Here is a 111,776-nt window from a genome sequence, read left to right as displayed (position 1 = left end):
CGGCAATGGAGTACCGCCACGGACCGATCGCCATCACCGGCCCGGGACGGGTGGCCTGGGTCTTCGGCGAGCTGCCAGAGGGTCTATCGGTGGATGTCGCCGGGGTCGGGGGGACCCTGGTGGCCAACCGGGGAGTGGACCCCCTGGCAGACCTGGTGCGCGCCCAGCGACTGGCGGTGGAGCTCGCGGAGTCAAAGGGCTACGACCCCGACCGCCCCCGCAACCTCACCCGCAGCGTGATCCTCCCCCAGCCCTAACCCACCCCACCCCCGGCCCTGCCCCACCGGGCAGAGCCGGGCCCCAAGCCCGATCCACAGCCCGCCGACCGCTCCCCCTGGCCCCGACTCGCGGATGGGCCCGCCCTCTTTTTGGACCCGCAAACTTTCCTCCCCGGGGCCGGAGCTTGATCCACGCCCCGGGGGAACACTCCCCACCGAGGCTCACCCCATGGCCAGGGCCATGGCAGAGCCAGTTGCGCCACTGGTACACCCGTCCTGAGCCCGACTTCCCGATTTATGGACGATCCAGGGCCGGGCAGACCTGGTTGCGCCACTGGGCGCCCGTCCTGAGCACCCGTGGACAGGGCCCGGGGCAGGCATGCCCGGTTGCGGTATTTGGGTAGCGCGCACCCTGAGCCCGACCTATGGACGAGCCGGGGGCAAGCAGACCTGGTTGCGGTGTTGGCTAGCGCGCACCCTGAGCCCGGCCTATGGATGGACCGGGGGCAAGCAGACCTGGTTGCGGTATTGGGTAGCACCCGGCCTGAGCCCGACCTATGCATGAGCCAGGGGCAGGCGGAGCTGGTTGATGTTCTGGGGGCGCGCAGGGGGTGTCCCCGGAAGCGTCGGCGGCTTCAGGGCTGTCACCTACGGATCAGCAGCTGGCCGCCGGCGCTGAGGAGTCACGCCCGAAAGCACCCCCACCACCCGCACCAACCCAAACCCCGCACCCGGACCCCCCAGCCCGTCCGGCGCTTGAGGACGGAACCCCCCGCCCCCCAAGGCGGAAACCCACGCACAGGCCCCACCCGGAAACAGCTAAGACCCCCACCCCCGGACCAAGCCCAGCCCGTCCGGCGCTTGAGGACGGAACCCCGCCACCCCCCAAGGCGGAAACCCACACACGGGCCCCACCCGCAAACAGCCAAGACTCACAGCCCCAACCTCACCCGCCCCCCACACCCCACCACCCCCACCCACAACAGCGTTAATCGATCAAGACAAACCACCCCACACCCCACCCAACCCCATCCGTTCGGTTTTGTACGGGCCCGCAACAATCACAGCTAGTGGACTAGACCTTTCGGTGTCTCTCGCGCCAGACTGTCCACGTGAGACACGTCATCGCCCTGGATGTGGGCGGCACCGGCATGAAGGCCGCCCTCGTCGGGGTGGACGGGACCCTCCTCTATGAGGCCCGCCGCGCCACGAAGCGAGACCGTGGGCCTGATGCCGTCGTCCAGTCCATCCTCGACTTCGCCGACGACCTTCGCACCCATGGCAAGGAGCAGTTGGGAGAACCCGCACTCGCCGCAGGTGTCGCCGTCCCCGGAATCGTCGACTCCGAGCTCGGCGTCGCCGTCTACGCAACCAACCTCGGCTGGCGTGACGTACCCCTGCGTTCGATCCTGAGCGACCGACTCGCAGGCATCCCCGTCGCCCTCGGCCACGACGTCCGCACCGGCGGGCTCGCCGAAGGCCGTATCGGAGCCGGGCAGGGCGCCGATCGCTTCCTGTTCGTGCCCCTGGGCACCGGCATCGCCGGTGCCATCGGCATCGGCGGCACCATAGAAGCCGGCGCCCACGGGTACGCGGGCGAGATCGGCCATGTCATCGTGCGGCCCGACGGACCGCACTGCGGCTGTGGGCAGCGCGGCTGTCTGGAAACACTCGCCTCCGCAGCGGCCGTCACCCGCGCCTGGGCCAAAGCCAGCGGTGACCCGGGCGCCGACGCGGCCGACTGCGCCAAGGCCGTCGAGTCCGGGGACCCCAGGGCCATCGCCGTCTGGCAGGACGCTGTCGACGCCCTCGCCGCGGGACTGGTCACCGCCATCACTCTGCTGGACCCGCGCACCCTGATCATCGGTGGCGGGCTGGCCGAGGCCAGGGAAACCTTGTTCACACCCCTACGGGCAGCGGTGGAAGCGAGGGTCACGTTCCAGAAGCTGCCCTCGATCGTCCCCGCAGCCCTCGGGGACACCGCTGGATGCCTGGGCGCGGGCCTGCTCGCCTGGGATCTGATCGCCACCGACTCGGAGGTAACCGCCTAATGGCCGCACGCGCCGCACTCGCTGACAGCGCCGCACGCGCCGCACACGGGGCATCCGGCGACAGCACGATCCTCACCGGAGCCCGGGTCGTGCTGCCCACCGGGATTGTCGAGAACGGGCAGGTGAGCATCGAGGGCACGAAGATCACCGGTGCTGCACCGGCCACCGCACCCCACCGTGATCTCTCCGGGCACTGGATCGTTCCCGGCTTCGTCGACATCCACAACCACGGCGGTGGCGGCGGCTCCTTCACCGGCGGCAGTGCCGAGGACGTGCTCCAGGGCGTCCGGACGCACCGGGAGCACGGCACGACCACGCTGGTCGCCTCGATGGTCACCGCGGAGATCGACTTCCTCGCCCACCGGGCGGGAGTCCTCTCCGAGTTGGTCGAACAGGGCGACCTCGCCGGCATCCACTTCGAAGGCCCCTTCATCTCGCCCTGCCGCAAGGGCGCACACAGCGAAGAACTGCTGCGCGACCCCGACCCGGCCGAGGTCCGCAAGCTGATCGACGCGGCCCGCGGCACCGCCAAAATGGTGACGCTCGCCGCCGAACTGCCCGGTGGCATCGACTCCGTACGGCTCCTCGCCGAGCATGGCGTCATCGCGGCGATCGGACATACGGACGCCACCTACGAGCAGACCGTGGAAGCCATCAACGCCGGCGCCACGGTGGCGACGCACCTGTTCAACGCGATGCCGCCGCTGGGTCACCGCTCCCCCGGCCCGATCGTGGCGCTGCTGGAGGACGAGCGGATCACCGTTGAGCTGATCAACGACGGTACGCACCTCCACCCCGCCGCACTGGAGCTGGCCTTCCACCGCGCGGGCGCGGGCCGGGTCGCCTTCATCACGGACGCCATGGACGCCGCGGGCTTCGGCGACGGCCGCTACCAACTCGGTCCGCTGGCCGTCGACGTCATCGACGGGGTGGCCCGCCTCACCGAGGGCGGTTCCATCGCGGGCTCGACCCTCACCCTGGACACCGCCTTCAGACGGGCCGCGACCGTGGACCGGCTGCCCGTCACCGACATCGTCCAGGCCATCTCAGTGAACCCGGCGAAGCTGCTCGGCGCGTACGACCGGGTCGGCTCACTGGAGCCCGGCAAGGACGCCGACCTGGTGGTACTGGACGACCAGTTCCGTCTCAAGGGTGTTATGCGCCAAGGCAGCTGGGTGATCGAACCGCAGTAACCCGGGCCCGGCAAGGTCCTCCCGCAAGGGGGGACCGGACGGTGGCCGGCACATCATGGCTGGTACGGCGAGGCGGTTGGCCCGGGGTCTGGGCCGACCGCCTTCCGTTTGGCATGATCAGTACCAGCCAGCAATCCGGTTCAGCAGGGGGTGCCGCGGTGATCCTCACGGTCACACTCAACACCGCGCTCGACATCACCTACCAGGTCAGCGCACTGACCCCGCACGGCAGCCACCGCGTGGACAACGTAGTCGAGCGGCCGGGCGGCAAAGGGCTGAATGTCGCCAGGGTGCTTGCGGCCCTGGGTCAGGAATGCGTCGTCACCGGCTTTGCAGGCGGACCGGTCGGAGCGGTGCTCCGGGATCTGCTCGCCCCCTTGGCTCCACTGGACGCGCTCCTTCCCATCGCCGGTTCCACCCGCCGCACGATCGCCGTCGTGGACGGCGCCAGCGGGGACACCACCCAGCTCAACGAACCCGGCCCCACGATCACCTCCGCGGAGTGGACCGCGTTCCTCCATGCGTACGAGACGCTGCTGCGCGACGCGAACGCCGTGGCGCTGTGCGGCAGCCTCCCACCGGGGATCCACGTCGGTGCCTATGCAGAGCTGATCCGTCGTGCCCGGACCGCGGGCGTACCCGTACTCCTGGACACCAGCGGCGAACCCCTGCGCCGGGGCATCGCCGCCCGCCCCGACCTCATCAAACCCAACCTCGATGAGCTGGCCCAGCTCACCGGCTCCCGTGAACCGCTGCGCGCCACCTGCGAAGCACGCCGCCGCGGTGCGCGGGCGGTCGTCTCCTCGCTCGGTGCCGATGGGCTGTTCGCCGCCACTCCCGAGGGAATCTGGCACGCCGCCCCGCCCGCGCCGGTGCGCGGCAACCCCACCGGCGCCGGCGACTCCGTGGTCGCGGCGCTCTTGGCCGGCCTGGTCGACGAGGTGCCCTGGCCGGAGCGGCTGGCCCGTGCGGTGGCACTGTCGGCGGCGACGGTACTGGCCCCATCGGCGGGGGAGTTCGACTCCCCGGGGTACGCAACCCTGCTGCCCCGGGTCACGGTGACCGAGCACCAGGCAGCGGCATGAGCCCCGCCGAGCAGCACCCCTTCGTCACCACGCTTCGGACGCCTTCGCCCCTTCGCACCGTGCACCACCGCACCACCGGGGGCTCGCCCCCGCGCACCACGGGCCCTCGCCCGGGAAATGGGACCGCACCATGCCACTCGTCAGCACCGGTGAACTCGTCTCGGCCGCCGCGGCCGGCGGCCGGGGCGTAGCCGCCTTCAACGTCATCACGCTGGAACACGCGGAAGCCATCGCGGCGGGCGCGGAGAGCACCGGTGTCCCCGCGATCCTCCAGATCTCCGAGAACGCCGTCAGGTTCCGCGGTGGCCGGCTGTCAGCCATAGCTGCGGCTGCGGCTGCCACCGCCCGCTCATCGTCCGCCCGGCTCGCCCTCCATCTCGACCATGTGGTCTCCCCCGACCTGTTGCGCACCGCAGACGGCGAGGGCTTCAGTTCGGTGATGTTCGATGCGTCGAAGTTGTCGTACGAAAGGAACGTCGAGGCCACCGCGGAAGCAGTGCGCTGGGGACACGAGCGGGGCATCTGGGTCGAGGCCGAGTTGGGCAAGGTCGGCGGCAAGGAAGGAGAAGCCCCGCTCGACGCGCACACCCCGGGAGTGCGTACGGACCCGGCGGAGGCAGCGGCCTATGTCGCGGCGACCGGGGTGGACGCCCTTGCGGTCGCCGTCGGCTCGTCCCACGCGATGACCGAACGCACCGCCACCCTGGACCACGGGCTGATCGCGCGGTTGAAGGACGCGGTTCCCGTCCCGCTGGTGCTGCACGGCTCATCCGGTGTTCCGGATGCCGAGATCCGCGCCGCGGTGGCCGCGGGAATGGTCAAGATCAATGTGGGTACGGCGCTGAACACCGCGCTCACGGCAGCGGTCCGCGACCATCTGAGCGCGAACCCCCATGTGGTGGACCCGCGGAAGTACCTGGGACCGGGCCGCACGGCGATGACCAACACCGTGGCGACCTTCATGCGGCTCTTCCTCGCTGTCTAGCGATGTCAGGGACCGGAATCACGCTCGCGATCTCGCGGGAATCACCGGGCGTTGATCGACGGGGAGTGCCCGAATGAAATCTGCCCCGTCGGCACGCCGACGGGGCAGATTCTTGGCTTCTCACGGTCCCGGCGGGCGAGTCGACTCAAGCTCACCGAGGTCCGTGGGCTCAGCGCTTGTTGCCGGCTTCCAGCCGGACCTGGTCGAGTATGGCCTCGCACTGGTTGCCCTGCTCGCAGGAGATCTTCAGGTCGTTCTTGCCCTTTTTGAGATCGATCCAGACGAACGTGCGCGTCCAGCCCTTCTCCCAGTCGCCCTCGGCGGCCTTGGCGAAGTTCGACATATTGATCTTGCGCGGTGTGCCGTCGTTGATCGTCAGCGAGGTGTGGGCGTCCTTGCCGGGCACACCGTAGGTGATGTACATCGTGTGCGGACCGCCGGCGGGCACGTCCACCGACCAACTCGCGGAACCACCGACACCGTTGAACTTCACATAGGCGCCGTCAGCGCCCTTCGCGCCCTTGATCTCCGTACCGAGCTCTGCCGGCGCACCCAGCTTGAGCGTCGCCGCGTCCTGCTTCGGCAGGTCAGCGGGCTTTTCCTCACCGGAGTCGGGCTCACTGGGCTGCTGCGACTGCGACGGGGTCGGGGCCGTGCTCGGCTTGACCTGGCCACCGGTCTTGTCGTCGGTGTCATCAGGATCCAGCAGCGCGGCGGCGATGCCGATCACGACGACCGCCACCACGGCGATCGCACCGATCAGCAGTCCCTTGGTGTTGGGTCCGCGTCCGCTGCCCCGGCCGCCCGTGGACGGTTGCTGGGCTGCGCGCGGTGTCACCCCTCCGGGGTAGGTCTCGGGCGCCGCGTACTGGGCTGTCGGATGGCTGCCGTAACCCTGCTGCTGGTATCCCTGCTGCGGGACCGGCTGGCCGGGGCCCTGGTTGTGGCCGACCTGACGCTCGCCGACCGCACGTACGTGGTTGTAGGAGGTCCTGGGCACACCGGGCTGCGCGGCCGGTCCGGGGTAGCCGTAGCCGCGGCCCCGGCCCGAGGGCGATGTGGCGCCCGCTGCGTGTCCGTCCTCATACAGATAGCCGAACGGATCGTCGTCCTCGGGCGTATTCGCGCCGTTGTTCCCGGCCGTCATGCCTGGTACCTCCTCACCCTCGTCAGCCCTACGCCGACCCCGGCGAGCCTACCCGGTTTGGATTAACGCAACGGATGGCCTTGACCTCGATGGGTCACTCGTCACAAGACCAGGACAGAATCACTACACAAGAGGAGAACCGGCCGACCCGACGATCAACCCGCGCGCCGGTGCACCTTCGAACGCGAGCGCTTTTCGACGTACATCCGTTGATCCGCGGATTGCAGCACCTCGTCGACGGTCATGCCGCAGCTCGCCCAGCTGATGCCGAAGCTCGCCCCGACGCGCACCCCGCGTCCTCCCACCCGGATCGGCAGGACGATCGCGTTCCGCAGCCGTGCCGCGAGATCGGCGGCATCGGCCGAGCCCAGACCGTCGGCGAGGACCACGAACTCATCGCCGCCGAGACGGGCCACCGTGTCCCCTTCCCTTACGCCCGTGGTGAGCCGGCGGGCGACCTCGACCAGGACGGCGTCACCGGTCTGGTGCCCGAACCGGTCGTTGATCGACTTAAAGCCGTCCAGGTCGCAGAAGAGGACCGCGAGCCCCTTCGTACCGTCGTCGACCTCCTCGTCCGGCGCGACCGTGTGGACGTGGTGGTCGTACGCGGTGCCGGTGGGGCCGAAGTCGAAGCCGTCGCCGAACAGGGCTCCGGGGTCCTGGTCGTATCCCGCGCCCAGGTGCTCCAGCTCGGCCTCATGGCTGCTCGGTGGTCGTTCGCAGAGCTTGGCGCTCAGTCTGGTGCGCAGCTCCGCGCTGTTGGGAAGGCCGGTGAGGGCGTCGTGGGAGGCCCGGTGCGCCAGTTGGAGTTCATGGCGCTTGCGATCCTCTATGTCCTCGATGTGGGTCAGGAGGAAGCGCGGGCCGTCCGCGGTGTCGGCGACCACGGAGTTCCGCAGGGAGACCCACACATAGGTGCCGTCCCGCCGGCCCAGCCTCAGTTCCGCGCGACCGCCTTCGGCGGAGGTGCGCAGGAGGGTGCCGATGTCGTCCTGGTGCACCAGGTCTGCGAAGGAGTAGCGACGCATGGCGGATGCGGGGCGGCCCAGGAGCCGGCACAGTGCGTCATTGGTCCGCAGCAGTCTGCCGTGCTGATCGCCGCCCATTTCGGCGATGGCCATACCGCTGGGGGCGTACTCGAATGCCTGCCGGAAGGACTCCTCGCTCGCTCTGAGGGCCTGCTGTTCGCGCTCCAGCCGTACCAGCGCGCGCTGCATGTTTGCTCTGAGGCGGGCATTGCTGATCGCAATCGCGGCCTGGGAGGCGTACATCTGGAGGGCTTCTTGGCCCCAGGCGCCGGGACGGCGTCCGTTGCGCGGTCGATCGACGGAGATGACGCCGAGGAGTTCGCGACCGCCGCCCGAGGCGTACATGGGCGCGTAGAGGCGGTCCTGGGGGTGCCACTCGTCTTCGAACCGGGGGTCGGGTCCTTCGGTGTGCCACTGTGGGACGTCGTCCTCGATGAGCACCCAGCCCTCGGTGTGGGGTATGAACCGCAGTTCTCCCCATGCCTCGCCCATGGACAGCCGACGGTCCCAGGAGGATCGGGAGCCGACGCGCCCTGTGATCAGGGCTTCCGCGGCGGCGCTACCAGCGAATGCGGCGACGACCAAGTCGCCGTCGGCCCGGACGAGGTTGACGCAGGCGAGTTCGTAACCGAGCCCGGCCACAATGCCGTCGGCGACGGTCTGGAGGGTGTCAGCAAGGCTGCGGGCGGTGTTGAGGTCCGCGACCACCTTGTGCAGCTGCCGCAGGGTAGCAAGACGGACGTACGGCTCCGACTCGGTCTCCATGCTCGCTCTCCCCGAGACCTCGACAGCAATCTTCAGAAACTCCAGGTTCCTCTTCGGCCTTCTCGTTGCGGTTTCCCGGCCACTGAATCACAGCGAGCACTTCACCCGGTACACAGGGTCAACAAATACCGCCCTCTGTGACTCAAGTCACATCATCTGATGAAGACGGGCTCTGGCCGAATGGATGTGCGTTTGGTCTTTACCAGTGTTCTACGAACGCAAATCCGCCCGTTTCCGCCGTACGGGCGCACTCCTCACAAGAGCTTCCCAGACGCTCCCCTCAAACGGTATGGCGCGTCCTTCGGGGTCGCCGACCCTACAGAGGTCCTAGGACTTTCGCTGTGTCTGGTGGCCGATGCGCACACCGGGTGACGACAGTTAGCGTCTCATGTGTGTTGCATACGACTTCGCACTCCTGGCCTGTTACTCCCCCGAGCCCCGCACGCCCCTTGGGACCACCGGGACCCCGGAGTCCCGCCGAACCGGACTCCGCTCCCCGCGTCCCCCATGCTGAGGGGGTGACGAATGAGGAGTTCCGCGCCGCGATGTCCCAGCTTGCCGCCGGGGTGGTCCTGGTGACCGCGCACGACGCGGACGACGGCCCGCGCGGCGAGGACGTGGGCATGACCGCAACCGCCTTCCTCTCCGTGTCGCTCAACCCCCCACTGGTGATGGTCAGCCTCCGCAACGGCTCGCGCATGGATGACCTCCTCGCGGAACAACCGATGTGGGGAATCTCCGTACTCTCCGAAAGTCAGCGACACATCGCGGGCAGGTTCGCCATGAAGGGGCGGATCAGCGACCGGCTGCTGTTCGAGGACATCCCCTACGCACGAGGGAAGGTGAGCGGGGCACTGCTGGTGCGCGGAGCGCTGGCGACCTTGGAGTGCCGCACGGAGAACCGGGTCGTCGCGGGTGATCACACCCTGGTGATCGGACGGGTGCTGGGAGCGGATCTCTACAGCACGGAGGGCGGACCGCTGATGTACTTCAGGGGCCGCTACCGCCAACTGGGCTGATCAGAGCGATCGCCGATGCATGAATCCCTACCACGTCGAACCCTCTGTGCCGGGTGGGGCACCGAGCGGTCGACGCGGCCCGCGTCCCTTTGTCGACCCTTCTGCTGATCTGCCGTTGACCTGCTGCTGATCCTCGAAGCATCCCGGTGCGGCACATCGACCCCGTCAGACCCGTCAGACCGGTCGAACCCGTCAGACCAGATCGACCAGATCGACCAGATCGACGCCTTCAGAACACATCCGGCGCCTTCAGAGCCCCAGCCATCCGGCCGCGGTCGCCGCTTCAGTGCCAGTCACGGCCTGAGCGACCGCGTTTAACGTCCGCGCGCTGCTTCTTCTCCTTCAGACGCCTCTCGTTGATCCCTCGTGGCACCCGCACGGCCCGGCGCGGCTTCGGCGGCGGAGCGGTCGCATCCGCGAGGAGCGAGGCGAGCCGGACGGCCGCCGTCTCACGATTGCGCCACTGCGAGCGGTGCTCGGACGAGCGCACGGCGATCACTCCGCCGACCAGACGGCCGGCCAACCGCTCCAGAGCGCGTTCCTTCCACACCCTGGGCAGGGCGTCCGTCTTGCCGAGGTCGAAGCGCAGCTCGACCTGTGAATCGGTGGTGTTCACGTGCTGGCCACCAGGCCCAGATGACCTGGAGAAACGCCAGATCAACTCGGCCTCCGGCAAGGAGACCGAGCCACGGATGACATAGGGCCCGGACATGCCCCCATGATCCCGCGACTACGGAGCGGACGTCATCCAGTTTTCCCAGCGCGTCGCATATGGGCACGCACTTCACCTTTGGCCGGCACCTGCCGTTCCGACAGACCACGGCACCCGGCGCAGACGGCCGGCGAGCGTGTGTACCGCGGCGGACGCGAACCCGGCGAAGAACCCTCAACCACATGGAACCTGGCAGTCCCCTGCCTGCGTTATGACGGGTACCGGTAGCTTCGTACGACAAGAAGCCGGATGATTCGATCACGAAGGGGACTTCCCAATGGCAGTTAGCCTGACCAAGGGCGGCAACGTCTCGCTCACCAAGGAGGCACCGGGCCTGACCGCCGTTACGGTCGGCCTCGGCTGGGACGTCCGCACCACGACGGGCACGGACTTCGACCTCGACGCCTCCGCGATCGGTGTGAACCCTGCGGGCAAGGTCGCATCCGACGCCCACTTCATCTTCTTCAACAACCGGGCCACGCCGGACCAGACCATCGTGCACACCGGTGACAACCGCACCGGCGAGGGCGGCGGCGACGACGAGCAGATCAATGTGAACCTCGCGGGTCTGCCCGCCGACGTCGACAAGATCGTCTTCCCGGTCTCGATCTACGACGCCGTCACCCGCGCCCAGAACTTCGGCCAGGTGCGCAACGCCTACATCCGCATCCTCAACCAGGCCGGTGGCGCCGAGATCGCCCGCTACGACCTGAGCGAGGACGCGGCGGTCGAGACCGCGATGGTCTTCGGCGAGCTCTACCGCAACGGCGCCGAGTGGAAGTTCCGCGCGGTCGGCCAGGGATACGCGGCCGGGCTGGAAGGCATCGCCCGCGACTTCGGCGTGAACCTCTAGGTACGACTTTCGGCGTGCGCCTCGACAGGCGCGCCGAGCGCATGGCGCCGTGCCCCGGCAGGGAGCGATCCCGGCCGGGGCACGGCCGTGTCCGCTCCCGTGTTCCCTCCGAAGAGGGCACCCGGAGACCCTCCCACCCGCCCCTCTGATCGGGCTCACATGAGAAGATCACTTCGCGCCAAGCGTGCCGATTCCAGCCGTGAGAGGTAACGATGTACGCAATATCCCTGGGTGATGACGGCGCCGAGCTGCGTCCGCTCGAACCCTGGCAGGCGGACGAGTTCCTGGCCCACGTGGACCGCGGGCGGGAGTTCATCGGGCAGTTCAACGGACTGCCGGACGTGATCACGGATCTGGAGTCGAGCCGGGCGTTCCTCCAGGCGTACGCCGAGAAGACCGCGGCCGACACCGGACGCATCTACGGCATCCGCACGGACGGCAAGCTGGTCGGTGCGGTCATCTTCCGCCAACTGGACGCCGCCCGGGGCACAGCCGAAGCGGGCTGTTGGCTGGAACCGTCCGCGGTGGGCCGGGGCCTGGTGACCCGAGCGGTACGGACCATCATCGACTGGGCCGTCGAGGAGCGGGGAATCCACCGGGTCGAGTGGGTGGTCTCCGCGGGCAACGCCCCGAGCATCGCGGTCGCCCGCCGCCTCGGAATGACCAAGGAAGGCGTCCTGCGCGAGAGCTACCTCTACCGGGGCGAGCGCCACGACGAGGAGATCTGGTCGGTCCTGGCACCGGAGTGGCGGGCCGCCAAGCGGGCTTCCTGAACCCCACCGACCGCTGGAAGCAGCGCGGTCGGCCCCCTCAACTCAACCCTTCCGTCTGCTCGATCCTGGCCCCGGGCGTCACCCCCGAGCCGGGCGGTCGTCCCCATAGAGCCAGATGCGCCAGAGGTCGTCGAGTCGGTGGCCCGCCGTCTTCTCCGCGTAGGCCGTGAAGTCCTCCGTCGAGGCGTTGCCGTGCCGGTGTTCAGCGGGCCAGCCCTTCAGGATCTTGTCGAAGGTCTCGTCGCCGACTTCCTGTCGGAGCTTGTGGAGGACCATCGCGCCCCTCCCGTACACCGGGGAGCTGGAGATCCTGGCCGGTGACGGCGGGGCGGCCGGCGGGAACTCCCAGTTGGACTCGTCCTCGAACGCCTTCTCGTAGTTCTGCTGGGCCGGTACGCCGTCGAAGTCCTCGGCCCACAGCCATTCGGCGTAGGTGGCGAAGCCCTCGTTCAGCCACATGTCGCGCCAGTCGGCGGGGGTGACCGAGTTTCCGTACCAGTGGTGCGCGATCTCGTGGACGAGGATGTCGAGTTGGAAGTGCTCGGCGGGGAAGACCGGGCGGTTCTGGGTCTCCAGGGCGTAGCCGACCTCCCCGTCGGGGACGACGATCGCGCCGATCGACGAGTACGGGTACGGGCCGAACCGCCGTGTGGACCACTGCATGACCTTTGGGATCTCGGACAGCAGCGCCGCGCTGTCGTCGGCCACCGAGGGATCCACCGCGGTGATCACGGGCAGCCCTGTCGGGGTGCGCGAGGTCTTGGTGTCGTACGCGCCGATGGCCAGCGTCGCCAGATAGCTGGCCATTGGCCGGGCCGACTTCCATCTGAAGGTGGTGCGACCCGCCCGGGTGGTCTCACCGGCCAACTCGCCGTTGGAGATCACATCGAGTCCTTCGGGGACGGTCGCGGTGACGGCGTAGGTGGCCTTGTCGCTCGGATGGTGGTTCCCGGGGAACCAGGCCATCGAGCCGGCGGGTTCACCGACCGCGAGTGCGCCGTCCGCGGTCCGCAGCCAGCCCTCCTCGGAGCCGTCGGAGTCGGTGATGGTCCGGGGGGTGCCGGAGTAGTGAACGACCGTACGGAACGTCGTGCCCCGGCCCACGTCCTTCCGGGGGCGCACGGTCAGTTCATCGCCGGCCTGGTTGGCGGCTGACCCCAGCCCGTCGACGGTGACCCGGTCGGCCCTCAGGGCGTGGAGGTCGAGGTTGAAGGCGCTGAGGTCAGCGGTGGCGCGGGCGGTGATCTCGGCGGTGCCGGTCAGCCGTCCGGTGCGCGGCTCGTAGTCCAGGGTGAGGGCGTAGTGCTGGACGTCGTAGCCACCGTTCCCCAGTCGCGGGAAGAGGGGATCGCGCACTCCGGACCCGCCCGGGGTGCCCTGGACGCCCTTCGGTACGGGTCCGCTCGCGCTACATCCCGTCAGCGCGCATGCCGCGATGAGAGCCAGGGCGACGAAGGGCGCGAAAGGGCGCGATGAGATGGGCGGACGCACAGCGCGATCCTAGGGGCGGGGCGCTGTGATGCCGGGGAAAGCCCTGCTGGGGCAGGGTGTCCGACAGTCGTGACATGTCCTGGCGGGGTGCCGCCCGGGCCGCCGTCGAACGGTTGTGAACCGCCCGATGCCCCGGGCCGTCGCGTCACGACGGCCCGGGGCATCCGTGCGGGGGCCGGCCGGCGGGTCAGCGGGTCAGAGCCGCCACACCCGCTCGGGCGAACTCCTCGTCCTGGGCGCCGCTCGGCGCGCCCGCGACCCCGATTCCGGCGATCGGAGCACCCTTGACCTGCACCGGGGCTCCGCCGCCCAGGAAGAGGGTGCCGGGGATGTCCTTCAGGTTCGGGGTGGACTCCAGACGCTTGACCAGCTCAGAGGTGGGGGCGTTCCAGGAGACGGCGGTGAACGCCTTCTTCTCGGCCGACTCGTACGACTGCGGACCTGCGCCGTTGCCCCGGAGGGTCACGAGCGTGTTGCCGTTGCGGTCGACCACGGCGACCGTGATCCGCTGGCCGGCCCGCTCGGCGGCGTCCAGCGTGGCCTGCGCGGCCCGGGAGGCGGCGTCGACCGTGAGGTGGGTCGTCTGCTGGAGGTGCCGGTTCGAGGTGTCCGCCTTGACCGCCGCGCGGGACTCGGCGGCCGGCGCGTCGGCACTGGCGGTGACGGCGCCGACCGTCCCGACACCGAGGGCCGCGGCGACGGCCGCACCGGTCAGAACGCGGGTACGGACCGAGATCGACGACATCTTCTTCATGATCGTTAGCTCCTGGGGGCTGAGTTCCGGTGGTCAGCGGGACCATCTGCCATCGATCCTGGGCCTCACCAGGGCTTGTGGGCATCGGCGTACCGGCTGCCCCACACATGCATGATGGAGGAGGGGTGGGTCAGCCGATCGGCTGATGCGGCCGTGCTCCCCCGGGGTCACGATGCTGAGGAAGACCCCCTGTCCCGCCGGACCGATACGCCCGGATCAGACGTACGTAGGAGATGGCCATGCCCCCCACACCGCGGGCCGCACCTCGGTACCGGGAGGGCGAGCCTGCTCGGGAGAGCGCGTACGACACCTCGGGGGACTCGCGGGGAGCGGAGCGGGAGACCCGCTGGCTGGAGACGGTGATGAACATCGCGTTCCTCGCCCTCCTCGCCGGCGCCCTGCTGCGCTTCCTCACCCGGCACTCCGACAGCCCCTCGCTGCCCTGGGTGATCGGTCTCAGCGTCGCCCTCGCGGTCCTGCAACTCGCGGGGAGTCGCCTGACCGCGCGCCATCGGCACGGGGACCTGGTCCGACTCGCGCTGATCGTGGGCTGCTGGACGGTGGTGGTGCTGCTCGCCCCCAGCTTCGCCTGGTGCGCCGTACCGCTGATCTACACCGGTCTGCGGTCTCTGCCGACCCGCGCCGCCGTCGTCCTGGTGGCCGTCCTGTGCGCCCTGGTCATGATCGCCGAATGGCGGCTGCGGGACGGCGTCGACCCCAATCTCTTCCTGGTGCCACCCGCCGTCGCCGTACTGGCCACCGCGGTCTTCCTCCACATGGGCCGGCAGGCCGACCGGCTCCGGGCGCTGGTCGACGATCTGATCCGCACCCGTCGCGAACTGGCCGCCACCGAGCGGCGCGAAGGAACGCTCGCGGAACGGCAGCGCCTGTCCATGGAGATCCACGACACCCTCGCCCAGAGCCTGTCCAGCCAACAGATGCTCCTTCAGGCCGCCGACCGCATCTGGGCGAGCGACCCGCTGACGGCGCGCGGCCACGTCCGTACCGCAGAGTCGATCACCGAGCGCAGCCTCGCCGAGGCCAGACGCTTCGTCCACGACCTGGCGCCCGCAGACCTCGCGGAGGGCGGCGGCCTGGAACAGGCGCTGCGCACGCTCGCCGAGCGGGAGTCCACCCCGTCCCTCCCGGTCCGCTTCCACCTCGACGGCCCTCCGCAGCAGTTGCCCGACCGGGTGCAGTCCGCGCTGTTGCGGATCGCGCAGGGCGCCCTGGCGAACGTCCGCGAACACTCGGGCGCCGGCTCGGCCGCGCTGACCCTGAGCCATCTCGACGACCAGGTGGTCCTGGACATCGCGGACGACGGGACCGGGTTCGTCCCGGGGGACCCGGCGCCGGGAGTGCGCGGTCATGGCCTCGCCGCGATGCGGGCGCGCGTACAACAACTCGGCGGCACGCTGACCATCGAGTCGACACCTGGCGAAGGCACCGTCGTGTCCGCCGCGATCCCCGGGGAGCAGCGATGACCGCCGTACGCATCCTGTTGTGCGACGACCACGCGGTCGTACGGGCCGGACTGCTGGCGCTGCTCGGCAGCGAGCCCGACATCGAGGTGGTCGGCGAGGCCGGCAGCGGTGAGGAGGCGGTCGCCCTGGCCGCCAAGCTGGAGCCGGACGTGGTGCTGATGGACCTCCAGCTGGGGGCCGGTATCGACGGGGTGGAGGCGACCCGGCTGATCGCCTCCCCCACGGTGCACGTCCTGGTGCTGACGACGTACGACACCGACGCGGACATCACCCGGGCGATCGGGGCTGGCGCGACCGGATATCTGTTGAAGGCGGAACGCCCGGAGGAGTTGTTCGCCGCGATCCGTGCGGCGGCGCAGGGCCGCACCACCCTGTCAGCGCCGGTCGCGAGCCGGGTCATGGACCGGATGCGGGGCACCGGGAGCCCGCAGCTGACCGAGCGGGAGCGGGACATCCTGGGCCAGCTGGGGAGAGGGCTCGGCAACCGGGAGATCGCGAGGGCGCTGTTCATCAGCGAGGCGACGGTGAAGACCCATCTGGGCCGGATCTACGCCAAGCTGGGTGTGGACACCCGCGCGGGGGCAGTGTCCGTGGCCAAGGAGCGGCGGCTGCTGCCCTGAGCCCCGGGCCGGTTCCATGGGGTCGGCAGCCGGGGCGGGGGCACGTCCCGGAGCGTGACACCATCGGGCGGTGCTCGATATCGGCTACTCCCTCTCCCGGCGCTTCCCCGACCCCCCGCAGACCGACTACCGGCGCGCGGACACCCAGTCGCTGCGCCACGATCTGTTCTGCGGCGACGTCTACCTCGCCGACACCAAGGCCGACCGCGAACTGTCCACAGCCTGGGGATGGGTCCCGGTGCTCGACTTCGCCTGGGCACTGTGCGACATCGTCGAGCGCATCGACCGCGATCCGCGCGGCAACAGGGCCTCCGTTCCCCAGTACGCCGAGTTGGACTTCACCGAGTCCTCGGACCGGATGGTCTTCGAGCGGCGCTTCGGCTGGGTCGATGTGGAAGCCGACTGGATGCCCAGCGACGAACCGGCCCTGACCTTCAGCCACCGCGAGCTACGGCGCGAGGCCCGCGACTTCCTGCACGATCTGCTGGCCGACCTCTTCGACATGCACGAGGGCCTCGCGGACAACCCGGTGGTCTGGGACCTCCAGGCCCGCTTCCCCCGGCTGTAGGTTGCGCCCACCGGCCATGTCACATCGCGCGGCCCTGGATCGTCCTTCCTGCGAGAGCGTTCACCGACTCAGGGAAGGGATGCCCTCATGCATGAGATCACCGTGATCGGCGGCGGCTTCGGCGGACTGACCGCGGCCATCGCCGCCGCCGAGTCCGGGGCCGCGGTCCGCCTGTACGAGGCGCACCGGACGTTCGGCGGCCGGGCCCGCACCAGCGAGGCGCCCTACCGCACGAATGACGGCCCGCACGCCTTCTACCGCCGTGGACCCCACTGGGGCTGGCTGAAGCAGCGCGACCTCATCGGGCCGCTGGCCTCGATCCCGGCACGGGAGGCGGCACGCTTCCGGTTCCGTCGTGGCGGACGGCTGCGCAGGACGCCTCCGGCAGCCCTGGTCAAGCTGGCCTGCTGGGATCCAGGGCACGTACCGGTCGACGACGACTTCACCGGTTGGGCGAGCTCCCGGGTGGGCCTTGAGGGAGCGCGGGCCGCGGCCCGGTACACGGGGGTGGCGCTCTTCCACCACGACCCCGGCTCGCTCTCGGCCGCGTTCGTCCACGAGCGGCTGCGGCGCGCGACCTCGCTGCCGCCCGAGGCGAGCTATCCGCGCGGGGGCTGGGGCCAGGTCATCGCCCGCATGCTCGCCCGTGCCACGACGTTGGGCGTACGGATCGAGAGCGGCGCCCGGGTCGACGTACTGCCCGAGCGCGGCCAGGTGATCGTCGCCACCTCGCTCGATGCGGCGCGCGGGCTGCTGAAGGACGAGTCGCTGCGCTGGCCGAGCGGACGTACGACCCTGATCGACCTTGCGGTGCGCACCCACCGCAAGGACCCGTTCGTACTCTCCGATCTGGACGCGCCCGGCTGGCTGGAGCGCTTCACCGCACAGGACCCCTCACTGGCACCGGCCGGACATTCGCTCATCCAAGGTCAACTGCCCATTGCGCCCGAGGAGTCGAAGGCGGACGGGGTCCTGCACGCCGAATCCCTCTTGGACCTGGGCTTCCCTGGCTGGCGCGAACGGACCGTGTGGCGACGGGACGGACTGTCCCAGGGCCGCACCGGAGCACTCGACGCTCCGGGAACGACCTGGCGGGACCGGCCGGCGATCGATCGCGGTGACGGTGTGTATCTGGTCGGCGATCAGGTGGCGGCGCCCGGCGTCCTCTCGGAGGTGTCGTTCACCAGTGCCCTGTCGGCGGTGTCCCTGGCCGTCCGGCATCCCGCCACGGGGGTTGACCTCAATCGAACTTGAGGTTGGAAGCTGGAAGCAGACCAGGGAACGACCACTCCAGGGGAGCCCACCATGCACGCCGTACGCCTCCACGCCTTCGGACCCGCCGAGAACCTCCGCCACGAGCAGGTGGAGGACCCGCACCCCGGTCCCGGCCAGGTACGGATCGCCGTCGAAGCGGCCGGCGTCCACTACCTCGACACCCTGCTGCGCACCGGGCTCGAAGGACACCCGGCGGCACCCGCCGCGCTGCCCAGCATCCCCGGCCGGGAGGTCGCAGGAACCGTCGACGCCCTGGGCGAGGGCACCGACCACGACTGGCTGGGCAAGCGGGTGGTGGCCCATCTGGGGTTGGCCCCGGGCGGTTATGCGGAACTCGCCGTCACCGATGCGACCAGACTGCATGAGATCCCGGCGACGATCGACGCCGCCGAAGCCGTCGCCATGATCGGCACCGGCCGTACGGCCATGGGCATCGTCCAGTTCACCGAGCTCGGCCCGGACGACGTGGTGATCGTTTCAGCGGCGGCGGGCGGCATCGGCACCCTCCTGGTCCAGTACGCCAAGAACGCCGGCGCCACCGTCATCGCCCTCGCGGGCGGCCCGGCCAAGGCCGCCCGGGCACTGGCCAACGGCGCCGACCTCGCACTCGACTACCGACGGCCCGAATGGGTCGAGCAGGCACGCGACCACCTGGGCGAAACCCGGGCCACCGTCGTCTTCGACGCGGTCGGCGGAGACATCGCCCGGCAAGCCGTCGACCTGCTCGGCAAGGGGGGCCGGCACCTCGTCTACGGCGGCTTCGGGGACGACGTGACCTTCACCGCCGATGAACTGATCGAGCGGGGCATCACATCGGAGACCGTCGTGGGACCGGCAATGATCGAAAAGGCGGGCGGGGACATCCGCTCGCTGGAGGAGCGATCCCTCACGGAGGCGGCGTCCGGGCGGCTGCGCCCGGCGGTCCAGCGCTTCCCCCTCGCCGATGCCGCCGGCGCCCACCGCGCGTTGGAGACCCGCGGCACGGTCGGCAAGGTGGTGCTCGTCCCCTGATCACGGGCCCGGGCCGACCGTGGGCCCCGGTCGACCGTGGGCCCAGGTCGACCGTGGCGCTGGCCGGCCGTGGCGCTGGCCGGCCCGCCCGGCGATCCCGGCTGACTCGAAGGAAGCCCCGACGACCGGGGCCGCAGCCTCCCCGGTCGTCTCGGAAACGACGCCTGCGGGCTGTCCCGTGGTGCCTGGTGGATCAGCGCGCGCCCGCCGAGCACTGCGGGACGGCCCTTACTCCTTTTTGCCGAGCTTCCGCAGTGCGTCGTCCGTCAGCCGGTTCACGGTCCACTCGTCCATGGGCACCGCGCCCAGCGACCGATAGAAGTCGATCGACGGCTTGTTCCAGTCCAGGACCGACCACTCAAGCCGCTCGTAGCCGCGCGCCACGCAGAGCCGGGCCAACTCCGTCAACAGGGCCTTTCCATGGCCGCCGCCACGGCTGCTCGGACGGACGTAGAGGTCTTCCAGATAGATCCCGTGCACCCCGCGCCAGGTGGAGAAGTTCAAGAACCAGAGCGCGAACCCAACCGTCTCACCGGCCTCGTTCACCGCGATGTGCGCATAGGCCGCGGGATTCTCGCCGAACAGTGCCTCACGGAGTTGGCCCTCCGTGGCGTGAACCTCGTCCAGGGCTCTCTCATACTCGGCGAGTTCACACACCATGCGGTGGATCTCGGGAACATCTGTGGGCACAGCGGTACGAATCATAGGCCGAGCCTGCCCTATTTTTTGATCAGCGAGCCAACAGTGTCCGAGCGATGGACAGCTGTTCGTCCTCCAGATCGGACTCGCCGTCCTCGATGGACCACAGGCTGTTCTGGAGCACGCGCCCCAGGACCCATGCCCGCGCCCGTTCGCGATCCAGACCCAGCGTCTCGGTGAGCAGATCGAACCGCCACTGCGTCTCGGCCGGGTCGAAGAGGTTGTCCAGCGCGGGCATCAGATCGAAGCCGGGGTCCCCGGCCAACGGCCTGGGATCGATGACGAGCCAGTCTTCCCGCTCGGCACCGAGAACGTTGTCGTAGTGCAGGTCCCAGTGCAGCAGCCGATCTCCGCTCTCATCCACCACCTCCCGCACGGCGGCGGCGCAGTCCAGCAACACCCGGCGCCTGTCGTCGCGGAGGGGTTGCACCGCGTCGGGGACATCGGCGAGCATCCCGGCGGCGATGTCCTTGAGGGTGCGCATCCCCTCGGGTGCGGGCCCCGCCGTCAGACGGGCCAGCAACTCCGCCAGGATGCGCACCGCCTCGCGCTGGTCCGCCAGCGCCGACAGGGGGCGCCCGGAGTCGAGCCGTTCGAGCAGCAGCGTATTGGTGTCCGCGTCGTGGTCGAGGAGCCGTACCGCCCCGTCCCCGTCCCAGATGCGCAGGGCGACGGGCTCCCCCTCGCTCTCCTCGTCGAGCGCCTGGAGCTTGAGCGCGGCCGAAGTGCCATCGGGCCGCTCCACCGGCAGAACCAGGGCGGCCATGCCGTGCATGGCCGGCCCCGTCACCCGTAGTTGCCAACGCTCCAGGAACTCGGCCGCCCGTTGCGGCAGTACTTCGATGAAGGCACGCCCCGCTTTCCCCCCGTACTTGTGCTGTGAATCGGCCAGTGCTTCCGGTACCTCGATCATGTAGGCGATCGTATGGACACAGTGCCGACCCGCTCGCCCTATTTTCCGGCACCCGCACCAGGGCGCTCGGCCGTTGTGTTGCGTACAGTCGCCCGCAGACAAGGGGCCCGAGCAGCACCTTCACGGCCATCGGATCACCGCAGCGCGAGCCAGAGCGGCAGGGACACCATGACCAGCACCACCGCGAACGGCGGAATCTCGTTCTGGTACGCCCGGGAGGGTCTGCCCACTCCCCGTGAACCGCTGCCCGGGGACGCCTCGGCCGATGTTTGCATCGTCGGCGGTGGATACACCGGCCTCTGGACGGCCTACTACCTCAAGAAGGCCGCCCCCTTCCTGAACATCGTGGTCCTCGAAGGCAAGTTCTGCGGCTACGGGGCCTCGGGGCGCAACGGCGGCTGGCTCTACAACGGCATCGCGGGCCGTGACCGCTACGCACGGCTGCACGGCCAGGACTCGGCGGTCCGGCTCCAGCGCGCCATGAACGACACCGTCGACGAGGTCATCCGGGTCGTGGCCGAGGAGGGCATCGACGCCGACGTCCACCGCGGCGGAGTGCTGGAGGTCGCCCACACCCCGGCCCAGGCAGCCCGGCTACGGGCGTACCACGCGGCCGAAGTCGCCTTCGGTGAGAAGGAACGCGTCCTGCTCGGCGCACGGGAGACCGCGGAACGCATCCGGATCAACGGCGCGATCGCCTCCTCGTGGACCCCGCACGGCGCCCGCGTGCAGCCGGTGAAACTGGTCAAGGGGCTGGCCGCGGCGGTGGAAGCGCTGGGCGTGACGATCCATGAGTCCACCCCCGTGACCGAGATCCGCCCCCGGCACGCGGTCACCCCCTACGGAACGGTCCGCGCGCCGTACATCCTGCGCTGCACCGAGGGGTTCACCGCCGCACTGAAGGGACAGCGGCGGGCCTGGCTCCCCATGAACTCCTCCATGATCGCCACCGAGCCGTTGCCGCCGGAGGTGTGGGCGACCATCGGCTGGGAGGGCCGCGAAACACTCGGCGACATGGCGCACGCCTACGTCTACGCCCAACGCACCGCCGACGACCGGATCGCACTCGGCGGCCGTGGCGTGCCCTACCGCTTCGGTTCCCGCACCGACCACGACGGCCGTACGCAGTCGGTGACCGTGGAGGCGCTGCGCGAGATGCTGGTGCGCCTCTTCCCCACCACCGCGGGTGTCCGGATCGCCCACGCCTGGTCGGGTGTGCTCGGAGTGCCGCGCGACTGGTGCGCCACGGTCACCCTGGACCGTTCCACGGGACTCGGCTGGGCCGGCGGCTATGTGGGCTCCGGCGTCGCCACCGCCAACCTCGCCGGCCGCACCCTGCGCGATCTGATCCAACAGGACTCGGGACAGGCGGGCGCGACGGACCTCACCGCCCTGCCGTGGGTCGGCCACCGGGTCCGCAAGTGGGAGCCGGAGCCGCTGCGCTGGCTGGGCGTACAGACGATGTACGCGGCCTACCGGGGCGCCGACCGGCGCGAGTCGCTGGCCCGCAGCGCCCGAACTGACCGGGTGGCACAGATCGCGGACCGCGTCTCGGGCCGCCACTGAGCGTCCGTGCGGCGCTTCCCGTGATGCGCGTCCCTGCGGGGAAGTCACGTCCTCCCCCGCAGGAAGCGCACCACGGGAACACGGATCAACTGAACACGGATCAACCGATGGATCGCATCAACCGATGGATCGCATCAACCGGTGAAGCAGCTCAGCGAGGCAACGCATCGACCGGTGAGACGGGTCAGTCGGTGAACCGGGTCAGGATCCCGCCGAGGGATTCCCACCCCTGCACGGACGGACCCCACGAACTCCCGTCCCACCACTTGTGATGCAACGCCGAATCCGTACCGCGCACGAACAGATCCAGTCTGCCCGGCTCCCAGGCCACCGCCTCGGGCGAGCTGGTGCAGATCCCGCCGAGGGATTCCCAACCCTGCACCGACGGACCCCACGAACTCCCGTCCCACCACTTGTGATGCAACGCCGAATCCGTACCGATCACAAAGACATCAAGCCGGTTGCGACCCCAGGAAACCGCAGCGGGCGTGCCGTTGCAGATCCCGCCGAGGGATTCCCATCCCTGCACCGACGGACCCCAGGCACTCCCGTCCCACCACTTGTGGTAGAGCGCCGAATCCGTACCGACGACGAAGAGGTCGAGCCGATTCGGTCCCCAGGAGACCGCGGCGGGTGCTCCCGCACAGATTCCGCCCAATGATTCCCAGCCGGTAAGGGACGGTCCCCAGGCACTCCCGTCCCACCACTTGTGGTAGAGCGCCGAGTCAGTTCCGACACAGAAGAGATCGATCCGGTCCGCGCCCCAGGAAACCGCGACGGGATCACTCATGGAAATACCGCCGAGTGATTCCCAACCCTGCACCGAAGGGCCCCACGCATTTCCGTCCCACCACTTGTGGAAGATCGCGGAATCCGTGCCACGCACAAAGAGATCGAGCCGGTCGGGCGCCCAGGAGATCGCCTCGGGCGGACTCATACAGATTCCACCGAGGGACTCCCAACCCTGCACGGACGGACCCCACGAACTCCCGTCCCACCACTTGTGATGCAACGCCGAATCCGTACCGATCACAAAGACGTCGAGTCGGTCGTGGCCCCAGGAGAGCGCGGTGGGGCGGCTGGTGCAGATTCCACCGAGCGATTCCCAGCCCGGCACCGATGGACCCCAGGCGTTCCCGTCCCACCACTTGTGGAAGAGGGCGGAATCGGTGCCGATACCGAAGGCGTCGAGCCGGGCGGACTCCCAGGAGACGACCGGCCCCGAGGAGGGCGAGGGTCCGTACAGCGCCCGCACGGCGGCGATGTCATCGGTGCTCAGCCCGGTCCGCTGCCCGATGACCGCCCCCGCCTGCGTGGGCACGACGGTGTCCTGCCCATTGCGGGAGAAGGCCGTGCGCGGGTAGTGCATGATCGAGCCGTAGTCGTACGGGCCCACGTCGTCCCCGTCGGCGATGTGCTGGTCGAAGTTGTGCTCGAAGCCCGGGCTGATGTTGGCCCAGACGATCGAGACGAACTGGTCACGGTCCTCGCGGCTCTGCTCGTGCCAGAGTCCCACCGCATGGCCGATCTCATGGATCGTGTTCCCGGTCGTACAGCCGGCGCCGAGCGTGATGTTCTGGCCGCCGCGCTGGCGTCCGACGAAGGAGGAGCAGCCACCGCCCGGGACGAAGCGTACGAAGTCCGGGAAGCGGGCCGCGTTCGCCGCGGTTCTCCGGACGAACCGGATGGAGGTGCGCCCCTGCCAGTGGGCGATCGCGTCGGTGACCCGCTGCTGATTGGGCAGTGCCGCATCGATCTCGAACGGCACCAGCGCGCCCGGCCAACGAAATTCCCGCCCGGAGATGCTGACCGCGGACTGCGGCTGCGCATCGCCCTGCGCCTTCAGTTGGGCCGTACGCCGTTCGACGGCCTCGGCCGCGCCCAGGACGATGTCTCCTTCGAAGATCGCCTGCCCGTCGATTTCGACGTAACGAACGGGCTTGGCCTGAAAGCTTGCTCCGTCGATCAGTGCGGTTTTGACTTCCCCTGAGGAACGGAATTCCCCGTGACCCTCTCCAGCAACACTGGTTTCTGCGTTGGACATGATTTCCCCCTGCCATTCGGCTTCTTGTCCGCGCACACCGCAAAACCGATTCGCGGAACGTACTGTGGAATATCAGTGCCAGCGGGGGCCGACAAGGGGGTGCGCGAGCGTATGCCGACCGTAGAAATCACGGTGCGCCTCGCGCCGGGAACGAGCGCCCCCGGCGCGGCGATCACCTTGCGCGCCCAGGTGGAGGAAGTGGGTCCTGCGGACGCTCCGGCACGCGTGGTGGCTCGCCGAGTCATCCGTGACGTGCTCTTGGACGAGCCCCGGCAACTGTCGCTGGAGGTGGCAGAGCCGAATCCCACCCTCCGCTACACGGTCCGGGTGCACGCCGATGTGGACGGCTCGGGCCTTGTGGCCGGGCGCGATCTGGTCAGCACCCGCTCCCATCCGGTCCTCACCCTCGGCGGCCCGAACACGATCACGGTCGAGCTGAGCCCGGCAGCACCCTGAGCCCGAGCGGGCGGACAACGGACCACGGCGGAACGCACGAGGAGCAGCGGGACACCTGCGCACACGCGGGTTACATGAGGCCGGAGAAACAACCGGGGCGCCAGATGCCAGAGCCCGCTTCGGACAAAAATATGTCCCGGGTCAGAGTGATCCGGGACACATCTTGAGCTTCTGAGAGCCCCCTGTCGGATTCGAACCGACGACCTACGCATTACAAGTGCGTTGCTCTGGCCAGCTGAGCTAAGGAGGCAGCCGTAGCAGTGTAACCAACCGTGCGCCCTGGTCGACCGGCAATCTGGTTGCCCACGGCAGCTGACAGATCAGAAAAGGGCAGGTAGCGTCACCCCACGTCCACACAGGTGGACTACACCAATCCTTTACTCGGATCGTCCGGCACGTTCCTGCCGGTGAAGGGAACCATCAGCATGGCCAGCGTTACGTTCGACAAGGCGACCCGCATCTACCCCGGCGGGGACAAGCCTGCGGTCGACCAGCTCCAGATCGAGATCGAAGACGGCGAGTTCCTCGTCCTCGTCGGCCCTTCCGGTTGTGGCAAGTCCACTTCCCTCCGGATGCTCGCCGGACTTGAGGACGTCAACGGCGGAGCGATCCGCATCGGCGACCGCGATGTCACCCATCTGCCGCCCAAGGACCGGGACATCGCCATGGTGTTCCAGAACTACGCGCTCTACCCGCACATGTCCGTCGCCGACAACATGGGCTTCGCGCTCAAGATCGCCGGCGTCAACAAGAGCGAGATCCGCAAGAAGGTCGAAGAGGCTGCCAAGATCCTCGACCTGAGCCCCTACCTCGACCGCAAGCCGAAGGCGCTCTCCGGCGGCCAGCGCCAGCGTGTGGCCATGGGCCGCGCCATCGTCCGTGAGCCGCAGGTCTTCCTCATGGACGAGCCGCTGTCGAACCTCGACGCCAAGCTCCGCGTCTCCACCCGTACCCAGATCGCCTCGCTCCAGCGGCGCCTGGGCATCACCACCGTGTACGTCACCCACGACCAGGTCGAGGCCCTCACCATGGGCGACCGGGTCGCGGTCCTCAAGGACGGTCTGCTCCAGCAGGTCGACTCCCCGCGCAACATGTACGACCGCCCGGCCAACCTCTTCGTCGCCGGCTTCATCGGCTCCCCCGCCATGAACCTGGTCGAGGTGCCGATCACCGACGGCGGCGTGAAGTTCGGCAACAGCGTGGTGCCGGTCTCCCGCGAAGCCCTGAGCGCCGCCGCCGACCGCGGCGACACCACGGTCACCGTGGGCGTCCGTCCTGAGCACTTCGACGTCGTCGAGCACAACGGCGCCGCCGCCCGCTCGCTCTCCAAGGACTCCCAGGACGCGCCGGCCGGTCTCGCGATCTCCGTCAACGTCGTCGAGGAGCTCGGCGCCGACGGTTTCGTGTACGGCTCCACCGAGGTCGGCGGGGAGTACAAGGACCTGGTCGTCCGCGTCGGCGGTCGTTCCGTGCCCGACAAGGGCGCTGAGCTGCACGTCGTTCCGCGCCCTGACGAGCTGCACGTCTTCGCGACCTCGACCGGTGAGCGCCTCACCAACTGAGTCAGCTGAACGGCTCAACACAGAGTGACGGCCCCGCAGTTCCTGCGGGGCCGTTTCGCGTTTCCCGCCAAAAGCCCCACCGCTCCGGGCATTTCGGTACCCGCCGTCAACACCGGATTCGAAAGGGCTCGTCGAACCGTCCCCCGCGCGAGTGACTAAATGTCGCCAAATCATCACTGACCGCTACGCTCGCTCGCGTGACCCACTCAGCACGCCGAATCGGCCGCACTCTCGCCCTCGTTCTGCCCGTCGTCCTGGTGCTCTCCGGAACCCTCGCGGTCACCAGCGTCCCGTGGGCAGGCCAGCCGAGCCAGTCCCAGATGCTCACCGCCTCCTCCCAGGACGTCTCCGTACGCGCGAAGCCACGGGCACCCCAGGACGTCCTGCGCGACCGCCTCCTGGCCGAACTCCAAGAGAAGGACCCCGGCACCGCGCTCACCCACCTCCAGCGCGAGGTGGAAGCCCGTCCCTCACTCGCGCAGCACTGCATGTCCATCGCACGCGCCCTCGGCCGCGCCGCCGTCGACCGCCTCGGCCCCACCCGCGCCCAGTCCTACTCCAAGCCCGTCTGCGACACCTCCTTCGCCACCGGTGTCGCCGCTCAGACCCAGGGCAGCTGAGCCGCCGGGGCCTCCCGGCCCGCGCCGCATATGGTTCACGGCATGAGTACGCCTACGCATCCGACGCAGGCCGTGGTCCTGGCGGGCGGCCAGGGGTCACGGCTGCGCCCGTACACCGACGACCGCCCCAAGCCGATGGTCGAGATCCCGGGAACCGGGACCCCGATCATCGGCCATCAGCTTTCCTGGCTCGCCGCCGAAGGCGTGACCGACGCGGTCGTCTCCTGCGGCCACCTCGCCGAAGTGCTCCAGGACTGGCTGGAGAACACCGAATTGCCGCTGCGGGTCACCACCGTCGTCGAGCCCGAGCCGCTCGGCCGCGGCGGTGGACTCAAGTACGCCGCCGCCCGCCTGCCCCGTCCCGATCTGCCCTGGTACGCCACCAACGGCGACATCTGGACCCGGTTCCCCCTGCGTGAGATGGCCGCCTTCCACACCGAGCGGGACGCCGTGGCGACCCTTGCGCTCGCCCGCCCCCGCATTCCCTGGGGAGCCGTGGAGACCGATGCGTTCGGACACATCACGGACTTCATCGAATCCCCGCCGTCGCCCTTCCTGATCAACGCGGGCGTGTACGTCTTCTCCGCCACGTTCACCGAGCTCCTGCCGGATCGCGGCGACCATGAGCGCACGACGTTCCCCGGACTCGCCCGAGAGCGCCTGCTGGCCGGCTTCCCGCTGCCCCAGGGCGCCTACTGGCGGGCGATCGACACGGCGAAGGACCTCACCGAGGCCGCGAAGGAACTGGCCGCTCAGCGGCCGTCCTCGTAACTCGTACTCGTACGTTCGCCTCCCCTGCCGCACCGGCCCCCGCGCCGGCACTTCGGTACGCCTTGGTGGCTGACCCGTCCGACGGCTCCCTGCCCCCGCATGCCCGGGTGGACCTCGGCGAAGGACCCCCAGCCTTCAGCCCTCGCCCTCAGCCCTGGCCTTCAGCCCTCAGGCATGCGAAAGGCGGCCATCGGAGCTTCCGATGGCCGCCTTCGTACTGTTCGCGGGCGGGGTCTCAGCCCAGCAGACCGCCGATCACCCGGCCGCTGCCACCGCTTCCCGAACCGCCGCCGGAACCCGAGCCGGAACCGCTCGTGGACCCCGGGTCCTCGGCACTGCTGTCCGTGGCGCCGGTGCCACCGCTGCCACCCCCGGACGACGACGGCCCCGAACTGCCCGACGGTGCCTGCTGAGCGGGCTCCGAGCGGGTCTGGGGCTCCTGGGCGCCACCACCCGTGCCCCGCGGCTCGCTGGGCCTCTCCTGAGCCTCCCGGCCCGGCTCACGGGCCTTCTCCCCGGACGGTGTCGCCTGCTCCTTCTTCGGCGTGTCCACCCGGCTCACCGAAGGCTTGGGCCGCTCGGACTTCTCTCCGGTGGGGCCGGACGAACTGCGCTCGCCCGTCGGTTCGTCCTGCGGCAGGGCGGATCCGGGCAGATGGTTCGTCGGATCCTGATGGGGCCCTGGCACGGTGACCATGTCCGTGGAGCGCACCGCCCCGCCCAGCATCGAGCCGAGCAGCAGGGTGAGACCCACCACCACGGTGGCCACGACCGCTCCCCGCCTCAGCACCCGCTGGCGCAGCTGCCAGAGCTCGGAACGCGGCCCGAGCTTGCGCCACGCCTCGCTCGCCAACCGACCGTCCACCGAGTAGACCGGTGCACCCGCGATGATCAGCGGGGACCAGGCGGCGAGGTAGATGATGTCGGGAGCGTCGTAGACGGGCACGGTCCGCCAGCTGACCGTGAGGATCAACGCGGCCGACAGCAGCGCGCCCACGACGGCGGCGACCCGCTGCCACAGCCCCAGCACGGTCAGGACGCCGACGACGATCTGGAGGAAGGCGACCGTGAGACCGGCACCCACCGGGTGGGAGAGGGCGAAGTCACGCAGGGGTTCGGCCAGCGCCCACGGGTGCAGCGAGTTCAGCCACTTGACCATGGAGCCGCGCTCGCCGCCGTCGAAGTAGACGGGATCGCTGAGCTTGCCCATGCCGGCGTAGATGGAGATGAAGCCGAGGAAGACGCGCATCGGCAGCAGCACCACGCCGAGGTTCATCCGGCGCCCGGGGTAGTAGCCGTGCCGGACCGCGTCCTGACCGGCCCGATGACCGGCGGTGTCGCCCACGACGTCGTCCAACTCGTCGTCGTAGGGCTCCTGTTCATAGGAGGTGTACGAGTCGTGTGAGTCGTTGGGGTGATAGCCGTCATAGCCGTCGGGAGAGTCGTAGGCGCCGACGGCCTGGCGCATCGGCGGCAGGAGCGGGCTCTCCGAGCGGCTGTGGGGCACTGCGGGATACACGGGGTGCGGCTCGGTCGGCTCACCCTCGACGCCTGCCACACCGACCCGCGGGATCACCTGGGTCGAACCGCCGTCGTAGCGCTGGTCGTGTCCGTCCTGGTACCCGGTGGTGGCGTTGTTGCGGACCGCCTGGAGCAGTCCGGTCGCTCCCACGTCCCCGGGCGCGGACCGACCGCTCCAGACGACGGGAGCCCGCCGCCGGGTCACCGCACCCGTAAGGGGGACGCGCGTGGTGTCCGCCATGGCTCGTGAGGGGCGCGAGCTCGGAGCGAGCCGCACCCGGAAGCTGGCGTGGTTCACGATGACCTGCGCGGGGTCGCAGTCAACCTTGACCATGCTCAACGCAGGCTGATCATCGAACCCGGGCCGGGGCGTTCTGGTGTCCACACTCATCTAACCGAGTGACAACGAGTTAGGACACTGCCACGGCCAGCCCTATCTGTCCGAGACCCGTCAAGGCTGGTGAGCGGCCCGCAAAGGGCGTGGCGGGCCGACGTCAACCCGCCACGCTGGGGTCAGGCGCGCCGCTTCGCCGCCTCGTACAGCACGACGCCCGCGGCGACACCGGCGTTGAGCGACTCCGCGCCACCCGGCATCGGAATGCGGACGAGGAAGTCACACGTCTCGCCGACGAGCCTGGACAGGCCCTTGCCCTCGCTGCCGACGACGATGACCAGCGGTCCGCCGAGGGCTGCGAGGTCACCGACCTCGTGCTCGCCGTCGGCGGCGAGACCGACCACGGTCAGGCCCGCCTTCTGGTACCCCTCCAGGGCACGGGTCAGATTGGTGGCACGGGCCACCGGCGTACGGGCGGCGGTGCCGGCGGACGTCTTCCAGGCGCCCGCGGTCATACCGGCCGCGCGGCGCTCGGGCACCACGACGCCGTGCCCGCCGAAGGCGGAGACCGAACGCACCACGGCGCCCAGGTTGCGCGGGTCGGTCACGCCGTCGAGCGCGACGATCAGCGGGTCCTCGCCCTCGTCGAAGGCGGCGGCAGCCAGGTCCTCCGGGTGCGCGTACTCGTACGGCGGGACCTGGAGCACCATGCCCTGGTGGTTGAGGCCACCGGTCATCCGGTCCAGCTCCGGGCGGGGGGCCTCCATCAGATGGATGTTGCCCCGCCGGGCCGCCAGCTGGAGGGCCTCGCGGACGCGCTCGTCGTTGTCGATGAACTGCTGCACGTAGAGCGTGCTCGCGGGCACCCCGTCGCGCAGCGCCTCGAAGACGGGGTTGCGGCCGACGACCATCTCGGAGCTGCCCTTGCCGCCGCGGCGGGCGACGGGGCGGCGCGCGGTCTGCTTCGCCTTCGCGTTGGCGACGCGGTTCTTCACGTGCCCCTTGCGGGCGGAGGCGGGTGGGGTCGGGCCCTTGCCCTCAAGCGAGCGGCGCCGATTGCCACCGCTGCCGACCTGCGCGCCCTTCTTGTTGGACGTGCGGCGGTTCCTGCGCTGGCTGTTCCCGGCCATGGCTACTACCTGTTTCCTGAAAGCTCGAAGGCGTACGTACGTATGTATGAAAGTGTGCCGCCCGGAGAGCCGGGCGGCACATCGCGGATGGTCGTCAGCGCGGTCCGAGCGTCCAGCGCGGTCCGTCCGGGCTGTCCGCGATGACCAGACCGGACTGCTGGAGCTGGTCGCGGATGGCGTCGGCAGTGGCCCAGTCCTTGCGGCTGCGGGCGGCCTCGCGCTGCTGGAGCACCAGCCGTACGAGGGTGTCGACCGCGCCGTGGAGGTCCTCGCCGCTCTCGGTCTCACCCGCCCAGTGCGGGTCGAGCGGGTCGAGACCCAGTACCCCGAGCATGGCACGAACCTCGGCCAGACGGGCTACCGCGCTCTCCTTGTCGTCCGCGGCGAGTGCCGAGTTCCCCTGTCGGACGGTGGTGTGGATGACGGCGAGGGCCTGCGGGACCCCGAGGTCGTCGTCCATCGCCTCGGCGAAGGCCAGGGGGACCTCGGTGGCGGGCTCGACGGTGTCGCCGGCCTTCTCGCAGACGCGCTGCATGAAGCCGACGATCCGAGCGAAGGCCGATTCCGCCTCGCGCAGGGCCTCCTCGCTGTACTCGATCATCGACCGGTAGTGCGGGGTCCCCAGGTAGTAGCGCAGGACGATGGGCTTCCAGTGCTTGACCATCTCGGAGACGAGCACCGAGTTGCCGAGCGACTTGGACATCTTCTCGCCGCTCATGGTGACCCAGGCGTTGTGCACCCAGTACTGGGCGAAGTCGTCGCCGAACGCCTTGGCCTGCGCGATCTCGTTCTCGTGGTGCGGGAAGACCAGGTCGATCCCGCCGCCGTGGATGTCGAAGCTGGTGCCCAGGTACTTGTGCACCATGGCCGAGCACTCCAGGTGCCAGCCGGGCCGACCGCGTCCCCAGGGCGTCTCCCAGTTGGGTTCGCCGGGCTTGACGGCCTTCCACATGGCGAAGTCGCGCGGATCGCGCTTGCCGGTCTCACCCTCGCCGGAGGGCTGGCGCAGATCGTCGATGTCCTGGTTGGAGAGCTGGAGGTAACCGGGGAAGGAGCGCACGTCGAAGTAGACGTTGCCATCGGCCTCGTAGGCGTGCCCGCGCTCGATGAGGCCGCGCATCATCTCGACCATCTCGGTGATGTGGCCGGTGGCGCGGGGCTCGTAGGTGGGCGGGAGGCAGCCGAGTGCGGTGTAGCCGTCGTTGAAGGCCCGCTCGTTCTCGTAGCCGATCGACCACCAGGGGCGGTTCTGTTCCGCGGACTTCTGGATGATCTTGTCATCGATGTCAGTCACGTTCCGGATGAACGTCACGTCGTAACCGCGGTACTCGAACCAGCGGCGCATGATGTCGAAGTTCAGCCCCGAGCGGATGTGACCGATGTGAGGGGCGGCCTGCACCGTGGCGCCACAGAGGTAGATCGAGACACAGCCCGGCTTGAGCGGGTTGAAGTCACGGATCTGCCGGGCGCTGGTGTCGTACAGGCGAATAGTCACGCAACAAGGGTAGTGGGCGCACGGCAGTGCCCCGCGACCCAGTGGGGGACGCGGGGCGAAACTTTGCTCGCGTGGCCTGTGTGACCTCTGTCTTGTGGGGTTCAGATACGCCCGACGACCTTCCGCGGGGTGATTCGGACAACCACCCGGGGAGCGTCCTGGGCGGAGGTCGGATTGAACTCCGCGTACTTCTTGCCGGTGTACTTCACGGAGAGCTCATCGATGAGCTCCTGTCCGCCCTCGGTGGCGAGCGAGGCGGTTCCGCGGATCTCGGCGTAGGTGTACGGGGCGTCGAAGGGCTGCACCAGGACCGTCACCCGGGGATCGCGACGCAGGTTCTGCTCCTTGCGGCGACCGACGGTCGTCGAGATGAGGACGTCGTCGCCGTCCCGCTTCACCCACACCGGCGACACCTGAGGGCTGCCGTCGGGCTGGATCGTCGCGATGTTCACGAAGACGGGGGAGTCGAGGAGCGTCCTCAAGTCGTCCGAGAGTTCGGCGGTCATGTACGCGGCCTTTCGGGTGGGTGAAATCTGATGAACGGGCTGACAACGGGCTGGGGAACGGAGCTGGTGGGACGCAGTGAACCCGCCACCCGTTCGACCCCGGCGGATACCTGAAACCCGCCGGAGCCGGTTCGGGATCGGAGTCCATCGGGCCCGATGGAGACGAGTCCTGGTACGAGTACCCGCCGCAAGCCGCCCGTCACACCCTCCCAACGTTTCAGCCTGACGAACTACTCACCCGTACGGAACACCAGTGCCGTGGCGATGGCGGCGATGCCCTCGGCACGACCGGTCAGGCCGAGGCCGTCCGTCGTCGTGCCGGAAACGGAGACCGGGGCCCCGACCGCAGCGCCCAAAGCCTTCTGCGCCTCGGCGCGACGCTTACCGATCTTCGGACGCACCCCGATCACCTGAATGGCGACATTTCCGATCTCCATGCCCTCCGCACGGACCAGCCGGGCGGCCTCGGCGAGCAGGGTGGCCCCTGAGGCGCCGGACCACTCGGGGCGGTCGGTGCCGAAGTGGGCTCCGAGATCGCCGATCCCGGCGGCCGAGAAGAGCGCGTCACACGCGGCGTGCGCCGCGACATCGGCGTCGGAGTGACCGGCGAGACCCGTCTCGCCCTCCCAGAACAAGCCGGCACACCACAGCTCACGGCCGGCCTCGAAGGCGTGGACGTCGGTGCCGATGCCGACCAGGGGGAGGTGAGAAAGGGGGAGGTCAGAAGCCGTCATTGGCCCTCCTGCGGGCGAGCACTGCTTCGGCGAGGACGAGATCGAGGGGGCGCGTCACCTTGAACGCCTCCTCGTGGCCGGGAACCACGACCACGGGGGCACCCAGCCGCTCCACCATGCCGGCGCAGTCAGTCGCACCGTCACCACCGGCGACGGCCATGGTGGCGTGGGCATTGACGAGTGTGGCGCGGTCGAATCCCTGCGGTGTCTGTACGGCCCGCAGTCGGGCCCGTTCGGGAGTGGCGACCACGGGCTCGGGGCCTCCCGAGGGTGCCGGCTCGACCTCCTTGACGGTGTCCGCGAGCGGTAGGGCCGGCACGACGGCCACAGCGCCGTCCCGTACCGCTTCAATGACGGAATCGACCGTGTCGACGGGTACGAGGGGGCGGGCCGCGTCATGGACCAGGACGATGTCGATCCCCTCGGGGATGGCCTCCAGACCGAGGCGCACCGACTCCTGACGGGTGTCGCCACCGGGGACGACGGCGATGTCGGTGCGGTCGGGCAGCGCGAGGTCCGCAAGGAGGGCCTTCACCCCCTGGGCCTCGTCAGCAGGAGCGACGACCACGACGAGGGTGACCGCACGCGAGGCCGCCATGGCGCGTACGGCGTGGACGAGCATCGGTGTGCCGTTGAGCGTACGGAGCGCCTTGGGGGCACCGGGGCCGAGCCTCACCCCCCGTCCGGCAGCCGGAATCACCGCTGCGGTGCGGGGCGGGTGCGATACGTCTGACATCGGTTGCACTCCGGCAGGTTTGTTTCCTCGGCCGACATGGGTATGGCCTCAAGCGTGCCGGGCGCGACGCCTTGACGGACCCTTCCGTGACTACTGGTCTGCGCCAGCCGCCCGGGCCCGGCACACCACAGGGATCAGTGGTGCGGCCCCTGCGGTTGGCACCGGAAGCAGTACCGGCACGACCAGTACGCACGACCAATACGGGCGGGACCACGAAACATGCCGCAGCGCCCGGCGACAGGACCGTGATCAATGGTGATCATGTCATGTCATCGGGCACCGCGGCATTGGTGCGTCACGCGTCAGGACGCGAGGACCTCGTCGAGCAGAGCCTCGGCCTTGTCTTCGTTGGTGTTCTCCGCGAGGGCAAGCTCGCTCACCAGGATCTGGCGAGCCTTGGCGAGCATGCGCTTCTCACCTGCGGAAAGTCCACGCTCACGCTCACGACGCCACAGGTCACGCACTACTTCAGCGACCTTGATGACATCACCGGAGGCAAGCTTCTCCAGATTTGCCTTGTACCGACGGGACCAGTTAGTCGGCTCTTCGGCATACGGTGCGCGGAGCACCTCGAAGACCCGGTCGAGCCCGTCCTGACCGACCACATCGCGTACGCCGACGAACTCCGCATTGTCCGCTGGCACGCGAACAGTCAGGTCACCCTGAGCGACCTTGAGCACCAAGTAGGTCTTGTCCACGCCTTTGATCTGGCGAGTTTCGATGGCCTCGATCAGCGCGGCCCCGTGATGGGGATAGACCACGGTGTCGCCAACCTTGAACGTCATGTGACAGGTACCCCTTCCGTGGCTATCCAGGGTAACACGGATACAGCTTCTTCTGAATGGCGTTTTCGCAGGTCAGGGCATATCTCGGGGCTTGACAACAGCAACAGGAACGTGCTGCGAACGGCTTCCGGAAGACGGTATTCGCAGGTCGGAGCGGCTGCACGGGCCGAGTGAAACACGTACGTTACCCCCCGTACCGACCCCTTAGACATGGCTGAACGTCCCGATATGCCGGGTTCTACACGGTGAACTTCCCGTACTCCGTTCGGCCGTCGTTCACCCGTTCGGCCTGATGGGCGCGGGAATCCGCAATTGATCATCTGAGGTGTGTCGAGGCGCGTCGAAGCTTTCACCTGCACGGTATTCGGAAGGAATGCGGAGCGGCCCGGGGAATTGATCACCGGTGATATGCGAACGCCAAGGGGAACACCAAGGGAATCCCGCTTGCGGGGTCGCGGTCGGAAGTTAGCTGGAAGATCGGCTGTTGTGGGTCCGGTTCGTCGCCAGATCGGTTGTGCAGTTCGTCGTGCCGTTCGCTACCAGGTGGTGCCACAACGCGTAGGGGCGGGTCGGGTGCAGGACGGAAGCGACGGCTCTGTAATCTGTCGGCGAACTGAAGTGGTCTCGGCCGGTATCGCGAACTGTCGCGGTCCCGGCCGGTATTACGCCGGTTCAACCGGCCCGCCCACCGTCGTTCGGCAGGCGGCAGCCCGACCAGTCCGCAGTCCGTACGTCCAAGGAGATGCCGCCGTCGTGAGCCTCCACCACACTCCGTCGGGAGGCCGCACCCGCAGCCTTCGACGCGGTGCCCTCGCCGTGACCGCTGCCGTGCTGTCGACCGCCGCTCTCACCGCCTGCGGCGCGGGCAACAACGCCCAGTCCCTCGGCGTCAAGCCGGACACGGCAGCAGTGACGGTCGACACCATCAGCGTTCAGAACGCCAACGTCATCGTGCAGCCGAAGGCTGACTCGGAGGGCCCGGCCGCCGTCTCCGCGACGGTCTTCAACAACGGCCGGAAGGCCCAGACGATCGACTCGATCACCCTGCCGGGCGCCGGTCGGGTGCAGTTGAAGCCCGCGAAGGGGTCCGGTCCCATCACGGTGCCCGCCGAGGGTTCGGTGATCATCGGCGGCAAGGGCAATGCCTCCGCGTTCATCGAGAACGGCCGCGATCTGACGAAGAACATCGGCGGTGTGCAGGAGACGGTCTTCCGCTTCAGCGACACCGGTGATGTGAAGCTGAAGGCGTTCGTGATGGCGTCGAAGGGTGACTTCAAGGACTTCGGGCCCACCGCGCCGCCGAAGCCCGCTCCCCCGAAGCCCAAGCCGTCGGAGCCGGCGGGCGAGCCGGGCAGCGATCCCTCAGGAACCCCCGAGAACGCTGAGAACGCAGAAAATGCTGCGAACGCCGACGACGGTGCCAACGCTGAGAACGCCACGAACCCCGGCAATGGGGAGAACTCGACCGAGCAGGGCACGGAAGGCCAGCCGGGCGCCGAGGGCGAGCAGAGCGACCAGGCGAATGAGCAGGCTCAGAGCGAGCAGGGCCAGGACGGCGAGCAGGGCCAGGGCGACCACGAGGGCGAATCCTCCGACTCCGCCCACAGCTGACGCCTGAACGTCTGGCTAGCTGGCTGGCTGAACATCTGGCCGTCTGGACGCCGAAGCGTCGGTGCCGGAAGGCCCGGGTTCTGGATCGGACGGCCTCCACAGCACGAAGAGAACGCCCCACCGGTTTCGGTGGGGCGTTCTCTTCGTCAGCGGGCACCATCGGCCCCGAGGGGCCGGGACCGGCTAGGGCTCGAACTTGTAGCCGAGGCCGCGGACCGTGACCAGGTAGCGCGGGGCACCCGGGTCCGGTTCGATCTTGGCGCGCAGCCGCTTCACATGGACGTCCAGGGTCTTGGTGTCGCCCACGTAGTCGGCTCCCCACACCCGGTCGATGAGTTGCATGCGGGTGAGGACCCGGCCCGCGTTGCGGAGCAGCATCTCCAGGAGGTCGAACTCCTTGAGCGGCAGGTCGACCTTGCCGCCTCCGACGGTGACGACGTGGCGGTCCACGTCCATCCGGACCGGGCCGGCCTCCAGCGCGGCGGGGGTGACCTCCTCCGGCTCGCCCCGGCGGCGCAGCACCGCGCGGATGCGCGCCACCAGTTCCCGGGACGAGAAGGGCTTGGTGACGTAGTCGTCCGCCCCTATCTCCAACCCGACAACCTTGTCGATCTCGCTGTCCTTCGCGGTCACCATGATGACCGGGACATTGGACCGACCGCGCAGTTGGCGGCAGACCTCGGTGCCGGGTAGGCCGGGGAGCATCAGATCGAGGAGGACGAGATCGGCGCCGTTGCGCTCGAATTCGTCGAGTCCTTCGGGGCCCGTGGTCGCCACGGCGACTTCGAAGCCTTCCTTGCGGAGCATGTAGGACAGGGCGTCGCTGAAGGATTCCTCATCCTCGACGACGAGCACTCGGGTCACGGAAGGACCTCCGGGGCAGGGGTGTCGGTGTTCGGATCGGTGTCGTGGGGCCGGTTGTCGTCCTCAGCGGGGCGATCCGTGCCGGTGGCGGGGCGGCCGTCGGGCGTGGTGACGCCTTCGGGTGCGTCCGTACGGGTGGCGGGGGCCTGGCTGCTGGCCGGGCCCTGGCCGTTGGCTGAGCGGCCCCTGGCGGCGCCCGCTTCGGGCAGTCGCAGGGTGAAGGTGGAGCCCTGTCCCTCGGTACTCCAGACGCTGACCTCCCCGCCGTGCGAGGCGGCCACGTGCTTGACGATCGCCAGTCCGAGCCCGGTGCCCCCAGTGGCGCGGGAGCGGGCCGGATCGACGCGGTAGAAGCGTTCGAAGATCCGCTCGCGGTCCTTCTCGGGGATGCCGATGCCCTGGTCGGTGACGGCGATCTCGATCAGGTCGGTGCCCATGTCGGAGATCCGGCGTGCGGAGATGCCGACGCGGGTGCGGGCGGGTGAGTAGTTGACGGCGTTCTCGACGAGATTGCCCAGTGCCGCGGCGAGCTGGCCGCGATTGCCCCAGATTCGCAGGTCTTCGGCGCCAGCGGCAGCCATAGTGATCTGTTTGGTGGAGGCGGGGTGGCGGGAGCGGTCGATGGCCTCGGCGACCAGCTCCTCCACCCGTACGGGTTCGGCGTCGTCCAACGGGTCGTCGTTCTGGACGCGGGAGAGGTCGATGAGTTCTTGTACGAGGTTGGTGAGCCGGGTCGCCTCGATCTGCATCCGCCCGGCGAACCGGGTCACCGCCTCGGGGTCGTCGGATGCGTCCATGACGGCTTCGGAGAGCAGCGAGAGCGCGCCGACGGGGGTTTTGAGCTCATGGCTGACGTTGGCGACGAAGTCCCTGCGCACCGCATCTATCCTGCGTGCCTCGGTGAGGTCCTCGACCAGCAGGAGGACCAGGCGGGAGCCGAGCGGAGCAACCCGGGCGGAGACGGCGAGGGCCTCGCCCCGACCGGTGCCGCGCCGCGGGAGATCCAGCTCCACCTGGCGTATCTCACCGTCTCGACGTGTGTCCCTGGCCATCTGAAGCATGGCGTCAACAGTGAGTTTTCCGCCACGAACCAGTCCGAGGGCGTATGCGGCGGAGCTGGCCTTGACGACGGAGTCGCCCTCGTCGAGAACGACGGCGGAGGAGCGCAGCACGGACAGGACCGTGTCGACGCCGGGTGGCAGCACGGCGTCCGTGTGCAACGAGCTACGGGTGGGTCTGCGCTGTTCCCGCTCGCTCCAGCGGAACGCCAGCATCGCGATCACACCGGTCAGGAGACCGGCGATCGCCGCTGCTGCGGCGACTGCCGCGTTCACGTCCATGCATCCAGGTTATGCGTGGTCACGGACATGCTCACAGCCAATCGGGTGGCAGCGGGAACACTCGTCGCCCAGAGTTCACCAAGGGGATGGGACCGGTTCATTTGGCCGGGAGGATCTGGACGGGTTATCCATGCACCGTGGGAGCGTGGAGGTCCGAGTACCCCACCCGGACCTCTGTTCATCAGCAGAAAGGGAACCCGATGCGGGACGCGTACCACGAGGAACTGGATTCCATCGGCGAGGGTCTTGTCGAAATGGCCCGACTGGTGGGGTCGGCGATTGGACGCGCCACCACGGCCATGCTCGACGCCGATCTGAAACTGGCCGAAACCGTGATCGCCGCGGATCAGAAGGTCGATGACCTCCAGCACGATCTGGAGGCTCGGGCGATTGCCCTACTGGCCCGGCAGCAGCCGGTCGCCACGGATCTTCGGATCGTGGTCACTTCGCTGCGGATGAGCGCTGATCTGGAGCGTTCCGGGGATCTGGCACAGCACGTGGCGAAGCTCGCCCGGCTGCGCTTCCCCGATTCGGCGGTGCCCCAGGACCTCCAGGCGACCATCCTGGAGATGGGCCAGCTCGCCCAGCGGCTGATGGCCAAGGCCGCCGAGGTGATCATCACCAAGGACGTCGATCTGGCACTCCAGCTGGAGACGGACGACGACGAGATGGATCTTCTGCACCGCACCCTCTTCCAGCATCTGATGGACGACCGCTGGAAGCACGGGATCGAGACGGCGGTGGATGTAACGCTTCTCGGGCGTTACTACGAGCGCTTCGCCGACCATGCGGTGTCGGTGGCCAAGCGGGTCGTCTATCTGGTCACGGGCGAGCACGCCGACGAGATTCAGCCACTCACCCCGGTGGACGGGACCTGAGGGCTGCGGCCTCCCGTCCTTCCCGTCCTGCTCCCGCACCGGCTCTCGGGGAATCACAGCCCGGGAGCCGGGGTGGGGCGGACCATCGCAGGGGCTCGGACGGCGGTTCGACGCGTCCCGGGCACCCTGCGGCTCTCCTGGCCCGTCGGGCACTCACCGACCTCTCCGCCCGCCACCCCAGGCGGATACCAGCCGTCCGCCGGCCCTTCGCGGTTTGCGCCGGATCGCGGTACGACGTCGGGCCACGGGCCCATGCCTCAACGCGCTGTTGATGCGCCTGCCCCGGCGGGCATGGAATGGCGAGAGGCGACCCATCTCGTACGTCTTGTACGGCTCGTACGCCCATCAGGAGGAACTCATGACCGATTCCCCTAAATCAGCGATAGCGGCTCCGCAGGAAGTAGCGGCGGAGGTGGTGCGGTTCGCGCTGCTTCGCGCATGCGGTTGCGGCGCAGGATGCAGCTGCGGCTGCCAGTCGGGCGGCTCCTGCCAGTGCGGCGGCGGTTGCGGCTGACCGACCGCTGACCCACACGGCGACACGGACATGCCCCGCCCGGTGTCATCGGGCGGGGCATGTCCTTCGAAGCGCGGAGGGGGTCCTTCGGCATCCGGTCGGATCCGGTGGCCCGCTACCGGACGGTCCGCCCGGCGCGTCACAAAGCCCCCTGTCCGCGGGAACTGCGGACAAGGGGCTCGAACGGCAATGCCGCGTGCTGCTGCCTACTTCTTCTTGCCCTGGTTCCTGACCGCCTCGATCGCCGCCGCAGCCGCGTCCGGGTCGAGGTAGGTGCCGCCCGGCTTGAGGGGCTTGAAGTCGGCGTCCAGCTCATAGGCCAGCGGGATGCCCGTCGGGATGTTCAGCCCGGCGATGTCCTCGTCGGAGACGCCGTCGAGGTGCTTGACCAGCGCGCGCAGCGAGTTCCCGTGCGCGGCGACCAGGACGGTCCGTCCGGTCAGCAGGTCCGGGACGATGCCGTCGTACCAGTACGGGAGCATCCGGACGACGACGTCCTTGAGGCACTCGGTGCGCGGGCGCAGCTCAGGCGGGATGGTGGCGTAGCGCGGGTCGCCACTCTGCGAGAACTCCGTGCCGTCCTCAAGGGCGGGCGGCGGAGTGTCGTAGGAACGGCGCCAGAGCATGAACTGCTCCTCGCCGAACTCGGCGAGGGTCTGCGCCTTGTCCTTGCCCTGGAGCGCGCCGTAGTGGCGTTCGTTGAGGCGCCAGGAGCGGTGCACGGGAATCCAGTGCCGGTCGGCGGATTCCAGGGCGAGCTGGGCGGTGCGGATGGCACGCCTCTGGAGCGAGGTGTGCAGTACGTCGGGGAGCAGACCGGCGTCCTTCAGCAGCTCACCGCCGCGGACCGCCTCCTTCTCGCCCTTCTCGGTGAGATTGACGTCCACCCAGCCGGTGAACAGGTTCTTCGCGTTCCACTCGCTCTCGCCGTGGCGGAGGAGGATCAGCTTGTACGGTGCGTCGGCCATGCCTCCGAGCCTAGTGGACGCCCTTCGCCGCCTCGCCTGCGGCCGGCGTCAAGTCACTGGCGGCCGGATGACCAGCTATGTAATGTGCGCAATACCGAAAGAGCTATTACATGGCCTGATCGAGGCTGCTGGGGGGACCTATGCCCATCGCCCGTGCGCGGCGCGCGCTCAAGGAGAGCGTGTCCGGGCTGCCCCGTGAGTTCTGGTGGCTGTGGACCAGCACCCTGGTCAATCGCCTCGGGGCGTTCGTCGCGACCTTCATGACCCTCTACCTCACCCTGGATCGCGGCTACTCGGCCTCCTATGCGGGGCTGGTCGCCTCGCTCTACGGACTTGGCGGAGTGATCTCGTCCATCGGTGCCGGGGTCATGACCGATCGGCTGGGACGTCGGCCCACCCTGCTGATCGCCCAGAGTTCGTCGGCCGTGTCGGTGGCCGTGCTGGGGTTCGTACAGCACCCGGTGGCCATCGCCGTCGTCGCGACGGTCGTCGGTGCGGCGACCAACGCCTCGCGGCCCGCGGTACAGGCGATGATGGCCGACATCGTGCCGCCGAAGGACCGGGTGCGGGCGTTCTCGCTGAACTACTGGGCGATCAACCTCGGCTTCGCCATATCCGCCGCAGCGGCGGGATTCATCGCCGAGTACAGCTATCTGGCGGGCTTCATCGGGGAGGCCGTGATGACGCTGGCCTGCGCGATCTTCATCTATGTGAAGCTGCCGGAGTCACGGCCCGAGCGGGGCGGACCAGGCACGGCCGACAGCTCGACGCAGGCGGAGCAGGAACGGGTCAGTCTGGGCACGGTGCTGCGCGACGGCCGGTTCATGGGCATGGTCGGGCTGTCGTTCCTGATCTCGCTGATCTTCATGGAGGGCTTCGTCGGGCTGCCCCTGGCGATGGGCGCCGCCGGTTTCTCGGCCGCGGACTTCGGCCTGGTGATGGCCCTCAACGGCGGGCTGATCGTGGCCCTCCAGATCCCCCTCACCCGCTACATCGAGCACCGCGATCCACGTCGACTGCTGATCGTCTCGTCGCTGCTGGCGGGGTACGGATTCGGGCTGACGGCGTTCGCCGGGTCGATCGCCATGTACGCACTGACCGTCTGCATCTGGACCCTGGCGGAAATGGTGAACGCACCGACCCAGACGGGGTTGGTGGTCAGGCTCTCGCCGGTTCATGGGCGGGGCCGCTACCAGGGGATGTACACCCTGTCCTGGGCCGCAGCCTCGCTGGTCGCGCCGGTGCTCGCCGGCACGATCATGGACGGGTTGGGTGCCGCGTGGCTGTGGGGCACATGCGCGGCGTTGGGGACGGTGGCCGGGGTGGGCTACTGGGGTCTGATGCGCAATCTCCCGCCGGCCCTCACGGGTTCCGAGGTCGCGGATGCGGGACCCGTCACCGCGCCGAAGGAGGACGGCGCGGCGAGGTCGCCCATCGCCGCCGACTCCTCGTCCGACTGAACGCCTCCCGGGCGGGCGATCCACCGCGTGTCACGGCTCGGCCACCGTCGCTGTGTCGCCCCGCCCACCCGGCGAGATCCGGAGAGCTAGGGCCGGCGGGGCGGTACCGGCGCATGGTGATCACCGAGCACGCCGTATTCCGGCACACCCGCGAACGATCCGGCGCGAGGGGCAGCGGCACTCGACTGCGGGTCGGAGTTCGCGGTGGTTAACGCACCGGCGCCTGACACGAGGAGTGCGGCGAGGAGCGGGGGCAGGAGGAGGCGTCTGGTCTGGGGCACGTGGCCCTCCTTTTCCATGGTCGGGGGTGCCGTGCGGCACGGGAGTCTGCGCTGAGGTGCGGTGACACCGTTCCGGTCCGATCGTCGTACTTGATGACCGGCAACTTAACGAAGCCGAACGACGACATACAGGGTGCGAGGCACCGCACCTGCACACGGCACTCGGATGAGGAAGCGTCCCATCGGCGGCAAGGGGGCGGTTGGCCTGTGCGGCTCCCACAGCGCGCTTCCTAACCGGACTGACCAGCGCCAACGCCCTTGTGTCGCACATCACTTCGGGGCGATCGCGCGCCGGCCCGAAGGGGCGGGGAGCGGCGCGCCGTACCCCTCAGCGGCGGATGGAGCCGTCGTCCGTCACCCGGGTGCCAGGGTGGGCCAGGGCACAGAGGAAGGCCACGCCCAGCGCGATCGCCATGCCGTAGAACACCCACTGGTTGGCCTCGGCGAAGTCCATCCGCAGATGCTGCGTCGCTTCCTTCACCAGCACCGCGACCCCTCCTTCCCCCGCGGGCCCCCGCTCCTGCGCATGGCCGGTGACCTGTTGGGTCACCTTCTGTGCCGCCTGCCGTGCCAGTGCGGCCGGCACCCCACGCCCTTCCAGGGTTCCGGCCACCCGCTCGGTCGTGATGTGGGCGAGGACGGTTCCGTACACCGCGAGACCCACCGCTGCGGCGTAGTTGCGGACGGTCTGGGTGATGCCGGTGACCTCACCGTAGGAGGCACCGATGGCACGGTTGACCGCGTCGGTGGATGCGGGCGCCAGCAGGAATCCGATGCCCGCTCCGGCCAGGACCACATAGGGCCATTGGGCGCTGAAGGAGAGGTCGGTGAGCTTTCCGGCCCACAGGGCGAATCCGACGGCGCCCAGCACCGTACCCAGCAGCATGGCCGGTCTGGCGCCGCGCTTGTCCAGGATGCGTCCGCCGATCTGGGAGGTGATCGCGAAACCGATGAAGAAGTAGAGGAGGTAGAGCGCGGCCTCGTTGGGCGAGGCACTGAGGGAGACCTGTGCGTACACGGAGGCGAAGAAGAACAGGGGGACGAAGGCCAGCATCGCGAAGAAGAGGACCGCGTTGTCGACGGCGAAGGCCCGGTCCCGGAACACCCTGAGTTGGATCAGCGGGTGTTCCGACAGCCGGAGTTCATAGCGACAGAACGCCACCAGGACCAGGAGGCCGCCGACGATGCAGACCCAGGTGGCCGCCGAGTCCCAGCCCCACTCGGATGCCTGTTGCAGCCCCAGCACGCTCAGCCCCATGCCCAGGGCGACCAGGACCGCACCCGGTACGTCGATCCGTTCCTCGCGTTCGACGTTGGGAATGCGGGCGAGCACGGTCAGGACGATCGCGATCACCGCGACCGGGACGTTGACCCAGAAGATCGCCCGCCAGGTCCAGGTGGTGAGCCAGCCTCCGAGCAGGGGGCCCAGGGCGGTGAGACCGCCCGAGACCCCGAAGAAGAGGGCCAGTGCCCGACCGCGGCGTTCCACCGGGAAGACGGCGACGACCACGGCGAGCGCGGCCGGGAACATCAGGGCCGCCCCCAGCCCCTGAGTCGCCCGGAAGACGATCATCCATGCCTGTGCGACATCGCCGGTCGGTACGCAACCGCACAGGATGGACGAGACGACGAAGACCAGGGTCCCGATGAGCATGATCCTGCGGTGGCCGTAGACGTCGGCGAGGCGCCCGCCGAGTGCGAAGAACGCGGCGAGGGAGAGCAGATAGGCATTGACCACCCAGCGCATTCCCGCCGAGGAGAGGCCCAGTTCATGGGTGATGTCCGGGGCTGCGATGGCGACGATCGTCTGGTCGATGAAGGTCATCGCCACGGCGAACATCATGGCGGCGAGGGCGAGCCGCTCGTTGGGGACGGGTTCCCGGGGTGCGGAGGGGCCGCGCGACGGCCTCCCCATTTCCGACTCTCCGGACATTTCGCTCATGCGCAGATTCTGCCGCGCAGCTCTCACGGTCGCACCAAGGGACGAGCGATCGGCGGAGCCCGAATCTGGCCGTCAGCAGGGATTCGCTGTGCAGAAAGGTTCCGGAAACCGGCTGTATGATCCCACCGCCATCATCACCAAAGGGGGAATCATGGAGAATTTCGCACCACACACACCCACACCCGAACCGGCTCCGGGCCGAAGACGGAATCCCTGGATGATCGCCAGCGTCGTGCTGGCGGCCACCGTGCTCGCGCTCGGCGGCTTCCTCACCGGGCAGGCGTTCCCGTCGGACGGTCACCACAAGTCGAAGAGTGACTGCGGCGAACTGCGCGACCTGGCGAAAAAGAAGAAGCGGAAGGCCGAGTCACTGCAATCGGTGGAGACCGAACGCACCGCATGGCTCCAGACCGTGCGCACCCACGCCTATCTCATCAAACAGAACCGCCGTTGCTTCTCCGCCGAGGACCGGGCAGAAGCCCACGCCACGCTGGACCAGTTCCGCGTGGTGTCCTGACGCTCCCGGCGCGGGCGGTGCATCCGCGCGTGCACGCTCCGGGCAAGGCATAGGGCCGGTGCCTGATCCCCCGGCCAAGCGGCCAACCGGCCAAGCGGCCAATCCCCTGGTCAGTCGGTCGAGCCCCTGGTCAGTCCAGTGAAGGCATCCAGGTTCTTCGTGGACTCACCGCGAGCCACCCGCCAGGCGTACTCCTTGCGGATCGCGGTCGCGAACCCCAGCTCCAGCAGGGTGTTGAACGCACCGTCGGACGCTTCGAGCACCGACCCGAGCAGACGGTCGAGCTCCGCCGCATTGATCACCGAGAGCGGCAGTCGTGCGGTGACGTAGACATCGCCCAGTTGGTCCACCGCATAGCTGATCCCGTACAGCTTGAGGTTGCGCTCCAGTAGCCAGCGATGGACGGCGGCGTCGTTCTCATCGGGGTGACGGATGACGAAGGCGTTCACCGACAGCGAGTGCCTGCCGATGCGGAGCGAACAGGTCGTGGAGAGCTTGCGGGTGCCGGGCAGGGTGACCACGTAGGAACCGCTGGCCGGGCTCTCCCACTCCAGGCCGGCGTCCTCCAGGGCGCTCTCGATGATCAGCGCCGGCTGCCGTACGTCAGACATGGTGCGAGCGTACCCGGCGCCGCCGCTCCCACATCGCTGCCGTGTAGACGTCCGCGGTGGCCGCGGCTGCGGTGTCCCAGCCGAAGCGTTCCGCGTGCCGCGCCGCGTCCACGCCCATCCGGGTGGCGAGAGCGGGGTCGAGCAGCAGTCGGTGCAGCGCCGTGGCGTAGTCGGCGGGGTCATGGCCGTCGACGAGGATCCCCGTACGACCGTCGGACACCGCGACCGGCAGTCCGCCCACGGCTGCGGCGACCACCGGCGTGCCCGCGGCCTGGGCCTCGATGGCGACCAGCCCGAAGGACTCGCTGTACGAGGGCATCACCAGCGTGGATGCGGCCCGGAACCAGTCCGCGAGCACGTCCTGCCCCACCGGCGGATGGAAGTGGACGATGTCAGCGATGCCGAGGCGCGCCGCCAGCTTCTGGAGCCCTTCGGGCCTGGCCAGCCCGCTGCCGCTGGGCCCGCCGACTATGGGGACGTACATCCGCGCACGCAGCCCCGGTTCGCGCACCAGCAGTTGTGCGACGGCTCGCAGGAGGATGTCGGGGGCCTTCAGCGGCTGGATGCGTCCCGCGAAGAGGGGGACGAAGGCGCCCTGAGGCACCCCGAGCCGGGCTCGGGCGGCGGCCCGCCCGTCGGCGGGACGGAAGCGGTCCAGGTTCACACCGGGGTGGACGACGGCCACCTTCGCGGGTTCCGCGTCGTAGAAGCGGACCAACTCGTCGGCCTCTTCCGCGGTGTTGGCGATCAACCGGTCGGCGGCATGGACGATCTGGGTCTCGCCGATGACGCGTGAGGCGGGCTCGGGGGTGTCGCCGTCGGCGAGCGCCGCGTTCTTGACCTTGGCCATGGTGTGCATGGCGTGCACCAGCGGGACGCCCCAGCGCTCCGCGGCGAGCCAGCCGACATGGCCGGAGAGCCAGTAGTGGGAGTGGACGAGGTCGTAGTGGCCGGGGCGGTGTCCGGCCCACGCCTGCATCACACCGTGGGTGAAGGCACAGAGCTGCCCTGGCAGCTCCTCCTTGGCCAGCCCCTCGTAGGGGCCTGCGTCCACATGGCGTACGAGGACTCCCGGGGCCAGTTCGACCACGGGGGCGAGGCCGCCGGCGGTGGCCCGGGTGAAGATCTCCACCTCGATGTTGATGGCGGCGAGACGCTTCGCGAGTTCGACGATGTAGACGTTCATCCCGCCCGCGTCACCCGTCCCCGGCTGGTGGAGGGGGGAGGTGTGGACGCTGAGCATCGCGATCCGACGCGGTTTGCGGTGGCCGCCCGGAAATCTGATGCGGGGAGCCAGGAAGCTGCCGGAGAGGCGGGAGACGTACTGGCTCACGTCGAAGGTCCTCCTCGCTCAGGGCACGGCAAGCTGCGGCCACCAGCAGCCCTCCACCCGCGCACAACAGCGGACCGCCGCCTTCCATTTCCCGAGTGTGTCCGCTTTACCAAATTATTGCCAACAGCTCTCCGGCGCCGGGGCGGCCGGGAGGAGGACGGGCATCGAGCCGCCGACAGCGGCGGGCACGGTTGACCGGACGCCTCCACAACCCTCCGGAATTACATATTCCGAATGCTCTGCGCGAGCGCCGCCGCCAGGCCCGGGCGCAGCGGGCACCGCATACGCTCGCCCGTATGACACGCCCCGTAGGCACCGCCACCCGCGGGACCACCAACCCCAATCGACTGCGCCGCATGGACCGCTGGATCGCCGCCGTCCACGGCCCGGCACTGCGCCGGAGCGAACACCCACTGGCCGTCGACCTCGGCTACGGCGCGGCACCCTGGACCACGCTCGAACTGCTGCGCCGACTGCGTACCGCCGACCCTCGCTGCGAAGTGATCGGCATCGAGATCGACCCGGCACGCGTCACGGCTGCCGAACCCTATGTGCGCGAGGGGCTGAGTTTTCGACACGGCGGCTTCGAGATCCCCGTGCAGCCCCCCGTCAGTCTCATCCGCGCGGCCAATGTGCTGCGGCAGTACGACGAGGGCGCAGTCGACTCCGTCTGGGCCCGACTGCGCTCGCGGCTCGCCCCCGGAGGGCTGCTGGTCGAGGGCACCTGCGATGAGATCGGGCGACGGCACGTCTGGGTGGCGCTCGGTCCGGAGGGACCGCGGACCGTGACGTTCGCGGCCAGGTTGGGTTCGCTCGACCGGCCTTCCGACCTGGCGGAACGACTGCCGAAGGCGCTGATCCACCGCAATGTCCCGGGCGAACCGGTCCATGCGTTCCTCCGGGACTTCGACCGCGCCTGGGCGAGCGCCGCGCCGTACGCCGCGCTCAGTGCCCGGCAGCGCTGGATCAGGGCGGTCAGGGACCTGGGCGCCGACTGGCCGCTGCGGGACGACCACAGGCGGTGGCGGCAGGGTGAGGTGACCGTGGAGTGGTCGGCGCTGGCACCCCGATCCGCCTGAGCGAGGCGACGGCACCCCGGTCCGCCTGAGCGAGGCGAGAACCAACCGCGAGCATCCGGCCGACCTGCGTGGATGCCCGGACGAAATCGCTGTGCGGGGAACGACACGGGGGCGTCGTTCGTCTTGTGAATTCGGGGAGGGTCGCACGGCCGGCATGGCTCAGGGACCCTGTCGCTTTGCGCCACAGCGTGGCAGCATCGCCGAAGCGCCCGCACATTACTGGCGGTACATCAGCTGGATTGGGGAGGGGAGCTGTGCTTCGACGTCACTGCGCCACCGCGGCGGTCGCGCTGGTCTGCGCACTGACCGCCTTGGCAGTACCGGGCACCGCCTTCGCCTCCCCCGTCTCGCCCCGACCCGCCGTGGCCCCTGGCACCCCTCTGTTGCCCAACGCACCGGAGCCACCTCCAAGGAGCGGCACGCCGGGTATGCCGGCCGCGCCCGAGAAGTCGCTCGACGAGATCCGCTTGGAGATAGAGGGCCTCTACCACCAGGCCGTGTCCGCCACGGACACCTACAACCTCGCCGAGGAACAGGCCAAACAGCAGTCCAAGGAGATCACCGAACTGGCCCAGCGGATCGTCAGGGGCCAGACCCGCATCGACGATCTCAAGCTTCGTGCGGGCGCGGCAGCCCGCGCCCAGTACCAAAGCGGTGGTCTACCGCCCGAGGCCCAACTCATCCTCACCGACGACCCCCAACTCTTCCTCGACGGCGCCAGCAGGGTGAAGGACGGGATGAAGGCGACCCGGGACCTGTTGCGGGAGTTGGAGCAGACGCAAGCCGATCTGGAGTCCTACTCCCTGGACGCGAACGCGCAGTGGCGCAAGTTGGAGGCCAATCGCGTCCGGCAGGCCACGGCGAAGAAGGAGATCGACGCGAAGATCGCGGCGGCCGAGGCGCTGGAGGGCCGACTGCACAAGGAGGAGCTGAAGCGCATGCTCGTCCTGGAGCGGCGCGCAGCGGACAAGGCCCAGTCGGAGTGGCTGAGGTCGTCGCCGCTCAAGCGCGGCGCGAAGGCCACCACGCAGGGGTCCGCGGCGGTGAAGTTCGCGACCGGACAGATCGGCAAGCCGTATGTGTGGGGGGCGGAGGGCCCCGGTTCGTACGACTGCTCGGGACTGACCTCGCAGGCGTGGGCGTCGGCCGGGCGCCCCATCCCCCGGACCTCGCAGGAACAGTGGCGCCAACTGCCCAAGGTGGCGGTGGCGGACCTGCAGCCCGGCGACCTGATCATCTATCACGCGGATGCCAGCCATGTGGGGATGTACGTGGGCGACGGGACGATCGTTCACTCGCCTCGCCCCGGTCGGCATGTGACGCTCGCGGGCGCTGGCTCGATGAGGATCCTCGGCGTCGTACGCCCCTGAGGCCGTGCGGGCAGGCGGTGGTTACGCGCAAGTCCGGGCGTAGGTGGCTGCGGTCGCACCTGGCGTAGGAGTTCCGGGCGTACGGGGTGCCCGTCGGTCGCGCTCAGATGCGTACGGCGTGGGGTTCGATCCGAACCGCGTGCGGTCGGGCCCGGGTGCGCGTGCGGCGTGTGCACGGGCTCGGAGTACGAGTTGGTTCCTGGCAGCGCAGCGCCGAGGCTCCCCGGCTCAGCCTTGGGCGCCAGCACATGTCCCGAACCCGGAGTGACACGAGCCGCCCACCGATGCCCCGCTATAGCGTCGAAAACACGCCTAGTCGGGAGTAAGAAATGAGACATGGGCAACACTCACCCCGCCATATCCACAAGAACATTGGGGCCAGTGTGACTGGTGATGCTTCACGGCATCTATGGGAGCTTGATGCTCCCGGCTAACTCAGGACCGCCCGCCTACCCCGAACGCCGGGGAGAACGCCACGGAAGGGCGCTCACGCCGCTCGAACGGCCCGCGCGACCTGCCGCAAGAGCGCTTCGGAGCCTTCCGCGGACGCCTGATCCCGACCCCCGTCCCCAGGGAACCCCACCGCCACTCCAGCACTGCCCATCACCAGGGCAACCGGCTCCGTCGCCATCCGGTGACCGGGCGTGTTCAACGGCGTGATGTTCGTCATGGGGGCCTCGCCAACCGCCCGTGGACCGCGTAGAGATGACGCCACCCGCTCCTCGGACGCCATTCCACTATCGGCGGGGCTACCGCTATGGTCCCCGTCTGGCGGGTTGTCGATCGTCGTCCCGCCGTGCCCTCGGGGGAGGGAAGGAATCCGGATCAATGCCAGCACCTGTACCGCGACAGCGGAGAGTCCCCGTCGCGGAGGCCGCACAGGGCGCCACAGCCGTGAGCGCACCCCGTGGCGGAGCTCCCGACACCGAAGCCACCGCTGCGCGGGAGCTCAACGGCGCCGGCCCCGGCACCCATGAAGCCGCCGAATCCACCGGTGGCACCAACCTCACCGATCTCACCCTGCTGGTGATCGAGGACGACCCGACAGGCCCCTTCTCCGTACCCGAACTGCCCACCACCGCGGCCACCCGGGTACGCATCCGCAGCGCACGCAACCTCACCGAGGCCGAGCGCCTCCTCACCGACGACGTCCATTGCGTCCTGGTGGACCTCGCCCTGCCGCTGCCGGGCGACGACGGACTTGCCGCGCTCAGGCACGTACTGCGCATCGCACCGCGACATGCCGTGCTCGCCCTGACCACGTCCGACGACACGGAACGGGCCACGGAGGCGGTTCGGGTCGGAGCGCAGGACCATGTGTTCCGGGACGAGCTGGACGGGCGGCTGCTGAGCCGGACCGTTCGGTACGCCGTGGAGCGCAAGCGCGCCGACACCACGCAGATCAAACTGGCCGAGTCCCGGCTGCGCGCCCAGGAGAACGCACGGCTGGAGCGCGGACTGCTGCCGACGCCCCTCCTCGAAGGCTCGAACCTGAGGTTCGCCGCGCGCTACCGTCCCGGCCGCTCCCGCGCCCTCCTCGGCGGGGACTTCTACGACACCGTCCGCACCCCCGACGGAACCGTCCACGCCATGATCGGCGATGTCTGCGGACACGGCCCCGACGAGGCCGCGCTCGGGGTGGAGCTGCGGATCGCCTGGCGGGCCCTGACCTTCGCGGGCCTGTGCGGAGACGAACTGCTCTCGACCATGCAACAGGTGCTGGAGCACGAGCGGGAGAGCGAAGAGATCTTCGCGACGCTCTGCACCGTGGACATCGCACCGGACGGACGGCGCGCCGGGCTCTGTCTGGCCGGCCACCCCTCACCGCTGATCACCCGGGCCGGCCGGGCCGCGCAGATGCTTCCGTACGAGAGCGGAGGGCCGGCGCTCGGGCTGCTGCCCAGGGCGCGCTGGCCGCGGCTCCAAGTGGAGCTCGGCGGAGCGTGGAGCCTGATGATGTACACGGACGGGCTGATCGAGGGCCGCTCGGGGCCCGGCGCCGCTCAGCGCCTGGGGGACGAGGGCATGGTCCAGATGGTCAATCGGCAGCTCGCGGCCGGACTACAGGGCGAAGAGCTGCTGGACGCCGCGGTGACCGAGGTTCGGGAGCTCAACGGCGGGGAGCTCACCGACGATGTGGCGGTACTGCTGCTGAGCAGGGGCTGAATCCCTGCTCAGCACGGTTCGAACGGGATGGTGCGGGGCGGTAGGTGACCTGCCGCCGTGGGGGCAGGTCACCTACCGCCGTTGTACGGGCCGTAGGGGCCGTCGCTGCTGGAGCCGCCGCGCTTGCCGCCACCACCACCGGTGACCGCCTTCAGCGCGGGTCGCACATCGACGAAGAAGACGATCGTGGCGATCAGACCTGCGATGGACAGGAACAGGATGTTCAGGAGCAGGTTCACCACGACGGTGATGCCGAGGATGATCAGCCAGAAGTTCTTGGTCTGCTTGTCGGCGGCGCGGTAGGCGTCTCCCCGCGCCATGGCAGCCATGACCAGCGCGGTCACGGATGTCACGGCAAAGACCAGGAAGAGCAGGAGCGAGAGGGTCGCGTCGAAGTTCGCGCGAAGCATGATGAGCACCGCCTTGTCTGCTGAGGGCACCTCGCCGCAAAGGTACCTGGAGAACGGGCCGGACACTCCAAAGGTGCCCGGCCCATTCTGCCCGTACGCATATGCCTACTCGGCGGGCGGGGGCGTCTTCTTCGCAGCGGGCTTGCGGGCCGGGGTCGTCTTGCGGGACGCCGCAGTGCTCTGGCGTGCGGCGACCTTGGGCTGCTGGGTCTTGGCCTCGGCCTTCGGCTCGCTCTTGGCCTCGGCCTTGGCGGCGGGCGAGGTCTTCGGCTGGGCGGTCCTGGCCTGCCGGGGCTTGGGCGGCTGGGCCTTCGCGGGCTGCGGCTTCGCCGGCTCGGGCTCGACGGCCACGGCGATCTCCGTGATCTCTTCGGCCGCCTCACCACGCCAGGTCCGCACGGCCTGCTCACCGTGCTCGGCGACCCGCTCGTAGGTCTCCCGCGCCCGAACTGCGTACTCCGCGGCGAGCCCGACACTGCGCAGGGCCAGGTCCTGGGCGCTCTCGCTGAGCTTCTTGAAGTCGGCGTCGAAACCGCCGAGCACCTCGTTGACCTTGGTCTGCACGGTGACCTGGGCCTCCTTGGCCTGGACGGTCACCTTCTCCTGCACGGCCTTGGGGTCGGCGTTGCGCACGGCATCGATCCGCCCGGGCGCCTCGGCCGCGAGCTGCTCAAGGATCGCGGGCACCTTCCGGGCCTCCTGGACGGCGAGGTCGGCGGTGCCGGCGAAGAAGTAGAGGGGCTTCGGGTCGGACAGGGTCTTGCGCAGGTCATCGGTGATGGCCATGGGTGGTCCTCCTGGACGCGGGTTCAGTGTGAGGGTCGGTCGGGTTCACCGCCGTCGCCCGCGCTCGGGCCTTCGGCAGTGGTGTCCGGGGCTATGTCCATACGGGTGCCCTCGCCGGCTGCGATCACGGCATCGGCGTCTTCGACGGCATCCGCCGCATCCGGATCGTCCGAGCCGGCGGCGGTCTCGAATCCGTTCTCCTTGCGGAAGGACTCGTAGATCTGGAGCAGTACGGCCTTCTGCCGCTCGGTTATGGAGGGGTCCGCGATGATGACTGCTCGCGTCTCCAACTCGTCCCGGTCCCGCTCGTCGAGGATGCCGGCCCGCACATAGAGCGTCTCGGCGGAGATCCGCAGGGCCTTGGCGACCTGCTGGAGCACCTCCGCGCTCGGCTTGCGCAGTCCGCGCTCGATCTGGCTCAGATAGGGATTGGACACCCCGGCGGCATCCGCGAGCTGCCTCAGCGAGAGCTGGGCGTTTCGCCGCTGCTCGCGGAGGTACTCACCGAGATTGCCGACGTTGAGTGATGCCATGAACCGATGGTGCAACAGGTCTGCTAACTATTGCAAGCAAGTGCTTGCAATAGTGTTACGCACAACAGTGCGAACACTCACGCCTCGACCCTCGCACCCCGACCCTCGCACCCCGTCTCGCCGGAGGCGCCGAGGGGCAGGACCGGGCGGGGCGCCCTGACTGAGACCGACGGGCAGCACCCTGATGTACGACGGCCAGTCATTGCGCCTAGCGCGACGCCGCGATGCCTCCGCCGGGCGGCTTTCCGAGACGGGAGCAGCGCCAAGCCCCCGACACACGGCACACGGCACACGGCACACGGCACACGGCACACGGCGACAATAAAGTCCCCTTCCGGATAATCCGCCACAGTCCTAATTGCTACCCTCGCGGGCATGACCGCCAAGGCGCCCGTCCGGACCCAGCCCGACCTCTCCTTCCTGCTGGACCACACCAGCCATGTACTGCGGACCCAGATGGCCGCCGCCCTCGCTGAGCTCGGGTTGACCGCGCGGATGCACTGTGTCCTGGTGCACGCCCTGGAGCAGGAGCGCACCCAAGCGCAGCTCGCCGAGTTGGGGGACATGGACAAGACCACGATGGTCGTGACCGTGGACGCCCTGGAGAAGGCCGGCCTTGCCGAGCGCATCCCGTCCCCGCACGACCGTCGCGCCCGGATCATCACCGTCACCGACGAGGGCGCGAGGGTCGCCGCAGAGAGTCAGCGGATCGTCGACCGCGTCCACGCGCGGGCGCTGGACACATTGGACGAGGGCGATCGGCAGGTGCTACTCCAGGCGCTGAACCAGCTGGCCGCAGGGCATTTGGCGACCCCCAGCGAGAGCCCACGGCCCGCACGACGGGCGCGCCAGCGGGAGCACTGAACGGCACCGGCCCCCCAGGACGACCACAGCACTCCACGGCACTCCACGGCACTCCACGACAGAGAGCATCCGAGATAGATAGTCTGCAACAAAACTATCTGCTACGGTCGATCTTATTGCTCCCTGGAAGAGGAGAACCGCCGTGCCCACACCGTCCACTCCTGCCACTGGCCCCGGAACGACCGACGACCCGCCCGGCGGCGGCCCCGCCCCTCGCGCCCTGAGCGAAGAGGAGTTGGACACGCTCCTTCGATCGCAGCAGTTCGGAGTGCTGGCGAGCGTGAAGCGCAGCGGACATCCCCATCTGTCCACCGTGCTCTTCCACTGGAGCCCTCGGGAACGCATCGTGCGCGTGTCAACCACGGCCGATCGCCTCAAGGCACGTCAGTTGCGGCGCGATCCACACACAGCCCTCCATGTCAGCGGTCCGGACGTGTGGTCGTTCGCCGTCGCGGAGGGCGATGCGGTGGTGTCGGAGCCGTCCACCGAACCCGGTGATGCCGTGGGGCGCGAACTGCTCTCCATGACGCCCGGATTCACCGACCCCGGTGAGGAAGCCGCGTTCCTCCAGCAGTTGGTGAGGGAGCGTCGCGTGGTCGTACGCATCGAAGTGACACGTCTGTACGGGACGGCGCTGGACGTGCCGCGAGGAGACTGACCGCACAGCGGTGCGCCACTCCTGGCGCACCGACTGCCCCCGAGCCGCGGGGAGTCGACCCACCCGCAGTGCCATCGACCGCAGCGCCATGGACAGCAGCGCCATGGACAGCAGCGCCATGGACAGCAGCGGTACGGACGGCGACGGGATCGATCCGTACGTGTGAGTCGGTTGGGAAATGCGGGGTCATTCGCCCACTCCCCGCCCCGGTACCCCTGGTCCGCTCTACCATCTGGGCATGAGCATGATCGGTGAGTACGTGCGGGTGACGGCGGCGCAGCTCGACCAGGCGATCAAGGACCCCGAATGGGCGTCGGACCTCATCGACGAACTGATCGAGGCCGACTGGGAAGGGGGTGCGGCCCCCGAGGAGGATCCGTCGGGCACCGCCCCCGATGCGCCCACCAGCACCTTGGGGGTTCGCTCCCTCGACGTGGACAAGGCATGGGACGCCCTGGACTTCCTCCTGCGCCGCCGGGACTTCCCTGTCGACATCATCCACGGCGAAGCGCCGATCCCCGGGGCCGACGACTGGGGGTACGGACCGCCCCGCTACCTCACGCCGGCCCGGGTTCAGGTCGCGGCCGACGCGCTTCGTGGACTCACCGCCGATGAACTCGTCGCGGACGTCTCCCCGCAGGAGTTGGCCCGTGCGGACGTCTACCCCCGGATCATCTGGGAGCGGGGCGAATCCCTGGACTACGTCCGTGGGTACTTCGCGGTGCTCGTCCCGTTCTTCCAGGCAGCAGCCCAAGCGGGCGACGGAATGCTGATCTGGCTTGATTGATCTGCTGTAGTCCCACTGGTGCAGAGTCACGCAATACCACGAGTCCCAGGCAATTGGGCGTATTGTTCCAGCCAGATTGAAGCCCCGTGAACCTGGGCGAAGAGGCCGACACGCTGAGCCTTGGGGTCAACCAGCACGACCAACTGCGCTATTTATATTGCGTTTTGCGATTTTTATACCTTTTCTTGAATGCCCATAGAACATGTGTCGCAGATCTCTTCCGGGCACTTCCGCTCGCCCGAACTCCGTGCCGACGGCGCGATGACTGCTTGGGCGTGTCGCATTCGAGCCATCGCCAACAGCCCCTTGCCATCAGGGAATCTCGGACGCAAAGCGCACCACCCCGGGAGCGCAAAAAGGGCTCCCTTTTGCGCCATCGAAGCGCGCCGGAGCGAAGAACGGGCGCGTACACGCTCTCCATCGTGGCGTGAAGGCTCCATTGGATGCCCCCTGACCAGTGAGTACTATGCGCCGTAGTTGATCAGTCGCGTGGCGTCACCCGACGCACCAGCAACGGGCGACCCACACACCATGTGCAGAGAGGTGGCCGAAGGTGGGGCCAGAACTGACCGTTCCGCCGATCTTCTCGCCGATACCCCCAGCCATCCATCCGCGCCATGCAGCCATCGACGCCCGAACGGCCGCATGGGCGGAGGCGTTCAGCATCGGCAATCCGGAGCTTCGGGCCCGGCTCGTCCGCCATGACATCGGTACGTTCTCCGCCATGATCCTCCCCGAAGGCCGGGAAGAGGTCGTCAGCATCCTGGCGGACTTCGTCCTCTGGCTCTTCGGTGTCGATGACGGCTACTGCGAAGAGAGCGATCTCGGCCACCGTCCGGGAGATCTGGCCGCCGTACTCCACCGCCTGTTGCGTGTCGCCCAGAACCCCGACACCCCACTGCTGCAATCCGACCCGATCGCCACCGGGCTGCGCGACCTGCGGGCCCGGATCTCGCACCACGGCACACATGGACAGGCGGCCCGCTGGATAGACGCGCTGCGCGAGTACTTCTTCTCCGTCATCTGGGAGGCGAACCACCGTCAGTCCGGGACCGTCCCGGACCTCAACGACTACACGTTGATGCGGCTCTACGACGGCGCGACCACGGTCGTACTGCCCCTGCTGGAGATCGCGCACGGCTATGAACTCCAGCCGCATGAACGGGACCACCCCGCCACCCGCGCCGCGGCCGAGATGGCGTCCTTCATCATCACCTGGGACAACGACATCCTCTCCCACCACAAGGAGAGCCGTTCGCCCGGCTACTGGCTCAACGTCCTACGCGTACTGGAACACCACCACCAACTCGACCCGGACGAGGCATTGGCGGTGGCGGTGGCCCAGCGCGACCGGGTGATGTGCCTCTACTTGCGTCTGCTGCGCGATCTCACACCCCGTGCGAGTCCGCAGTTGCACCGGTACCTCGCCAGCATCACCCACTTCATCCGCGGTGCGCAGGACTGGGGCATCAGCTCCCACCGCTACACCACGCCCGACGACCCCGCCGACCTGCCCACCACGTTCAGCGACGTCCCCACCGACAGCAGTGAGGAACCGCTCGACATCCCCGTCATCACGTGGTGGTGGGATCTGGTTCCCGAGGGCGCCAGCGCCACGAACATCGAGGCCGTGGTCCCGACGGCACAGTTGGTCGCTCCTGCCTGACCCTGCTCACGGCCCGTGGGGCGTTCGCACAGCCGGACGCTCCACGGGCTCCCGGGTCGTCGCCTCCGTGACCACGCCCTTCGACCCCGCGGGCACGCCCTCCAACCCCGCGACCGCCGCGCGCTCCTGCTCCTTGCGTGCGACCAGGACCGCGACACCGTCCAGGACCGTGTCCAAGCCGAAGGCGAAGTCCTCGTCGGGGTCGCTCGCCCCGGTCAACGCCCCCGTGTCCAGCAGTCGGGCCAGAGCCGGATATCGCGCCGGATCCGCCAGTTGCCTGAGGACGCGCTCATGGCGGCGCATGGCGTCCTCCGGGCTCGCCCCGCTGGCGGCCACGGCCTCCTCGATCTCCGTCATCATCTGGACCTCGTTGCGGACGAAGCCGGTGATCACCACGATCATCGCGAGCTTCTCCCCCTCGTCCAGCTCGGTCGCCTCCAGGGCGGTGAGACCGCGCTCCCACCAGGCGAAGGAATGGGGGGTGACGGGGGGGCCTGAGACGGGGATGCGCAGGGACCAGCGGTTGCGGTGGAGCGCCTGCCGGTACGCCTCGGCCCATGTGGTCAGCGCTTCGCGCCAGCCGGCGTCCGCGGGCGGGGGCGGTCCGGGAGGGCCGACCGCCGCGTCCAACATCAGGACGTAGAGCTCGTCCTTGGCCGCCACGTACCGGTAGAGGGACATCGTCGCCACGCCCAACTCCTTGGCGACCCGCCCCATCGAGACCGCGGCCAACCCCTCCCGTACGGCGAGCGCGACGGCCGCGTCGACGATCCGTTCGAGGGTGAGGCCGGGCCTCGGGCCCTTCGTAGGACGCTCACGCAGACCCCAGGCCGCCGCGAGGCTCGCGGGCAGGCCCGTATCGCTGTCGTCCCCGCTGTGCGTCATCGATGTCGCCTCACGTCGTCGGTCCGGCCCCTCTTGACTCCCATCCTAGTAATGCGTAAGCCTTACGCAATAAAGCGTAACCCATACGCAGTAGTAGGAGGCGTGATGACCATCCAGCACACTCCCGCCGTCGAGACCGTCGGCCTCACCAAGCGGTACGGGGAGTCGACCGTGCTCGACGGGCTCGACCTACGCGTCGAACGCGGTGCCGTGTTCGCGCTGCTCGGGCCCAACGGGGCGGGCAAGACCACCACCGTCCGACTCCTGGCCACCCTCACCCGACCCTCGGCCGGCACCGCCCGTGTCGCCGGGCACGACGTGCTCACCGACCGTTCGCGAGTACGCCGTGCCATCAGCCTGACCGGCCAGTTCGTCGCACTGGACGACAAGCAGTCGGGGGCGGAGAACCTACGCATGATGGGCAGGCTCCGGGGGCTGTCGCGTCCGGCAGCCCGCCGACGCACCGCCGAACTGCTGGAGCGCTTCGACCTCACAGCCGCCGCGCACCGCCGCATCGAGACGTACTCCGGGGGGATGCGCCGCCGGCTCGACCTCGCAGCGGGGCTGCTGGGCGACCCCGAGATCGTCTTCCTCGACGAGCCGACCACCGGTCTCGACCCGCGCAGCAGAAAGGAGTTGTGGCAACTCGTACGGGAGTTGCGCCGCGGCGGCACCACCGTCTTCCTGACGACGCAGTATCTGGAAGAGGCCGATCGGCTCGCGGATCGCATCGCCCTCGTCGACGGTGGACGACTCGTCGCCGAAGGCACCGCTGACGAGCTGAAATCGCAGGTCGCCGGGCATCGACTCGATGTGATCGCGGCCGACCCCACGGCGTATCTGCGCATCGTGGAGCGCACGGAAAAGCAATCGCGCCGACTGCACCACATCCCGGAGACTCTCACCATCGGCCTTCCCACGGATGGATCGGCCTCCGGGGTCCGCGCGTTGTTGGACGAAGCGGACCCGGACCGCCGCGACGTTCTGCGCTTCTCGGTCCACCAAGCGACGCTCGACGACGTCTTCCTCGCACTGACCGGAAAGGAGCACCAGCATGTCTGACGTACTGGGAGGCATGAGCCGCGCCACGACCATGGCCGGCCGCAGCATCCGCATCAGCGGGCGCAACACCGATGCCTTCATCACCTCACTGGTGCTCCCGGTGATGTTGATGCTCGTCTTCGTCTACCTGTTCGGTGGGGCGATCGACACGGGCACCGCCTATGTGACCTACGTCGTTCCCGGCATCCTGATCCTCTGTGCGTCGTTCGGCGGAGCCACCACAGCGGTCGGGGTCAGCGAGGACATGAAGGGCGGGATCATCGACCGGTTCCGCTCGCTGGACGTCGGCGGCACGGCGATCCTGGCCGGTCATGTCGCCGCCAGCACCGTGCGCAACCTCGCCTCCACGGTGCTGGTTCTCGCAGTTGCCCTGTTGATCGGCTTCGAACCGACACCGACGGTCGCCGGTGCACTGGCGGCGACCGGGCTGCTGGTCGCCTTCCTGGTGGCGATCTCCTGGCTCTCGGCTGCCTTCGGACTGCTGGCCCGCACCCCCGAGACCGCCGGAGGATTCACCTTCCTGATGACTTTCCTGCCCTACCCCAGCAGTGCTTTCGTCCGCATCGACACCATGCCGACCTGGCTGCACGACTTCGCCCGGCACCAGCCGGTGACCTCGCTGATCGAGTCACTGCGCGGTCTGCTGCTCAACGAGCCCGTGGGAACCGCGCCCTGGACTGCACTCGCCTGGTGCGCGGGCATCCTGACCGTCGCCGTCGCCCTGTCGGGCGCACTCTTTGGAATGAGGACACGATGAACACCGCACGTGTGCCGCTGCGCGCACTCCCCACCACGGCAGTCGTCCGGGCGATCGCCTTCTCCTCGGGAGGAGGTTCGTCGGGCGGTCCCGGCGAATGGGACCCGGGCCTCCGGTTCGCGTCCGGCCCTGCCCCCTGAGCCCTTCGGTGGGTCCTGCACCGGCTCCGCGCCGGTGTGCAGGACCCACCGACCGCATTCCGGGACGAGTACGGCCGACGTTGCTCGGTCATCGCCGTCGGACCGGCCACGGCGGGATGCCCCAAGTTCGATCAGCCGGCCTGCGCCCGCCACCACTCCGTGTACACCGTCATCACCTGGGGAAGGTTCGGTACGCCCCGCAACCCCAGCGGCCGTTGTGCCGCGACCAGCGCCCGTCGGACCTTCCAGGCCGCTGCGGGCAGCCCGCGCCAGTGCGGATCGGTGCCGTCACTCAACATCCTGGCCGTACGCATGACGTCGGTGAAGACCGACTGGGTGCGCTTGAAGGCCAGGAGGTGCGGCAGATCGCGTTCCCAGCCGCGAGAACTCCCCGGCAACACACCCTCCACCGCCTGTGCCCACATGGCACCGATGCGTTGGGCATCACGTCGCGCGTAGCGCATCAGATGGAGATGGGTGGCCAGTTCATAGAGCGGGTCGCCGATCATCGCGAGTTCCCAGTCGATGGTCCAGAGGTCACCCATGGTGTCGACGATGAAGTTCCGTCGGTGCAGATCGCCGTGGACGAGCGCGAAGGGGCGTTCGGTGAAGGGGCACCGTGGAGCCTTGAGGGCTTCCAGGGCGCTGCCGCGCACACCCAACCGCTCGAAGATCTCGCCGTAGACGTCGAGCCCGTCGCGGTACACCCGGTTCTCGGTGAAGGAGATCAGCCGGTGCAGGAAGCCGAGCGAGTCCTCGCTGTCGACGCCGGGCCCATCGGGCTCACAGCTACGCGGTACGCCGTCCAGCTCACTGGTCTTGACCGCCACCAACTCCCGGAAGAGTTGCAGTAGTTGCTGCTCGTGTCGGGCGGTCAACGGACGGCCCGGCAATGCGCCGGCGTTCGGCGGCGCCCCTTCGATGAAGCCTTGGAGGAAGATGTTCTCGGCCACCTCCACGGTGTCCGGAATGCGAGAGATCCGGCCCTTCAGCGCGGTGAGCAGCCGGTCCTCGGATGCGAAGCACCGCCGGTCGTACCAGAACACTCCGGGGCGGGGCGCTCGTAGCTTTCCCCGCTGGAAGCGTCTGCCCAGGGGATTGCCTTCGGGCAGCGAGAACGCGTAGGTCTCGTGGTGGTAGCCCTTGAGCGGTCCGAAGACCTCGCCATCGCCGTTGCTCAGCTCGACGGCCTGTCGATGAGCTGCTGAAGCCGTCTCGTCTGTCATCGCTGGTGCCTTTGGTGCTCTTGCCTGCTGGTGGGGTGTCCGTGTCGGTGGTCCCGTCGGGCTCGCGCCCTGCCGTCGCCGTGGTCCACCACCCGTACGACTGCTGCCTTCCCCGTCTTCCGTCTCTTCCATGTTGTCCATGGATCTCTGACACTCGGTGGCCCTGATGCCCCTGATACTCCTGATGTTCTGGAGAAAGGAGTGACCGGAAAGCGATGTAAGGAAGCTACTCCTCCGGCCCCCGTCCGGTGGCGGTTTCCCGGGATGCGCTCCGCGGCAGACCGCACTTTCGGGAGGAATCCCTTCGGGCCCCACCGTCTCACGCAAAGGGGACGCCCGACGACCACCGCACGGGCAACTCAGATCAGTTTGGACCCACTTGGCCGATCTCCCCGAGTCCGCTTCCGGTCCGCGCCGTCGAGCACCGGCAACAGTTCGACCATCGAGGCGACCACGTGCACCGCTCCCGACTCCAGGAGCAGGGAACGCTTGGCGCCGTCCCTGGCGTATCCGAGGAAGGGCACCCCCAGCCGGGCCGCGGCCTCGCCGTCGGCGACCGAGTCGCCGATCATCAATGACTCGTCGGGAGTCGAGCCCGTGGTGTCGAGCGCCCTGCGCAAGCAGTGCGGATCGGGCTTCATCAACTTGGGCTCCTCCGGCGCCCGACCGTGGACGTGCCCGGCGAAGAACTCCGACAGCCCCACGCGGGCGAGGTACTGGTGCGCCGCGTCCGGGGAGTTGTTGGTCGTGACGGCCAGCCGGTAGCCGGCCCGGTGCAGTCCGCGGATCAACGCCCCCGCGCCCGGAGTGGGTTCCGCCTTCCGCGCGGCCCGTACCTCCTCCCCCGTGAGCCGGTGTTCCAACTCCTGCACGACGGGGTCCCCCGGATGGGAGTCGGCCACCGCTCTGAGCAACGCCAGGGGATCGTCCTCGGCCCCGGGTTCCACCGACACCCCACCCGGGATGCGCCGCTCGGCCCACTCCCTGAGCCCGGCGGCGACGGAGGCGGCCGGATGGCGGCCGAAGAGACGGCAGACCGGGCCGTCGAAGTCGAAGAGCACACATCCGGCAGCGGAGAAGAGGGCGGCTATCGCAGCCGGGGGCGCGTCGGTCACATCGCTCCGTCCGTGGGACCAGGCGGGTGGCACCGTTCGGCCGGCACCGTCGCCTCCATACTGCCCGCCGGGGTCGTGGGCGGGCGAAGCGCCTGATGCGGCGGGCACCGCCCCGGGAGTGCGGCAACGTCGTCAACCGAGGGTGATCTCCTTGGCCAGCGTGCCCCACAGGCCGTCGAACCACGCCTGTGACTGGGCCACGAACACCTCATCGCGCGGCTGCCCCACGCCCTCGAAGGGAAAGAGCACCGACTCGCTCCCCAGGGCGTCGTAGATCTCCGTGGACGTTCCGTCGATCTGCTCCTTGCGCTTGGTGACGGTGTAGAAGGCGAACAGGGCCGTCTCCCCGTTCAGCAGGTAGAGCTTCACCGGCGGAGTGAAGGGCAGTGCCCGCAAGGTCACTTCCACATCGAGGTCCCTGGTGGTGCGCAGGGCGCGCAGGCTGGAGCGGAGCACCTGACCGTGGCTGTTGCGCAGCGCGAGCCAGCGCTCGTGGACCAGGCGCACCTTGCCGATGTCGCCGGCGGGCCGGGGGAAAGCGAGTTCCAGGTCCCGGGAGGGCACCATCAGCCGGACCCGCACGGTCGCGGGGCTGAGTTGGCCCGTCCGCATCAGCCGCAGCGGCTCGGCGAGGGCGAGGTTGAGCGACTCCGCGGTCAGGGACACGGCATCGATGCGGACGTGGGGTTCCTGGAAGGCCGCCATGAGCCGGGGGCCTAGCCCTGCATCGGTCTGTTCGGGGCGTTGGGTCGATACGTCCGAGGCGCTGGGGCGGGTGATGCGCGCGGGGGCGCCCTTGACCGCCGCACTCAACAGGCCGGCCCTTCGCAGGAGGTCCAGCGCCTGCCGAATCGCCCGGCGCTCCACACCGAACTCGTCGGCCAGTTGTTCCTGGGTCGGCATGCGCTGCCCGTGCTGGAGGAGGCCCGAGCGGATACGCCCGGTCAGGATCTCGGCCATCTCGGCCGGCGAGGGCTTGTGACGGCCGTCTGCCATGTGCTGCCCGTGCTCGGAGTTCACAGCAGAACGCTACAACTCCCGACCATCTAAGGGGAGAGAGCTGCAAGTTGTTTATCGATCGCGGCCAAGTGGGGACAACTTTATTGAAGTTGGCCGACAGTTGGCCAAGTTGATGCGCTCTTCGGCGCATCCCGGCTTCCCGTCCGATGGCGTACGGGGTGCTGTGCGGCTCGTACCGCATCTCCAACCACACCCCCCACGGCACCGCCGGCTCCGCGCACCCGCGCCGGCCGGCCAGGCGCACACGGCCAGACGACCATGAGGAGGGACGCCATGCCCGTGATCACCCTTTTGATCGAGCAGTACGTACAAGTGCGGTTCGGCTTCATGGCCGCCCTGGGGCTCGCCCTGCTCACGGTCGGCGTGAAGTCCGAGAACGCCACCTGCGCAGGTATCGGCGGACTGCTGCTGATGGCCCCGCTGATCTCCTCCGGCGGCTGATCCACCCCGAGCGGGCGGCGGGACCCGACCGCCGCCCCATCCACCCGGGACGCCCGTCCGAACGACGTGCACGTCCCACCGGAGTGCCCTGCTCAGCAATACGCCCCGCTCACTCCAACACTCCAACGCCCCCGCTCACCCCAACGCCCAGCTCACCGAAGCGCCCTGCTCGCTGGCGTATCTAGAACACGTCCGGGCACCAAGGCCGCTTTGGTGTGCGGAACACCCGCTCGGCCATCCGCGCCGCGCCTACCCCGTGCTCCTCCAACGTCCCCAACTCGACCAGCCGCAGAGCCGATTCATCGCCGAGGTAGAGGGCACCCAACTCTCGTACGTCGAGAGTCAGATCCGCGGAGTCCGTCGTCCTCGTACAGTGCGCGCCCTGTTCGGACACCTCCAACCGGTAGCGCCCCGACGACAGACCGAGCCCGTCGTGGATCTCCAGCACCAGGGTCGCCGACACATCGTAGGTACGCGCCTCCAGGGCCCGTACGACATCGAGGACCCGCAGCCACAGGAGGTCCGCGTGGGTGTGGACCTTGGCCGCCCGGGGGTCGGGCAGCAGTCGGGGCAACAGGTCGTCGGGGGCGCGGTGGCCGGAGCGCAGTGTGGTGACCCAGTCGACGGAGCAGACGTAGTTCCACAGCGCCCGCTCGGCGGCGGGGTTCAGGGCGATCATCTCGCTGACCTGGGCCGTGTTCTGCGGCTGCTTGGCCCGGCCCCAGTGGTCGTCGCACTGGTAGGCGAGCAGCCCGTCGACCTGTCCATCGGCCGTGCGGTAGACGGCGTAGAACTGCTCCTTCAACGGCTGGCTCGGGACCTTCAGCGCGCCGGTGCTCACCTGCCACCAGCGCTCGGTGCGGCTCACCATGCCCGGCCGGACGGCCGCGAGGCGCTCATGCAGTTGCGGACCGAGCACCCGGACGTCCGCCGGGTCCACCAGGTCGATGCGGCCACCGTCCGCGGGGCCAGCCCATCGGCGGTCCAGGCCCGTGCGCGGCAGATCGATCTCCCATTCGGTGATCCAGGTCGCCGGACCGAACCCGAAGCGACCGTAGATCGGGTACTCGGCCGAGACCAGGGACGCCACCGCATCGCCGCGCTCCTTGGCCACCGCGAGGTCCGCGGTCATCAGCCTGCTGAGCAGCCCGCGACGGCGGTGGGTCGGGGAGACCGAGACATTGGTGATCGCGTTCGACGGCACGGTGGCGCCGCCGACCACGGTGAGCCGCTGGGCGAAGGTGCGGTACGTCGCCACACAGCGCCCGTCGTCGAAGGCACCGAACGTCCTGGAGAGGTCCACTCCGGTTCGGCGGGCCGCGATCTCCTCGGCGGAGGGCGTCGGAGGTTGCAGGAACCCGGTGGCCGTAGCCCTGAGCCAGTCGGGGAACTCGGATTCCATGACAGCACGGGTTTCGATGGTCATGCCATCCAAGCTAGGCAGAGTGCGCTCAGAATGTCGCGCGGATTTCGCCGACCTCATGACCGCCGCCGAGGAGCGGTGCCCGTCCGATCCTGGTCAGCACCGGAGCGTGCACGCCCATGCGCTCCAGCGCCCGTGCCAGCACCGGCCCGAGCGCCCTGCCCCCACCGTCGTCGATCTTGAAGGCGAGGGCGCGGCCGTCGGCGAGCGCGACCGCCTGCACCGCCTCGGCGCCCATCTTCGCGAGCGTGCCCGGCACCTCCCGCATCAGCCAGGTGTCGGCGCGGCGCGTGCCGGCCACGTACTCGGGGTGTGCCCGCATCGCGTCCGCCACCCGCCGCCCCGCCGTGCCGGGGTCGGCCCGGACCAGCGAGGAGAAGGCCCGGGCCAGCCCCACCAGACTGATCGCCATCAGCGGCGCACCGCACCCGTCCGTGCCGACGGCCGCGACGCGCTCACCCGCGGCCTCCTCCACCACCTCGCGCACCAGGAGTTGCAGCGGGTGCGCGGGATCGAGATAGCCCGCACGGTCCCAGCCGTTGTGCGCACAGGCCGCCAGCATCGCCGCGTGCTTCCCGGAGCAGTTCATGGTGACCCGGTCGCGTATCCCGCCCGCGGCGAGGTACGCCTCGGCTTCGACCGGGTCGAGCGGCAGATCGGGGGGCGTGCGGAGTTCGTCGGCTGCGATGGAGTGCTCGGCGAGCATCGTACGGACCAGATCGAGGTGGAAGCCCTCACCGGAGTGGCTCGCGGCGGCCAGCGCCAACCGCTCACCCGACAGATCGAGCCCCGCACGCAGCACCGCTGCGGCCTGGAACGGTTTGCTGCTGGACCGGGGGAAGACCGGCGCGAAGGGGTCGCCGAGCGCGAACTCGACCTCGCCGTCCGCGGTGAGGGCCACCAGGGAGCCGCGGTGGTGCCCCTCGATGAATCCGGAGCGTACGACCTCGGCCAGCACGGGGGGTACGGCAGGAGTGGTGCTCATCGTCGTCCTCCACAACGGCGACCCACCCCCGAAGGATCGCTTCAGGTCAGCAGGTCATCAACTTGGGCTTCGCCCTCACGGTACCTGCGGGCGATCTCCGCGCTGCATTCGTCCGCCGTGCGTTGCAGCGCCTGACGCCGATGGGAAACCTGCTGCTCATAGCGGCTGAGCCGGCCGAGTCCTGCCCGGAGCTCATCGCCCGTGCGGGCATCGAGGTCGGACAGTTCCACATCGGCGAGCATGTCGGCGGCCAGCCGTCGGTACTCCTCGGTGTGGGGCGTCGACAGCGTCACATGACGGGCGGAGGTGCGGTGTCGTGAGGGCGTGTCGGTGAGGATCTCGGAGAGCCGGTCGACAACCGCGGCTTCGGGGTCGATGGGGGTGTCGGGGGCGCTACGCCGGGCCAGTTCCGCCCGGAGGATATCGATCCGGCCTTGCAGCAGGCGTCGTACGTAACTCAGATCGGCCTCGTCGCGCTGGGAGTCGCGGCGCAGGGTGCGCAGTTCGGTCAGCCGCAGCGCCGGCAGGTCGTGCCGCACCGCGTCGGGCAGGACATCCGTGCGGGAGAGCGGATCGGTGTCGGGGCGGGCGCCGTCCTGGGGGGCCTGGTCGGTGCGCACGGTGGCGTCCACGGCGCGTTGTTGGGGCGGGAGGGCCGGTCGGGCCGTCGCCATCGCCAGGGGAGAGGTGGGGTTCGATGCAGGACCGGCAGGCTGTCCCGTGCCAGATGTATTCATCGGATACCTCCGTGGGTGCTCCGCCCGACGGGGCGGAAGGGGGACGGACTCCTGCGGAGCTCGGTGGGAGCGACGCGTGCGGAGCGGGGCAGGAGTGGCGACTCGTACGCGAGGACCGGGAGCCCGTGGTGGCGGGCCCGGCGCGGCGGGGCGCAATCGGGTACCGGAGCCCTGTCGGCGCCGTTGAGTTCGGTGGCGTTGAGTTCGGTGGCGGGGGCAGCGGCGCACGGCGTGGGATGCGGGGCCGGTGGCAGGGCGCGGCCGTGCGGTACGGCCGCCGTCCGGTGGTCCCCGGCGGCCGGTGGCAGCCCGCGCCGGGACGTCCGCGCGATGTCCGGGCCCTGGAGGCCCGAGCCGCGTCGGAGGACCTGTTGGCCGCCGTACGGGCGGTGACGGGCGGTGGAGCTGGTGTAAGACCTCAACGGAGCACTCCGGGCGGGCGGCCGGCAATGAAGCAGAAACGGCACGGCACGAGCCGTGTGATCCCCTCCCCTCAGGGAGGAGTGCGTCAGTCACGCATTCCGTCTCCTCGACCTCGACCGGTGCATGGGGTCTCCCCGGGCCCCGAGGGCCGAAGGTGAGGCCGCACCCGGCCGCAGGGGCCGGATGCGGGGCCTCCCACGACCGGACGGGCCCGGGACGGCTCTCCCCGGACGCGGGATCGAGGGGAAGCACCGCCTCTGAGTGCATCGTGCCATTCCGCTACCGTCCGACGCAGGTGCTCTGCACCCGTTCAGCCCCAGATAGGTTGGTCTGTATGCGTGCGGTGGTGCAGAGGGTGGACGGCGCGAGCGTCGTCGTGACGGACGGGTCCGGGACCGAGACGGTCGGCGAGATCATCGGCGAGGGGCTGTGTGTGCTGGTGGGGGTCACCCATGAGGACACCCCGGAGAAGGCGGCCCAACTGGCCCGCAAGCTCTGGTCGCTGCGGATTCTGACGGATGAGAAGTCCTGCTCGGACGTAAATGCGCCCTTGCTGGTGATTTCCCAGTTCACTCTCTACGGGGACGCCCGCAAGGGCCGCCGCCCGACCTGGAACGCCGCCGCGCCCGGCCCGGTCGCCGAGCCCCTCGTGGACGAGGTGGTGGCACAGCTCAGAAGCCTGGGCGCACGGGTGGAGACGGGCCGCTTCGGGGCGGACATGCGGGTCACGCTCACCAACCAGGGACCGTTCACGGTGCTGGTCGAGATGTAGCCGACCGACTGCGGCCCGGGCGCCCCCGTGAGTAGCGGGCGTTGCCCGGGGCCCCCGTACCCGACGCTTGTACGGGCGCCAGGTCCGTACCGGGTGCCGTACGGGCGCCAGGTCCACGCGGGTGCTGTACGGGCCCGGAGCGCCGGCGCCGGCCCCGTCCCCGTACAGCACACAGGCGTCGCTACGGCTCCACCACGGTCTCTTGGGCCGCGGCGGTGTCGCCTGCCAGCAGTTCAGCGTCCACGGGCACGTTCCGCTTCACCAGCGCGAGCGCGATCGGACCGAGTTCATGGTGGCGTACCGACGTGGTGATGAAGCCGAGTTTGCGACCGTCCTCGCCGCCGTCCGAAGCCAGCCGCACCGGGGTGCCCGGGGTCGGCAGATGGACCTCGCTGCCGTCGAGGTGGAGGAAGACCAGCCGCCGCGGCGGCTTCCCCAGGTTCTGGACCCGCGCCACGGTCTCCTGACCGCGGTAGCACCCCTTCTGGAGATGGACCGCGCTACCGATCAGACCCAGCTCGTGCGGGATGGTGCGGTGGTCCGTCTCGAAGCCGACCCGGGGGCGGTGGGCCTCCACGCGCAGCGCCTCATGGGCCAGCACTCCCGCCAGCGGGCCGTGGGCGGCGGCGTAGGACTCCAGTTCGGCCCGGGGCAGGAACACGTCCCGCCCGTACGGGGTCTCCCGCACGGCCACGTTCTCGGGGACTTCCGCGATGGACCCGGCGGGCAGCTGGATCAACGCGAAGTCCTCGGTGCGGTCCGCGACCTCGACCCGGTAGAAGAACTTCATCGATTCCAGATAGGCGATCAGCGCCTCCTGGCTGCCCGGCTCGACATGGGCCCAGAGGGTGTCACCGGTGTCGACCAGGGAGAGGCCGTGTTCGATGTGGCCGTTGGAGGAGAGGATCAGGGCCTCGGTCGCCTGACCGGGGCGCAAGTCGGTCACATGCTGGGTCACCAGCAGATGCAGCCAGGTCAGCCGGTCTTCCCCGGTGACGGTGAGGACTCCCCGGTGGGACAGGTCGACCAGCCCCTTGCCGTCCGCGAGGGTGCGTTGTTCGCGGAAGATGTCGCCGTAGTGCGCGGCGACGCCTTCGTCGACTCCTTCTGCGGGGACGGCACCGGGAAGGGACAGCAGTGGGCTCTTCATGGGAGCAAGCCTACGACTCGGTCGTGGCGGGCCGGGTGGGCGTCTTGGCCGCACAGCTCTGACAGCGGCCGAAGATCGCGAAGTGCTTCATGTCCGTGTCGAACCCGAAGGTCTCCCGGAGCTTCGCGGTGAACTCCGCGGCGACCTCGATGTCCGCCTCGATCACACCGGTGCAGTCACGGCAGACCAGATGCATGTGGTGGTGGCGATCGGCGAGGTGATAGGTGGGAGCGCCGTGCCCCAGGTGCGCGTGGGAGACGAGCCCCAGCTCTTCGAGCAGCTCCAGCGTCCGGTAGACGGTGGAGATGTTCACGCCCGACGCGGTCCTGCGCACCTCGCAGAGGATGTCGTCGGGCGTCGCGTGTTCCAGTGTGTCGACGGCTTCGAGGACAAGCTGGCGCTGCGGGGTCAGCCGGTAGCCACGCCGCCGTAGGTCGCTCTTCCAATCGGTGCTCACCACGCCCCCAGTGTAGGCAGGGGCGCGGGGTGTGCTCGGGGTCCGAACCCGGCGGTCCCCGTGGAGACCGCCGGAGCGGGTCCTACCGGAAGTACCGGAGCGGCTTACCGGAAGAAGGCGATGCCGTCGTCCGGGAGGTCGCCGAGGTCCTTGGCCCAGTTCTCGACCTGGTCCGGAGTGACGACCTTCTTCAGGTGCGCGGACATGTACGGGCGCAGGGGCACGTCCGGCGTGGTCTTCTCGCCCACCCACATCAGATCGCCCTTGACATAGCCGTAGAGCCGCTTGCCACCGCTGTAGGGGCCGGATGCGGCGGTGCGGGCGACCGCGTCGGTGACCAGGTCGATCTGCGGCTTCTGGTCGGCTAGCTCGCCGTACCAGACCTCGACGATGCCCTGGTCACGGACCATGACCGCTTCGATCTTGCGGTCCTTGTCGATGCGCCAGTAGCCGTGCTCGCTCTCCAGCGGCTTGACCTTGTTGCCCTCGGCGTCGAGGACCCAGGAGCGCGAGGTGTACTCGACGAAGTCCCGACCGTCATGGCTGAAGGTGACGGACTGGCCGAAGTTGCACTTCTCGGCGCCGGGGAAGTCGGAGACTCCAGCGCCCTCCCAGGTACCGAGGAGAAAGGCGAGGGGGACGAGGTCCGGGTTCAGGTCGGACGGAATCTCGATCATGAGGGCTCTGGCGATCTGTAGGGGAAGGTGCGGTACGGGAGCATAAAGCGGTCGGGGCCTTGCTGCCGGATCGAGCCACAGGGCTTAGATCCAGCCAGGAGACAAGGTCCACCGACTGGACGCTAGCGCTGCCCCTGGTAGAGCTTCTTCACGGTCAGCCACGCGAAGGCACCGACGCCGACGCAGACCAGGACCAGCAGGGCTTCGAAGAATGCCTCAAGCACAGTGTGCTCCTCGCGGTGACTCGACATGAGCTGTGGTGAGCGGTGGACCGACGAGAATCGGACCGGGCCCCAGCCTAATGGGTTGGGGCCCGGTCAGATGTGTGAGGTCGCCCGACGTGACGCGGGCCCCATCGCGGACAGGCGCCGTCCGAGTGCCGGCCGCCGCTCCGGATCAGCTGAGCAACTGCATCTGGAGCGCCACCGACTGGTGGAAGGGGACCGCCGCGGCGTTGCCCTCCTTGGCGTGGACGACGAGCCCGATGGTGTCGCCCGCCAGGACGTACGCCTGGCGGACATGGACCCCTCCGGCCGGCTTCATCTCCACGAAGACATCCACCAGCTCCGAGAGCGGGCTGTTCTGCCCGGGGTCCTTCCAGCTGCGGTCCGGCTCCGACAGGGTCTCCTCGGCCAGCCGCACCGACGGATAGTCGGTGCCGCCGAAGTGGTCCATCTTGAATGCCGCCGCCGTGTCGCCCGAGTCGAACCTCAGCAGATAGGTCCGTGCCGAGGTGCCGTCGGGCATGGTCCAGCCGCGACCCGCGATGTGCCGCAGTCCGTAGTCGACGAGTGCGGTCTTCAGCTCGGCCTGGTGGACGGACTCCAACTCGTCCGCGAACCGATCGGGAGTGACCCACCCACCGGGCAGCTTCTGGTCCGGGCGGGCGCCCTTCGGTGCCGGCAGCAGGAGCTTTCGCAGATCGGCATGGTGGATCTCGGCCGCGTTGGTGTGGGTGAAGGGCCGCGGGCTGCCCTGCGGGAGCGCGGGAAGGGTGAGCTTCGGGTACTCCCACCGGCCGTCGCTCTCGGTGGCGAGACCGGGGACGTCGGTGCGCTCCATGGCGGTGATGCCGTACGCCGTTCCCGTCGCGAGTCCGGCACACAGCAGCAGGGCGGCGCTCCACCGGCCGGCGGTGCGCAGGACCCGACGGCTCCGGGGCGGAGCGGGCGTCGTCCCGGGTGCCACGGGCTGGGTCTGTGGTTCCACGGGGGCGGTCGGCGCGGATGCGGGTTCAGCGGTCTGAGGTGCAGCGTGGGTGGTCGACTCGGTCATACGTACTCCCCCGGGGACGCGATGTGATCCAGCTGCTGCTTGACCAGCGCGGTCGCCGCAGACTTCTTAAAGGGCACGGTCCCGCTGATCCGGAAATTCACCAGGACCTCGCCCGTGTACGCGGCGCAGAGCATGCCGTCGAGCCCGGTCGGTTCGCCGTCCTCCATCACGCTGTCCTTGGGCGCCAGATAGCAGAAGGACTGCGGATGCCCTTCTATCTTGGGGCCCTTGCGCGCCTTCGTCAGCACGCCGTACTGCGTCCGCTGCTGATACATGGCGCGGAGTTGCCGCTTGTTCTTCGCAGAAACGATCTCGATCCCGACCACGAGGTCGTTGTCGTCGGATGCGTAGGAACGCGCGGCGAGCCCCTCAAGGCCCAGCGAGTCGACGAGACGGTCGAACACCCGGCGTTCCTTGCCGCTCAGTTCGCCGCGCGCGGCCCCTTTCAGCACGCTCGCCGCACGAGCACCGCTGATCTCGTCGTCGTTGCCGTACTCCTCGATGTCCGGGCCGAGTCGATAGCCCTCGGGGACCGGTAGCAGCAGTTTGCTGAGCGGGGTGGAGGTACGACCGCGGTGGGCGTCGGCGGCGGGGTCGTCCCCTGCGGGAGCCAACGTGCCCCAGGTCACCGTGGGCACGGTGCGATCGGCGTCCTGCACGGCGACGGTGGCATAGGTGGCGCCACTGCCGATCACCGCGAGGACGAGCGCGACGGGGAGCACCGTGCGCACCAGCACGGAACGCAGCGACCGGGCGGGCCTGGCCGGGGCAGCGGCTCCGTCTGCGCCTGTGTCTGTGTCTGTGTCTGTGTCTGTGCCTGTGCCTGTGCCTGCGAGGGGACTACTGCTGGCGGTGAGTTCTACATCGGAGACGAGTCCGTCGGCCCCTGCCGACGCGGCCGGGCCATCACTCGTCGTAACCGTCGTGGGGGTTGAAGGCGCCGTGGGCGCCGAAGACGTCGGCGGCACGGGGGAGTTCGGGGTGCTCACAAGCGCTCCAGCTGTTGCTCGGCCAGAGTGCGAATCTCGGTCTTGCCGATGGGCTTGCTGTCGAGAATGTTGATGTCGGCCACGGTGGAACCGCGCTGTACGAGTGCCCTGGCCTGGTAGAGCGGCTCATAGCCGGCCTCTTTGAAGGGCTTGTAGACGTAGTAGCGCCCATTGCCACTGCCATGGATCACATCGCCGTCGTTGCCTGCGCCGAACTCGTCGTCCCACGGCATGTAGGCGTGCTGTTCCTCGGCGAAGTCCTGGGCCTGACGGCTCTGGCCAAACTGGACGAGCCGTACGTGGATGTCCTTGTCACCCTGGTACCAGGACGCTGCCGCTGCCCGACGGAAGTCGGCCTCCAGGACGCTCCCGTAGATGTAGTCCGGCTGGTCGAAGTCCAGGGCGAAGTTCTCCAGGTTCGTCCAGCCGTCCTGGATCCACCAGGCTTGGTCGTTGACCCGGGCACCGGCCGGCATGGGGATCAGCAGCCGGCGCAGATCGCCGTCGGCCTTCACCTTGCTGTCCTCGGCCGCCGAGAGCGCGGCCGGCTGCTGGCTCGCGGGGAGCGGTTTGGCGGGGTGGTACAGGCCCGACTGGCTGAGCGGGGGCAGCGGGGAGGGGTCCCGCTCGGCCTGGATGCCGTAGCCGACGGAGGCTCCCACGGCGATGCCGATCACGGCGGCGACGGCGAGCAGCTTGACGAGTGAGCCGCGACGCCCGACCGGCCGCGCGGGGGAACCGGCTGCGCCGATGGAATCCGGTACGGGTACAGGTACGGGTACGGGGCCCGTGGCCGGTTCGGTCTCGGGCAGCGCCGCGAGTGCGGCTTCGCGATCGGCCGGTGCCGATGCCGTCGCGGCCGGAGCGGGCTGCGACGGGATGTCGACGAGGGCGACAGTCACCGTCGCGGCATCGGCATCGGCATCGGCATCGGCATCGGCAACCGGCGCGTCGGGTACGGGAGTTCCGCTCTCCGCCACTGTGTCGGCCGCTGTGTCGGCTGCCGCCTCCCCGTCCGTTCCGGCTGCCGTTCCGGTTGCCGTGTCCGTTCCCCGCGTCGCCAGGTGGGTGTCCGGTGCTCCCGGTGGGGAAGTCGACACCGTCCCGGAGATCGGCTCCCGATGCTCCCCGTCGTCGGTGTCCGTCGTTGCACCCATGCCCGTACTCGTCTCCGTAAGCTCCTCCTCCCGCTGCGAGGCGAAGCGTTCCTGCTGTGATGTGACCGGCTGCTTCAACAGTCCGACCGGTGATTCCTGCGAATCCTGCGTGCCCAAGGGGGTCCCTCCACGAGACCTGACGTACGCGTTCCGTTCCGTATGCACCCAAGTGACATCCGGGCGAGGAATGAGGTTGTGGTGCCGCGCATTACAGTTCGGACATGGCGAAGAAGCTCGTGATCAAGGTGACCTCCGGCGCGGACGCGCCCGAACGCTGCTCGCAGGCATTCACCGTGGCGGCGGTCGCCGTGGCCAGCGGTGTGGAGGTGTCGCTCTGGCTGACCGGGGAGTCGGCGTGGTTCGCGCTGCCGGGACGGGCCGCGGAGTTCGAATTGCCCCATGCGGCGCCGCTGCCGGAGCTGATCGCCTCCATCCAGGCGGCCGGCACCATCACGCTGTGCACGCAGTGCGCGACTCGCCGGAACATCACGGAGAAGGACGTGCTGGACGGTGTGCGGATCGCCGGCGCCCAGGTGTTCGTCAGCGAGATCATGCCGGAGGGCGTTCAGGCGCTCGTCTACTGACACCCCGGCGCCGTGCGCCGACACACCGAGACAACGGGTCAGGGGCTCTTGTCCCGGTCCGAGGGCGGTTCAGGGCGGCGCTTGCCGTCCAGTTCGTCCCACCACTCGTCTGATGTGGGGTCCCCGCTCGGGTCGTCCCACCAGCGGTCCTCGGGGCCGCGCCGGTTGGCGACCATCGCCGCGATCGGCGGAATGACCATCGCCACCACGCACATGGCGACCGCGGCGGGGACCGACCACAGCCGCACGAAAGCCCAGGCGGACACGAAGAGAACGAGGCATCCGCCCATCAGGACGAAATAGGCACGCCGACGCCGTGCGTACATGACTCCAGCGTACGGCCGGAGTGCGGCGCCGGGGCAGTCTCCGCCCTGGCCAGTGAATGTTTTCCAGCCGCCACGAGCGGGGCTCGGGCCCGATGGGTGCGCAGGGGCACCCATCGCACGCCGGGCGGGCCCTCACCGTCGAACGACCGAAGGGCCGCACCCCGTTTCCCAGTGGCGTCCAACCCCCGGGGGTGCGGCCCTTCGGCCAGTCAATCAACGCGGTCGTCGACCGCGATCCTTCGGATGCGATCCGTCAGACGGCGATCGCGACCTCGGCCAGCCCGCCCGTCTGGGCGACGACCGTACGGTCCGCGGTGCCGCCTGGCACGAGCGCACGCAGCGTCCAGGTGCCCTCGGCCGCATAGAAACGGAACTGTCCGGTCGCCGAGGTCGGGACCTCGGCGGTGAACTCGCCCGTCGAGTCCAGCAGTCGGACGTAGCCGGTGACGGGCTCGCCGTCGCGGGTCACCTGACCCTGGATCGTGGTCTCACCAGGCTTGATCGTCGAGGCGTCGGGGCCGCCCGCCTTCGCTCCACACATACAGCTCTCCAAAGATCCGGAATTCGAGAAGTCGAAAGGTGGGGGAATTACTTGGCCGCGCCGAGCTCGATCGGCACGCCGACGAGGGAGCCGTACTCGGTCCACGAGCCGTCGTAGTTCTTGACGTTCTCGACACCGAGCAGCTCGTGCAGCACGAACCAGGTCAGGGCGGAACGCTCACCGATGCGGCAGTACGCGATGGTGTCCTTGGCCAGGTCGACCTGCTCGGCCTCGTAGAGGGCCTTCAGCTCGTCGTCCGACTTGAAGGTGCCGTCGTCGTTGGCGTTCTTGGACCACGGGATGTTGCGCGCCGAGGGAACGTGGCCGGGACGCTGCGACTGCTCCTGGGGCAGGTGCGCCGGGGCGAGCAGCTTTCCGCTGAACTCGTCGGGCGACCGCACGTCGACCAGGTTCTGCACACCGATCGCGGAGACGACGTCGTCGCGGAAGGCGCGGATCGCGCTGTTCTGCGGCTTGGCCTTGTACTCGGTGACCGGGCGGGACGGCACCTGGGCGCCGTCGACGAGGTCGCGGGAGTCCAGCTCCCACTTCTTGCGGCCACCGTCGAGGAGCTTGACGCTGTCGTGGCCGTAGAGCTTGAAGTACCAGTAGGCGTAGGACGCGAACCAGTTGTTGTTGCCGCCGTAGAGGATGACGGTGGTGTCGTTCCCGATGCCCTTGGCCGAGAGGAGCTTCTCGAAGCCCTCCTGGTCGATGAAGTCCCGACGCACCGGGTCCTGGAGGTCCCGGGTCCAGTCGATCCGGATCGCGTTCTTGATGTGGTTCTTCTCGTAGGCCGAGGTGTCCTCGTCGACCTCGACAATGGCGACCTGCGGGTCGTCGATGTGGGCCTCGACCCAGTCGGCATCTACCAGGACGTCGCTGCGGCTCATGCTTTTTCTCCTCCGGGGCAGTGTGCGGCGGGCTTTGCGATGAAGGGCGATGTGGGTACGCAACAAACGCGGGGAGGCGGGCGTACCGCACGGGGCGGCCCTGATCAGAGGTCGAGGGGCCAGGGATGCCGGAGCGGAGCTCCAGCTCAGACGGCGCGACAGAGCATGGCGGCGACGCGGCACAGGTCTACTGCCCGCCGCTTCGTGAGGTCCGCCTGTCGCTTCATGGGTCCGATCGTAGGGACGATCCGGGCGGGATGTCACCGGTGTGTCAAATAATGAGACACGATCATCCATCATTCGAGACGCTTATCGGGTCGAATCCACCTTCGGGCACCCCGAGACGGGTTGTGCCTGCCCACCTTCTACACAGCGGACACACCCGTCTCACGATGCGGAAGATTCGCCTCAGGGCTCCGATATCGGAGAGCGAGGCCGCCGACACCCGGCCCGACACCGCACGGCTCGAAGTGGCCCGTGGTCCTCGTACCGGGCACTGGGCACTGGGCACTGGGCAAGGTCGTCCGTACAGATCAGCGCGCCGGGTGCCGCTCTTCGCCCGTCGTCCGCACACCACGACTGACGCCGGTGGACCAGCGGGTGCAGCACGGTGGGCGACCGCACCGGCCAGCGGGGGGATGGTTGAAGGATGGCCGGTTCTCAACCCGGCTACACCGGTGCACACTGGCCACGCCCGGTGCGGCAGCAGCGCTCAGCCGACCAGCGAGACGTTCGTGCCGGTCCCCGTGAACTTCAGCCCGTCCTCGGTGACTTCCGCCCGGTCGAGCTTGAGCCCCGCGGGCATCCCCTCGATCTTCAGGTCGTAGTCCAGGGCGCGCCGGATCTCGTCGTCGAAGCCCGGCACGGGCAGCTTCGGCAGGGAGTCGGCCTTGAGCTTGACGGTGTTCCCGCCCGCCAACTGGACCGTGCTGTAGACGGTGGCCTCACGTCCCTTGAGCAGGCTCTCGAAGGTGCGGGGCACCTGGATACCGGCTCCCTCCAGCACTTCGAGCAGCGGACCGACGACCTTGACCTGCCCCTTCGCCGCCCGCTCGGCACCCGCATAGCCGACCTTGGCACCGGCCGGTGCGGCCTTGCCGAGATCCGCGTACGAGATCCGGGCGGAGCCGTCGGCACGTGCCGCGACGGCCGACGAGTAGTTGTCCTTGATCTTCACATCGACGAGCTCGGCCCTGACCTCGGTGACATTGACCGTACGGCCGCTGGCGGTCGCGGTGATCCCCTTGAGGCTGATGCCCACCTCGTCGAGTTCCTTGGCCATGACCTGCGTCAGGAAGGGGAAGCCCTTGATGGATACCTCCGGCGTCGAGCGCAGCCCTTGGGAAGACCTGATCTTCTCCGCGGCTTCCGACTCCGCCATGGAGACCGCGAGGCGGTCGGCCGCGACGAAGAGGCCGCCGAGGATGACGCCGATGATCAGAAGTATTCGCACTGCACGCATGGCCCGGTGTCCCCCACCCTGGTTCGTCCCTCCGCGTGACGCCCGAGGGACTGGCTGGGTTCCGGACGACGCCCTGTCATGAGCGAACGACGTATGGGCGCTGGCTTTGGTTCCGTTGTTCGATCCAGAAGGTCTAGGCCAGGACCCGCCCGATCAGATAGACCGCCGGGGCAGCCGCGGTCAGGGGCAGCGCCACACCAGCGGTGAAGTGGACGAAGCGGGAGGGGTAGTCGTAGCTCGCGACCCGCAGACCGACCAGCGCCAATCCGCCAGCCGCCGCACCGAGCAGCGCGGCGCCCGTACCGAGGTCGGTCAGTGAGCCCGCGACCGCACCGGCACCCACGGCAGCCAGCAGGGCCGCCGCGATGGACGCCACAGCCGGCAGGGGCAGCGCCCGGACGAACACCGCGACCGCGACCGCGATGCCACCGACCACCACCGCATCGTCGGATGCCGCGAAGTACCCGGCGGCCAGGATCGCCAGCGCGGCCGATGCCACGGTCGCCATCAGTCCGGACATCCGCTCGTCCGCACCGGCACGGCTGCGGAGTTGGAGGACGAAGGTGAGCAGCACCCAGACGCCGAGCGTGCCGAGGATCGCGGTGAGCGCGTTCTCCCGTCCCGCCCACAGCAGGGCGACATCCGCGGCGAGCCCGCCCGCGAACGCGAGCGCGATGCCCTGACGCGCGGGCCACATGCCGTTCAGCCGGAACCAACCGGCCGCGGTCACCGCCTGGAGCGCGATGAGCGGCAACAGCAGCCCGTAGGAGCCGATGGCAGCCCCACCGGCGAGGAGAAGTCCGAGTACGGCGGTCAGCGCCGCGGGCTGAATCCCGGGGGCGATGATCGGCGAACGCCCTTCGGCCCGAGCGCGCTGGGCATCGGTGATCCGAGTGTTCCCGCCGGTGGTGGGGGTGCTGTAGCTGTCCGGGGTCGGTGCTGGCACGGCGGTGGGTCGAGCCTGCGCGGCACGCCGTCCGGGGCCGGCCGCACGCGGGGAGGCCGGACCGCCAGGACGCTGGGCTGCCTCCGGCGGCAGTGGCGCCCCTCCACCACCGGGTCCGGCGGAATGAGCGTCGCGCACGGGCGGCAGATAAGCGGTCTCGGCGGCTGCCGGAGCAGGACCGCCATCCCGTACGGGCGGGAGGTACGCGGTCTCAGCAGCCGCAGGTGCCGGGTGTTCGTCCCGTACGGGGGGAAGGTAGGCGGTCTCGGCGGCCTCAGGGGGCATCGCGCCGCGCGGGTCATGGGGTGGGACAGCGGGCTGGTAGGTCGTGTCCCACGTCTCGCCCTGCCAGGTCTGCGCCGAGGCGACCGGGTTCGGCTGTGGGTAGGGCTGCTGCCCCTGTGGGTACGGCTGCGCCGGATCCTGGGGGTACTGCACGGCCCCCGCCTGCGGATGTGCGGCGTGGGCCGAGTGCACAGGGGGGTAGGGCTGCTGTTGGGCAGGGCTCTCGCCGTACTGCCCCTGGACCCGTCCCTGCTGCGCCTGCGGCTCGGGCTGTGGCTGTGGCTGTGGCTGTGGCTGTGGCTGTGGAGCGTACGGGTCGTACGGTTGCCCCTGCTGCCCGGGCTGCGGAGCGTACGGGTACTGCTGGTCACTGCTCATGCTGTGGGGTTCACCCTCCTGCGAACGGCGGGAGCACCTCGACCGTGCCGCCCTCGGCAAGCCGTACCGTCTCATGGCCACGGGTACCCACGGGCGCACCGTCCACGAGGAACGAACAGCGTTGGAGCACACGGGTCAACTCACCGGGGTGCCGCTGTCGCACCACGGCCAGGGCCTCGGCGAGCGTTCCCGCCGCATAGGGCTCCTCCGCGGTGCCGGCCGCCGCCTTCGCCGCGGCCCAGTAGCGGATCGTGCCCGCCGCCATGTGCCACTCCTCTCGTCGCCGTCCATCATCGTCCATCGGCGCGGCGGCTCGGGGATCAGCAGGCGTGTGATCCGGCCGCGCTCCCCGGTCACGGACGGGCGGGAGCGGCCACCCGAATGGTCGTGTCCGCGCGAGGAGAACGAGATCAGGTGCGCGACTGCCGCGCACGACGTCCACCGCACGTCGCACGGCCCCACCCTCGACGGCACGGCGCAAACCCGACGCCGCAGACGCAGCCCCGGACGGCGACATGGCTCACACCGCTGGTACAGGGCTGGTAAAACGCCTCGATCCGTACCGCGTCCGCGATACGAAGGACGGGAAGCCGGGAGCCGTGAGTGACCTGAAGAACATCCACAGTGTGAAATCGGCCCCTTGGCTCAGAAGTCATCTGGGCTATTCTGCTGGGAAGAGACCCGGGCGATGCAGCCCCCGGGTCCTTTTGCGTTTTCCCGCCGTTGTTACAGGTAGGTGAACGCAAGGAGTCAACGGTGATCCACGGCTCGGATCACGGCTGACACCACCAGGAGCGAGACCAGCACCACGCGCAGTATGGAAGCAGCAGGGCCGCGATACGTCCTCGCAGGGACCGAGGAGGAACCGACGTTATGGGCGAGCGAACCGTGCACCACCAGACAACGACGAAGCCGGCAGGTGAGGCGCGATGAGTTCACTCCTGCTGTTGACCAATGCACTCCAACCATCGGCGGAAGTGCTCCCCGCGCTCGGACTGCTGCTGCACGGTGTGCGCGTGGCCCCGGCCGAGGGCTCGGCCCTCGTGAACACCCCCGGCGCCGATGTGATCCTCATCGACGGCCGCCGCGATCTGCCGCAGGTGCGATCCCTGTGTCAGCTGCTGCGGTCCACCGGCCCCGGCTGTCCCCTGATCCTCGTGGTCACCGAGGGCGGGCTCGCGGCCGTCACCGCGGACTGGGGCGTCGATGACGTACTGCTCGACACAGCAGGTCCGGCCGAGGTCGAGGCCCGGCTGCGGCTCGCCATGGGCCGCCAGCAGATCTCCACCGACGACTCCCCCATGGAGATCCGTAACGGCGACCTCTCCGTCGACGAGGCCACGTACAGCGCCAAGCTCAAGGGCAGAGTGCTGGATCTGACCTTCAAGGAGTTCGAGCTGCTGAAGTATCTGGCCCAGCACCCCGGCCGGGTCTTCACCCGCGCCCAGCTGCTCCAGGAGGTCTGGGGGTACGACTACTTCGGCGGTACCCGCACGGTCGACGTCCACGTACGGCGACTGCGCGCAAAACTGGGACCGGAACACGAATCCCTCATCGGAACCGTACGTAATGTCGGATATCGCTTTGTTGTACCGGAAAAAGTTGAGCGGGCGGCCGAGGAAGCCGCTGCTTCTGCGGTCACTCGAACGGAGGAGACCTCCGGAGTTGAAGAAGCAGCCGGACGGCCTGCCCGGAGGTAGGACACCGCGCGTAGACTCCGCTCGTGGCCAAGGTGACGCGGGACGACGTTGCGCGACTGGCGGGGACTTCGACCGCCGTCGTGAGCTATGTCATCAACAACGGACCCCGGCCGGTCGCACCGGCCACCCGAGAGCGTGTGCTCGCAGCAATCAAGGAGTTGGGGTACCGGCCGGACCGGGTCGCGCAAGCCATGGCTTCGCGACGCACCGATCTCATAGGCATGATCGTTCCTGACGCCCGTCAGCCCTTCTTCGCGGAGATGGCGCACGCGGTGGAGCAGGCGGCGGCTGAGCGCGGAAAGATGGTGCTCGTCGGCAACTCCGACTACCGGCGTGAGCGCGAGGTCCACTATCTCCGGGCGTTCCTCGGGATGCGGGTCTCGGGGCTGATCCTGGTGAGTCAGGGACTCGACGAGAAGGCCGCGGCCGAGATCGAAGCCTGGGACGCCCGGGTGGTGCTGCTGCATGAGCGGCCCGAGGCCATCGACGATGTCGCCGTCGTCACGGATGACATCGGCGGCGCCCAGATGGCGACGCGCCATCTGCTGGAACACGGCTACGAGTACGTGGCGTGCCTCGGCGGACCGGAGCCCCTGCCCTCGGTGGGGGACCCGGTCACCGACCACGTCGAGGGTTGGCGCCGGGCAATGCTGGAGTCCGGACGCTCCGTGGAGGGGCGACTCTTCGAGGCGCCGTTCAACCGGTACGACGCCTACCGGGTCGCCCTCAAGCTGCTCGCGGGCCCCGACAGACCGCCCGCGATCTTCTGCTCCACCGACGACCAGGCATTCGGCGTGCTGCGGGCGGCCCGCGAACTGCGGATCGACGTACCGCAGGAACTCGCCGTGGCCGGCTTCGACGACGTCAAGGAAGCCCACCTCACGGACCCGCCCCTGACCACGGTCTCCTCCGACCGCCCGGCGATGGCCCGAGCCGCGGTGGACCTCGTACTGGACGAGAGCCTGCGCCTGACGGGCTCACGCCGGGAACGGGTGAAGCAGTTCCCGTCGGGGCTGGTGATTCGCAGGTCGTGCGGTTGCGAGTAGCGCGGCCCGCTGCTCAGTGGCGCGTTCCTCTGGCCCCGGTACCGTCCGGGGTCAGAGAAGGCGTACGAACACTCGGGCCGTGTTGTGGAAGCGCACGGTCACACCGAAGTATCCGGTGCGGGCCTCTTCCCTGGTCGACCAGCGTTCGACCGCCGCGATCTCCGCTGAACCGGACTGGGCGAGCAGCGCGGCCAACCACTGCTCGGGAGAATCGGTCGCCCGCGGCGGGTCCTGGGGCTTGATCGGGTCGCCGTGGACCGGGGTGTCTTCGAAGTCCGTGTGCTTGGCGCCGTCGGGGAGTTGACCGACGACGCCCCAGCGCGTGACGTCGGCCACGGTGATCGCGAACCCGCAGGGAACTGAGTCGTCCATCTCGGCGAGCGTCTGGGCCGAGCCGGCTGTGGGGTCGTCCCCGGCCAGAGCGATCACGAATTCCTGGAACCTGGCGGGGCGCATCCTCAATCTCTTTCCCTCGGGGCCAAACGGATCACCGTAGGGGCAGGAACAGAGGCTGTGGCCTGTTCCGACGACGATCCACCCGAAGGAGCGACGGCACAGGCGCGGAGTTCATCGAGGCTGGGCGTAGTCCACCGGGGCGCTGTGCGTTTCAGGGGCGCCGCGGAAACAGGGCGTTGATCTCGGCCAGGAGTTGATCGTGCTCGGGGCTGCCGACGATCGCCTCGGCCTCGGGGTCGCGGTAGCGGAAGCTATGGACTCCCGGATGACAGGCGAAGAGGGTGCACGCTTCGTTGAGACCTGCGGGTTCACCGTTGTCCGCGGAGCAGTCCGGAAGCAACAACACCGTCTGGGGCGGGTGCTCGGTCACCCAGGCCGCCCACATCTCCCCGCGGGACGCGTCGTCCAACTGCCAGACCAGGTCGTAGTGCAGACCGACGGGGTGCGCCTCCAGTTTGCAGCTCAGCGTCGTCTCGATGTACATCGGATCACCGGCGTCCGGAGCGATGTCCAGCATGAGCGCAACCAGCCGCATGGGCAGCACGGCCCGCACTCCGCAGATGAGTGGCGCTTCCTCCTGTACCGAGACATCCGGGTTCATACACGGCTCCTTGGTCAGAGCGATCGCGCGGAGGCGATCTCACGGTCACCATTGACCTACTGACCGTCAGAATGCCGACAGTAAAGAGCCGCAGCGTTCCCGAAGAAGGAACACTGCGTCACTCTGGACGGCCCTACATGCCCACCCATCCCGCAAGGGAGGCCAGCCCCTGCGGAGCACACCGCTGGCGGCGGACGAGAACGGCGATGGTCTCGCGCATCAGCGGGTGGTATCTGGCCTGTTGGGGGGCAGCTTCGCGGGCGCGTTGGAGGAATCTCTCGGATGCCTCGGCTCTGCCCATCTGTGCATAGGCCCGGGCCATTTCTATGTAGTACCTGCCCACGCGCATCCTGGGGTGGTCGGCCGGGAAGACCAAGCTCTTGGACGACTTGACCGCCTCGCCGAGATTCCCCAGTTCGACCGAGGCGGCAACGTCGAAATGAGTCACGTTCGTGGCACCGAATGCGGCCCAATACACCCGGGGAACATCCCGTCCGATCTCGTTCGCCGATGTACGGGCCAGTTCCAGATGGTTGGCCACGTCGTCCTGATTCTGGGCTTGGGCTGCGGCGATGGCCGCGGCCAAGTGCAGCGTCCCGGACACTGCCAACGCGGGCACCGACCCCGTATCGTCATGCTGGGCCACCAGAACATGGGCTCGCTCCAGCACCTTCAATGCCATGCGGTTGTCACCCCGCCGCAGAAGCATGGCGCTGCGATATCGATGACGGATGGCTAGCAGCAGCGGGTCTTGTGCCTGCTCTGCCATCCAGCCCATCCGCTCCAGGGCGATCATGGCCAACTGCTCGTAGCCCAGACGGGAGGCGAATTCATACGCCACCCAGTAGGCCCAGCTCGTTGACGCTGCGGCCTGTCGTCTCTCGGCACCCTCGGACAGTAAGCTCACAGCCGTGGTGAGCTCGCCCAGGAGACCGGGGAGTTGGGAGCCAACTCCCTTGTACTCGGTGGCACACGCACTGGCACAGAGCTTCTCGACATCTGCGGCGATCTCGTTCACTGGCCGGGGCACGACATCCGGATCGGGCCCGAGGTCGTAGAGATCGAGAGCGTCGGAGAGTGGCGCGATCATGTGATCGAGCTTGTCCTGCTGCATCTCTGACAGGTACGGCTGCCCATTGAGCGCTGCTACATCGACTTCCAGCGCGCGGGCCACCGCGGCCACCATCGCGGGTGTTGCTGGACTGAGTCCGGCCTCGACCTTGGCGATCGTGCCCCGGGAGACAAAAGCGCGCTGGGCCAGTCCGATCTGGGTGAGCTGGCGCAGTTTCCGGTAGTCGGCGATGCGCGCGCCGATGTGTTCGTCAGTGCCACCGGACATGCTGGCATCTCCGTTCGGTGAGTCGACACCGAAACCGTACCCATGGGCCGCGCACCGGGAACGACGATCGGCCAGGGCCTCAACCTGAGGAGTATCCGGGAACGGCCGGGTCCTTTATCTCGGGCATACCGGGTTCTTCGCCCCTTCTCAGCGGGAACTCAGACTCCTCTCATCTACGGCAACGACAGTCAATGACATGACGGACCTCCCTCAGACTCCGCCCCAGTCCTCCTCTTGGCCCCCGTTCCCGACCCAGCCCCCCGAGCCCCAGCACCGTCGTGCGCGGCGACCCGTCGCGCTGATCGTGGCCGTCGCGATCGCCGCGGCGGCCATCGGTGGCGGGGCGGCCACCCTGTTGGACGGGGTCACCGGCCAGCAGAGCGCCCCGGCAAGCCAGGGGGTGCGCGGTACCACCGTGTCCACCAGCAGTGCGGGGACCGTCGCCGGTGTCGCCCAGGCCGTGTCGCCGAGCATCGTCGAGATCTCAGCGAACACGGGGGCGGGCGCGTCCACCGGCTCGGGAGTGATCATCTCCGAGGACGGCGAGGTCATCACCAACAATCACGTGGTCTCCGGCGCCGCTGCGGTCAAGGTGCAGCTCAGCGATGGCAAGTCCTACGACGCGGAGGTCACCGGGACCGACGCCAGCAAGGACCTCGCGCTGATCAAGATCAAGGGGGCCAGCGGGCTGAAGCCCGCCGCACTCGGTGACTCCAGCAAGCTCAGGGTCGGCGAGGAAGTGGTGGCGATCGGTTCCCCCGAGGGACTGACCGGGACCGTGACCAGCGGTATCGTCTCGGCGCTCGACCGCGACGTCACCGTCGGCAAGGAGCGCGAGAGCCAGCAGCAGGAGTGGCCGTTCGAGTTCGGCGGCCAGGAGTTCAACGGCGACACCGGTGACTCCAAGACCACCTACAAGGCCATCCAGACGGATGCCTCCCTCAACCCGGGCAACTCGGGTGGCGCGCTGATCAACATGCGCGGCGAGATCATCGGCATCAACTCGGCCATGTACGCACCGAGCGCGGCGAACGGTTCCGCGGCCGGCAGTGTCGGACTCGGCTTCGCCATCCCCGTGAACACCATGAAGGACGTACTGGGCGACCTGCGGTCCGGCGAGAGCATCTGAGTGCGTGCAAGGCTGGCCCCATGACGATCCCCCGTGACGGCGAACGCATCCTCATCGTCGATGACGAACCGGCTGTGCGCGAGGCTTTGCAGCGCTCCCTCGCCTTCGAGGGCTACGGCACCGAAGTGGCCGTCGACGGCCTCGACGCGTTGGCGAAGACGGAGTCGTACGCACCCGATCTGATCGTCCTCGACATCCAGATGCCGAGGATGGACGGGCTGACAGCCGCGCGACGCATCCGCGGTGCCGGATCGACCGTGCCGATCCTGATGCTGACCGCCAGGGACACCGTCGGCGACCGGGTGACGGGGCTCGACGCGGGCGCGGACGACTATCTGGTGAAGCCGTTCGAGTTGGACGAACTCTTCGCCCGCATTCGCGCACTGCTGCGGCGCAGCGCCTACCAAGCCCCGCCCGACGCCGAGCAGGACGCGGGTCGTGACGTGCTGTACTTCGGCGATCTGCGGATGGACCTGGCAACCCGCGAGGTGCACCGCGGCACCCGCGCGGTGGATCTGACGCGTACCGAGTTCACCCTGCTGGAACTCCTGCTGGCCCATCCCCGGCAGGTGCTGACCCGGGAGCAGATCCTCAAGTCCGTCTGGGGCTTCGACTTCGAACCCAGCTCCAATTCACTGGACGTCTATGTGATGTATCTACGGCGGAAGACCGAGGCCGGCGGCGAGCCGCGGCTCGTGCACACCGTGCGCGGGGTCGGGTATGTGCTGCGGTCCGGCGGCGGTGAGACATGACCTCGTTGGTCGACCGCTTCCATTTCCATGGGCTGGCGCTCAGATCCCGGCTCGCACTGCTGGTGGCCACCGCCGTCGCGATCGCCGTGGCGGCGGTTTCGGTCGCCTGCTGGCTGCTGACCCGCGCCCAGTTGAACGATGAGTTGAACACCACGCTGGAGAACACCGTCGCCTCTGAGGGTTCGGTGCAGGCGGCGTGGGACCAGTGCTTCAGGAAGGGCAGCGCGACCGAGGAATACCCGCGTTTCGCCTACCTCCAGATCATCGATGCGGCGGGCAACCGCTGTGTGGCGTCGGGATCCAAGGCGGTCAAGATCAAATCGCCGGACATCGCCGTGGCCGGAGGGCTGCGCGAGAGCACCCTGCACGACAGCACCACAGACGACGGGGACGCGGTACGGGTCCACACCACCGCGCAGGTGCTGCCCGCACGACAGGTGGTGCTCGCGGTCTCGGTGTCCCGGCCGCTGGACGAGATCAGCACCTCGTTGAACCGGCTCGCCCTCCTCCTCACCGGGCTCGCGGGGGTCGGTGTGCTCGGTGCAGGCGCGGCCGGGTTGTGGGTGGCCCGGGCCGGTCTGCGGCCGGTGGATCAGCTGACCGGCGCGGTCGAGCACGTGGCGCGCACGGAAGACCTGACCGTACGCATTCCGGTTGAGGGTGAGGACGAGATCGCTCGGCTGTCGCGGTCGTTCAACTCGATGACCGCCGCGCTGGCCTCCTCGCGGGACCGGCAGGCCAGGCTGATCGGGGACGCGGGCCATGAACTGCGTACCCCGTTGACCTCGCTCCGGACGAACATCGAACTGCTGGCGCGCAGCGAGCAGACCGGTCGGGAGATCCCGCCGGCGGACCGTCGGGCGCTGATGGCCTCGGTGAAGGCGCAGATGTCGGAGTTGGCGGCGCTCATCGGCGACCTCCAGGAGCTGTCGCGTCCCGATGCGGTGCAGAGCGAGCCACTGACGGTGGTGGCCCTGCACGAGATCGTGGAATCCGCACTGGGTCGGGCCCGGTTGCGCGGACCTGAGTTGTCGTTCGAGACCCGATTGGACCCCTGGTACGTACGGGCGGAGCCGTCGGCGCTGGAGCGTGCCCTCGTCAACGTCCTGGACAACGCGGTGAAGTTCTCCCCACGGGGCGGGGTCGTCGACGTGCGGCTGACCGCGGGTGAGCTGATCGTGCGCGATCACGGGCCCGGTGTGGGCGCAGATGAGCTTCCGCATGTGTTCGAACGGTTCTGGCGCTCGCCCTCGGCACGGGCCCTGCCGGGGTCGGGGCTCGGGCTGTCGATCGTGGCCCGCACGGTGCAACAGGCGGGCGGCGAGGTCGAACTGCGTCCGGCACCGGGTGGTGGGACACAGGCGGTGATCCGGCTCCCGGGTGCCGCCCATCCGCCGCCCTCGCTGGACTGATGGACACTGCTGTCGTTTTGAAGCTGACTGTTTTGAAGCTGACTGTTTTGAAGCTTCTGCGGCTGTTCTCGCTCTGGTCCGCAGAAAAGTCTCACAGGGTGTGTCAGTGAAACCATAGAAGCATGAGATTCGTGCTTGAAGTGGATGTGGACGGGTTCACCAGCACCGAGGAGAAGGCGGAGGAGTTGGGTCGGATCCTGCGGTACTGGGCCGGGAACCTCCGCCACTACGCCTTGCTGCCGGGCGACGGGGCCGCGGTGAGCGATTCGGAGTACCGCAAGATCGGCCGCTGGAGCATCACGGCTGACTGAGCCCCAGGCACCTAGCGAGACGTAACGTCTTGCAAGGAAGAGAGGTGTGATCTAGAGTGATTGTGAGAGACGGTCCGTATCGTCTCTCGACTCACTGTTGCCCAGGAAGAGGAGTCACCGCTTGTTCCCAGTCGCCCAACTCACCCTGACCGATGTCACCAAGCGCTATGACGACCACGTGGTCCTCGACCGTGTCTCCCTCACCGTCCGCCCCGGTGAACGCGTCGGCATCGTCGGCGAGAACGGCTCGGGAAAATCCACCCTGCTGCGACTGCTCGCCCGGCGCGAGGAGCCCGACAACGGCTCGGTCACCGTCATCTCCCCCGGAGGCACGGGCCATCTCGCCCAGACGCTGGAGCTCCCCGACTCCGCACTCGTCTCGGACGCCGTCGATCTCGCCCTCGCCGAGGTGCGCGCCATCGAGCGACGCATCCGAGAACTGGAACACCGGCTCACCGAGCGCGGCGCGCTCGCCGCCTATGAGCGGGCGACCGCCGAATTCGCAGCGCGCGGGGGCGCCGACGCCGACCGACGGGTGGCGATCGCACTCCGCTCCCTCGGCGAACGCGAACCCCTCGATCCCACCCGCCGCCTCGGCACCCTCTCCGGAGGCCGGCGCTCCAGGCTCGCACTCGCCGCCACCCTGGCCTCGGCACCCGAACTGCTGCTGCTCGACGAGCCCACCAACGACCTCGACGACGAGGCGGTGCACTGGCTGGAAGACCGGCTGCGCAACCACCGGGGAACGGTCATCGCCGTCACCCACGACCGGGCCTTCCTGGACCGGGTCACCACCACCGTCCTCGAAGTGGACCCGGACCGAAAGACCGTGAGGCGGTACGGAAACGGCTACCACGGCTTCCTCGCCGGCAAGGCCGCCGCCCGGGCCCGCTGGATCAGGGAACACGAACAGTGGCGCGCGGACCTCGACCGGCACCAGGCGCTCGCCGAGTCGTCGATCGGCCGGCTCGCCGCCATCCCGCGCAGCGCCCCGTACGCCTTCAGCGGCGCAGGGCAGTTCCGGGCCCGCTCCCGCACCCACGGTGCGATGAGTCGCATCCGCAACGCCAAGGAACACATCCAGCGACTCACCGCCGATCCGGTGCCACCGCCCCCCGAGCCACTGCGGTTCGCCGCCCGCATCGCCAGCGGGCCGGACGAGACCGTACGGACGGTCGAGTTGAGCGGGGTCGACGTGCCCGGCCGGCTCCATCTGGACGCCCTCACCCTGGCGCCGGGTGGCCGGCTCCTGGTCACCGGCGCCAACGGGGCCGGGAAGTCCACCCTCCTCGATGTCCTCGGGGGCCGTCTGAGCCCGCTCCGCGGTCGGGTCGAGCGGCCCGATCGCGTGGGGCTGCTGCGCCAGAGCATCGCGATCGGTGACGATCCCCGGCCGCTCGCCATCGCCTTCGGCATCGAGCGGGCCGCCCTCCTCACCGAGATGGGCCTGTTCCGCACCGAGGACCTCACCACCCCCGTACGGTCGCTCTCCGTAGGCCAGCGGCGCAGAGTGGAGTTGGCACGGGTGCTGGCCGAGCCCGTCGATCTGCTGCTGCTCGACGAACCGACCAACCATCTCTCACCCGCGCTGGTGGAGGAGTTGGAGTCGGCGCTCCGCGACTACGACGGGACGCTCGTGGTCGTCACCCACGATCGCCGACTGCGGGAGTCCTTCAGCGGACAACGGCTGGAACTGACGGCTGCCGTGCCGGCGAACAGGCTTTGACTGCGTTGGCTGCATGACGGCTTTGGCTGCGTTGACTGCATTGACGGCGTTGACGGCGTTGGCTGCGTTGAAACGGAACGCGGAAGGGGGCGGCGGATCCCTCCCGGACCCGCCGCCCCCGACCGTTCTAGCGACTACTTCGAGTGAGCAATTGCCCTTTGAGCGACTACTGCACGACCGTGATCCGGCCGAGCGCAGGCGGCGCCAGCGGGGTGCCCGCACTGGAGTTCGCCGCGAAGTAGTCGAGCAGCACATCGAGGTCGGACGCGCCGACCAGCTTGTTGGTGTGCTCCTTCAGGACGGAGAAGCCGTCACCGCCACCGGTGAGGAACTCGTTCATCGCGACCCGATAGGTCTTGGCCGGGTCGATCGGCTCACCGTTCAGCTTGATCGAGCCGACGACGATCCGGTCCGCACCGGCCTTCGTCAGATCCAGCGTGTAGGTGAAGCCCTTGGACACCTGGAGGATCCTCGGGGACGCCAGGTTGGTGCCGCTGACCTGCTGTTGAAGGGTGGTGATCAGCTGAGCGCCGGTCAGATCGACGACGTTCATCATGTTGGTGAACGGCTGGACGGTGAACGCCTCGCCGTAGGTCACCACACCGTCGCCTTCGGTCCCGGTGCTCTTGTGCACCAGTCCGGCCCGGATGCCGCCCGGGTTCATCAGGGCGAGTTGGGCTCCGCCCTTGTCGGCGGGCGCGAGGGCCGCGAGTTGGGCGTCGGCGATCAGATTGCCCAGTGGCCGTTCGTTGGTGGGCGAGTTCTCGATGTCCGCGGAGATATGTCCGACCGGACGGCTCGCGATGGGCGCGGCCAGGGCGTTCCAGCGCTGGATCAGCTGGGTCATGTCCGGGGCCTTGGGGACATCACGGGTGACGACGTGGTTCGCCGAGGTGACAGCGGTGCGGACGATGTCCTTGGTGCGCCGGTCGTACGTCAGGGTCGTGTCGGTGTACAGCCGACCGAAGGAGGCGGCCGACGTGACCGTGCGCGGCTTGCCGGCCGGGTCGGGGATGGTGCACGCGTACGCCTGGTGGGTGTGGCCGGTGACCAGGGCGTCGACCTGCGGGCTTATCCGCTTGGCGATGTCCACGATCGGTCCGGAGATGCCGTCACCGGGACCGGGGCTGTCGCAGTTGTAGTTGTACGAGGTCGAGGCGGGGGCACCGCCCTCGTGCAGCAGCGCGACGATCGACTTGACGCCCTTGCGCTCCAGGATGCGGGTGTACTTGTTGATGGCCTCGGCCTCGTCACCGAACTTCAGGCCCTTGATGCCCGCGGCGTTGACGATGTCCGGAGTGCCCTCCAGGGTCACGCCGATGAAGCCGATCTTCACGCCCTTGCGTTCCCAGATGAAGTACGGGTCCAGCAGCGGACGGCCGTTCTTCTCATGGGTGACGTTCGCGGTCAGATAGGGGAACTCGGCGCCCTTGAATTTCTTGCCGCGCTCGTAACAGCCCTCGGTCGGGTGGCAACCGCCGTCCTGGATGCGGGCCAACTCGCGCGCACCCTCGTCGAACTCATGGTTGCCGACGGACGAGACGTCCAGGTCCAGCTTGTTCAACGCCTCGACGATGGGCTCGTCGTGGAAGAGGCCGGAGAGCAGCGGGGTGGCACCGATGAGGTCACCCGCGGCTGCGGTGACGGAGTACTGGTTGCCCTTGCGCGCCTCGCGCAGATGGGTGGCGAGGTACTCCACACCGCCCGCGTCGATCGTGCGGGTGGTGCCGTCCGGGTTGGTGTGGGTGACGCGCCCGGACGAACCGGACGGCGGCTCCAGATGGCCGTGGATGTCGTTGAAGGAGAGCAACTGGACATCCACCGTGCGGCCGTGGCCGTGTCCGTGCCCACCGCCCTTGCCATGTCGATCGTCGCGCTCCTCGGCCCCCGCGGGCACGGCGGCGACCAGTGCGCCGACGGTGGTGAGCGCGGCGACCGCGGTGAGCAGGCGGCGGCGGTTCCGGTGCGGTCTCGTCTGACGCGATCTTGCTGTCATGTGTCCCCTTAGTCCCCTTGCAACTCGGCCGTGGCGGTACTGCTGCGAGCGGCAGCCTAGAGTCAACGCGCGTAGCGCGACAGGGGTTGAGGGTTACGAGCTGATTGCCTTCTGCGGAATCCACCTCGCCGCAAGAGTTCCCACCGAACCGGGCGGCTCACTCGGGCGAAAGCCTCAACAGCCCCTCTGAGCTGCGATTTTCACCCGCGACTGACCGTCCAGGAGCGGGCTCGACCACCCAGCAAGGGCCTCGGGCAGCGCATGGTCCGGCTGACGAAGTGCGCCGCACCTGGGTCGATTCGCCATCGAGCGGACCGCCCGGGACCCCTGCCGGTCGCCGAGCCGGGGCCAGCCCCCAAACCCACTTCGGCACCCCATTTCCAGCCACCGAAAAGGGCCCGCCTTCCGCGCGTTCCCACCCCTCGACAAGACCGTTTCGAGTCGACGACCTGTCCTGGATATCCCCCAAGGGGGCGAAATCCAGACAACCGTACGACATGCATCAACCCATGCCCGTCTGTCCGCCGTCATTCTCCACAGTGTCGGCTGGGGTCGGCTGGGGTCGGCTGGTGTCGGTGGGATCGACGGGATCGGCTGGGCTCCGCCTGGGTTGACCGGGACGCCCGCGCAGCGGCCGGGCCCCGGTGCACCGACGCTCGTCACCCCCATCGCAACCCCCGTCAGGGGACGATCGAGGAGCAACGCATGACAGCACGACGGACGACGCGCACCGGCGTAGTGGGCCTGATCGCGGTTGCTCTGGCCGCCACCGCCTTCACGGCCCCGGTCCAGGCGTCGGAGTACAAGGCGCCCCCCAACACCAAGAGGCACACGGAGACCCAGCGCGCCATGGACGACCTGGTCGCCGCCGGTATACCCGGAATCGTCGCCGGCGCCAGGGACAAGCACGGCACCTGGCGGAGCACGTCAGGCATCGGCAACCTCAACACGGGCGCACCGCGCGGTGTGAACGACCGCTTCCGGGTCGCGAGCATCACCAAGACCTTCGTGGCCACCGTGCTGCTCCAGATGGAGGCCGAGGGCAGACTCGACCTCGACGACACGGTGGACCGACATCTGCCCGGAGTCGTCAGGGGCAATGGCAACGACGGCCGGAAGATCACCGTGCGTCAGCTGCTGAACCACACCAGCGGGCTGTTCGACTACCTCGGGGACGCCGCGTACCAGAAGAAGTACATGGAGGCCCCCGGCTTCCTCAAGCACCGCTACGACACGGTGACCCCGGACCTCGCCGTACGGACCGCCCTGTCCCACCGGCCCGAGTTCAAGCCCGGCACGCGCTTCAGCTACTCCAACACCAACTACGTCCTGTCGGCGCTGATCATCGAGGCCGTCGGCGGCAAGACGTACGAGGACGAGGTCCGAAAGCGCATCATCCGACCGCTCGGACTGCACGGCACGACCATGCCCGAGAACACCTCCCACGTACCCGGCCCGCACAGCAGGGCGTACTCCCTGCTCTCCAACGACCCGACCGCGACCAAGGTCTACGACGTCACCCTCCAGAACGCCTCGCAGTCCTGGGCGGACGGCGACATCATCTCCACCACGGCCGACCTCAACCGGTTCTACAGCGCCCTGATGCGCGGCAAGCTGCTGTCCAAGAAGCAGCTGAACGCGATGAAGACGACCGTCCGGGACTCCGACGACCCCCGTACCGGCTACGGCCTGGGCATCGCCACCTTCACCACCAGCTGCGGCATCAAGCTGTGGGGCCACAGCGGCGGCTGGCTTGGCTCCCTGTCGCACGCCCTGACCACGGAGGACGGCAGCCACACGCTCGCCTACAACCTGAACGGCGACTGGGGCTGGTCCTCCTACATCGAGGAGGGTGAGTTCTGCGGAGTCGGCGGGCCCGCGCAGGGCACCGCGAAGCTCGACCGCACAGCGCCCAGACGCTGATCCGTCGCGACGCTGATCCGCCGCGACGTCGTCCACCGGCCCCGACGAGCCGGTGGACGATCAACCCCGGGCGGTCCCGAGCCCAGTGCTCAGGCGCCCGCTCCGGGCTGCGTCCGCCTGCGGGCGAGGTCTCGCCGAGCCGCGTCCGCTCGTGGCTCGGCGGAGCCCACGGCAGCCGCCGTACCCTTTTTGCATGACGACTGACGCAGTGATCCCGGAGCCCGGCCGCCAGATCCACACCCATGACGAGCTGACCCAGGAACAGGCGGAGGCCGTATCCACCCTGCTCGCCGATGCCGCGGCCATCGACGGCACCCAGGCCGTCTCCGAACAGGGGCGACTCCAACTGCGCGGCGGCAGGCGCGAAGGAGTGACGCATCTGCTGCTGACCGTCGGCGGAGAACTGACGGGCTACGCACAACTGGAGGACACCGATCCCGTCGAAGCCCCCGCCGCCGAACTGGTCGTCCACCCCTCACGCCGTGGACGCGGCCACGGCAGGGCCCTCGGGAACGCGCTCCTCGCCGCATCCGGCAAACGACTCCGGGTGTGGGCGCACGGCGGCAAATCAGCCGCCCGACACCTGGCCCAGGTGCTGGGACTGACCCTCTTCCGTGAACTGCGGCAGATGCGTCGGCCCCTGACCGACCTGTCCGAGATCCCGGAGCCGATCTTCCCGCCCGGGGTCACCGTGCGCACCTTCGTCCCCGGGCAGGACGACGCCGCCTGGCTCGCCGTGAACGCCGCCGCCTTCGCCCACCACCCCGAGCAGGGCTCCCTCACCCAGCGCGACCTCGACGACCGTACGAGCGAGTCCTGGTTCGACCCGCAGGGCTTCTTCCTCGCCGAACGCGAAGGCCGGCTCATCGGCTTCCACTGGACGAAGGTCCACGCCGCCGAACAACTCGGCGAGGTGTACGTGGTCGGAGTACTGCCCGACGCCCAGGGCGGCGGCCTCGGCAAGGCCCTCACCGCGACGGGGCTGCGCCATCTCGCCGCGCAGCAACTGCCCACGGCGATGCTGTACGTCGACGCGGACAACAAGGCCGCGGTCCAGGTGTACGAGCGGCTCGGCTTCACCACGCACGAGGTGGACCTGATGTACCGCACGGAGTCCTGAGCCCTGCCACCCGCGAAACAGTGGCCCTACCCCACCGGGGTAGGGCCATATCTGTTCCGTTCGGCCCGGGGGTCCCGGCCGGGCCGAACGGGACCCCGGCAGGTCACCGGGCATCACCGTGTCCCCCGGCAGAGCGAACCCTCACACGGCGCCCGGGCCGCGTACCGCCGCCTTCAAGAGACCCATCACCCGCCGCCCAGGCCCCCACCAGGCACCTCGCCGGCCCCCACAGGCCACCCTGGCGTCACCCGGCATTCAGACTGCCCTGGGACCCTCACCCCATGCAGCACCCCGCGTCTGACTCCGTACGCTCTGTGCCGTCACCGCCGGCCGGGAGAATCCACCTCATCTCGGTCCGCTCCGACGCGCCTGTCGGGCCTTTCACGCGGAAGAATGGGTTCATGAGTCAGCAGCCTGCCGATGCCTCGGTCCAGCACCCCCAGCCGTCCGTCGGTTCGATAGCCGCCCACCGACCGCACACCGTCGCAGCCACGGTCTCCGATCTGGAGCCCGACCTCGATGCGGACCTCGACGGCTACGAAGAGGACGATCGCACCGGCTCCGGGGACGAACTGCCGCAAGGACGGTTCCTGGACCGGGAGCGAAGCTGGCTTGCCTTCAACGAACGCGTACTGGAACTGGCCGAGGACCCGGCGACCCCGCTACTCGAACGGGCTAACTTCCTCGCCATCTTCGCGTCGAACCTCGACGAGTTCTTCATGGTCCGGGTCGCCGGCCTCAAGCGCCGCATCGCCACCGGCGTCGCCACCCGCTCCGCATCCGGGCTCCAGCCCCGTGAGGTCCTCGACCTGATCTGGACCCGCTCCCGTGAACTCATGGCGCGGCACGCCGCCACCTTCCAGCAGGATGTCTCCCCCGCCCTGGCCGACGAGGGCATCCATCTGATCCGCTGGCCCGATCTGACCGAGAAGGAGCAGGCCCGCCTCTTCACTCTCTTCCGGCACCAGATCTTCCCGGTGCTGACCCCGCTGGCGGTGGACCCGGCGCACCCGTTCCCGTACATCTCCGGGCTCTCCCTCAACCTCGCCGTCGTCGTCCGCAACCCGGTCAGCGGACACCGGCACTTCGCCCGGGTGAAGGTGCCGCCGCTGCTCTCCCGCTTCCTGGAGGCGTCCCCGCAGCGGTACGTGCCGCTGGAGGACGTCATCGCGGCCCATCTGGAGGAGCTGTTCCCGGGCATGGAGGTGCTGGCGCACCACATGTTCAGGGTCACCAGGAACGAGGACCTGGAGGTCGAGGAGGACGACGCCGAGAACCTGCTCCAGGCCCTGGAGAAGGAACTGATGCGGAGGCGCTTCGGCCCTCCGGTGCGGCTTGAGGTCGAGGAGTCCATCGACCCCTACGTCCTGGACCTGCTGGTCCGTGAGCTCAAGATCACCGACGCCGAGGTCTATCCGCTGCCCGGCCCGCTCGACCTGACCGGACTGTTCGGCATCGCCGCCCAGGACCGGCCCGAGTTGAAGTACCAGAAGTTCATCGCGGGCACCCACCGGGACCTGGCCGAGGTCGAGTCCTCCTCCGCGCCGGACATATTCATGGCACTGCGCGAACGGGACGTGCTGCTGCACCACCCGTACGACAGCTTCTCCACCTCCGTACAGGCATTCCTCGAACAGGCCGCGGCGGACCCCGACGTACTGGCCATCAAGCAGACCCTCTACCGGACCTCCGGCGACTCCCCCATAGTCGACGCCCTCATCGACGCGGCCGAATCCGGCAAGCAGGTCCTCGTCCTCGTCGAGATCAAGGCCCGCTTCGACGAGCAGGCCAACATCAAGTGGGCACGCAAGCTGGAGGAGTCGGGCTGCCACGTCGTCTACGGACTCGTCGGTCTCAAGACCCACTGCAAGCTCTCGCTCGTGGTGCGCCAGGAGGGCGACACCCTGCGGCGCTACTCCCACGTCGGCACCGGCAACTACCACCCCAAGACCGCACGGCTGTACGAGGACCTGGGGCTGCTGACGGCCGACCCGCAGGTCGGCGCCGACCTGTCCGACCTGTTCAACCGGCTCTCCGGCTACTCCCGCCGCGAGACCTACCGCCGACTGCTGGTCGCCCCCAAGTCCCTGCGCGACGGACTGGTCTCACGGATAAACAAGGAGGCCGCGCACCACCGCGCCGGCCGGCCCGCCTATGTCCGCATCAAGGTCAACTCGATGGTGGACGAGGCCATCATCGACGCCTGCTACCGGGCATCCATGGCCGGCGTCCCGGTGGACATATGGGTACGCGGGATCTGCGCCATCCGACCCGGGGTCGCGGGGCTCTCCGAGAACATCCGGGTGCGGTCCGTCCTGGGCCGCTTCCTGGAGCACTCCCGTCTCTTCGCCTTCGGCAACGGCGGAGAGCCCGAAGTGTGGCTCGGCAGCGCCGACATGATGCACCGCAACCTCGACCGACGGATCGAAGCACTGGTACGGGTCACCGACCCGGCCCACCGTGCGGCCCTGACCCGCTTCATGGAGAGCGGCATGTCCGACTCCGTCTCGTCCTGGCACCTGGGCCCCGACGGGGCATGGACCAGGCACTCCACGGACGCGGAAGGACAGCCGTTGAAGCATGTCCAAGAGATGTTGATCGATGCGCGGAGGCGCAGGCGTGCCAAGAACTGAATCGACCCCGGCCCCCCGACCCGCGCCCGTGGACCGTGCGTCCACGGACCGGGAGGCTCCGGGGGGCCACCTCCTCGCCGCGTATCTCCACGAGCGGGCGGGGGACTTCCTGCGCGGGCTGCGCCTGTACGGGGAGCGCGGGAGCGAAGCCGCGGGTGCGGCGGGAAGTACACGGGCCGCGCTGTCACTGCGGACGGCGGCCCGCCGCATCGGCGGCACTCTGCACACCTTCCGCCCGCTCCTGGACGTGGAGTGGGCGGACGGACTGCGTACGGAACTGGCCTGGATCTCCGGCACGCTGGCGCAGGAACACGCCTGTACGGCACGGCTGGAGCGGCTGCACTCCGCGCTGGGCCGACTGTCGGGCACCGGCCCGCCGACCCGCGCGCACTCGCCCGTACAGCATCCCGTACACCATGCAGACCTCACGGACCTCACAGTTCACCCTGACCGCACAGTTCACCCGGCCCGCACGGACAGCACAGACAGCACGGACCACGTGGACCCGACGGATACCGTGCCCGCTCCACGCGGCCAGGCACAACGAGCCGTCGGCACGGGGACGCTGGCGGTGGGCGCCGCCCGGGCCGCGGCACTCTTGGAGCGTCAACTGACCCTCGCCCGGACCCGGGCGCACTCGAACACCCTCCAGGCCCTGGGATCGGCCCGGCTGCACGCGGTGGCCGACGCGGTGGCGCTGCTCGCCTCGGAACTCCCGCTGGGCCCCGCCGCCAGGACCCACCGCAACGGCAGCCCGGGCCTGTTGACCGGACCCGGCTCCCTCGAAGTGCTGGAAGGGATGGCACAGGTGGCCGAGGAGCGGTTGGGGCAGGCGGTCGCGCTGCTGCCGCTGGCCCGGGCCGGCCACCCGTACAACGCGGACGCCCTCGTCAACGATCTGGCCGCGGCATCCGCCGAGGACGCCCAGGACGCCCCCTGGCACCAGGTCCGGGTCCTGCTGAGGCTGCACCGGTACGCGGCGGAGGTGCTGGCGCCGGCGAACGGCGATGTGCCGACCGCTCGGGGACTCCCCCAGCCACTGCATCGGGCCGGTCTGTTGCTGGACCTGCACCGCGATGCGGCCGAGGCAGCCGGGGCCGCAGCCGCGGCGGCCCGCACCCCGCGCATCGCGCCGGCCACCGCCTATGCCCTCGGGGTGCTCCACGCGGACCAGCGACATGAGGTGGAGGCGGCCCGGTTCGCCTTCCACGAGGTGTGGCAGAAGTGCTGCCCGGCGGAGGTGGGCCGATGACCGACGAAGAGATCGGGAACGGACGGGAAGAGATCGGGAGTGGGCGGATCGAGGGCGGGAGTGGGCGGGTCGAGGGCGGGCCGGCCGGGGAGATGGCGCCGGACGCACCCGCGCCGGTGCTGGCGGCTGGATGTGTGCTCTGGCGGCACCGGGCAGGCGGTCCGTCGGACCGGGCGACCTTGGAGGTCTGTCTGGTGCACCGCCCCAAATACGATGACTGGTCGCATCCCAAGGGAAAGCTCAAGCGCGGTGAGGACGCGCTCGCCGGCGCACTGCGCGAGGTCAAGGAGGAGACCGGGTGCGACTGCGCGCCCGGGATCGAACTGCCCACGGCCCACTATCTCGTCGACGGCCACCCCAAGGAGGTCCGCTACTGGGCCGCAGAGGCACGCGGGGGCGCGTTCGCGGCGAACAGCGAGGTCGACCGCCTCGCCTGGCTCACTCCGGACGCGGCGCGTGCCCGGCTCACCCAGGAACGGGATCGCGAAGTGCTGGACGCCCTGCTGGCGGACCTGCCCTGACAGACCGGTGAACTAGGCAGTGTCCGACAAGCCGGGCGGCGGCGCGCCCCAGAGCCGGGCGAGCAAGATGGTGAGCGCTTGTGTCACCGACTGCTCGGAGGCTTCGGGGTGATTGAGCGCCCAGCGGTCGAGCACGTCGAAGATCCCGCGGGTGGCGGTGGCGACCAGGACGGCGTCCGGCCCGGGATCGATCACCCCGATCCGCAGACCGTTGGCGACCAACTGGCCGATCCAGTCGTCACCGCCCCCTTCCTCGCCCTGGCCCCCGCCGACGCGCTGCTGTTCGGCGAGGACGGCCCTGTCGTCGGGGTGCTCGCGCAGTTGGGCCCGCAGCCGCCGGGCTCCGGCCGCCAACTGCTCCCACAACTCGCCCGCCGCATCGACCTCCGTCCAGGGGCCGAGCGCGCCGAGCGTCCGCCGCGCGGCATCCGCGACGACCTCCCCGAACAGATCGTCCTTGCCGTCGAAGTAGTGGTAGGCGGACGTCTTGGAGATGTTGGCCTCGGCGATGATCTGGTTGAACGAGGCCGCTTCCTTGCCGGCCCGGGCGAAGTGGGCGCGGGCGACGCCGAGGATGGCGGCCCGGGTGTCGGCCGGGAGCCGGTGGTAGCGAGGCAGGGGCATGGGTTCCCTAGGAGTGGTGGGCGAGCGGGGCGAGCGACCGCGGACGGGCGAGCCGCCGATTGAACCGGACCGTCATGATCCAGTGTGCCGCCCAGAGGACGATGGCGACCGCACCCCCCAGATACCCGGCCACTCCCGGGAAGAGGGAGAGGATCTGCGCCGCGCACCAGCCGTATCCGACGGCCGCCCAGCGCCGGACCGCCCGGGGCGGGGTGGTGGGATCGGCGGCCAGTGAGGCGGCGATGTTGCGGACGATGAAGAAGTCCTCGGTGAAGTTGTAGGGGATGGCGAACATCCACCACACGGATGCCGGCGCCGCTGCCCTTGCCGTCGGGGGCAGCAGGGCCAGGGTCCGTTGCAGGGACCGGCAGTAGAGGGCCACGAGGCCGAAGAAGACCGCGATGGTCAGCAGCGCCCCCAGCGGCCCCTGGTTCTCGATCTCACCGAGGATGCCGCGCCCCCAGCCGGGAGCCCAGAAGGGATACGTCAGCAGGACCGTGACCAGGGCGGTGCCCACGACCTTCAGAATGATGGTACGCATAATCAGAGCGTACTACCAGTACACCCCATCGGTTCACGCCCGATCGAGTGATCACCCACCCGAGTGTTTCCGGCGCTTCGCCGGCGTGCGCGCGCTACTTTGCGTAAAGGGCCCGACCGCAGGCGCACACCCTTCGCGCCCGGGACGGGGACCGGTCCTGCTGGCGCGTACCGCAGGCGGCACACCACCGGGGGAAGGGCGTCAGGGGAAGGTGACCAGGGTGGGGCAACAGGCAGATGGAGCAATCGCCCGCGCCTCGGCGACGGGTTCCCTCTGCTCCGGGCAGCCCGGAGCAGATACCGCACCCCGCCGAGACAACGGACGGGTGCGCACCGCGATACCGCCCGTTCGAGCGGACCGCGCACCGCTCGACCGCTGACCCCCGCGCCGTCGAACACCCGCTCAACATCCCTGGTCGCAGCAGGTGTACGGCTGCTCCCGGACCACCCGCACCACACCGGAAGCGGGATCGGGAACCCGAGCACCCAGCCGCCCGACACGGTTCACCTCCTGTTCACTCACCCCCATGGGCGGCTTCATCTGATCTGCCTAATTTCGGTCTTACGCGGTATCCGGCAAACAGGCCGGCGCATTCGCACCCCCGACATACGCCGCCAGGCGGACACCCGGCCCCGGTCGGCACCCCGGCGGACTCTGGAAGGAACACCCGAAAGTGAAGCTTCAGCGCAAGAACGGGCTTCGCGCCACGGCGCTCGGCGCCCTCGCCGTCTCCGGCGCCCTGGTGCTCACCGCGTGTGGTTCGGACGACAACTCCGGCAGCACGGGCGGTAACAGCGGCCAGACCAGCGCGGCGTCGAACATCGCTTGCGACGGCGCCCAGGGCAAGCTCCTCGCCTCCGGTTCCAGCGCGCAGAAGAACGCCATGGACCTCTGGGTCAAGAACTACATGGCGGCCTGCTCGGGCGTGGAGATCAACTACAAGTCCTCTTCGTCCGGTGAGGGCATCGTCGCCTTCAACCAGGGCACGGTCGGCTTCGCCGGCTCCGACTCGGCCCTGAAGCCGGAGGAGGTCGCCGAGTCCAAGAAGACGTGCCAGAGCGGCCAGGGCATCAACCTGCCGATGGTCGGCGGACCCGTCGCCCTCGGCTACAACCTCTCCGGCGTCGACGATCTGACCCTGGACGCCCCCACGATCGCCAAGATCTTCAACGGCAAGATCAAGAAGTGGAACGACCCGGCCATCGCCAAGCTGAATGACGGCGCGTCCCTCCCGGACAAGGCGATCCAGGCGTTCCACCGCTCCGAGGACTCCGGCACCACCCAGAACCTGGGCAAGTACCTCGGCGCCACAGCCGCGAGCGACTGGCCGTACGAGGCCGAGAAGAAGTGGCCCGCACCCGGCGGCCAGGCCGCCTCCGGCTCCTCCGGCGTCGCAGCACAGGTGAAGCAGGTCGACGGCGCGATCGGCTACTTCGAGCTGTCGTACGCCACCTCGCAGTCGATCCCCACCGTCCAGATCGACACCGGTGCCGCCGCCCCCGTCCAGGCCACCTCCGCGAACGCCTCCAAGGCGATCGCCGCCGCCAAGATCAAGGGCACGGGCAAGGACCTCGCCCTGGAGCTTGACTACGCCACCAAGGCCGACGGCGCCTACCCCATCGTCCTGGTGACCTACGAGGTCGTCTGCGACACCGGCAACAAGCCCGAGACGCTCGGCACGGTCAAGTCCTTCCTCAGCTACGCGGCGAGCGACGAGGGCCAGCAGGTCCTGTCCGGCGCCGGGTACGCCCCGATCCCCGCCGAGATCAACGCCAAGGTGCGCGAGACCGTGGCGGGCCTGAAGTAGTCACGGCCCGGCTCCGTCCCGACCGGTGGCAGCGACCACCGGTCGGGCGGATCCCCCCGAGCCCGGCCTGAACCGGAACCCGGCCCGAAACCGGAACCCGACCCGGAACCAGAACCCGACCCGAAACCGGTCGAACAGACCGGCCGAACGGACCAGCCGAACAGACCGGCCGGAACCAGCACCCCGCCAGAACCCGAGAAGCCCCGCCCACCCAACCCATCCGGTGCACCGCCGCCAGGGGAGCCCCCCACCGGGCGACTCCCCCACACAGACCGGAAAGACCATGGCATCGACGACACCCATAGACACACCCCCACCCCCTCTCGCCCCGATCGCCCCCCTCGACGCGAAGAACGGCTCCACCGGGCGGGCGGGCGACAAGATCTTCCTGGGCCTCTCCCGCGGCTCGGGCATCCTTCTGCTGCTCGTCATGGCGTCGATCGCCGCGTTCCTCACCTACCGCGCGGCCATCGCCATCTCGAAGGACGAGGGCAACTTCCTCACCACCTTCGACTGGAACCCGGCCGGGAACCCGCCCGTGTTCGGCATCGCGGTCCTCCTCTTCGGCACGGTCGTCAGCTCACTGATCGCGATGATGATCGCCGTCCCGATCGCAGTGGGCATCGCCCTGTTCATCTCCCACTACGCGCCCCGCCGGCTCGCCGGCCCGCTGTCGTACGTGGTCGATCTGCTGGCCGCCGTGCCGTCGATCATCTACGGCATCTGGGGCGCCCTGTTCCTCGTGCCTTACCTCGAAGGGCTCAACCTCTGGCTGGACGACTTCTTCGGCTGGACGTACCTCTTCGAGAAGACCGAGGTCGGGGTCGCCCGTTCGCTGTTCACCGTGGGCATCCTGCTCGCGATCATGATCCTGCCGATCGTGACCAGCGTCAGCCGGGAGGTCTTCCTCCAGGTCCCGAAGATGAACGAGGAGGCCGCGCTCGCGCTCGGTGCGACCCGCTGGGAAGTCATCCGGATGTCGGTCCTCCCCTTCGGCCGCTCCGGTGTCATCTCCGCCTCGATGCTGGGACTGGGCCGCGCGCTCGGCGAAACGATGGCGGTGGCGACCGTCCTCTCGCCGAGCTTCGTGATCTCGCTCCATCTGCTCAACCCGGGCGGCGGCACCTTCGCCCAGAACATCGCGGCGAAGTTCGACGAGGCCAATGAACTCGGACGGGACGCACTGATCGCATCCGGTCTGGTGCTGTTCGTCCTGACCCTGCTGGTCAACGGCGCGGCGCGGCTGATCATCGCCCGCCGCAAGGAGTATTCGGGGGCCAACGCATGAGCCACACCGCAGTGCAGGACCGGCCCACCAGCCCCACCCCACCCAGCCCGGACAGCCTCAACGGCCAGAAGCTCCCCCGTTGGGCACCGCTCGGATTCGCCGTCGTCGCCACCGCCCTGGGCTGTGGTCTCGGCGCACTCGCGGGCTGGCAGAGCAAGATCCAGTGGGGGATGGTCTCCGCCCTCCTCTTCCTGACCCTCTCCTACGTGGCGACCTCCCTGGTGGAAAACCGCCGCCAGGCCAAGGACCGACTGGCCACCAGCGTCGTCTGGGTCTGCTTCATCCTGGCCGTCGTCCCGCTGTTCTCGCTGATCTGGGTGACCGTCAGCCGTGGCGTCAAGGTCCTCGACGGCTACTTCCTCACCCACTCCATGGCGGGCGTCCCCGGCTTCGAAGCGGGCGGCGGCGTCTACCACGCCATCGTCGGCACCCTCCAACAGGTCGGGCTCGCCACCCTGGTGTCCGTACCGATCGGACTCCTGACCGCCGTCTACCTCGTCGAGTACGGCGGCGGGGCACTGGCGAAGGCCGTCACCTTCTTCGTCGACGTGATGACCGGCATCCCCTCCATCGTGGCGGGCCTCTTCCTCCTCTCGGTCATGCTGATGTTCGAACTCAGCCCGTCGGGGCTGATGGGCGCGCTGGCACTGGCGATCCTGATGCTGCCCGTCGTGGTGCGCTCCACGGAAGAGATGCTCAAGCTCGTGCCGAACGAGCTGCGTGAGGCGGCGCTGGCGCTGGGCGTGCCCAAGTGGCGGACGATCCTGAAGGTCGTCATCCCGACCGCCCTCGGCGGCATCACGACGGGCGTGATGCTCGCGATCGCCCGGATCGCCGGCGAGACCGCCCCGATCATGCTGCTGGTCTTCGGCAGCCAGCTGATCAACACCAATCCGTTCGAAGGTGCGCAGTCGTCGCTTCCGTTCTACATCTGGGAGCAGTACCGGGTCGGCAGCGAGGCGTCGTACGACCGCGCCTGGGCCGCCGCACTGGTCCTGATCGCCTTCGTCATGATCCTCAACCTGGTGGCCCGCGGCATCGCCCGCTGGAAGGCACCGAAGACCGGCCGCTGAGCGGCCCACGGGAAGTGAACACAAAGATGGCCAAGCGAATCGACGTCAGCGGACTGACCGCCTACTACGGCTCCCACAAGGCGATCGAGGACATCTCGATGACCGTGGAGCCCCGCTCGGTGACGGCGTTCATCGGCCCGTCCGGCTGCGGCAAGTCCACCTTCTTGCGCACCCTGAACCGCATGCACGAGGTCACCCCCGGCGGACGTGTCGAGGGCAAGGTGCTCCTGGACGACGAGAACCTGTACGGGGCCCAGGTGGACCCGGTCGCCGTGCGCCGCACGGTCGGCATGGTCTTCCAACGGCCCAACCCCTTCCCCACCATGTCGATCTTCGACAATGTGGCAGCGGGTCTACGGCTGAACGGCTCCGTCAAGAAGGGCCAGCTCCCCGACGTCGTCGAGAAGTCGCTGCGGGGCGCGAACCTCTGGAACGAGGTCAAGGACCGCCTCCACAAGCCCGGCTCGGGCCTCTCGGGCGGCCAGCAGCAGCGGCTGTGCATCGCCCGCGCGATCGCGGTCGAACCCCAGGTGCTGCTGATGGACGAGCCCTGCTCGGCGCTCGACCCCATCTCCACCCTGGCGATCGAGGATCTGATCGGCGAGCTGAAGGAGCGCTTCACGATCGTGATCGTGACGCACAACATGCAGCAGGCGGCACGGGTCTCGGACCGGACGGCGTTCTTCAACCTGTCGGCGGTGGGCCAGCCGGGGAGGCTCATCGAAATAGACGAAACCGAGCGGATCTTCGCCAACCCCTCGGTCCAGGCCACGGAGGACTACATCTCGGGCCGCTTCGGCTGAGCCCGCCCCACCAGTCCGTCTCGCGGTGCTGCCTGGCGGTGCCACCGCAAGACACGGGCCCGCCCCACTCCCCGGGGCGGGCCCATCCGCGTCCCCAGGCACTGCGTCTGCATCGGCTGACCACCCGTACGATCACCGTCCAGCGAGGGCCGCCGAGGACATCCAGCCGAAGGCCCTACTCACAGCTACGGCTCCCGGCCCCTCGCTCCTCGACAGCCCGGACCAGCCGGCTCAGCCGAAGACGAGGTAGACGACCCCGTAGCTCATCGCCGCCACCGCGGCTGCCGCGGGCATGGTGATGAACCACCCCATGACGATGTTCTTGGCGACCCCCCAGCGGACCGCGTTCACCCGCTTCGTGGCCCCCACGCCCATGATCGCCGAGGTGATCACATGGGTCGTCGAGATGGGGGCGTGGAACAGGAACGCGGAGCCGAACATGATCGACGCGCCCGTCGTCTCCGCCGCGAAGCCCTGTGGCGGGTCCAGTTCGATGATCTTGCGGCCGAGGGTGCGCATGATGCGCCAGCCGCCCGCGTACGTCCCGAGTGAGAGCATCACCGCACACGCGATCTTCACCCAGACCGGGATCGCGTCGCCCTGGTCCTCCACGTCCGCGATGACCAGGGCCATCACGACGATGCCCATGGTCTTCTGCGCGTCCTGGAGGCCGTGGCCCAGGGCCATCGCCGCCGCCGAGACCGTCTGGGCGATGCGGAAACCGCGCTTGGCCTTGTGCGGATTGGACTTCCGGAAGATCCACATGATCGCGACCATCACCAGATAGCCGGCGACCAGGCCGACGACGGGCGAGATGAACATGGGGATGACGACCTTCTCCAGCACCCCCGACCAGATCACCTCCGTACCGCCGGCGAGCGCCGCGCCCACCATGCCGCCGAACAAGGCGTGCGAGGACGAGGACGGCAGACCGAAGTACCAGGTCACCAGGTTCCAGACGATCGCCCCGATCAGTGCGGCGAAGAGGATCCCCATCCCCTTGCTGCCCTGCGGGGTGGCGATCAGGCCCTCGCTGACGGTCTTGGCGACGCCCTGCCCGAGGAACGCGCCCACCAGGTTCATCACCGCCGCCATCGCCAGCGCGGCGCGCGGTGTCAGGGCCCTGGTGGAGACGGAGGTGGCGATCGCGTTCGCCGAGTCGTGGAAGCCGTTGGTGTACGTGAATCCGAGCGCGACACCAATGGTCACGATCAGAGCGAAGGTGTCCACGAGGTTCAGGACTCCTTGACCGCGATGGTCTCCACGGTGTTCGCCACGTGCTCGAAGGCGTCGGCCGCCTCTTCCAGCACATCCACGATCTGCTTGAGCTTCAGCACCTCCATCGCGTCGTACTTGCCGTTGAAGAGCTGGGCCAGGAGCTTGCGGTGGATCTGGTCGGCCTGGTTCTCCAGCCGGTTGACCTCGATCCAGTACTCGGTGAGGTTCTCCATGGTCCGCAGGTGCGGCATCGCCTCGGCGGTCAACTCAGCCGCACGCGCCAGCACCTCGATCTGCTGCTCGACACCCTTGGGCAGCTCCTGCACCTGGTACAGCACCACCAGGTCGACGGCCTCCTCCATGAAGTCCATGATGTCGTCGAGGGAGGATGCGAGGTTGTAGATGTCCTCGCGGTCGAAGGGCGTGATGAACGAGGAGTTCAGCTGGTGGAAAATGGCATGGGTGGCGTCGTCGCCCGCGTGCTCCGCCGCCCTCATCCGTTCCGCGATCTCGGCCCGGGAAGATGCATCGGCCCCGAGCAGTTCCATGAGGAGCTTGGAGCCCGTGACGATGTTGTCCGCCGACGCGGCGAACATGTCGTAGAAGCTCGTCTCCCTGGGGGTCAGACGAAAGCGCACGTGGGGTCCTCGGGGTGCTGTGGATTCGGACAGGCTGATGCTAGGCGCATTCTTCCGGCCACGGCCAACCATCGTTCTTCAGTGTCGCCCATGGGGCACAGTGAGCATCATGGGCCCCGACCTCCCGCTCGGAGATTGGGTACCATATACCCATGAGGGGTATAGCACCCCTCACAAGCCAGCACCATTCGGATATGCATGGCGCGGATCAGTACGGCCAGGACCAACGGGAGGACCCGATGACGACCACCGAGGCGGCCGGCCCCCCGGTCACCGAAGCCACCCCTCTCACCGACCACGACAGGGGCGTGCACGGCTACCACCACCAGAAGGACGAGCACCTCAAGCGGCTGCGCCGGATCGAGGGCCAGGTCCGCGGCCTGCAGCGGATGGTCGACGAGGACGTCTACTGCATCGACATACTGACCCAGGTCTCCGCCTCCACCAAGGCGCTCCAGTCCTTCGCCCTCCAACTACTGGAGGAGCACCTGCGCCACTGTGTCGCCGACGCGGCGGTCAAGGGCGGCACCGAAGTGGACGCCAAGGTCGAAGAAGCCACCAAGGCCATCGCCCGGCTGCTGCGCACCTGAGGGCCTTCGAACAACTCAGCACCCCTGCCGACCGGGCCAGCGCTCCGCCTCCACCTGCTCGCGCGCCCCACAGGCGTACGGGTCGGGGCGCAGCATCGCCCCGACCCCGCCCGCGATCACCCCTGGTGGGGCGAGCGCTCGGTCACTACCTTGAGTACCTCGTCGATGCGGTCCGAACTGAGCCGCTCCCCATCAGCGGCCGAAGCAGCGATGATCAACTCGCCGCACAGTTCGATCTCGGCGAGGGCCACGTAGTCCTGGACCAATGTCGTACTGGGCGGAGCCACGTGCATTCACCTCTTCCTGCCGGTACCGGCTTCCTAGCGTAGGGAGTGATGCACGCGCCGCGCATGGCACGTCCGGACCATTTAGCCCCTGATCCTCCCGGCATAAATGTCACGTTCAGCTGGCAGTCGCACGGCCACCGGCAACCCGAAGCCGTCGAGCACCGTGATCGAGGTGACGGTGACCGTGCCGTCCCCGTTGGCGAAGGTGAAGCGGTGCCGCACCTTGCGCATGCGTCCCTCGTCGTCCAGGTAGACGTCAAAAGCGACTCGGTCCCTGGCGAACCCTTTCGCCGCAGCCGCCAGCGCCGGACGCGCGGCGGGCCGCGCCACCCGGGCCGCCCGCGAGAGGTCGGTGCTGCCGCGGAAATGTCGTACCGCCCCACCTTCGAAGACCTTCTCCCCCAGGTAGACCACATCGCCGGCACCCCTCAGCAACTCGGCCGCGGTCAGCGGATCGGTCGCCCCTCCGGTCACCAGATTGCCGTCCGCCAGGGTGGATGTGTCGATGCGCACCCACTTGTCGGCGGGCACCCCGGCACCCCGGTTCTTCATGTAGAGCGCCCCCGGCGCCAACAACTCGACCACCGGACGGTGTTCCTCGGCACCCGCGAGGTCCTCCGGGAGCGTGACCGTCAGCCGCCCCATCCCACGGGCGAAGTCGTACCTCCCCTCGCCGTGGAGGGTCACCCGAGTCCCCCCGGTCGCCGTCTCCATGGAAGTGCGCGCCCGAGCGCTCCGTGCCGCCAGCAGCGCATCGGCGGCGGACCTCACCGCATCCGCCGCGGCGATCCCGGGCCCCCGATCCGATACGGCACCCGATGGCCCATCGCCGTCGCCGGGTGCGGTGGCGCTCGGGCCCCCGCGCTCGGCGGGTGTCCCTGAGCGGTCCGGCTGTGCCTGGCCGCCGCCGAGGTGGCCCTGCGCGTTCGCCAGGCCCGGATCGCGATCCGCGCTGCTCCCATCGCTGCCGACGCCCTCGTTGACCGCGCAGCCACCGGTCGCGGTCACCACTGCGAGTACGGCGGCGACCGCGACCACCCCGCCGCTCCGCCCGTGCTGTCGCACCACCATCGCTGCCAACCCCCAACAACCGGAACCGCTGCTTCTACTGCTTGAGGCCCCTGGAGGGCGTTCGGGCGAGACCACAGCCCGTCCCGCCTAACGAGTGCCGGGGTCCGCCGTCACGCGAGGACCGCCGCCGAAGCGCCCCCATCACCGTGGTGACGTGCCCCCAGTACCGTGGTGACGTGCCCCAGCAAGACCACCCCGGCAACGGGCAGACGACCACCGTCGAGCGCGGTTCCTTCGCCCTGGCCCACTGCGTCTGCGGTTGGACGGGTCCCGCCCGCCGCTCGCGCGACCGCGCCCGTACGGACGCCCGGGAGCACGGCTGCGCCTCCCCCGCCGTACCCCGCCCCACGCCAGCACCAGCACCAGCACCAGCACCAGCACCAGCAGGATCGACACCGACACCGGCGGACCAGAGCGTGCCGAGCGCCTGAAGACCCGATCCGTGCCATCGCCACACCGAGCGGCTCCGAGCCGCGCCGGGCCGCACCGGTCAGCCCCGGGCCGTGAAATCCCGATCCCCCGCAACCCGATCCCCACAACCCGGTGACATCGGGCCCGCCGACCGGAACACTCTGCCCCGACGGCAGACCACGCCCGGGGGAGGTCGGATGGACCGGCGCGCACTGCTCACCACCGCGGTCGCCCTGGCCTCGACAGCGGCCTGCGGTCGAGGAGACACCGATCCGACCCCTTCCCCCTCGGTCGACCGCCCGACCACACCTGGCAGCCCGTCGGCCCGCACGTCCGCCCCCACCGCCACGCGCGCTCCACGGAACTGGCGTTCCCTGGCCGCCGGTCTCGACGGCCGACTGATATCCCCGGACGACGCCGACTACCGCAGCGCACGTCGACTCTTCAACACCCGGTTCGACGACCAGCGCCCTGCCGCCGTCGTCTACGTCAGCGGCGAAGCCGACATCCAGGAGTGCCTGGCCTTCGCCAGGGCCCATCGCGTCCCCGTCTCCATCCGCAGCGGCGGCCACTCCTACGCGGGCTGGTCCTCCGGAAACGGCCGCCTCGTCATCGATGTGTCGACCCTGAACCGTGTCACCCCCGACGGCCCCATCGGCGCCGGCGCCCAGCTCATCGACGTCTACCGAACACTGGGCGCAGCCGGTCGCACCCTCCCGGCAGGCTCCTGCCCCTCCGTCGGCATCTCCGGTCTCACCCTCGGCGGTGGACATGGCGTCGCGTCAAGGGCGTACGGGCTGACCTGCGACAACCTCACGGCAGCAACCATCGTGACCGCCGACGGCACCGTGCGGACCGCCAGCGCCGAACGCGAGAAGGACCTCTTCTGGGCGCTGCGCGGCGCGGGCAACGGCACGTTCGGCGTGGTGACCTCCCTGGAGTTCCGCACCCACCCCGCCCCACCGGTCGTCCTCGGCCGCCTCCAATGGCCCTGGGCGAAGGCGGCTGCCGTCCTCACGGCCTGGCAGCGCTGGGGCCCGGACCAAGGGGACGAGATCTGGTCGGCCGCTCTCCTGGCAGCGGACCCCGGCGGCGGCAGCCCGAACTGCGCGATCAACCTGTTCTCGCTCGCCACGGAAGGCGACACCCAGAACGCCGTGGACCGGCTCGTGGACGCGGTGGGCTCCCCGGCCGACTCCGACTCCCTGCGATCGCGCGACTACCTCGACGCCATGCTCGACTACGCGGGCTGCTCCTCCCTCACCGCCGACGAGTGCCGACTACCGGGCTCGGTGCCCGGCCGCAGCAGCGAGGGCGCTCTGTACCGCGCCACCTACACGGCCGCGTCCGACTTCTTCCACCGCGAGATCCCAGCGGCGGGCATCCGCTCGCTGCTCAACGCGGCGGAGGCGTTCACCCGGCTTCCGGACGGACAGAGCAAGGGCTCCGTCTCACTGACCGCGCTCGGCGGCGCCATCAACCGGATACAGCCGCTGGCGACTGCCTTCGTACACCGCCGCTCCCGGGTACTGGCGCAGTACAACGCCTCCTGGCGGGCGGGCACCTCCGGCCGGGCCGAACGGTCCTGGCTGCAACGGACGCACGGGGCGATGCGCGGCCATGCGTCAGGGGCCGCCTACCAGAACTACACCGATCCCCTGCTGACGGACTGGCGGCGGGCCTACTACGGTCCGGCGACGGGACGGCTCACGGAGCTGAAGCGGCGGTATGACCCCGACCGTCTGCTGGACTTCCCGCACGCCTTCTAAAGGGTGTTGCAGAAGGCTCTGTTCTGGGCATTTTGCCTGTATGGGTGGGGTGTTGCGGGCTGAGCCGGTGTGGGTGGAGACGTTCACGGGC

General features: G+C 69.1%; 111 protein-coding genes and 1 tRNA gene (1 of these 112 running past the window's edge). 55 read left to right on the top strand and 57 right to left on the bottom strand.

What is annotated here, in order from left to right; genetic code table 11:
• The 5 genes from ACFXJL_RS12010 to ACFXJL_RS11990 all read left to right on the top strand — a co-directional run.
• A protein-coding gene (locus ACFXJL_RS12010; RefSeq protein WP_384642122.1) for an SIS domain-containing protein crosses the window boundary here: on the top strand, window positions 1–257 show its 3' portion. The gene continues 643 nt to the left of window position 1, outside the view; only the last 257 of its 900 coding nucleotides appear in the window; the start codon falls outside the window, past its left edge; the stop codon is at window positions 255–257.
• A gap of 1,073 nt (window positions 258–1,330) precedes the next feature.
• Window positions 1,331–2,269 (top strand): ROK family protein, encoded by a 939-nt coding sequence (locus tag ACFXJL_RS12005; RefSeq protein WP_329020625.1) that lies wholly within the window; start codon window positions 1,331–1,333, stop codon window positions 2,267–2,269.
• Entirely contained in the window at window positions 2,269–3,462 is a 1,194-nt protein-coding gene (gene nagA, locus ACFXJL_RS12000) for an N-acetylglucosamine-6-phosphate deacetylase (protein ID WP_358879489.1), read from the top strand. Before ACFXJL_RS12005 ends, nagA begins: the two co-directional genes overlap by 1 nt.
• A gap of 158 nt (window positions 3,463–3,620) precedes the next feature.
• Complete coding sequence (locus tag ACFXJL_RS11995) at window positions 3,621–4,547, top strand: 1-phosphofructokinase family hexose kinase (protein ID WP_384692097.1); 927 nt, start codon at window positions 3,621–3,623, stop codon at window positions 4,545–4,547.
• Between the two features lie 130 nt (window positions 4,548–4,677).
• Window positions 4,678–5,532 carry a ketose-bisphosphate aldolase gene (locus ACFXJL_RS11990; RefSeq protein ID WP_384691560.1) on the top strand — a complete coding sequence of 285 codons (855 nt, stop codon included), beginning with the start codon at window positions 4,678–4,680 and terminating at the stop codon, window positions 5,530–5,532.
• A 169-nt stretch (window positions 5,533–5,701) separates the two neighbouring features.
• Here the strand turns inward: ACFXJL_RS11990 and ACFXJL_RS11985 are convergent, their stop codons facing one another.
• Window positions 5,702–6,679 carry a carbohydrate-binding protein gene (locus ACFXJL_RS11985; RefSeq protein ID WP_358879491.1) on the bottom strand — a complete coding sequence of 326 codons (978 nt, stop codon included), beginning with the start codon at window positions 6,677–6,679 and terminating at the stop codon, window positions 5,702–5,704.
• Between the two features lie 155 nt (window positions 6,680–6,834).
• A complete protein-coding gene (gene cdgB / locus ACFXJL_RS11980; protein ID WP_358879492.1) occupies window positions 6,835–8,472 on the bottom strand; it encodes a diguanylate cyclase CdgB in 1,638 nt (545 codons plus the stop codon).
• Between the two features lie 545 nt (window positions 8,473–9,017).
• Between cdgB and ACFXJL_RS11975 the strand changes: the two genes are divergently transcribed.
• The gene (locus ACFXJL_RS11975) at window positions 9,018–9,491 is read left to right on the top strand and encodes a flavin reductase family protein (RefSeq protein ID WP_384642144.1); all 474 of its coding nucleotides are present in this window, start codon (window positions 9,018–9,020) and stop codon (window positions 9,489–9,491) included.
• A 283-nt stretch (window positions 9,492–9,774) separates the two neighbouring features.
• Here the strand turns inward: ACFXJL_RS11975 and arfB are convergent, their stop codons facing one another.
• A complete protein-coding gene (gene arfB, locus ACFXJL_RS11970; protein ID WP_329020641.1) occupies window positions 9,775–10,203 on the bottom strand; it encodes an alternative ribosome rescue aminoacyl-tRNA hydrolase ArfB in 429 nt (142 codons plus the stop codon).
• A 277-nt stretch (window positions 10,204–10,480) separates the two neighbouring features.
• Here arfB and ACFXJL_RS11965 point away from each other — a divergent pair, with 277 nt between their 5' ends.
• Both ACFXJL_RS11965 and ACFXJL_RS11960 read left to right on the top strand, forming a co-directional pair.
• Window positions 10,481–11,056 carry a TerD family protein gene (locus tag ACFXJL_RS11965; RefSeq protein WP_329020642.1) on the top strand — a complete coding sequence of 192 codons (576 nt, stop codon included), beginning with the start codon at window positions 10,481–10,483 and terminating at the stop codon, window positions 11,054–11,056.
• A 212-nt stretch (window positions 11,057–11,268) separates the two neighbouring features.
• A complete protein-coding gene (locus ACFXJL_RS11960) occupies window positions 11,269–11,829 on the top strand; it encodes a GNAT family protein (protein ID WP_358879493.1) in 561 nt (186 codons plus the stop codon).
• 78 nt (window positions 11,830–11,907) lie between these two features.
• Here ACFXJL_RS11960 and ACFXJL_RS11955 read toward each other — a convergent pair whose 3' ends face one another.
• Window positions 11,908–13,320, bottom strand: coding sequence for a M1 family metallopeptidase (locus tag ACFXJL_RS11955; RefSeq protein ID WP_384691554.1), 1,413 nt, complete (start codon window positions 13,318–13,320; stop codon window positions 11,908–11,910).
• A gap of 187 nt (window positions 13,321–13,507) precedes the next feature.
• The gene (locus tag ACFXJL_RS11950) at window positions 13,508–14,065 is read right to left on the bottom strand and encodes a heme-binding protein (RefSeq protein WP_358879585.1); all 558 of its coding nucleotides are present in this window, start codon (window positions 14,063–14,065) and stop codon (window positions 13,508–13,510) included.
• A gap of 242 nt (window positions 14,066–14,307) precedes the next feature.
• On the opposite strand from ACFXJL_RS11950, the gene ACFXJL_RS11945 reads away from it, so the two are divergent.
• From ACFXJL_RS11945 to ACFXJL_RS11925, 5 genes are all read left to right on the top strand, one after another.
• Window positions 14,308–15,558, top strand: a complete 1,251-nt coding sequence (locus ACFXJL_RS11945) for a sensor histidine kinase (RefSeq protein ID WP_384691550.1) — start codon at window positions 14,308–14,310, stop codon at window positions 15,556–15,558.
• The gene (locus ACFXJL_RS11940; RefSeq protein ID WP_358879494.1) at window positions 15,555–16,178 is read left to right on the top strand and encodes a response regulator transcription factor; all 624 of its coding nucleotides are present in this window, start codon (window positions 15,555–15,557) and stop codon (window positions 16,176–16,178) included. Before ACFXJL_RS11945 ends, ACFXJL_RS11940 begins: the two co-directional genes overlap by 4 nt.
• Before the next feature lie 70 nt (window positions 16,179–16,248).
• Complete coding sequence (locus ACFXJL_RS11935) at window positions 16,249–16,746, top strand: hypothetical protein (protein ID WP_358879495.1); 498 nt, start codon at window positions 16,249–16,251, stop codon at window positions 16,744–16,746.
• An 87-nt stretch (window positions 16,747–16,833) separates the two neighbouring features.
• A complete protein-coding gene (locus tag ACFXJL_RS11930) occupies window positions 16,834–18,000 on the top strand; it encodes an NAD(P)-binding protein (protein WP_384691545.1) in 1,167 nt (388 codons plus the stop codon).
• Between the two features lie 51 nt (window positions 18,001–18,051).
• Window positions 18,052–19,032, top strand: coding sequence for a zinc-binding dehydrogenase (locus ACFXJL_RS11925; RefSeq protein ID WP_358879497.1), 981 nt, complete (start codon window positions 18,052–18,054; stop codon window positions 19,030–19,032).
• A 228-nt stretch (window positions 19,033–19,260) separates the two neighbouring features.
• On the opposite strand, the gene ACFXJL_RS11920 is transcribed toward ACFXJL_RS11925, so the two are convergent.
• Both ACFXJL_RS11920 and ACFXJL_RS11915 read right to left on the bottom strand, forming a co-directional pair.
• Complete coding sequence (locus ACFXJL_RS11920; protein WP_358879498.1) at window positions 19,261–19,737, bottom strand: GNAT family N-acetyltransferase; 477 nt, start codon at window positions 19,735–19,737, stop codon at window positions 19,261–19,263.
• Between the two features lie 25 nt (window positions 19,738–19,762).
• Window positions 19,763–20,644, bottom strand: a complete 882-nt coding sequence (locus ACFXJL_RS11915; protein ID WP_384691541.1) for an aminoglycoside phosphotransferase family protein — start codon at window positions 20,642–20,644, stop codon at window positions 19,763–19,765.
• Window positions 20,645–20,812: 168 nt separating this feature from the next.
• On the opposite strand from ACFXJL_RS11915, the gene ACFXJL_RS11910 reads away from it, so the two are divergent.
• A complete protein-coding gene (locus ACFXJL_RS11910) occupies window positions 20,813–22,210 on the top strand; it encodes an NAD(P)/FAD-dependent oxidoreductase (protein WP_384691538.1) in 1,398 nt (465 codons plus the stop codon).
• 184 nt (window positions 22,211–22,394) lie between these two features.
• On the opposite strand, the gene legP is transcribed toward ACFXJL_RS11910, so the two are convergent.
• On the bottom strand, window positions 22,395–24,254 hold the full coding sequence (legP, locus tag ACFXJL_RS11905; protein ID WP_384691535.1) for a Dot/Icm T4SS effector Zinc-dependent metalloprotease LegP: 1,860 nt from the start codon (window positions 24,252–24,254) through the stop codon (window positions 22,395–22,397).
• Between the two features lie 111 nt (window positions 24,255–24,365).
• On the opposite strand from legP, the gene ACFXJL_RS11900 reads away from it, so the two are divergent.
• Complete coding sequence (locus ACFXJL_RS11900) at window positions 24,366–24,710, top strand: hypothetical protein (RefSeq protein WP_358879502.1); 345 nt, start codon at window positions 24,366–24,368, stop codon at window positions 24,708–24,710.
• Window positions 24,711–24,886: 176 nt separating this feature from the next.
• Here ACFXJL_RS11900 and ACFXJL_RS11895 read toward each other — a convergent pair.
• A tRNA-Thr gene (locus ACFXJL_RS11895) sits at window positions 24,887–24,960 on the bottom strand.
• Window positions 24,961–25,135: 175 nt separating this feature from the next.
• Between ACFXJL_RS11895 and ACFXJL_RS11890 the strand changes: the two genes are divergently transcribed.
• The 3 genes from ACFXJL_RS11890 (at window position 25,136) to ACFXJL_RS11880 (ending at window position 27,663) form a co-directional block, all read left to right on the top strand.
• Entirely contained in the window at window positions 25,136–26,272 is a 1,137-nt protein-coding gene (locus tag ACFXJL_RS11890) for an ABC transporter ATP-binding protein (protein ID WP_384691532.1), read from the top strand.
• Between the two features lie 197 nt (window positions 26,273–26,469).
• Window positions 26,470–26,892: a hypothetical protein gene (locus ACFXJL_RS11885; protein ID WP_358879504.1), complete on the top strand. Its 423-nt coding sequence runs from the start codon at window positions 26,470–26,472 to the stop codon at window positions 26,890–26,892.
• Between the two features lie 42 nt (window positions 26,893–26,934).
• Window positions 26,935–27,663, top strand: a complete 729-nt coding sequence (locus ACFXJL_RS11880; protein ID WP_358879505.1) for a nucleotidyltransferase family protein — start codon at window positions 26,935–26,937, stop codon at window positions 27,661–27,663.
• 235 nt (window positions 27,664–27,898) lie between these two features.
• Here the strand turns inward: ACFXJL_RS11880 and ACFXJL_RS11875 are convergent, their stop codons facing one another.
• The 7 genes from ACFXJL_RS11875 to ACFXJL_RS11845 all read right to left on the bottom strand — a co-directional run bounded on the left by ACFXJL_RS11875 (window position 27,899) and on the right by ACFXJL_RS11845 (window position 34,904).
• Complete coding sequence (locus ACFXJL_RS11875; protein WP_384691528.1) at window positions 27,899–29,575, bottom strand: DoxX family protein; 1,677 nt, start codon at window positions 29,573–29,575, stop codon at window positions 27,899–27,901.
• A 122-nt stretch (window positions 29,576–29,697) separates the two neighbouring features.
• On the bottom strand, window positions 29,698–30,648 hold the full coding sequence (rlmB, locus tag ACFXJL_RS11870; RefSeq protein ID WP_329020675.1) for a 23S rRNA (guanosine(2251)-2'-O)-methyltransferase RlmB: 951 nt from the start codon (window positions 30,646–30,648) through the stop codon (window positions 29,698–29,700).
• Between the two features lie 94 nt (window positions 30,649–30,742).
• Window positions 30,743–32,143, bottom strand: coding sequence for a cysteine--tRNA ligase (gene cysS, locus ACFXJL_RS11865; protein ID WP_358879507.1), 1,401 nt, complete (start codon window positions 32,141–32,143; stop codon window positions 30,743–30,745).
• Between the two features lie 101 nt (window positions 32,144–32,244).
• Complete coding sequence (locus ACFXJL_RS11860) at window positions 32,245–32,649, bottom strand: PPOX class F420-dependent oxidoreductase (protein WP_358879508.1); 405 nt, start codon at window positions 32,647–32,649, stop codon at window positions 32,245–32,247.
• Between the two features lie 230 nt (window positions 32,650–32,879).
• Entirely contained in the window at window positions 32,880–33,383 is a 504-nt protein-coding gene (gene ispF, locus ACFXJL_RS11855; RefSeq protein ID WP_384691524.1) for a 2-C-methyl-D-erythritol 2,4-cyclodiphosphate synthase, read from the bottom strand.
• The gene (gene ispD / locus ACFXJL_RS11850) at window positions 33,370–34,119 is read right to left on the bottom strand and encodes a 2-C-methyl-D-erythritol 4-phosphate cytidylyltransferase (RefSeq protein WP_358879510.1); all 750 of its coding nucleotides are present in this window, start codon (window positions 34,117–34,119) and stop codon (window positions 33,370–33,372) included. Before ispD ends, ispF begins: the two co-directional genes overlap by 14 nt.
• Window positions 34,120–34,421: 302 nt before the next feature.
• Window positions 34,422–34,904, bottom strand: a complete 483-nt coding sequence (locus ACFXJL_RS11845; protein WP_003953493.1) for a CarD family transcriptional regulator — start codon at window positions 34,902–34,904, stop codon at window positions 34,422–34,424.
• Window positions 34,905–35,657: 753 nt separating this feature from the next.
• Between ACFXJL_RS11845 and ACFXJL_RS11840 the strand changes: the two genes are divergently transcribed.
• Window positions 35,658–36,515 carry a DUF461 domain-containing protein gene (locus tag ACFXJL_RS11840; protein ID WP_384691521.1) on the top strand — a complete coding sequence of 286 codons (858 nt, stop codon included), beginning with the start codon at window positions 35,658–35,660 and terminating at the stop codon, window positions 36,513–36,515.
• Between the two features lie 183 nt (window positions 36,516–36,698).
• Here ACFXJL_RS11840 and ACFXJL_RS11835 read toward each other — a convergent pair whose 3' ends face one another.
• Window positions 36,699–37,379, bottom strand: a complete 681-nt coding sequence (locus tag ACFXJL_RS11835) for a response regulator transcription factor (RefSeq protein ID WP_065961092.1) — start codon at window positions 37,377–37,379, stop codon at window positions 36,699–36,701.
• The gene (locus ACFXJL_RS11830; RefSeq protein ID WP_358879512.1) at window positions 37,376–38,719 is read right to left on the bottom strand and encodes an ATP-binding protein; all 1,344 of its coding nucleotides are present in this window, start codon (window positions 38,717–38,719) and stop codon (window positions 37,376–37,378) included. Before ACFXJL_RS11830 ends, ACFXJL_RS11835 begins: the two co-directional genes overlap by 4 nt.
• Window positions 38,720–38,919: 200 nt before the next feature.
• On the opposite strand from ACFXJL_RS11830, the gene phoU reads away from it, so the two are divergent.
• The gene (gene phoU / locus ACFXJL_RS11825) at window positions 38,920–39,597 is read left to right on the top strand and encodes a phosphate signaling complex protein PhoU (RefSeq protein WP_329020689.1); all 678 of its coding nucleotides are present in this window, start codon (window positions 38,920–38,922) and stop codon (window positions 39,595–39,597) included.
• 720 nt (window positions 39,598–40,317) lie between these two features.
• Here the strand turns inward: phoU and ACFXJL_RS11820 are convergent.
• The gene (locus ACFXJL_RS11820; RefSeq protein WP_384691516.1) at window positions 40,318–41,079 is read right to left on the bottom strand and encodes a phosphoglyceromutase; all 762 of its coding nucleotides are present in this window, start codon (window positions 41,077–41,079) and stop codon (window positions 40,318–40,320) included.
• A 140-nt stretch (window positions 41,080–41,219) separates the two neighbouring features.
• Between ACFXJL_RS11820 and ACFXJL_RS11815 the strand changes: the two genes are divergently transcribed.
• A complete protein-coding gene (locus tag ACFXJL_RS11815; RefSeq protein WP_384691513.1) occupies window positions 41,220–42,539 on the top strand; it encodes an MDR family MFS transporter in 1,320 nt (439 codons plus the stop codon).
• Window positions 42,540–42,625: 86 nt separating this feature from the next.
• Here the strand turns inward: ACFXJL_RS11815 and ACFXJL_RS11810 are convergent, their stop codons facing one another.
• Together ACFXJL_RS11810 and ACFXJL_RS11805 are read right to left on the bottom strand one after the other, a co-directional pair.
• On the bottom strand, window positions 42,626–42,820 hold the full coding sequence (locus ACFXJL_RS11810) for a hypothetical protein (protein WP_384691510.1): 195 nt from the start codon (window positions 42,818–42,820) through the stop codon (window positions 42,626–42,628).
• Between the two features lie 328 nt (window positions 42,821–43,148).
• On the bottom strand, window positions 43,149–44,735 hold the full coding sequence (locus ACFXJL_RS11805) for an MFS transporter (RefSeq protein WP_384692094.1): 1,587 nt from the start codon (window positions 44,733–44,735) through the stop codon (window positions 43,149–43,151).
• A gap of 244 nt (window positions 44,736–44,979) precedes the next feature.
• Here ACFXJL_RS11805 and ACFXJL_RS11800 point away from each other — a divergent pair, with 244 nt between their 5' ends.
• A complete protein-coding gene (locus tag ACFXJL_RS11800) occupies window positions 44,980–45,279 on the top strand; it encodes a hypothetical protein (RefSeq protein ID WP_358879520.1) in 300 nt (99 codons plus the stop codon).
• Window positions 45,280–45,389: 110 nt separating this feature from the next.
• Here the strand turns inward: ACFXJL_RS11800 and ACFXJL_RS11795 are convergent, their stop codons facing one another.
• Entirely contained in the window at window positions 45,390–45,890 is a 501-nt protein-coding gene (locus tag ACFXJL_RS11795) for a YbjN domain-containing protein (RefSeq protein WP_358879521.1), read from the bottom strand.
• Entirely contained in the window at window positions 45,883–47,223 is a 1,341-nt protein-coding gene (gene mshA / locus ACFXJL_RS11790) for a D-inositol-3-phosphate glycosyltransferase (protein ID WP_358879522.1), read from the bottom strand. Before mshA ends, ACFXJL_RS11795 begins: the two co-directional genes overlap by 8 nt.
• 296 nt (window positions 47,224–47,519) lie before the next feature.
• Here mshA and ACFXJL_RS11785 point away from each other — a divergent pair, with 296 nt between their 5' ends.
• The 3 genes from ACFXJL_RS11785 (at window position 47,520) to ACFXJL_RS11775 (ending at window position 51,838) form a co-directional block, all read left to right on the top strand.
• Window positions 47,520–48,302, top strand: a complete 783-nt coding sequence (locus ACFXJL_RS11785) for a class I SAM-dependent methyltransferase (RefSeq protein ID WP_358879523.1) — start codon at window positions 47,520–47,522, stop codon at window positions 48,300–48,302.
• A 254-nt stretch (window positions 48,303–48,556) separates the two neighbouring features.
• Window positions 48,557–49,672 carry an NlpC/P60 family protein gene (locus tag ACFXJL_RS11780; protein WP_384691505.1) on the top strand — a complete coding sequence of 372 codons (1,116 nt, stop codon included), beginning with the start codon at window positions 48,557–48,559 and terminating at the stop codon, window positions 49,670–49,672.
• A gap of 828 nt (window positions 49,673–50,500) precedes the next feature.
• A complete protein-coding gene (locus ACFXJL_RS11775) occupies window positions 50,501–51,838 on the top strand; it encodes a PP2C family protein-serine/threonine phosphatase (RefSeq protein ID WP_384691502.1) in 1,338 nt (445 codons plus the stop codon).
• 68 nt (window positions 51,839–51,906) lie between these two features.
• Here the strand turns inward: ACFXJL_RS11775 and ACFXJL_RS11770 are convergent, their stop codons facing one another.
• The 3 genes from ACFXJL_RS11770 to ACFXJL_RS11760 form a co-directional block, all read right to left on the bottom strand.
• Window positions 51,907–52,248: a DUF2516 family protein gene (locus tag ACFXJL_RS11770; RefSeq protein ID WP_329027600.1), complete on the bottom strand. Its 342-nt coding sequence runs from the start codon at window positions 52,246–52,248 to the stop codon at window positions 51,907–51,909.
• Between the two features lie 105 nt (window positions 52,249–52,353).
• Complete coding sequence (locus ACFXJL_RS11765) at window positions 52,354–53,034, bottom strand: hypothetical protein (RefSeq protein WP_384642038.1); 681 nt, start codon at window positions 53,032–53,034, stop codon at window positions 52,354–52,356.
• Between the two features lie 23 nt (window positions 53,035–53,057).
• Window positions 53,058–53,567 (bottom strand): helix-turn-helix domain-containing protein, encoded by a 510-nt coding sequence (locus ACFXJL_RS11760; RefSeq protein ID WP_384691499.1) that lies wholly within the window; start codon window positions 53,565–53,567, stop codon window positions 53,058–53,060.
• 375 nt (window positions 53,568–53,942) lie between these two features.
• Here ACFXJL_RS11760 and ACFXJL_RS11755 point away from each other — a divergent pair, with 375 nt between their 5' ends.
• The 5 genes from ACFXJL_RS11755 (at window position 53,943) to ACFXJL_RS11735 (ending at window position 57,542) form a co-directional block, all read left to right on the top strand.
• Window positions 53,943–54,431 carry a MarR family winged helix-turn-helix transcriptional regulator gene (locus ACFXJL_RS11755; protein ID WP_384691496.1) on the top strand — a complete coding sequence of 163 codons (489 nt, stop codon included), beginning with the start codon at window positions 53,943–53,945 and terminating at the stop codon, window positions 54,429–54,431.
• A gap of 142 nt (window positions 54,432–54,573) precedes the next feature.
• Complete coding sequence (locus tag ACFXJL_RS11750; RefSeq protein ID WP_384691493.1) at window positions 54,574–55,089, top strand: pyridoxamine 5'-phosphate oxidase family protein; 516 nt, start codon at window positions 54,574–54,576, stop codon at window positions 55,087–55,089.
• Window positions 55,090–55,099: 10 nt separating this feature from the next.
• Window positions 55,100–55,255, top strand: coding sequence for a hypothetical protein (locus tag ACFXJL_RS11745; protein ID WP_384691490.1), 156 nt, complete (start codon window positions 55,100–55,102; stop codon window positions 55,253–55,255).
• A 72-nt stretch (window positions 55,256–55,327) separates the two neighbouring features.
• On the top strand, window positions 55,328–55,876 hold the full coding sequence (locus ACFXJL_RS11740) for a YfbM family protein (RefSeq protein WP_384691487.1): 549 nt from the start codon (window positions 55,328–55,330) through the stop codon (window positions 55,874–55,876).
• Window positions 55,877–56,429: 553 nt separating this feature from the next.
• Entirely contained in the window at window positions 56,430–57,542 is a 1,113-nt protein-coding gene (locus ACFXJL_RS11735) for a selina-4(15),7(11)-diene synthase (RefSeq protein ID WP_358879531.1), read from the top strand.
• A 6-nt stretch (window positions 57,543–57,548) separates the two neighbouring features.
• Here the strand turns inward: ACFXJL_RS11735 and ACFXJL_RS11730 are convergent, their stop codons facing one another.
• Window positions 57,549–58,427 carry a TetR/AcrR family transcriptional regulator gene (locus ACFXJL_RS11730; protein WP_384691484.1) on the bottom strand — a complete coding sequence of 293 codons (879 nt, stop codon included), beginning with the start codon at window positions 58,425–58,427 and terminating at the stop codon, window positions 57,549–57,551.
• Between the two features lie 105 nt (window positions 58,428–58,532).
• Between ACFXJL_RS11730 and ACFXJL_RS11725 the strand changes: the two genes are divergently transcribed.
• Genes ACFXJL_RS11725 through ACFXJL_RS11715 form a run of 3 tightly spaced genes read left to right on the top strand, consistent with a single transcriptional unit; the run spans window position 58,533 to window position 60,386 of the window.
• Window positions 58,533–59,489 (top strand): ATP-binding cassette domain-containing protein, encoded by a 957-nt coding sequence (locus ACFXJL_RS11725; RefSeq protein WP_384642017.1) that lies wholly within the window; start codon window positions 58,533–58,535, stop codon window positions 59,487–59,489.
• Window positions 59,482–60,246: an ABC transporter permease gene (locus tag ACFXJL_RS11720; RefSeq protein WP_358879534.1), complete on the top strand. Its 765-nt coding sequence runs from the start codon at window positions 59,482–59,484 to the stop codon at window positions 60,244–60,246. The genes ACFXJL_RS11725 and ACFXJL_RS11720 overlap by 8 nt, the downstream gene beginning before the upstream one ends.
• Window positions 60,243–60,386, top strand: a complete 144-nt coding sequence (locus ACFXJL_RS11715; RefSeq protein WP_384691479.1) for a hypothetical protein — start codon at window positions 60,243–60,245, stop codon at window positions 60,384–60,386. The genes ACFXJL_RS11720 and ACFXJL_RS11715 overlap by 4 nt, the downstream gene beginning before the upstream one ends.
• A 131-nt stretch (window positions 60,387–60,517) precedes the next feature.
• On the opposite strand, the gene ACFXJL_RS11710 is transcribed toward ACFXJL_RS11715, so the two are convergent.
• From ACFXJL_RS11710 to ACFXJL_RS11700, 3 genes are all read right to left on the bottom strand, one after another.
• Complete coding sequence (locus tag ACFXJL_RS11710) at window positions 60,518–61,612, bottom strand: phosphotransferase (RefSeq protein ID WP_358879536.1); 1,095 nt, start codon at window positions 61,610–61,612, stop codon at window positions 60,518–60,520.
• Between the two features lie 359 nt (window positions 61,613–61,971).
• Window positions 61,972–62,727, bottom strand: a complete 756-nt coding sequence (locus ACFXJL_RS11705; protein WP_384691476.1) for an HAD family hydrolase — start codon at window positions 62,725–62,727, stop codon at window positions 61,972–61,974.
• Between the two features lie 132 nt (window positions 62,728–62,859).
• The gene (locus tag ACFXJL_RS11700; RefSeq protein WP_384691473.1) at window positions 62,860–63,747 is read right to left on the bottom strand and encodes a GntR family transcriptional regulator; all 888 of its coding nucleotides are present in this window, start codon (window positions 63,745–63,747) and stop codon (window positions 62,860–62,862) included.
• A gap of 273 nt (window positions 63,748–64,020) precedes the next feature.
• Here ACFXJL_RS11700 and ACFXJL_RS11695 point away from each other — a divergent pair, with 273 nt between their 5' ends.
• Complete coding sequence (locus tag ACFXJL_RS11695; protein WP_329020740.1) at window positions 64,021–64,188, top strand: hypothetical protein; 168 nt, start codon at window positions 64,021–64,023, stop codon at window positions 64,186–64,188.
• Between the two features lie 181 nt (window positions 64,189–64,369).
• Here the strand turns inward: ACFXJL_RS11695 and ACFXJL_RS11690 are convergent, their stop codons facing one another.
• From ACFXJL_RS11690 to ACFXJL_RS11675, 4 genes are read right to left on the bottom strand one after another with little or no spacing between them, the layout of a single operon-like run.
• On the bottom strand, window positions 64,370–65,614 hold the full coding sequence (locus ACFXJL_RS11690) for a GNAT family N-acetyltransferase (protein ID WP_384691470.1): 1,245 nt from the start codon (window positions 65,612–65,614) through the stop codon (window positions 64,370–64,372).
• A gap of 25 nt (window positions 65,615–65,639) precedes the next feature.
• Window positions 65,640–66,596: an asparaginase gene (locus tag ACFXJL_RS11685; protein ID WP_358879540.1), complete on the bottom strand. Its 957-nt coding sequence runs from the start codon at window positions 66,594–66,596 to the stop codon at window positions 65,640–65,642.
• Between the two features lie 41 nt (window positions 66,597–66,637).
• Window positions 66,638–67,333 carry a hypothetical protein gene (locus tag ACFXJL_RS11680; RefSeq protein WP_358879541.1) on the bottom strand — a complete coding sequence of 232 codons (696 nt, stop codon included), beginning with the start codon at window positions 67,331–67,333 and terminating at the stop codon, window positions 66,638–66,640.
• On the bottom strand, window positions 67,330–67,755 hold the full coding sequence (locus ACFXJL_RS11675) for a hypothetical protein (RefSeq protein WP_384642002.1): 426 nt from the start codon (window positions 67,753–67,755) through the stop codon (window positions 67,330–67,332). The genes ACFXJL_RS11680 and ACFXJL_RS11675 overlap by 4 nt, the downstream gene beginning before the upstream one ends.
• Before the next feature lie 335 nt (window positions 67,756–68,090).
• On the opposite strand from ACFXJL_RS11675, the gene dtd reads away from it, so the two are divergent.
• Window positions 68,091–68,528: a D-aminoacyl-tRNA deacylase gene (dtd, locus tag ACFXJL_RS11670; RefSeq protein ID WP_329020748.1), complete on the top strand. Its 438-nt coding sequence runs from the start codon at window positions 68,091–68,093 to the stop codon at window positions 68,526–68,528.
• A 181-nt stretch (window positions 68,529–68,709) separates the two neighbouring features.
• Here dtd and ACFXJL_RS11665 read toward each other — a convergent pair whose 3' ends face one another.
• The 6 genes from ACFXJL_RS11665 to ACFXJL_RS11640 form a co-directional block, all read right to left on the bottom strand.
• On the bottom strand, window positions 68,710–69,678 hold the full coding sequence (locus ACFXJL_RS11665) for a folate-binding protein (protein ID WP_358879543.1): 969 nt from the start codon (window positions 69,676–69,678) through the stop codon (window positions 68,710–68,712).
• Between the two features lie 10 nt (window positions 69,679–69,688).
• The gene (locus tag ACFXJL_RS11660; RefSeq protein ID WP_329020752.1) at window positions 69,689–70,138 is read right to left on the bottom strand and encodes a transcriptional repressor; all 450 of its coding nucleotides are present in this window, start codon (window positions 70,136–70,138) and stop codon (window positions 69,689–69,691) included.
• A gap of 101 nt (window positions 70,139–70,239) precedes the next feature.
• Window positions 70,240–70,812, bottom strand: coding sequence for an FABP family protein (locus ACFXJL_RS11655; protein WP_329020755.1), 573 nt, complete (start codon window positions 70,810–70,812; stop codon window positions 70,240–70,242).
• Between the two features lie 396 nt (window positions 70,813–71,208).
• On the bottom strand, window positions 71,209–72,087 hold the full coding sequence (locus ACFXJL_RS11650; RefSeq protein ID WP_384641997.1) for a hypothetical protein: 879 nt from the start codon (window positions 72,085–72,087) through the stop codon (window positions 71,209–71,211).
• The gene (locus tag ACFXJL_RS11645; protein WP_358879545.1) at window positions 72,084–72,824 is read right to left on the bottom strand and encodes a hypothetical protein; all 741 of its coding nucleotides are present in this window, start codon (window positions 72,822–72,824) and stop codon (window positions 72,084–72,086) included. The genes ACFXJL_RS11650 and ACFXJL_RS11645 overlap by 4 nt, the downstream gene beginning before the upstream one ends.
• Before the next feature lie 248 nt (window positions 72,825–73,072).
• On the bottom strand, window positions 73,073–74,350 hold the full coding sequence (locus ACFXJL_RS11640; RefSeq protein ID WP_384691463.1) for a hypothetical protein: 1,278 nt from the start codon (window positions 74,348–74,350) through the stop codon (window positions 73,073–73,075).
• Between the two features lie 104 nt (window positions 74,351–74,454).
• Between ACFXJL_RS11640 and ACFXJL_RS11635 the strand changes: the two genes are divergently transcribed.
• A complete protein-coding gene (locus ACFXJL_RS11635; protein ID WP_329020762.1) occupies window positions 74,455–74,817 on the top strand; it encodes a DsrE family protein in 363 nt (120 codons plus the stop codon).
• A gap of 38 nt (window positions 74,818–74,855) precedes the next feature.
• Here the strand turns inward: ACFXJL_RS11635 and ACFXJL_RS11630 are convergent, their stop codons facing one another.
• The 7 genes from ACFXJL_RS11630 to ACFXJL_RS11600 all read right to left on the bottom strand — a co-directional run bounded on the left by ACFXJL_RS11630 (window position 74,856) and on the right by ACFXJL_RS11600 (window position 79,913).
• Window positions 74,856–75,143, bottom strand: coding sequence for a DUF3099 domain-containing protein (locus ACFXJL_RS11630; RefSeq protein WP_358879547.1), 288 nt, complete (start codon window positions 75,141–75,143; stop codon window positions 74,856–74,858).
• Window positions 75,144–75,396: 253 nt separating this feature from the next.
• Window positions 75,397–75,684 (bottom strand): DUF1416 domain-containing protein, encoded by a 288-nt coding sequence (locus tag ACFXJL_RS11625; protein ID WP_127832476.1) that lies wholly within the window; start codon window positions 75,682–75,684, stop codon window positions 75,397–75,399.
• 47 nt (window positions 75,685–75,731) lie between these two features.
• Window positions 75,732–76,577 (bottom strand): sulfurtransferase, encoded by an 846-nt coding sequence (locus ACFXJL_RS11620; RefSeq protein ID WP_384691458.1) that lies wholly within the window; start codon window positions 76,575–76,577, stop codon window positions 75,732–75,734.
• A 146-nt stretch (window positions 76,578–76,723) separates the two neighbouring features.
• Entirely contained in the window at window positions 76,724–76,804 is an 81-nt protein-coding gene (locus tag ACFXJL_RS11615; RefSeq protein WP_350962106.1) for a putative leader peptide, read from the bottom strand.
• Window positions 76,805–77,289: 485 nt separating this feature from the next.
• Window positions 77,290–78,039 carry a DUF2993 domain-containing protein gene (locus tag ACFXJL_RS11610; protein ID WP_384641989.1) on the bottom strand — a complete coding sequence of 250 codons (750 nt, stop codon included), beginning with the start codon at window positions 78,037–78,039 and terminating at the stop codon, window positions 77,290–77,292.
• Window positions 78,040–78,172: 133 nt separating this feature from the next.
• Entirely contained in the window at window positions 78,173–79,648 is a 1,476-nt protein-coding gene (locus ACFXJL_RS11605) for a hypothetical protein (RefSeq protein WP_384691455.1), read from the bottom strand.
• Window positions 79,649–79,658: 10 nt separating this feature from the next.
• A complete protein-coding gene (locus tag ACFXJL_RS11600) occupies window positions 79,659–79,913 on the bottom strand; it encodes a MoaD/ThiS family protein (protein WP_329020775.1) in 255 nt (84 codons plus the stop codon).
• 664 nt (window positions 79,914–80,577) lie between these two features.
• Between ACFXJL_RS11600 and ACFXJL_RS11595 the strand changes: the two genes are divergently transcribed.
• The gene (locus ACFXJL_RS11595) at window positions 80,578–81,348 is read left to right on the top strand and encodes a response regulator transcription factor (protein ID WP_358879550.1); all 771 of its coding nucleotides are present in this window, start codon (window positions 80,578–80,580) and stop codon (window positions 81,346–81,348) included.
• Between the two features lie 23 nt (window positions 81,349–81,371).
• Window positions 81,372–82,394 carry a LacI family DNA-binding transcriptional regulator gene (locus ACFXJL_RS11590; RefSeq protein WP_329020780.1) on the top strand — a complete coding sequence of 341 codons (1,023 nt, stop codon included), beginning with the start codon at window positions 81,372–81,374 and terminating at the stop codon, window positions 82,392–82,394.
• 51 nt (window positions 82,395–82,445) lie between these two features.
• Here ACFXJL_RS11590 and ACFXJL_RS11585 read toward each other — a convergent pair whose 3' ends face one another.
• From ACFXJL_RS11585 to ACFXJL_RS11575, 3 genes are all read right to left on the bottom strand, one after another.
• Entirely contained in the window at window positions 82,446–82,850 is a 405-nt protein-coding gene (locus ACFXJL_RS11585; protein ID WP_384691450.1) for a hypothetical protein, read from the bottom strand.
• A gap of 151 nt (window positions 82,851–83,001) precedes the next feature.
• On the bottom strand, window positions 83,002–83,451 hold the full coding sequence (locus tag ACFXJL_RS11580) for a hypothetical protein (RefSeq protein ID WP_384691448.1): 450 nt from the start codon (window positions 83,449–83,451) through the stop codon (window positions 83,002–83,004).
• Window positions 83,452–83,584: 133 nt separating this feature from the next.
• A complete protein-coding gene (locus tag ACFXJL_RS11575; RefSeq protein WP_384691445.1) occupies window positions 83,585–84,790 on the bottom strand; it encodes a helix-turn-helix domain-containing protein in 1,206 nt (401 codons plus the stop codon).
• 196 nt (window positions 84,791–84,986) lie between these two features.
• On the opposite strand from ACFXJL_RS11575, the gene ACFXJL_RS11570 reads away from it, so the two are divergent.
• From ACFXJL_RS11570 to ACFXJL_RS11550, 5 genes are all read left to right on the top strand, one after another.
• Window positions 84,987–85,919, top strand: coding sequence for a S1C family serine protease (locus ACFXJL_RS11570; RefSeq protein WP_384691442.1), 933 nt, complete (start codon window positions 84,987–84,989; stop codon window positions 85,917–85,919).
• A gap of 20 nt (window positions 85,920–85,939) precedes the next feature.
• Complete coding sequence (locus ACFXJL_RS11565) at window positions 85,940–86,671, top strand: response regulator transcription factor (protein WP_358879555.1); 732 nt, start codon at window positions 85,940–85,942, stop codon at window positions 86,669–86,671.
• Complete coding sequence (locus ACFXJL_RS11560; protein WP_384691437.1) at window positions 86,668–88,083, top strand: sensor histidine kinase; 1,416 nt, start codon at window positions 86,668–86,670, stop codon at window positions 88,081–88,083. Before ACFXJL_RS11565 ends, ACFXJL_RS11560 begins: the two co-directional genes overlap by 4 nt.
• Window positions 88,084–88,205: 122 nt before the next feature.
• Window positions 88,206–88,394 carry a hypothetical protein gene (locus tag ACFXJL_RS11555; RefSeq protein ID WP_384691435.1) on the top strand — a complete coding sequence of 63 codons (189 nt, stop codon included), beginning with the start codon at window positions 88,206–88,208 and terminating at the stop codon, window positions 88,392–88,394.
• 121 nt (window positions 88,395–88,515) lie between these two features.
• Complete coding sequence (locus ACFXJL_RS11550) at window positions 88,516–90,120, top strand: ABC-F family ATP-binding cassette domain-containing protein (RefSeq protein ID WP_384691432.1); 1,605 nt, start codon at window positions 88,516–88,518, stop codon at window positions 90,118–90,120.
• Between the two features lie 166 nt (window positions 90,121–90,286).
• On the opposite strand, the gene ACFXJL_RS11545 is transcribed toward ACFXJL_RS11550, so the two are convergent.
• A complete protein-coding gene (locus ACFXJL_RS11545) occupies window positions 90,287–92,116 on the bottom strand; it encodes a bifunctional metallophosphatase/5'-nucleotidase (protein ID WP_384691429.1) in 1,830 nt (609 codons plus the stop codon).
• Window positions 92,117–92,821: 705 nt separating this feature from the next.
• Between ACFXJL_RS11545 and ACFXJL_RS11540 the strand changes: the two genes are divergently transcribed.
• The 5 genes from ACFXJL_RS11540 (at window position 92,822) to ACFXJL_RS11520 (ending at window position 99,565) form a co-directional block, all read left to right on the top strand.
• Window positions 92,822–94,039, top strand: coding sequence for a serine hydrolase domain-containing protein (locus ACFXJL_RS11540; RefSeq protein WP_384691426.1), 1,218 nt, complete (start codon window positions 92,822–92,824; stop codon window positions 94,037–94,039).
• Between the two features lie 193 nt (window positions 94,040–94,232).
• A complete protein-coding gene (gene mshD / locus ACFXJL_RS11535) occupies window positions 94,233–95,159 on the top strand; it encodes a mycothiol synthase (RefSeq protein WP_384691423.1) in 927 nt (308 codons plus the stop codon).
• A 401-nt stretch (window positions 95,160–95,560) separates the two neighbouring features.
• Window positions 95,561–97,792, top strand: a complete 2,232-nt coding sequence (locus ACFXJL_RS11530) for an RNA degradosome polyphosphate kinase (protein WP_358879564.1) — start codon at window positions 95,561–95,563, stop codon at window positions 97,790–97,792.
• Entirely contained in the window at window positions 97,761–99,044 is a 1,284-nt protein-coding gene (locus ACFXJL_RS11525; protein ID WP_384691420.1) for a CHAD domain-containing protein, read from the top strand. The genes ACFXJL_RS11530 and ACFXJL_RS11525 overlap by 32 nt, the downstream gene beginning before the upstream one ends.
• Before the next feature lie 92 nt (window positions 99,045–99,136).
• Complete coding sequence (locus tag ACFXJL_RS11520; RefSeq protein ID WP_384692091.1) at window positions 99,137–99,565, top strand: NUDIX hydrolase; 429 nt, start codon at window positions 99,137–99,139, stop codon at window positions 99,563–99,565.
• A gap of 12 nt (window positions 99,566–99,577) precedes the next feature.
• Here ACFXJL_RS11520 and ACFXJL_RS11515 read toward each other — a convergent pair whose 3' ends face one another.
• Both ACFXJL_RS11515 and ACFXJL_RS11510 read right to left on the bottom strand, forming a co-directional pair.
• Entirely contained in the window at window positions 99,578–100,189 is a 612-nt protein-coding gene (locus ACFXJL_RS11515; RefSeq protein ID WP_384691417.1) for a TetR/AcrR family transcriptional regulator, read from the bottom strand.
• 7 nt (window positions 100,190–100,196) lie between these two features.
• The gene (locus tag ACFXJL_RS11510; RefSeq protein WP_384691414.1) at window positions 100,197–100,730 is read right to left on the bottom strand and encodes a hypothetical protein; all 534 of its coding nucleotides are present in this window, start codon (window positions 100,728–100,730) and stop codon (window positions 100,197–100,199) included.
• 673 nt (window positions 100,731–101,403) lie between these two features.
• Here ACFXJL_RS11510 and pstS point away from each other — a divergent pair.
• From pstS to pstB, 4 genes are all read left to right on the top strand, one after another.
• Entirely contained in the window at window positions 101,404–102,537 is a 1,134-nt protein-coding gene (gene pstS, locus ACFXJL_RS11505; RefSeq protein WP_358879567.1) for a phosphate ABC transporter substrate-binding protein PstS, read from the top strand.
• Between the two features lie 283 nt (window positions 102,538–102,820).
• Complete coding sequence (gene pstC / locus ACFXJL_RS11500) at window positions 102,821–103,825, top strand: phosphate ABC transporter permease subunit PstC (RefSeq protein ID WP_358879568.1); 1,005 nt, start codon at window positions 102,821–102,823, stop codon at window positions 103,823–103,825.
• Window positions 103,822–104,898: a phosphate ABC transporter permease PstA gene (gene pstA, locus ACFXJL_RS11495; RefSeq protein WP_358879569.1), complete on the top strand. Its 1,077-nt coding sequence runs from the start codon at window positions 103,822–103,824 to the stop codon at window positions 104,896–104,898. Before pstC ends, pstA begins: the two co-directional genes overlap by 4 nt.
• A 26-nt stretch (window positions 104,899–104,924) precedes the next feature.
• A complete protein-coding gene (gene pstB / locus ACFXJL_RS11490) occupies window positions 104,925–105,701 on the top strand; it encodes a phosphate ABC transporter ATP-binding protein PstB (protein WP_329020826.1) in 777 nt (258 codons plus the stop codon).
• 231 nt (window positions 105,702–105,932) lie between these two features.
• Here pstB and ACFXJL_RS11485 read toward each other — a convergent pair whose 3' ends face one another.
• Both ACFXJL_RS11485 and ACFXJL_RS11480 read right to left on the bottom strand, forming a co-directional pair.
• Complete coding sequence (locus ACFXJL_RS11485; protein WP_329020830.1) at window positions 105,933–106,931, bottom strand: inorganic phosphate transporter; 999 nt, start codon at window positions 106,929–106,931, stop codon at window positions 105,933–105,935.
• 5 nt (window positions 106,932–106,936) lie between these two features.
• Window positions 106,937–107,557 (bottom strand): DUF47 family protein, encoded by a 621-nt coding sequence (locus ACFXJL_RS11480; protein ID WP_329020832.1) that lies wholly within the window; start codon window positions 107,555–107,557, stop codon window positions 106,937–106,939.
• 239 nt (window positions 107,558–107,796) lie between these two features.
• Here ACFXJL_RS11480 and ACFXJL_RS11475 point away from each other — a divergent pair, with 239 nt between their 5' ends.
• Window positions 107,797–108,147 (top strand): metal-sensitive transcriptional regulator, encoded by a 351-nt coding sequence (locus ACFXJL_RS11475; RefSeq protein WP_329027606.1) that lies wholly within the window; start codon window positions 107,797–107,799, stop codon window positions 108,145–108,147.
• A gap of 116 nt (window positions 108,148–108,263) precedes the next feature.
• Here ACFXJL_RS11475 and ACFXJL_RS11470 read toward each other — a convergent pair whose 3' ends face one another.
• Together ACFXJL_RS11470 and ACFXJL_RS11465 are read right to left on the bottom strand one after the other, a co-directional pair.
• Window positions 108,264–108,434: a hypothetical protein gene (locus ACFXJL_RS11470; protein ID WP_358879591.1), complete on the bottom strand. Its 171-nt coding sequence runs from the start codon at window positions 108,432–108,434 to the stop codon at window positions 108,264–108,266.
• A gap of 81 nt (window positions 108,435–108,515) precedes the next feature.
• On the bottom strand, window positions 108,516–109,505 hold the full coding sequence (locus ACFXJL_RS11465; RefSeq protein WP_384644531.1) for a hypothetical protein: 990 nt from the start codon (window positions 109,503–109,505) through the stop codon (window positions 108,516–108,518).
• 176 nt (window positions 109,506–109,681) lie between these two features.
• Between ACFXJL_RS11465 and ACFXJL_RS11460 the strand changes: the two genes are divergently transcribed.
• Both ACFXJL_RS11460 and ACFXJL_RS11455 read left to right on the top strand, forming a co-directional pair.
• A complete protein-coding gene (locus ACFXJL_RS11460) occupies window positions 109,682–109,936 on the top strand; it encodes a hypothetical protein (RefSeq protein WP_384691408.1) in 255 nt (84 codons plus the stop codon).
• Window positions 109,937–110,113: 177 nt separating this feature from the next.
• Window positions 110,114–111,685 (top strand): FAD-binding oxidoreductase, encoded by a 1,572-nt coding sequence (locus tag ACFXJL_RS11455; protein WP_384691405.1) that lies wholly within the window; start codon window positions 110,114–110,116, stop codon window positions 111,683–111,685.
• Window positions 111,686–111,776 lie beyond the last annotated feature (91 nt).

Source organism: Streptomyces sp. NPDC059256 (genome assembly GCF_042753785.1).
Classification (GTDB): Bacteria; Actinomycetota; Actinomycetes; order Streptomycetales; family Streptomycetaceae; genus Streptomyces.
Note: the sequence above shows the minus strand (reverse complement) of the source record. Positions and strands in the feature narration are given on the sequence as shown.

Excerpts from the sequence above, each read along its gene's own strand:
- ACFXJL_RS11755 (WP_384691496.1), top strand. The coding sequence starts at position 53,943 with ATGACCGCCAAGGCGCCCGTCCGGACCCAGCCCGACCTCTCCTTCCTG.
- ACFXJL_RS11875 (WP_384691528.1), bottom strand. The coding sequence starts at position 29,575 with ATGAGTGTGGACACCAGAACGCCCCGGCCCGGGTTCGATGATCAGCCT.
- dtd (WP_329020748.1), top strand. The coding sequence starts at position 68,091 with ATGCGTGCGGTGGTGCAGAGGGTGGACGGCGCGAGCGTCGTCGTGACG.
- ACFXJL_RS11990 (WP_384691560.1), top strand. The coding sequence starts at position 4,678 with ATGCCACTCGTCAGCACCGGTGAACTCGTCTCGGCCGCCGCGGCCGGC.
- ACFXJL_RS11585 (WP_384691450.1), bottom strand. The coding sequence starts at position 82,850 with ATGCGCCCCGCCAGGTTCCAGGAATTCGTGATCGCTCTGGCCGGGGAC.
- ACFXJL_RS11610 (WP_384641989.1), bottom strand. The coding sequence starts at position 78,039 with ATGCGTGCAGTGCGAATACTTCTGATCATCGGCGTCATCCTCGGCGGC.
- pstA (WP_358879569.1), top strand. The coding sequence starts at position 103,822 with ATGAGCCACACCGCAGTGCAGGACCGGCCCACCAGCCCCACCCCACCC.
- ACFXJL_RS11760 (WP_384691499.1), bottom strand. The coding sequence starts at position 53,567 with ATGGCATCACTCAACGTCGGCAATCTCGGTGAGTACCTCCGCGAGCAG.
- ACFXJL_RS11740 (WP_384691487.1), top strand. The coding sequence starts at position 55,328 with ATGAGCATGATCGGTGAGTACGTGCGGGTGACGGCGGCGCAGCTCGAC.
- ACFXJL_RS11860 (WP_358879508.1), bottom strand. The coding sequence starts at position 32,649 with ATGACCGCCGAACTCTCGGACGACTTGAGGACGCTCCTCGACTCCCCC.
- ACFXJL_RS11570 (WP_384691442.1), top strand. The coding sequence starts at position 84,987 with ATGACGGACCTCCCTCAGACTCCGCCCCAGTCCTCCTCTTGGCCCCCG.
- pstB (WP_329020826.1), top strand. The coding sequence starts at position 104,925 with ATGGCCAAGCGAATCGACGTCAGCGGACTGACCGCCTACTACGGCTCC.
- ACFXJL_RS11945 (WP_384691550.1), top strand. The coding sequence starts at position 14,308 with ATGGCCATGCCCCCCACACCGCGGGCCGCACCTCGGTACCGGGAGGGC.
- ACFXJL_RS11725 (WP_384642017.1), top strand. The coding sequence starts at position 58,533 with ATGACCATCCAGCACACTCCCGCCGTCGAGACCGTCGGCCTCACCAAG.
- ACFXJL_RS11515 (WP_384691417.1), bottom strand. The coding sequence starts at position 100,189 with ATGCCCCTGCCTCGCTACCACCGGCTCCCGGCCGACACCCGGGCCGCC.
- ACFXJL_RS11580 (WP_384691448.1), bottom strand. The coding sequence starts at position 83,451 with ATGAACCCGGATGTCTCGGTACAGGAGGAAGCGCCACTCATCTGCGGA.
- ACFXJL_RS11605 (WP_384691455.1), bottom strand. The coding sequence starts at position 79,648 with ATGAGCAGTGACCAGCAGTACCCGTACGCTCCGCAGCCCGGGCAGCAG.
- ispF (WP_384691524.1), bottom strand. The coding sequence starts at position 33,383 with ATGACGGCTTCTGACCTCCCCCTTTCTCACCTCCCCCTGGTCGGCATC.
- ACFXJL_RS11595 (WP_358879550.1), top strand. The coding sequence starts at position 80,578 with ATGAGTTCACTCCTGCTGTTGACCAATGCACTCCAACCATCGGCGGAA.
- rlmB (WP_329020675.1), bottom strand. The coding sequence starts at position 30,648 with ATGGCCGGGAACAGCCAGCGCAGGAACCGCCGCACGTCCAACAAGAAG.
- ACFXJL_RS11965 (WP_329020642.1), top strand. The coding sequence starts at position 10,481 with ATGGCAGTTAGCCTGACCAAGGGCGGCAACGTCTCGCTCACCAAGGAG.
- ACFXJL_RS11625 (WP_127832476.1), bottom strand. The coding sequence starts at position 75,684 with ATGTGTGGAGCGAAGGCGGGCGGCCCCGACGCCTCGACGATCAAGCCT.
- ACFXJL_RS11530 (WP_358879564.1), top strand. The coding sequence starts at position 95,561 with ATGAGTCAGCAGCCTGCCGATGCCTCGGTCCAGCACCCCCAGCCGTCC.
- mshD (WP_384691423.1), top strand. The coding sequence starts at position 94,233 with ATGACGACTGACGCAGTGATCCCGGAGCCCGGCCGCCAGATCCACACC.
- ACFXJL_RS11925 (WP_358879497.1), top strand. The coding sequence starts at position 18,052 with ATGCACGCCGTACGCCTCCACGCCTTCGGACCCGCCGAGAACCTCCGC.
- ACFXJL_RS11475 (WP_329027606.1), top strand. The coding sequence starts at position 107,797 with ATGACGACCACCGAGGCGGCCGGCCCCCCGGTCACCGAAGCCACCCCT.
- ACFXJL_RS11615 (WP_350962106.1), bottom strand. The coding sequence starts at position 76,804 with ATGAAGCGACAGGCGGACCTCACGAAGCGGCGGGCAGTAGACCTGTGC.
- phoU (WP_329020689.1), top strand. The coding sequence starts at position 38,920 with ATGCGGGACGCGTACCACGAGGAACTGGATTCCATCGGCGAGGGTCTT.
- ispD (WP_358879510.1), bottom strand. The coding sequence starts at position 34,119 with ATGTCAGACGTATCGCACCCGCCCCGCACCGCAGCGGTGATTCCGGCT.
- ACFXJL_RS11665 (WP_358879543.1), bottom strand. The coding sequence starts at position 69,678 with ATGAAGAGCCCACTGCTGTCCCTTCCCGGTGCCGTCCCCGCAGAAGGA.
- ACFXJL_RS11650 (WP_384641997.1), bottom strand. The coding sequence starts at position 72,087 with ATGACCGAGTCGACCACCCACGCTGCACCTCAGACCGCTGAACCCGCA.
- ACFXJL_RS11545 (WP_384691429.1), bottom strand. The coding sequence starts at position 92,116 with ATGACAGCAAGATCGCGTCAGACGAGACCGCACCGGAACCGCCGCCGC.
- ACFXJL_RS11910 (WP_384691538.1), top strand. The coding sequence starts at position 20,813 with ATGACCAGCACCACCGCGAACGGCGGAATCTCGTTCTGGTACGCCCGG.
- ACFXJL_RS11770 (WP_329027600.1), bottom strand. The coding sequence starts at position 52,248 with ATGCTTCGCGCGAACTTCGACGCGACCCTCTCGCTCCTGCTCTTCCTG.
- ACFXJL_RS11845 (WP_003953493.1), bottom strand. The coding sequence starts at position 34,904 with ATGACGTTCAAGGTTGGCGACACCGTGGTCTATCCCCATCACGGGGCC.
- ACFXJL_RS11600 (WP_329020775.1), bottom strand. The coding sequence starts at position 79,913 with ATGGCGGCGGGCACGATCCGCTACTGGGCCGCGGCGAAGGCGGCGGCC.
- ACFXJL_RS11930 (WP_384691545.1), top strand. The coding sequence starts at position 16,834 with ATGCATGAGATCACCGTGATCGGCGGCGGCTTCGGCGGACTGACCGCG.
- ACFXJL_RS11805 (WP_384692094.1), bottom strand. The coding sequence starts at position 44,735 with ATGGGGAGGCCGTCGCGCGGCCCCTCCGCACCCCGGGAACCCGTCCCC.
- ACFXJL_RS11690 (WP_384691470.1), bottom strand. The coding sequence starts at position 65,614 with ATGACCATCGAAACCCGTGCTGTCATGGAATCCGAGTTCCCCGACTGG.
- ACFXJL_RS11695 (WP_329020740.1), top strand. The coding sequence starts at position 64,021 with ATGCCCGTGATCACCCTTTTGATCGAGCAGTACGTACAAGTGCGGTTC.
- ACFXJL_RS11800 (WP_358879520.1), top strand. The coding sequence starts at position 44,980 with ATGATCGCCAGCGTCGTGCTGGCGGCCACCGTGCTCGCGCTCGGCGGC.
- ACFXJL_RS11775 (WP_384691502.1), top strand. The coding sequence starts at position 50,501 with ATGCCAGCACCTGTACCGCGACAGCGGAGAGTCCCCGTCGCGGAGGCC.
- ACFXJL_RS11510 (WP_384691414.1), bottom strand. The coding sequence starts at position 100,730 with ATGCGTACCATCATTCTGAAGGTCGTGGGCACCGCCCTGGTCACGGTC.
- cdgB (WP_358879492.1), bottom strand. The coding sequence starts at position 8,472 with ATGGAGACCGAGTCGGAGCCGTACGTCCGTCTTGCTACCCTGCGGCAG.
- ACFXJL_RS11680 (WP_358879541.1), bottom strand. The coding sequence starts at position 67,333 with ATGAATACATCTGGCACGGGACAGCCTGCCGGTCCTGCATCGAACCCC.
- ACFXJL_RS11710 (WP_358879536.1), bottom strand. The coding sequence starts at position 61,612 with ATGACAGACGAGACGGCTTCAGCAGCTCATCGACAGGCCGTCGAGCTG.
- ACFXJL_RS11620 (WP_384691458.1), bottom strand. The coding sequence starts at position 76,577 with ATGAGCCGCAGCGACGTCCTGGTAGATGCCGACTGGGTCGAGGCCCAC.
- ACFXJL_RS11685 (WP_358879540.1), bottom strand. The coding sequence starts at position 66,596 with ATGAGCACCACTCCTGCCGTACCCCCCGTGCTGGCCGAGGTCGTACGC.
- ACFXJL_RS11520 (WP_384692091.1), top strand. The coding sequence starts at position 99,137 with ATGGCGCCGGACGCACCCGCGCCGGTGCTGGCGGCTGGATGTGTGCTC.
- ACFXJL_RS11565 (WP_358879555.1), top strand. The coding sequence starts at position 85,940 with ATGACGATCCCCCGTGACGGCGAACGCATCCTCATCGTCGATGACGAA.
- ACFXJL_RS11465 (WP_384644531.1), bottom strand. The coding sequence starts at position 109,505 with ATGGTGGTGCGACAGCACGGGCGGAGCGGCGGGGTGGTCGCGGTCGCC.
- ACFXJL_RS11730 (WP_384691484.1), bottom strand. The coding sequence starts at position 58,427 with ATGACGCACAGCGGGGACGACAGCGATACGGGCCTGCCCGCGAGCCTC.
- ACFXJL_RS11815 (WP_384691513.1), top strand. The coding sequence starts at position 41,220 with ATGCCCATCGCCCGTGCGCGGCGCGCGCTCAAGGAGAGCGTGTCCGGG.
- ACFXJL_RS11920 (WP_358879498.1), bottom strand. The coding sequence starts at position 19,737 with ATGATTCGTACCGCTGTGCCCACAGATGTTCCCGAGATCCACCGCATG.
- ACFXJL_RS11785 (WP_358879523.1), top strand. The coding sequence starts at position 47,520 with ATGACACGCCCCGTAGGCACCGCCACCCGCGGGACCACCAACCCCAAT.
- legP (WP_384691535.1), bottom strand. The coding sequence starts at position 24,254 with ATGTCCAACGCAGAAACCAGTGTTGCTGGAGAGGGTCACGGGGAATTC.
- ACFXJL_RS11940 (WP_358879494.1), top strand. The coding sequence starts at position 15,555 with ATGACCGCCGTACGCATCCTGTTGTGCGACGACCACGCGGTCGTACGG.
- ACFXJL_RS11820 (WP_384691516.1), bottom strand. The coding sequence starts at position 41,079 with ATGGCCGACGCACCGTACAAGCTGATCCTCCTCCGCCACGGCGAGAGC.
- ACFXJL_RS11985 (WP_358879491.1), bottom strand. The coding sequence starts at position 6,679 with ATGACGGCCGGGAACAACGGCGCGAATACGCCCGAGGACGACGATCCG.
- ACFXJL_RS11765 (WP_384642038.1), bottom strand. The coding sequence starts at position 53,034 with ATGGCCATCACCGATGACCTGCGCAAGACCCTGTCCGACCCGAAGCCC.
- ACFXJL_RS11560 (WP_384691437.1), top strand. The coding sequence starts at position 86,668 with ATGACCTCGTTGGTCGACCGCTTCCATTTCCATGGGCTGGCGCTCAGA.
- ACFXJL_RS11950 (WP_358879585.1), bottom strand. The coding sequence starts at position 14,065 with ATGTCGTCGATCTCGGTCCGTACCCGCGTTCTGACCGGTGCGGCCGTC.
- ACFXJL_RS11630 (WP_358879547.1), bottom strand. The coding sequence starts at position 75,143 with ATGTACGCACGGCGTCGGCGTGCCTATTTCGTCCTGATGGGCGGATGC.
- ACFXJL_RS11635 (WP_329020762.1), top strand. The coding sequence starts at position 74,455 with ATGGCGAAGAAGCTCGTGATCAAGGTGACCTCCGGCGCGGACGCGCCC.
- ACFXJL_RS11900 (WP_358879502.1), top strand. The coding sequence starts at position 24,366 with ATGCCGACCGTAGAAATCACGGTGCGCCTCGCGCCGGGAACGAGCGCC.
- ACFXJL_RS11555 (WP_384691435.1), top strand. The coding sequence starts at position 88,206 with ATGAGATTCGTGCTTGAAGTGGATGTGGACGGGTTCACCAGCACCGAG.
- ACFXJL_RS11975 (WP_384642144.1), top strand. The coding sequence starts at position 9,018 with ATGTCCCAGCTTGCCGCCGGGGTGGTCCTGGTGACCGCGCACGACGCG.
- ACFXJL_RS11655 (WP_329020755.1), bottom strand. The coding sequence starts at position 70,812 with ATGATCGAGATTCCGTCCGACCTGAACCCGGACCTCGTCCCCCTCGCC.
- ACFXJL_RS11525 (WP_384691420.1), top strand. The coding sequence starts at position 97,761 with ATGCGCGGAGGCGCAGGCGTGCCAAGAACTGAATCGACCCCGGCCCCC.
- ACFXJL_RS11830 (WP_358879512.1), bottom strand. The coding sequence starts at position 38,719 with ATGGACGTGAACGCGGCAGTCGCCGCAGCAGCGGCGATCGCCGGTCTC.
- arfB (WP_329020641.1), bottom strand. The coding sequence starts at position 10,203 with ATGTCCGGGCCCTATGTCATCCGTGGCTCGGTCTCCTTGCCGGAGGCC.
- ACFXJL_RS11720 (WP_358879534.1), top strand. The coding sequence starts at position 59,482 with ATGTCTGACGTACTGGGAGGCATGAGCCGCGCCACGACCATGGCCGGC.
- pstC (WP_358879568.1), top strand. The coding sequence starts at position 102,821 with ATGGCATCGACGACACCCATAGACACACCCCCACCCCCTCTCGCCCCG.
- nagA (WP_358879489.1), top strand. The coding sequence starts at position 2,269 with ATGGCCGCACGCGCCGCACTCGCTGACAGCGCCGCACGCGCCGCACAC.
- ACFXJL_RS11960 (WP_358879493.1), top strand. The coding sequence starts at position 11,269 with ATGTACGCAATATCCCTGGGTGATGACGGCGCCGAGCTGCGTCCGCTC.
- ACFXJL_RS11715 (WP_384691479.1), top strand. The coding sequence starts at position 60,243 with ATGAACACCGCACGTGTGCCGCTGCGCGCACTCCCCACCACGGCAGTC.
- ACFXJL_RS11540 (WP_384691426.1), top strand. The coding sequence starts at position 92,822 with ATGACAGCACGACGGACGACGCGCACCGGCGTAGTGGGCCTGATCGCG.
- ACFXJL_RS11880 (WP_358879505.1), top strand. The coding sequence starts at position 26,935 with ATGAGTACGCCTACGCATCCGACGCAGGCCGTGGTCCTGGCGGGCGGC.
- ACFXJL_RS11890 (WP_384691532.1), top strand. The coding sequence starts at position 25,136 with ATGGCCAGCGTTACGTTCGACAAGGCGACCCGCATCTACCCCGGCGGG.
- ACFXJL_RS11575 (WP_384691445.1), bottom strand. The coding sequence starts at position 84,790 with ATGTCCGGTGGCACTGACGAACACATCGGCGCGCGCATCGCCGACTAC.
- ACFXJL_RS11915 (WP_384691541.1), bottom strand. The coding sequence starts at position 20,644 with ATGATCGAGGTACCGGAAGCACTGGCCGATTCACAGCACAAGTACGGG.
- ACFXJL_RS11455 (WP_384691405.1), top strand. The coding sequence starts at position 110,114 with ATGGACCGGCGCGCACTGCTCACCACCGCGGTCGCCCTGGCCTCGACA.
- ACFXJL_RS11795 (WP_358879521.1), bottom strand. The coding sequence starts at position 45,890 with ATGTCTGACGTACGGCAGCCGGCGCTGATCATCGAGAGCGCCCTGGAG.